The sequence below is a fragment of the Tropicimonas sp. S265A genome (assembly GCF_049800835.1).
Classification (GTDB): domain Bacteria; phylum Pseudomonadota; class Alphaproteobacteria; order Rhodobacterales; family Rhodobacteraceae; genus Dinoroseobacter.
On the sequence record NZ_JBNAFU010000002.1, the window covers coordinates 218,731 to 327,906 of the forward strand.

Annotated in this window: 121 protein-coding genes and 1 other RNA gene (2 of these 122 cut by a window edge); 78 read left to right on the forward strand and 44 right to left on the reverse strand. The window is 62.4% G+C overall.

Going from position 1 to position 109,176, the window contains the following annotated elements; translation table 11 throughout:
• Positions 1–522: the 5' portion of a GntR family transcriptional regulator gene (locus ACP15N_RS08660; protein WP_425091838.1), read on the reverse strand. The gene continues 174 nt to the left of window position 1, outside the view; the window shows 522 of its 696 coding nt (coding positions 1–522); it begins with the start codon at positions 520–522; its stop codon lies off the left edge, out of view.
• 101 nt (positions 523–623) lie between these two features.
• Between ACP15N_RS08660 and ACP15N_RS08665 the strand changes: the two genes are divergently transcribed.
• The 8 genes from ACP15N_RS08665 (at position 624) to ACP15N_RS08700 (ending at position 6,907) form a co-directional block, all read left to right on the forward strand.
• Positions 624–1,778, forward strand: a complete 1,155-nt coding sequence (locus ACP15N_RS08665) for an LLM class flavin-dependent oxidoreductase (RefSeq protein WP_425091839.1) — start codon at positions 624–626, stop codon at positions 1,776–1,778.
• Positions 1,778–2,668, forward strand: a complete 891-nt coding sequence (locus ACP15N_RS08670) for an aldo/keto reductase (RefSeq protein ID WP_425091840.1) — start codon at positions 1,778–1,780, stop codon at positions 2,666–2,668. Before ACP15N_RS08665 ends, ACP15N_RS08670 begins: the two co-directional genes overlap by 1 nt.
• Positions 2,668–3,189 (forward strand): flavin reductase family protein, encoded by a 522-nt coding sequence (locus ACP15N_RS08675; RefSeq protein WP_425091841.1) that lies wholly within the window; start codon positions 2,668–2,670, stop codon positions 3,187–3,189. Before ACP15N_RS08670 ends, ACP15N_RS08675 begins: the two co-directional genes overlap by 1 nt.
• A 74-nt stretch (positions 3,190–3,263) precedes the next feature.
• Positions 3,264–3,854: a TRAP transporter small permease gene (locus ACP15N_RS08680; protein WP_425091842.1), complete on the forward strand. Its 591-nt coding sequence runs from the start codon at positions 3,264–3,266 to the stop codon at positions 3,852–3,854.
• Entirely contained in the window at positions 3,855–5,144 is a 1,290-nt protein-coding gene (locus ACP15N_RS08685; RefSeq protein WP_425091843.1) for a TRAP transporter large permease, read from the forward strand.
• A gap of 38 nt (positions 5,145–5,182) precedes the next feature.
• Entirely contained in the window at positions 5,183–6,244 is a 1,062-nt protein-coding gene (gene dctP, locus ACP15N_RS08690; protein ID WP_425091844.1) for a TRAP transporter substrate-binding protein DctP, read from the forward strand.
• A gap of 120 nt (positions 6,245–6,364) precedes the next feature.
• A complete protein-coding gene (locus ACP15N_RS08695) occupies positions 6,365–6,625 on the forward strand; it encodes a hypothetical protein (RefSeq protein ID WP_425091845.1) in 261 nt (86 codons plus the stop codon).
• A 111-nt stretch (positions 6,626–6,736) separates the two neighbouring features.
• The gene (locus tag ACP15N_RS08700; protein ID WP_425091846.1) at positions 6,737–6,907 is read left to right on the forward strand and encodes a hypothetical protein; all 171 of its coding nucleotides are present in this window, start codon (positions 6,737–6,739) and stop codon (positions 6,905–6,907) included.
• 66 nt (positions 6,908–6,973) lie between these two features.
• Here ACP15N_RS08700 and ACP15N_RS08705 read toward each other — a convergent pair whose 3' ends face one another.
• Positions 6,974–7,459: a tetratricopeptide repeat protein gene (locus ACP15N_RS08705; protein ID WP_425091848.1), complete on the reverse strand. Its 486-nt coding sequence runs from the start codon at positions 7,457–7,459 to the stop codon at positions 6,974–6,976.
• Here ACP15N_RS08705 and ACP15N_RS08710 point away from each other — a divergent pair.
• The gene (locus tag ACP15N_RS08710) at positions 7,442–8,764 is read left to right on the forward strand and encodes a cytochrome-c peroxidase (protein ID WP_425091849.1); all 1,323 of its coding nucleotides are present in this window, start codon (positions 7,442–7,444) and stop codon (positions 8,762–8,764) included. The two genes, ACP15N_RS08705 and ACP15N_RS08710, sit on opposite strands and share 18 nt — an antisense overlap.
• On the opposite strand, the gene ACP15N_RS08715 is transcribed toward ACP15N_RS08710, so the two are convergent.
• Positions 8,761–10,791, reverse strand: coding sequence for a 3-hydroxyacyl-CoA dehydrogenase NAD-binding domain-containing protein (locus ACP15N_RS08715; RefSeq protein ID WP_425091850.1), 2,031 nt, complete (start codon positions 10,789–10,791; stop codon positions 8,761–8,763). The two genes, ACP15N_RS08710 and ACP15N_RS08715, sit on opposite strands and share 4 nt — an antisense overlap.
• 95 nt (positions 10,792–10,886) lie before the next feature.
• Between ACP15N_RS08715 and pcaF the strand changes: the two genes are divergently transcribed.
• The 3 genes from pcaF to ACP15N_RS08730 all read left to right on the forward strand — a co-directional run bounded on the left by pcaF (position 10,887) and on the right by ACP15N_RS08730 (position 14,935).
• The gene (pcaF, locus tag ACP15N_RS08720; protein WP_425091851.1) at positions 10,887–12,089 is read left to right on the forward strand and encodes a 3-oxoadipyl-CoA thiolase; all 1,203 of its coding nucleotides are present in this window, start codon (positions 10,887–10,889) and stop codon (positions 12,087–12,089) included.
• A 130-nt stretch (positions 12,090–12,219) separates the two neighbouring features.
• On the forward strand, positions 12,220–13,542 hold the full coding sequence (gltX, locus tag ACP15N_RS08725; RefSeq protein ID WP_425091852.1) for a glutamate--tRNA ligase: 1,323 nt from the start codon (positions 12,220–12,222) through the stop codon (positions 13,540–13,542).
• Between the two features lie 4 nt (positions 13,543–13,546).
• Positions 13,547–14,935 carry an MATE family efflux transporter gene (locus ACP15N_RS08730; protein WP_425091853.1) on the forward strand — a complete coding sequence of 463 codons (1,389 nt, stop codon included), beginning with the start codon at positions 13,547–13,549 and terminating at the stop codon, positions 14,933–14,935.
• On the opposite strand, the gene ACP15N_RS08735 is transcribed toward ACP15N_RS08730, so the two are convergent.
• On the reverse strand, positions 14,912–15,472 hold the full coding sequence (locus tag ACP15N_RS08735; protein ID WP_425091854.1) for a gamma-glutamylcyclotransferase family protein: 561 nt from the start codon (positions 15,470–15,472) through the stop codon (positions 14,912–14,914). The genes ACP15N_RS08730 and ACP15N_RS08735 overlap by 24 nt on opposite strands.
• Positions 15,473–15,604: 132 nt before the next feature.
• Between ACP15N_RS08735 and ACP15N_RS08740 the strand changes: the two genes are divergently transcribed.
• Positions 15,605–15,865, forward strand: coding sequence for a hypothetical protein (locus tag ACP15N_RS08740; RefSeq protein WP_425091855.1), 261 nt, complete (start codon positions 15,605–15,607; stop codon positions 15,863–15,865).
• Positions 15,866–15,871: 6 nt separating this feature from the next.
• On the opposite strand, the gene ACP15N_RS08745 is transcribed toward ACP15N_RS08740, so the two are convergent.
• The 4 genes from ACP15N_RS08745 to ACP15N_RS08760 form a co-directional block, all read right to left on the reverse strand.
• The gene (locus ACP15N_RS08745) at positions 15,872–16,774 is read right to left on the reverse strand and encodes a PhzF family phenazine biosynthesis protein (protein WP_425091856.1); all 903 of its coding nucleotides are present in this window, start codon (positions 16,772–16,774) and stop codon (positions 15,872–15,874) included.
• A gap of 73 nt (positions 16,775–16,847) precedes the next feature.
• A complete protein-coding gene (locus ACP15N_RS08750) occupies positions 16,848–18,491 on the reverse strand; it encodes a CTP synthase (RefSeq protein WP_425091857.1) in 1,644 nt (547 codons plus the stop codon).
• A 203-nt stretch (positions 18,492–18,694) separates the two neighbouring features.
• The gene (gene secG, locus ACP15N_RS08755; RefSeq protein ID WP_425091858.1) at positions 18,695–19,060 is read right to left on the reverse strand and encodes a preprotein translocase subunit SecG; all 366 of its coding nucleotides are present in this window, start codon (positions 19,058–19,060) and stop codon (positions 18,695–18,697) included.
• Positions 19,061–19,147: 87 nt separating this feature from the next.
• Positions 19,148–19,633, reverse strand: coding sequence for a DUF6524 family protein (locus ACP15N_RS08760; protein WP_425091859.1), 486 nt, complete (start codon positions 19,631–19,633; stop codon positions 19,148–19,150).
• Positions 19,634–19,704: 71 nt separating this feature from the next.
• Between ACP15N_RS08760 and ACP15N_RS08765 the strand changes: the two genes are divergently transcribed.
• Both ACP15N_RS08765 and ACP15N_RS08770 read left to right on the forward strand, forming a co-directional pair.
• On the forward strand, positions 19,705–21,000 hold the full coding sequence (locus ACP15N_RS08765; RefSeq protein ID WP_425091860.1) for an adenylosuccinate synthase: 1,296 nt from the start codon (positions 19,705–19,707) through the stop codon (positions 20,998–21,000).
• A gap of 24 nt (positions 21,001–21,024) precedes the next feature.
• A complete protein-coding gene (locus ACP15N_RS08770; RefSeq protein WP_425091861.1) occupies positions 21,025–21,258 on the forward strand; it encodes a DUF2842 domain-containing protein in 234 nt (77 codons plus the stop codon).
• Positions 21,259–21,352: 94 nt separating this feature from the next.
• On the opposite strand, the gene ACP15N_RS08775 is transcribed toward ACP15N_RS08770, so the two are convergent.
• Complete coding sequence (locus ACP15N_RS08775) at positions 21,353–23,533, reverse strand: hypothetical protein (RefSeq protein WP_425091862.1); 2,181 nt, start codon at positions 23,531–23,533, stop codon at positions 21,353–21,355.
• Positions 23,534–23,762: 229 nt separating this feature from the next.
• Here ACP15N_RS08775 and ACP15N_RS08780 point away from each other — a divergent pair, with 229 nt between their 5' ends.
• The 9 genes from ACP15N_RS08780 (at position 23,763) to ACP15N_RS08820 (ending at position 32,495) form a co-directional block, all read left to right on the forward strand.
• A complete protein-coding gene (locus ACP15N_RS08780) occupies positions 23,763–24,443 on the forward strand; it encodes a thiamine diphosphokinase (RefSeq protein WP_425091863.1) in 681 nt (226 codons plus the stop codon).
• 109 nt (positions 24,444–24,552) lie between these two features.
• Entirely contained in the window at positions 24,553–25,335 is a 783-nt protein-coding gene (rpiA, locus tag ACP15N_RS08785) for a ribose-5-phosphate isomerase RpiA (RefSeq protein ID WP_425091864.1), read from the forward strand.
• Positions 25,336–25,378: 43 nt separating this feature from the next.
• A complete protein-coding gene (locus ACP15N_RS08790) occupies positions 25,379–26,833 on the forward strand; it encodes an FAD-dependent oxidoreductase (RefSeq protein ID WP_425091865.1) in 1,455 nt (484 codons plus the stop codon).
• A gap of 64 nt (positions 26,834–26,897) precedes the next feature.
• Positions 26,898–28,046 carry an FtsH protease activity modulator HflK gene (gene hflK / locus ACP15N_RS08795; RefSeq protein ID WP_425091866.1) on the forward strand — a complete coding sequence of 383 codons (1,149 nt, stop codon included), beginning with the start codon at positions 26,898–26,900 and terminating at the stop codon, positions 28,044–28,046.
• The gene (gene hflC, locus ACP15N_RS08800; RefSeq protein WP_425091867.1) at positions 28,046–28,930 is read left to right on the forward strand and encodes a protease modulator HflC; all 885 of its coding nucleotides are present in this window, start codon (positions 28,046–28,048) and stop codon (positions 28,928–28,930) included. Before hflK ends, hflC begins: the two co-directional genes overlap by 1 nt.
• Positions 28,930–29,124 (forward strand): DUF2065 domain-containing protein, encoded by a 195-nt coding sequence (locus ACP15N_RS08805; RefSeq protein WP_425091868.1) that lies wholly within the window; start codon positions 28,930–28,932, stop codon positions 29,122–29,124. Before hflC ends, ACP15N_RS08805 begins: the two co-directional genes overlap by 1 nt.
• Positions 29,125–29,350: 226 nt before the next feature.
• Complete coding sequence (locus ACP15N_RS08810) at positions 29,351–30,787, forward strand: DegQ family serine endoprotease (RefSeq protein ID WP_425092116.1); 1,437 nt, start codon at positions 29,351–29,353, stop codon at positions 30,785–30,787.
• Between the two features lie 159 nt (positions 30,788–30,946).
• Positions 30,947–31,837 carry a homocysteine S-methyltransferase family protein gene (locus ACP15N_RS08815; protein ID WP_425091869.1) on the forward strand — a complete coding sequence of 297 codons (891 nt, stop codon included), beginning with the start codon at positions 30,947–30,949 and terminating at the stop codon, positions 31,835–31,837.
• A gap of 226 nt (positions 31,838–32,063) precedes the next feature.
• The gene (locus ACP15N_RS08820; RefSeq protein WP_425091870.1) at positions 32,064–32,495 is read left to right on the forward strand and encodes a hypothetical protein; all 432 of its coding nucleotides are present in this window, start codon (positions 32,064–32,066) and stop codon (positions 32,493–32,495) included.
• A 107-nt stretch (positions 32,496–32,602) separates the two neighbouring features.
• Here the strand turns inward: ACP15N_RS08820 and ACP15N_RS08825 are convergent, their stop codons facing one another.
• The 4 genes from ACP15N_RS08825 to xseA all read right to left on the reverse strand — a co-directional run bounded on the left by ACP15N_RS08825 (position 32,603) and on the right by xseA (position 37,104).
• On the reverse strand, positions 32,603–33,202 hold the full coding sequence (locus tag ACP15N_RS08825; RefSeq protein ID WP_425091871.1) for an inner membrane-spanning protein YciB: 600 nt from the start codon (positions 33,200–33,202) through the stop codon (positions 32,603–32,605).
• Positions 33,203–33,214: 12 nt separating this feature from the next.
• On the reverse strand, positions 33,215–34,117 hold the full coding sequence (locus ACP15N_RS08830) for an EamA family transporter (protein ID WP_425091872.1): 903 nt from the start codon (positions 34,115–34,117) through the stop codon (positions 33,215–33,217).
• Between the two features lie 100 nt (positions 34,118–34,217).
• Positions 34,218–35,591, reverse strand: coding sequence for a signal recognition particle-docking protein FtsY (gene ftsY, locus ACP15N_RS08835; protein ID WP_425091873.1), 1,374 nt, complete (start codon positions 35,589–35,591; stop codon positions 34,218–34,220).
• Between the two features lie 67 nt (positions 35,592–35,658).
• Entirely contained in the window at positions 35,659–37,104 is a 1,446-nt protein-coding gene (xseA, locus tag ACP15N_RS08840; RefSeq protein WP_425091874.1) for an exodeoxyribonuclease VII large subunit, read from the reverse strand.
• Positions 37,105–37,181: 77 nt separating this feature from the next.
• Between xseA and purD the strand changes: the two genes are divergently transcribed.
• The 3 genes from purD to ACP15N_RS08855 all read left to right on the forward strand — a co-directional run bounded on the left by purD (position 37,182) and on the right by ACP15N_RS08855 (position 39,906).
• On the forward strand, positions 37,182–38,465 hold the full coding sequence (gene purD / locus ACP15N_RS08845; protein WP_425091875.1) for a phosphoribosylamine--glycine ligase: 1,284 nt from the start codon (positions 37,182–37,184) through the stop codon (positions 38,463–38,465).
• A 90-nt stretch (positions 38,466–38,555) separates the two neighbouring features.
• Positions 38,556–39,038, forward strand: a complete 483-nt coding sequence (locus ACP15N_RS08850; RefSeq protein WP_425091876.1) for a VOC family protein — start codon at positions 38,556–38,558, stop codon at positions 39,036–39,038.
• Between the two features lie 88 nt (positions 39,039–39,126).
• Positions 39,127–39,906: a potassium channel family protein gene (locus ACP15N_RS08855; RefSeq protein ID WP_425091877.1), complete on the forward strand. Its 780-nt coding sequence runs from the start codon at positions 39,127–39,129 to the stop codon at positions 39,904–39,906.
• 100 nt (positions 39,907–40,006) lie between these two features.
• Here the strand turns inward: ACP15N_RS08855 and ACP15N_RS08860 are convergent, their stop codons facing one another.
• Positions 40,007–40,678, reverse strand: a complete 672-nt coding sequence (locus ACP15N_RS08860; RefSeq protein WP_425091878.1) for a VPLPA-CTERM sorting domain-containing protein — start codon at positions 40,676–40,678, stop codon at positions 40,007–40,009.
• A gap of 445 nt (positions 40,679–41,123) precedes the next feature.
• On the opposite strand from ACP15N_RS08860, the gene ACP15N_RS08865 reads away from it, so the two are divergent.
• Entirely contained in the window at positions 41,124–41,678 is a 555-nt protein-coding gene (locus ACP15N_RS08865; RefSeq protein ID WP_425091879.1) for a hypothetical protein, read from the forward strand.
• Between the two features lie 125 nt (positions 41,679–41,803).
• On the opposite strand, the gene ACP15N_RS08870 is transcribed toward ACP15N_RS08865, so the two are convergent.
• Positions 41,804–42,538 carry an FG-GAP repeat domain-containing protein gene (locus ACP15N_RS08870; RefSeq protein WP_425091880.1) on the reverse strand — a complete coding sequence of 245 codons (735 nt, stop codon included), beginning with the start codon at positions 42,536–42,538 and terminating at the stop codon, positions 41,804–41,806.
• A complete protein-coding gene (locus ACP15N_RS08875) occupies positions 42,538–42,861 on the reverse strand; it encodes a 2Fe-2S iron-sulfur cluster-binding protein (RefSeq protein WP_425091881.1) in 324 nt (107 codons plus the stop codon). Before ACP15N_RS08875 ends, ACP15N_RS08870 begins: the two co-directional genes overlap by 1 nt.
• Before the next feature lie 101 nt (positions 42,862–42,962).
• Between ACP15N_RS08875 and ACP15N_RS08880 the strand changes: the two genes are divergently transcribed.
• The 3 genes from ACP15N_RS08880 to ACP15N_RS08890 all read left to right on the forward strand — a co-directional run bounded on the left by ACP15N_RS08880 (position 42,963) and on the right by ACP15N_RS08890 (position 46,402).
• Positions 42,963–43,382: an OB-fold nucleic acid binding domain-containing protein gene (locus ACP15N_RS08880; protein ID WP_425091882.1), complete on the forward strand. Its 420-nt coding sequence runs from the start codon at positions 42,963–42,965 to the stop codon at positions 43,380–43,382.
• A 54-nt stretch (positions 43,383–43,436) separates the two neighbouring features.
• Positions 43,437–45,155, forward strand: a complete 1,719-nt coding sequence (metG, locus tag ACP15N_RS08885; protein ID WP_425091883.1) for a methionine--tRNA ligase — start codon at positions 43,437–43,439, stop codon at positions 45,153–45,155.
• A 104-nt stretch (positions 45,156–45,259) separates the two neighbouring features.
• A complete protein-coding gene (locus tag ACP15N_RS08890) occupies positions 45,260–46,402 on the forward strand; it encodes a sensor histidine kinase (RefSeq protein ID WP_425091884.1) in 1,143 nt (380 codons plus the stop codon).
• Between the two features lie 8 nt (positions 46,403–46,410).
• Here ACP15N_RS08890 and msrB read toward each other — a convergent pair whose 3' ends face one another.
• The gene (msrB, locus tag ACP15N_RS08895; protein WP_425091885.1) at positions 46,411–46,878 is read right to left on the reverse strand and encodes a peptide-methionine (R)-S-oxide reductase MsrB; all 468 of its coding nucleotides are present in this window, start codon (positions 46,876–46,878) and stop codon (positions 46,411–46,413) included.
• A gap of 127 nt (positions 46,879–47,005) precedes the next feature.
• Here msrB and ACP15N_RS08900 point away from each other — a divergent pair, with 127 nt between their 5' ends.
• From ACP15N_RS08900 to ACP15N_RS08930, 7 genes are all read left to right on the forward strand, one after another.
• Complete coding sequence (locus tag ACP15N_RS08900; protein ID WP_425091886.1) at positions 47,006–48,223, forward strand: NAD(P)/FAD-dependent oxidoreductase; 1,218 nt, start codon at positions 47,006–47,008, stop codon at positions 48,221–48,223.
• Positions 48,224–48,320: 97 nt separating this feature from the next.
• A complete protein-coding gene (gene cobS, locus ACP15N_RS08905) occupies positions 48,321–49,304 on the forward strand; it encodes a cobaltochelatase subunit CobS (protein ID WP_425091887.1) in 984 nt (327 codons plus the stop codon).
• A gap of 9 nt (positions 49,305–49,313) precedes the next feature.
• The gene (locus ACP15N_RS08910; RefSeq protein ID WP_425091888.1) at positions 49,314–50,021 is read left to right on the forward strand and encodes an endonuclease/exonuclease/phosphatase family protein; all 708 of its coding nucleotides are present in this window, start codon (positions 49,314–49,316) and stop codon (positions 50,019–50,021) included.
• 232 nt (positions 50,022–50,253) lie between these two features.
• Positions 50,254–51,573 carry a DEAD/DEAH box helicase gene (locus ACP15N_RS08915; RefSeq protein ID WP_425091889.1) on the forward strand — a complete coding sequence of 440 codons (1,320 nt, stop codon included), beginning with the start codon at positions 50,254–50,256 and terminating at the stop codon, positions 51,571–51,573.
• A gap of 107 nt (positions 51,574–51,680) precedes the next feature.
• Positions 51,681–53,555 (forward strand): cobaltochelatase subunit CobT, encoded by a 1,875-nt coding sequence (cobT, locus tag ACP15N_RS08920; protein WP_425091890.1) that lies wholly within the window; start codon positions 51,681–51,683, stop codon positions 53,553–53,555.
• Positions 53,555–55,348 (forward strand): aminopeptidase P family protein, encoded by a 1,794-nt coding sequence (locus ACP15N_RS08925; RefSeq protein ID WP_425091891.1) that lies wholly within the window; start codon positions 53,555–53,557, stop codon positions 55,346–55,348. The genes cobT and ACP15N_RS08925 overlap by 1 nt, the downstream gene beginning before the upstream one ends.
• A gap of 92 nt (positions 55,349–55,440) precedes the next feature.
• The gene (locus ACP15N_RS08930) at positions 55,441–55,782 is read left to right on the forward strand and encodes a DUF427 domain-containing protein (RefSeq protein WP_425091892.1); all 342 of its coding nucleotides are present in this window, start codon (positions 55,441–55,443) and stop codon (positions 55,780–55,782) included.
• 6 nt (positions 55,783–55,788) lie between these two features.
• Here the strand turns inward: ACP15N_RS08930 and ACP15N_RS08935 are convergent, their stop codons facing one another.
• Genes ACP15N_RS08935 through ACP15N_RS08945 form a run of 3 tightly spaced genes read right to left on the reverse strand, consistent with a single transcriptional unit; the run spans position 55,789 to position 57,989 of the window.
• Complete coding sequence (locus ACP15N_RS08935; protein WP_425091893.1) at positions 55,789–56,400, reverse strand: YceI family protein; 612 nt, start codon at positions 56,398–56,400, stop codon at positions 55,789–55,791.
• The gene (locus ACP15N_RS08940) at positions 56,397–57,044 is read right to left on the reverse strand and encodes an ImuA family protein (protein ID WP_425091894.1); all 648 of its coding nucleotides are present in this window, start codon (positions 57,042–57,044) and stop codon (positions 56,397–56,399) included. The genes ACP15N_RS08935 and ACP15N_RS08940 overlap by 4 nt, the downstream gene beginning before the upstream one ends.
• 45 nt (positions 57,045–57,089) lie before the next feature.
• Positions 57,090–57,989 (reverse strand): EamA family transporter, encoded by a 900-nt coding sequence (locus ACP15N_RS08945; RefSeq protein WP_425091895.1) that lies wholly within the window; start codon positions 57,987–57,989, stop codon positions 57,090–57,092.
• A 69-nt stretch (positions 57,990–58,058) separates the two neighbouring features.
• Here ACP15N_RS08945 and ACP15N_RS08950 point away from each other — a divergent pair, with 69 nt between their 5' ends.
• Positions 58,059–59,105 carry an aldo/keto reductase gene (locus tag ACP15N_RS08950; protein WP_425091896.1) on the forward strand — a complete coding sequence of 349 codons (1,047 nt, stop codon included), beginning with the start codon at positions 58,059–58,061 and terminating at the stop codon, positions 59,103–59,105.
• On the opposite strand, the gene ACP15N_RS08955 is transcribed toward ACP15N_RS08950, so the two are convergent.
• Positions 59,102–59,779, reverse strand: coding sequence for an NUDIX hydrolase (locus tag ACP15N_RS08955; protein ID WP_425091897.1), 678 nt, complete (start codon positions 59,777–59,779; stop codon positions 59,102–59,104). The two genes, ACP15N_RS08950 and ACP15N_RS08955, sit on opposite strands and share 4 nt — an antisense overlap.
• Positions 59,780–59,803: 24 nt before the next feature.
• Positions 59,804–60,202, reverse strand: a complete 399-nt coding sequence (locus ACP15N_RS08960; protein WP_425091898.1) for a DUF983 domain-containing protein — start codon at positions 60,200–60,202, stop codon at positions 59,804–59,806.
• 214 nt (positions 60,203–60,416) lie between these two features.
• On the opposite strand from ACP15N_RS08960, the gene ACP15N_RS08965 reads away from it, so the two are divergent.
• From ACP15N_RS08965 to ACP15N_RS08980, 4 genes are all read left to right on the forward strand, one after another.
• Positions 60,417–60,890, forward strand: a complete 474-nt coding sequence (locus tag ACP15N_RS08965; protein WP_425091899.1) for an EF-hand domain-containing protein — start codon at positions 60,417–60,419, stop codon at positions 60,888–60,890.
• An 83-nt stretch (positions 60,891–60,973) separates the two neighbouring features.
• Positions 60,974–61,585, forward strand: a complete 612-nt coding sequence (locus tag ACP15N_RS08970) for a sigma-70 family RNA polymerase sigma factor (protein WP_425091900.1) — start codon at positions 60,974–60,976, stop codon at positions 61,583–61,585.
• Positions 61,569–61,934 carry a hypothetical protein gene (locus tag ACP15N_RS08975; protein ID WP_425091901.1) on the forward strand — a complete coding sequence of 122 codons (366 nt, stop codon included), beginning with the start codon at positions 61,569–61,571 and terminating at the stop codon, positions 61,932–61,934. The genes ACP15N_RS08970 and ACP15N_RS08975 overlap by 17 nt, the downstream gene beginning before the upstream one ends.
• Positions 61,935–62,447, forward strand: coding sequence for a periplasmic heavy metal sensor (locus ACP15N_RS08980; protein WP_425091902.1), 513 nt, complete (start codon positions 61,935–61,937; stop codon positions 62,445–62,447).
• 2 nt (positions 62,448–62,449) lie between these two features.
• Here ACP15N_RS08980 and ACP15N_RS08985 read toward each other — a convergent pair whose 3' ends face one another.
• Positions 62,450–63,841, reverse strand: coding sequence for a diguanylate cyclase (locus tag ACP15N_RS08985; protein WP_425091903.1), 1,392 nt, complete (start codon positions 63,839–63,841; stop codon positions 62,450–62,452).
• An 83-nt stretch (positions 63,842–63,924) separates the two neighbouring features.
• Between ACP15N_RS08985 and ACP15N_RS08990 the strand changes: the two genes are divergently transcribed.
• Together ACP15N_RS08990 and ACP15N_RS08995 are read left to right on the forward strand one after the other, a co-directional pair.
• The gene (locus ACP15N_RS08990) at positions 63,925–64,203 is read left to right on the forward strand and encodes a DUF3572 domain-containing protein (RefSeq protein ID WP_425091904.1); all 279 of its coding nucleotides are present in this window, start codon (positions 63,925–63,927) and stop codon (positions 64,201–64,203) included.
• A gap of 238 nt (positions 64,204–64,441) precedes the next feature.
• Complete coding sequence (locus ACP15N_RS08995) at positions 64,442–65,164, forward strand: HAD family hydrolase (RefSeq protein ID WP_425091905.1); 723 nt, start codon at positions 64,442–64,444, stop codon at positions 65,162–65,164.
• Positions 65,165–65,187: 23 nt separating this feature from the next.
• Here ACP15N_RS08995 and ACP15N_RS09000 read toward each other — a convergent pair whose 3' ends face one another.
• The gene (locus ACP15N_RS09000; protein ID WP_425091906.1) at positions 65,188–65,562 is read right to left on the reverse strand and encodes a glycine zipper family protein; all 375 of its coding nucleotides are present in this window, start codon (positions 65,560–65,562) and stop codon (positions 65,188–65,190) included.
• Positions 65,563–65,805: 243 nt separating this feature from the next.
• On the opposite strand from ACP15N_RS09000, the gene ACP15N_RS09005 reads away from it, so the two are divergent.
• From ACP15N_RS09005 to ACP15N_RS09020, 4 genes are read left to right on the forward strand one after another with little or no spacing between them, the layout of a single operon-like run.
• Positions 65,806–67,365 carry a trimethylamine methyltransferase family protein gene (locus ACP15N_RS09005; RefSeq protein ID WP_425091907.1) on the forward strand — a complete coding sequence of 520 codons (1,560 nt, stop codon included), beginning with the start codon at positions 65,806–65,808 and terminating at the stop codon, positions 67,363–67,365.
• A gap of 56 nt (positions 67,366–67,421) precedes the next feature.
• The gene (locus ACP15N_RS09010) at positions 67,422–69,140 is read left to right on the forward strand and encodes a hypothetical protein (protein WP_425091908.1); all 1,719 of its coding nucleotides are present in this window, start codon (positions 67,422–67,424) and stop codon (positions 69,138–69,140) included.
• A gap of 54 nt (positions 69,141–69,194) precedes the next feature.
• Positions 69,195–69,779, forward strand: coding sequence for a heme NO-binding domain-containing protein (locus tag ACP15N_RS09015; RefSeq protein WP_425091909.1), 585 nt, complete (start codon positions 69,195–69,197; stop codon positions 69,777–69,779).
• Complete coding sequence (locus tag ACP15N_RS09020; RefSeq protein WP_425091910.1) at positions 69,776–70,816, forward strand: diguanylate cyclase domain-containing protein; 1,041 nt, start codon at positions 69,776–69,778, stop codon at positions 70,814–70,816. The genes ACP15N_RS09015 and ACP15N_RS09020 overlap by 4 nt, the downstream gene beginning before the upstream one ends.
• A 19-nt stretch (positions 70,817–70,835) precedes the next feature.
• On the opposite strand, the gene ACP15N_RS09025 is transcribed toward ACP15N_RS09020, so the two are convergent.
• Genes ACP15N_RS09025 through ACP15N_RS09040 form a run of 4 tightly spaced genes read right to left on the reverse strand, consistent with a single transcriptional unit; the run spans position 70,836 to position 73,198 of the window.
• Positions 70,836–71,894: a YeeE/YedE family protein gene (locus tag ACP15N_RS09025; RefSeq protein WP_425091911.1), complete on the reverse strand. Its 1,059-nt coding sequence runs from the start codon at positions 71,892–71,894 to the stop codon at positions 70,836–70,838.
• A 49-nt stretch (positions 71,895–71,943) separates the two neighbouring features.
• The gene (locus tag ACP15N_RS09030; RefSeq protein ID WP_425091912.1) at positions 71,944–72,279 is read right to left on the reverse strand and encodes an ArsR/SmtB family transcription factor; all 336 of its coding nucleotides are present in this window, start codon (positions 72,277–72,279) and stop codon (positions 71,944–71,946) included.
• Positions 72,280–72,314: 35 nt separating this feature from the next.
• Entirely contained in the window at positions 72,315–72,818 is a 504-nt protein-coding gene (locus ACP15N_RS09035) for a GlcG/HbpS family heme-binding protein (RefSeq protein ID WP_425091913.1), read from the reverse strand.
• Positions 72,815–73,198: a thioredoxin family protein gene (locus tag ACP15N_RS09040; RefSeq protein WP_425091914.1), complete on the reverse strand. Its 384-nt coding sequence runs from the start codon at positions 73,196–73,198 to the stop codon at positions 72,815–72,817. The genes ACP15N_RS09035 and ACP15N_RS09040 overlap by 4 nt, the downstream gene beginning before the upstream one ends.
• Before the next feature lie 76 nt (positions 73,199–73,274).
• Here ACP15N_RS09040 and ACP15N_RS09045 point away from each other — a divergent pair, with 76 nt between their 5' ends.
• The 12 genes from ACP15N_RS09045 (at position 73,275) to ACP15N_RS09100 (ending at position 83,702) form a co-directional block, all read left to right on the forward strand.
• Positions 73,275–74,015 (forward strand): cytochrome c biogenesis CcdA family protein, encoded by a 741-nt coding sequence (locus tag ACP15N_RS09045; protein WP_425092117.1) that lies wholly within the window; start codon positions 73,275–73,277, stop codon positions 74,013–74,015.
• A 23-nt stretch (positions 74,016–74,038) separates the two neighbouring features.
• Positions 74,039–74,593 (forward strand): thioredoxin family protein, encoded by a 555-nt coding sequence (locus ACP15N_RS09050; protein WP_425091915.1) that lies wholly within the window; start codon positions 74,039–74,041, stop codon positions 74,591–74,593.
• Between the two features lie 162 nt (positions 74,594–74,755).
• Complete coding sequence (soxX, locus tag ACP15N_RS09055; protein ID WP_425091916.1) at positions 74,756–75,238, forward strand: sulfur oxidation c-type cytochrome SoxX; 483 nt, start codon at positions 74,756–74,758, stop codon at positions 75,236–75,238.
• 34 nt (positions 75,239–75,272) lie between these two features.
• A complete protein-coding gene (soxY, locus tag ACP15N_RS09060) occupies positions 75,273–75,689 on the forward strand; it encodes a thiosulfate oxidation carrier protein SoxY (RefSeq protein WP_425091917.1) in 417 nt (138 codons plus the stop codon).
• A 19-nt stretch (positions 75,690–75,708) separates the two neighbouring features.
• Positions 75,709–76,038, forward strand: a complete 330-nt coding sequence (gene soxZ, locus ACP15N_RS09065) for a thiosulfate oxidation carrier complex protein SoxZ (RefSeq protein WP_425091918.1) — start codon at positions 75,709–75,711, stop codon at positions 76,036–76,038.
• 43 nt (positions 76,039–76,081) lie between these two features.
• Positions 76,082–76,945, forward strand: a complete 864-nt coding sequence (soxA, locus tag ACP15N_RS09070; RefSeq protein WP_425091919.1) for a sulfur oxidation c-type cytochrome SoxA — start codon at positions 76,082–76,084, stop codon at positions 76,943–76,945.
• A 131-nt stretch (positions 76,946–77,076) separates the two neighbouring features.
• Positions 77,077–78,771, forward strand: coding sequence for a thiosulfohydrolase SoxB (soxB, locus tag ACP15N_RS09075; protein ID WP_425091920.1), 1,695 nt, complete (start codon positions 77,077–77,079; stop codon positions 78,769–78,771).
• 87 nt (positions 78,772–78,858) lie between these two features.
• Positions 78,859–80,130, forward strand: coding sequence for a sulfite dehydrogenase (gene soxC, locus ACP15N_RS09080; RefSeq protein WP_425091921.1), 1,272 nt, complete (start codon positions 78,859–78,861; stop codon positions 80,128–80,130).
• Entirely contained in the window at positions 80,114–81,190 is a 1,077-nt protein-coding gene (locus ACP15N_RS09085) for a c-type cytochrome (protein ID WP_425091922.1), read from the forward strand. The genes soxC and ACP15N_RS09085 overlap by 17 nt, the downstream gene beginning before the upstream one ends.
• Positions 81,187–81,909 (forward strand): c-type cytochrome, encoded by a 723-nt coding sequence (locus ACP15N_RS09090; RefSeq protein ID WP_425091923.1) that lies wholly within the window; start codon positions 81,187–81,189, stop codon positions 81,907–81,909. Before ACP15N_RS09085 ends, ACP15N_RS09090 begins: the two co-directional genes overlap by 4 nt.
• 33 nt (positions 81,910–81,942) lie before the next feature.
• Entirely contained in the window at positions 81,943–83,208 is a 1,266-nt protein-coding gene (locus ACP15N_RS09095) for an FCSD flavin-binding domain-containing protein (protein ID WP_425091924.1), read from the forward strand.
• A 59-nt stretch (positions 83,209–83,267) separates the two neighbouring features.
• Positions 83,268–83,702: a DUF302 domain-containing protein gene (locus ACP15N_RS09100; protein WP_425091925.1), complete on the forward strand. Its 435-nt coding sequence runs from the start codon at positions 83,268–83,270 to the stop codon at positions 83,700–83,702.
• Here the strand turns inward: ACP15N_RS09100 and ACP15N_RS09105 are convergent.
• The 10 genes from ACP15N_RS09105 to ACP15N_RS09150 form a co-directional block, all read right to left on the reverse strand.
• Positions 83,699–84,544, reverse strand: coding sequence for a heparin lyase I family protein (locus ACP15N_RS09105; RefSeq protein WP_425091926.1), 846 nt, complete (start codon positions 84,542–84,544; stop codon positions 83,699–83,701). The two genes, ACP15N_RS09100 and ACP15N_RS09105, sit on opposite strands and share 4 nt — an antisense overlap.
• A 132-nt stretch (positions 84,545–84,676) precedes the next feature.
• Positions 84,677–85,123, reverse strand: a complete 447-nt coding sequence (gene dtd, locus ACP15N_RS09110) for a D-aminoacyl-tRNA deacylase (RefSeq protein ID WP_425091927.1) — start codon at positions 85,121–85,123, stop codon at positions 84,677–84,679.
• Positions 85,120–86,034: a carbohydrate kinase family protein gene (locus tag ACP15N_RS09115; protein WP_425091928.1), complete on the reverse strand. Its 915-nt coding sequence runs from the start codon at positions 86,032–86,034 to the stop codon at positions 85,120–85,122. Before ACP15N_RS09115 ends, dtd begins: the two co-directional genes overlap by 4 nt.
• A gap of 127 nt (positions 86,035–86,161) precedes the next feature.
• Positions 86,162–87,289, reverse strand: a complete 1,128-nt coding sequence (locus ACP15N_RS09120) for a primosomal protein N' (replication factor Y) - superfamily II helicase (RefSeq protein ID WP_425091929.1) — start codon at positions 87,287–87,289, stop codon at positions 86,162–86,164.
• An 8-nt stretch (positions 87,290–87,297) separates the two neighbouring features.
• Positions 87,298–88,404, reverse strand: coding sequence for an SPFH domain-containing protein (locus ACP15N_RS09125; RefSeq protein WP_425091930.1), 1,107 nt, complete (start codon positions 88,402–88,404; stop codon positions 87,298–87,300).
• Between the two features lie 16 nt (positions 88,405–88,420).
• A complete protein-coding gene (locus ACP15N_RS09130; protein ID WP_425091931.1) occupies positions 88,421–89,377 on the reverse strand; it encodes a DUF2927 domain-containing protein in 957 nt (318 codons plus the stop codon).
• Positions 89,377–90,552, reverse strand: coding sequence for a toxic anion resistance protein (locus ACP15N_RS09135; RefSeq protein ID WP_425091932.1), 1,176 nt, complete (start codon positions 90,550–90,552; stop codon positions 89,377–89,379). The genes ACP15N_RS09130 and ACP15N_RS09135 overlap by 1 nt, the downstream gene beginning before the upstream one ends.
• Before the next feature lie 20 nt (positions 90,553–90,572).
• Positions 90,573–91,463, reverse strand: a complete 891-nt coding sequence (locus ACP15N_RS09140; protein WP_425091933.1) for a 5-bromo-4-chloroindolyl phosphate hydrolysis family protein — start codon at positions 91,461–91,463, stop codon at positions 90,573–90,575.
• Entirely contained in the window at positions 91,460–91,591 is a 132-nt protein-coding gene (locus tag ACP15N_RS09145) for a hypothetical protein (RefSeq protein ID WP_425091934.1), read from the reverse strand. Before ACP15N_RS09145 ends, ACP15N_RS09140 begins: the two co-directional genes overlap by 4 nt.
• A 103-nt stretch (positions 91,592–91,694) precedes the next feature.
• The gene (locus tag ACP15N_RS09150) at positions 91,695–92,504 is read right to left on the reverse strand and encodes a pseudouridine synthase (protein ID WP_425091935.1); all 810 of its coding nucleotides are present in this window, start codon (positions 92,502–92,504) and stop codon (positions 91,695–91,697) included.
• A gap of 74 nt (positions 92,505–92,578) precedes the next feature.
• On the opposite strand from ACP15N_RS09150, the gene ACP15N_RS09155 reads away from it, so the two are divergent.
• Positions 92,579–93,034 carry a nucleoside deaminase gene (locus ACP15N_RS09155; protein WP_425091936.1) on the forward strand — a complete coding sequence of 152 codons (456 nt, stop codon included), beginning with the start codon at positions 92,579–92,581 and terminating at the stop codon, positions 93,032–93,034.
• 31 nt (positions 93,035–93,065) lie between these two features.
• Here ACP15N_RS09155 and ACP15N_RS09160 read toward each other — a convergent pair whose 3' ends face one another.
• Positions 93,066–93,758, reverse strand: coding sequence for a metal-dependent hydrolase (locus tag ACP15N_RS09160; protein WP_425091937.1), 693 nt, complete (start codon positions 93,756–93,758; stop codon positions 93,066–93,068).
• A gap of 180 nt (positions 93,759–93,938) precedes the next feature.
• Between ACP15N_RS09160 and ACP15N_RS09165 the strand changes: the two genes are divergently transcribed.
• Together ACP15N_RS09165 and ACP15N_RS09170 are read left to right on the forward strand one after the other, a co-directional pair.
• Positions 93,939–94,415: a hypothetical protein gene (locus tag ACP15N_RS09165; protein ID WP_425091938.1), complete on the forward strand. Its 477-nt coding sequence runs from the start codon at positions 93,939–93,941 to the stop codon at positions 94,413–94,415.
• Between the two features lie 89 nt (positions 94,416–94,504).
• A complete protein-coding gene (locus ACP15N_RS09170) occupies positions 94,505–95,176 on the forward strand; it encodes a ceramidase domain-containing protein (protein WP_425091939.1) in 672 nt (223 codons plus the stop codon).
• On the opposite strand, the gene ACP15N_RS09175 is transcribed toward ACP15N_RS09170, so the two are convergent.
• Positions 95,173–95,505, reverse strand: a complete 333-nt coding sequence (locus tag ACP15N_RS09175; RefSeq protein ID WP_425091940.1) for a hypothetical protein — start codon at positions 95,503–95,505, stop codon at positions 95,173–95,175. The genes ACP15N_RS09170 and ACP15N_RS09175 overlap by 4 nt on opposite strands.
• A 357-nt stretch (positions 95,506–95,862) precedes the next feature.
• Between ACP15N_RS09175 and gatC the strand changes: the two genes are divergently transcribed.
• The 8 genes from gatC (at position 95,863) to ACP15N_RS09215 (ending at position 100,819) form a co-directional block, all read left to right on the forward strand.
• Positions 95,863–96,150, forward strand: a complete 288-nt coding sequence (gene gatC, locus ACP15N_RS09180; protein ID WP_425091941.1) for an Asp-tRNA(Asn)/Glu-tRNA(Gln) amidotransferase subunit GatC — start codon at positions 95,863–95,865, stop codon at positions 96,148–96,150.
• A 5-nt stretch (positions 96,151–96,155) separates the two neighbouring features.
• Entirely contained in the window at positions 96,156–97,643 is a 1,488-nt protein-coding gene (gatA, locus tag ACP15N_RS09185) for an Asp-tRNA(Asn)/Glu-tRNA(Gln) amidotransferase subunit GatA (protein WP_425091942.1), read from the forward strand.
• A 10-nt stretch (positions 97,644–97,653) separates the two neighbouring features.
• A complete protein-coding gene (locus tag ACP15N_RS09190) occupies positions 97,654–98,322 on the forward strand; it encodes a hypothetical protein (RefSeq protein WP_425091943.1) in 669 nt (222 codons plus the stop codon).
• Between the two features lie 86 nt (positions 98,323–98,408).
• A complete protein-coding gene (locus tag ACP15N_RS09195; RefSeq protein ID WP_425091944.1) occupies positions 98,409–99,011 on the forward strand; it encodes an N-acetylmuramoyl-L-alanine amidase in 603 nt (200 codons plus the stop codon).
• Between the two features lie 13 nt (positions 99,012–99,024).
• An RNA gene (rnpB, locus tag ACP15N_RS09200) (RNase P RNA component class A) lies at positions 99,025–99,395 on the forward strand.
• A 112-nt stretch (positions 99,396–99,507) separates the two neighbouring features.
• The gene (gene rpmG / locus ACP15N_RS09205) at positions 99,508–99,675 is read left to right on the forward strand and encodes a 50S ribosomal protein L33 (RefSeq protein WP_012179442.1); all 168 of its coding nucleotides are present in this window, start codon (positions 99,508–99,510) and stop codon (positions 99,673–99,675) included.
• Positions 99,676–99,758: 83 nt separating this feature from the next.
• Entirely contained in the window at positions 99,759–100,259 is a 501-nt protein-coding gene (locus ACP15N_RS09210; protein ID WP_425091945.1) for a GNAT family N-acetyltransferase, read from the forward strand.
• Between the two features lie 89 nt (positions 100,260–100,348).
• A complete protein-coding gene (locus ACP15N_RS09215; RefSeq protein WP_425091946.1) occupies positions 100,349–100,819 on the forward strand; it encodes a hypothetical protein in 471 nt (156 codons plus the stop codon).
• Positions 100,820–100,899: 80 nt separating this feature from the next.
• Here ACP15N_RS09215 and ACP15N_RS09220 read toward each other — a convergent pair whose 3' ends face one another.
• Both ACP15N_RS09220 and ACP15N_RS09225 read right to left on the reverse strand, forming a co-directional pair.
• Positions 100,900–101,622, reverse strand: coding sequence for a Bax inhibitor-1/YccA family protein (locus ACP15N_RS09220; RefSeq protein WP_425091947.1), 723 nt, complete (start codon positions 101,620–101,622; stop codon positions 100,900–100,902).
• A 183-nt stretch (positions 101,623–101,805) separates the two neighbouring features.
• Positions 101,806–102,057 carry a DUF1127 domain-containing protein gene (locus ACP15N_RS09225; RefSeq protein WP_425091948.1) on the reverse strand — a complete coding sequence of 84 codons (252 nt, stop codon included), beginning with the start codon at positions 102,055–102,057 and terminating at the stop codon, positions 101,806–101,808.
• Positions 102,058–102,180: 123 nt separating this feature from the next.
• Here ACP15N_RS09225 and ACP15N_RS09230 point away from each other — a divergent pair, with 123 nt between their 5' ends.
• Positions 102,181–103,035 carry a LysR family transcriptional regulator gene (locus ACP15N_RS09230; RefSeq protein ID WP_425091949.1) on the forward strand — a complete coding sequence of 285 codons (855 nt, stop codon included), beginning with the start codon at positions 102,181–102,183 and terminating at the stop codon, positions 103,033–103,035.
• Positions 103,036–103,042: 7 nt separating this feature from the next.
• On the opposite strand, the gene ACP15N_RS09235 is transcribed toward ACP15N_RS09230, so the two are convergent.
• The gene (locus tag ACP15N_RS09235) at positions 103,043–104,005 is read right to left on the reverse strand and encodes an NADPH:quinone oxidoreductase family protein (RefSeq protein WP_425092118.1); all 963 of its coding nucleotides are present in this window, start codon (positions 104,003–104,005) and stop codon (positions 103,043–103,045) included.
• A 374-nt stretch (positions 104,006–104,379) separates the two neighbouring features.
• On the opposite strand from ACP15N_RS09235, the gene ACP15N_RS09240 reads away from it, so the two are divergent.
• The 4 genes from ACP15N_RS09240 to ACP15N_RS09255 all read left to right on the forward strand — a co-directional run bounded on the left by ACP15N_RS09240 (position 104,380) and on the right by ACP15N_RS09255 (position 107,470).
• Positions 104,380–104,748: a helix-turn-helix domain-containing protein gene (locus ACP15N_RS09240; RefSeq protein WP_425091950.1), complete on the forward strand. Its 369-nt coding sequence runs from the start codon at positions 104,380–104,382 to the stop codon at positions 104,746–104,748.
• A 108-nt stretch (positions 104,749–104,856) separates the two neighbouring features.
• Positions 104,857–105,672 carry a histidinol-phosphatase gene (gene hisN, locus ACP15N_RS09245; protein ID WP_425092119.1) on the forward strand — a complete coding sequence of 272 codons (816 nt, stop codon included), beginning with the start codon at positions 104,857–104,859 and terminating at the stop codon, positions 105,670–105,672.
• Positions 105,669–107,012: an 8-oxoguanine deaminase gene (locus ACP15N_RS09250; RefSeq protein WP_425091951.1), complete on the forward strand. Its 1,344-nt coding sequence runs from the start codon at positions 105,669–105,671 to the stop codon at positions 107,010–107,012. The genes hisN and ACP15N_RS09250 overlap by 4 nt, the downstream gene beginning before the upstream one ends.
• Complete coding sequence (locus tag ACP15N_RS09255) at positions 107,009–107,470, forward strand: CAP domain-containing protein (RefSeq protein ID WP_425091952.1); 462 nt, start codon at positions 107,009–107,011, stop codon at positions 107,468–107,470. Before ACP15N_RS09250 ends, ACP15N_RS09255 begins: the two co-directional genes overlap by 4 nt.
• Positions 107,471–107,538: 68 nt before the next feature.
• Here the strand turns inward: ACP15N_RS09255 and guaD are convergent, their stop codons facing one another.
• Entirely contained in the window at positions 107,539–108,834 is a 1,296-nt protein-coding gene (gene guaD, locus ACP15N_RS09260; RefSeq protein ID WP_425091953.1) for a guanine deaminase, read from the reverse strand.
• 116 nt (positions 108,835–108,950) lie between these two features.
• On the opposite strand from guaD, the gene mgtE reads away from it, so the two are divergent.
• Positions 108,951–109,176, forward strand: partial view of a magnesium transporter gene (gene mgtE / locus ACP15N_RS09265; protein WP_425091954.1) — the beginning only. The gene runs 1,157 nt beyond the window's last position; the window shows 226 of its 1,383 coding nt (coding positions 1–226); the start codon lies at positions 108,951–108,953; the stop codon falls past the right edge of the window.

Below are 109,176 nucleotides of genomic sequence, written 5' to 3' on the forward strand. Positions count from 1 at the left end.
CTCGGCCCGCGCAATCCACAGACCAAGCCGGTTTTGATACGTCCTGTAAAGCGATTCGGACATTTGCTCGGCGTTCAGCGTGCCTGACGCAGCGTCGAGCCATATTTCCTCTGCCGCGACGGGGGTATTGTCCAGGAATCGCAAACGGCGGATGCGCGTGGCCCGGTCGCTTGCGCCGAATTGCGGCAGGTCACCGGGCTTGGCCATCACCCGCGCGTCGATCAACTCGGCGCGCGGCAGCCCGCCGCCTTCGGGCCGCTCCAACCGGAACAGCGCATAGACCCCCGCCTCAGTCGCCCCTGCCTTCACGTAATTGCCGGATCCCTGAACACGCCGCAGAAACCCCTTGTCCTCCAGCGCGCCAAGCGCCTTGCGCAGTGTCCCGACCGAGGTGCCAAGGCTTGCCGCCATTGCCCGTTCGGGCGGCAGGCGCTCGCCATCCAGCAGCCGACCGGCCTGAATATCGCGGATCAGGCTTTCGCTGATTTGCATGTGTTTGGGCAGGGCGGTCAGAAGGGGCATTGCACGCGCGTCATTCACTGGACAAAATTGATACAGGATTGATCTACATCAAGGCGGATGCTACGCAAAGGGAAAACTGCACTCATTCGAAAGGTCCCGACATGACCGTCGTGCCCGTCACCTCTGCCGATCTGGACGCTGCCGAAGTCTCGTGGTTCTCGGCGCTGTGTTCCGATGATTACCGCTTTCTCGGCGTGCCCGAAGGGGACTTGCGTTCAAGCTGGGCGCATTGCTCCGATATCGTGAAAACGGCTGAAAGACTCGGCTTTCGCAACATTCTCTGCCCGTCCTCGTATCAGGTGGGGCAGGACACGCTGAGCTTCGTGGCAGGCTGCGCGCCGATCACCGACCGGATCAACCTGCTCGCCGCCGTGCGCTGCGGCGAGATGCAACCGATCATGCTCGCGCGCACCATCGCCACGCTCGATCACATGCTCGAAGGCCGGTTGACGGTGAACATCATCAGCTCGGATTTTCCGGGCGAGAAGGCCGAGTCGGGCTATCGCTACCAACGCTCCCGCGAAGTGGTGGAAATCCTCAAGCAGGCCTGGACGCAGGACGAGATCAACTATCAGGGCGAGGTCTACCAGTTCTCGGGCCTCACCACCGATCCCGCGCGCCCCTACCAGACCGGTGGGCCGCTTTTGTATTTTGGCGGCTACTCCCCGGCCGCGCTGGAACTTTGCGGCCAGCATTGCGACGTCTACCTGATGTGGCCCGAACCCAAGGACCAGCTGGCCGAGCGGATGAAGGCCGTGAACGCGGTGGCCGAGCGCTACAGCCGCACGCTGGATTACGGCCTGCGCGTCCACATGATCGTCCGCGACACGGAGGCCGAGGCCCGCGAATACGCCGAGCACCTGACCTCGAAGCTCGATGACGAATACGGCCAACTGATCCGCGACCGCGCGCTCGACAGCACCTCGCTGGGTGTCTCGCACCAGGCCCGCGCCCGCGAGTTGGCCGACCAGTTCGGCTATGTCGAACCGCATCTGTGGACCGGTGTCGGGCGTGCGCGTTCCGGCTGCGGTGCCGCGCTCGTGGGCTCCGCCGACCAGATCCTCAGCCAGATCGAAGAGTATAGGAAAATGGGCATCCGCGCCTTCATCTTCTCCGGCTACCCGCATATCGACGAGGCGGAGTATTTCGGCAAACTGGTGCTCCCTGAGTTGAAAACCTGCTCGATGCCCCATGTATACGGACGCGTGCCCGACACGCCCCCCGCAACCCCCCTAGGAACAGGAGAGCGCCGCTGATGGAGCGCGTATCCCTCACCAACGACCTGTCGCTAAGCCGTATCGTCTACGGCATGTGGCGGCTCGACGAAGACAAAGACACCTCCCCCGCCCATATACAGGCCAAGATCGAGGCGTGCCTCGCCCAAGGCATCACCACGCTCGATCAGGCCGATATCTATGGCGGTTACATGGCTGAGGAGTTGCTGGGCGCGGCCTTTGCCGCCGCCCCCGATCTGCGCCAGCAGGTCGAGGTGGTTACGAAATGCGATATCATCGCGCCCGTGGGCCGCTACGCCACGGCACAGGTCAAGCACTACGACACCTCCCGCGCGCATATTGAGGCATCGGTCGAACACTCATTGCGCCTCATGCGGATCGACCGCATCGACCTGCTGCTGATCCACCGGCCCGATCCCTTCATGGATGCCGCCGAAACCGGTGCGGCACTCGACGATATCGTCGCCTCCGGCAAGGTCGGCGCAGTGGGCGTGTCGAACTTCAAGCTGCACGATTGGTCGCTGCTGCAATCGGCGATGCGAACGCCGCTGTGCACCAACCAGATTGAGATCAGCCTGACGGCAAACGCCGCCTTCACCAACGGTGATGTCGCCTACCTGCAGGAGCGCAAGATCGCCCCGATGGCGTGGTCTCCGCTCGGTGGCGGCAGCCTGATGACAGGTGACACGCCTGCGGGCCGCGCGCTCGATCAGGTGGCGACGGCGCAGGGTTTTGACCGGTCCGCAGTCGCAGTCGCGTGGCTGCTGGCGCATCCCGCGCGCATTCTGCCGGTGATGGGCACGAACCGCCTTGACCGCATCGCGCGCTTCCACGAAGCCTTGCAGGTGAACATGGATCGCGAAACATGGTTCGCCCTGTACGAGGCCGCCAATGGGGCGGAGGTCCCCTGATGGCTGACGGAGCTTACCCCTTGACCCTGAACCGTTTCACGCCCGGCCCTGAAAACGCGCGCACCCTGCGGGACGCGCTGGGCCGGTTCCCGACCGGCGTGACCGTGATCACCGTGCAGGGGCCGAACGGCCCCATGGGCATCACCGCCAACAGTTTTGCCTCTGTCTCGCTCGACCCGCCGCTTCTGCTGTGGTGCCCGGGAAAGGCCTCCTCGCGGTTCGACGCCTTCGCGAATGCCGACCGGTTTGCCATTCACGTGCTCGGACAGGACCACGTGCAAACAGCTTTGGGCTTTGCCAAGCGCGCAGACGCCTTTGATGGGCTCGCACTTGATGAGTGCCCGCATGGTGTACCGCTCATTGCCGATTGCCTTGCGCGGTTTGAGTGTGTGACGGTGCAACGACACGATGCCGGCGATCACATGATCGTCGTCGGGCAGGTGGTGGAGGCCGCCTTGCGCGACGGCGAAGCGCTGGTGTTTTCCGAAGGTCTCTTCGGGCGGTTTGTCGGGGCCGTATAGCCCGAAACCAAAACGGCGCGAGGCTGGGCGGCAAACGATCCGGCCCGCGTGCGGAAGAAAGGGAGGACGCGCCCATGGGCGCCTTGCTGGGCATTCTCGCCCCGATTGCTTTCGTGAACGAGCATCTCTTCCGGCTCGGGCGCGCCATCGGAATCGTGGCGGTCGCCCTGATGGTCGTCGCGATCCTGATCCAGGTCTTTTTCCGCTATGTCCTGAACAACGCGCTTCCCTGGCCGGATGAGGCCGCGCGCTTTGCCATGCTCTGGATGACCGGGTTGATGGCCCCGACAGCCTTCCGGCGCGGTGGGTTCGTGGCCATCGACATGCTGCTGATTGCGCTGCCCAAGGCCGTCTCCGCCCTGATTTCGCTCGTATTGCTGCTGATTTGCCTGATCGTCCTGGTCGTGGCGGTACGCATCGGCTGGTCCGAGGTGACGGGCTTCGGTGGCAGTTTCGCAACGGCCTCGCTCTATGTGCCGACCAATTTCGGCTTCACCGAATGGCTCCGGGTGCCCCGCAGCTGGATGATGGCCTCGCTCCTTGTCGGGGTGGTCCTGATGATCTCCGCAAATGTCGAACTGATCCTGCGCGCTGTCATAACCCTGTTAGGTGGCAACGACAGATTGCCCGAGATCCCCGGCGCCAACATGGCGGGGGCCGAGTAGATGCTGATATGGTTCCTCCCCGTTTTCCTCGTCTTCCTGATGATCGGTCTGCCGGTCTTCTTCGGGCTCATCGCAGCCCCGGGCTTGCTGTTGTGGCTCAGCGGGCAGGAACGCGACATCACGCTACTTTATCGCAATGTCTACAACGGGATGGACAGTTTCCCGCTGATGGCGATCCCGTTCTTCATGCTGGCGGGCGAGTTGATGAACCGCGGCGGCATCACCATGCGGCTGGTGGAATTCAGCCAGGCGCTGATGGGTCATCTGCGCGGCGGTCTTGCCCATGTGAACATCCTCAGCTCCATGCTCTTTGCCGGGCTGTCGGGGTCTGCGGTGGCCGACACCTCTGCACTCGGCTCCATGCTGATCCCGGCGATGGAGAAACAGGGCTACACCCGCCGGTTCGCCGCGGCGATCACGGCGGCCAGTTCTGTGATCGGGCCAATCATCCCGCCCTCAGGCATCATGATCATCTATGCCTATGTCATGGGCGAGTCGGTCGCCGCACTATTCCTTGCAGGCATCGTGCCGGGCATTCTGGTCGGTGTGGGCCTGATGCTGGTCGTCAAACTGATGGCCGACAAGTACGACTTCCCCGTTGCCTCGCGCAAAACCACGTGGGGCGAACGGGGGCAGGCGAGCCTGAAGGCTTTCTTCCCGCTGATGACACCCGTTATCATTCTGGGCGGCATTCTCGCCGGGGTCTTCACCCCGACAGAGGCCGCCGCCGTGGCCGTGGCCTATGCGCTTTTCATCGGCTTCTTCGTGATGCGCTCGCTCAAGCTCTCCGACCTGCCGGGCATTCTGGAACGCGCGGGCATCACCTCGGCCGTCGTACTTCTGCTGGTCGGCGCGGCGATGGCGTTCAAGACCGTCGTCTCGCTCAGCTACGCGCCGCAGATCATGGCCGACTTCATGCTGTCGCTGTCGGAAAACCCGCTGATCCTGCTGCTGCTGATCAACCTGCTGCTGTTCGTGGTCGGCATGTTCCTCGATGCGGGTCCGGCAATCATCATCCTTGGCCCCATCCTCGGGCCGATTTTCGTCGATCTCGGCGTCGATCCGATCCACTTCGCGATCATCATGTCGGTGAACCTGACCGTGGGTCTGGCGACGCCACCAATGGGGCTGGTCCTGTTCGTGGCGAGTTCGGTTTCGGGCGAGCGGGTGGAGAATATCGCGCGCGCCATTCTGCCCTTCCTCGCGGTGGAGATTCTGGTGATCTTCCTGATCACCTACTTCCCCGCGATTTCCATGACGATCCCGCGTCTGACCGGGTTCGCGAATTGATACAAAATGTAAAACAGGGTCCTAGGAGGAGGTACAAAATGTACAAAACAGCACTGAAGGCGGCTTTGGCGGGGGCGATGCTCCTCTCCGCGCCGCTCGCGGCGACGGCTCAGGATTTCACGATCCGCGCCACCGCCAACTCCAACGAAAATGACGAGGATTACGACGGTCTGGTCGTCTTCAAGAACTTCGTCGAAAGCGCCTCGAACGGTGCGATTGCCGTCGAATTGTTCATCGGCACGCAGCTTTGCTCGAACGGAGCGGAGTGTATCCAGGGTGTTGCGGACGGCTCCATTGATGTGTTCGTGACCACATCCGGTGGCGCGTCTGGCGTGTTCCCGTATGTGCAAGTGTTTGATTTGCCGTATGTAATGCGTGATGACCGCGTGGCCGAAGCGGTGCTGACCGATGGACCGTTCGTGCGGCTCTTGCGCGAGAAGGCTCTTGCGGATTCCGGTGACACGGTGCGCGTGATGACCGTTGGCAACACCGGTGGCTGGCGCAACTTCGCCAACACCCAGCGCCGCGTCGAAGAACCTGCCGATCTTGCCGATCTCAAGATCCGCACCGTGGTCGCCGACCTGCCACAGGAACTGGTTCGTGCGCTTGATGCCTCGCCCACTCCGATCCCGTGGCCCGAGCTTTTCACGTCGCTCCAGACCGGCGTCGTCGAAGGCTCCAAGAACGGCATCACCGACATCATGAACATGAAATTCCCAGAGGCCGGCTTGCAATACGTGACCCTTGATGGGCACGCCTACATGGCAGCGATCTGGGTGATGAATAATCAGAAATTCCTGTCCATGCCCGAGGAGCTGCGCCGCGTGGTGGTGGATGGCTTCACGCAATTGCAGCAGGCCACCTTCGCCTCGCCCAAGCGCAAGTCCGTCCCGGCCTACGAGGAGTTTGTCGAAGGCGGCGGCGACCTGTACGTGCCATCGCCCGCGCAGAAAGCGGCCTTCGCCGAAGCCGCTGCGCCGGTGTATGACTGGTTCAACCAGAATGTTGACGGCGGCGAAGAGGTGCTGGCCGCCCTTCGAGAAGCCGTTGCCAAGGCCGAAGCCGAAATCGACGCCGGTTATGCCGCTGATCTGAACTGATCGAGCGCGTCTGAAACGCCCAAGGGGCCGCCCTGCGGGGCGGTCCTTTCTGGTTTGAAACCATCATGCGGGATATGGGTTTCGCTTCCATGACGTTTGCAAACGCGATAGTTTGGCGTCATGGGTGAGCCGCAAAAATCCTGGATGGCCGGGGCAGGCGACCGCGCACGCGGGGTGGCGTTTGCGCTTTTGACCGGTGTCGCCCGCCTCGCGGGGCGCGACGAGTTCGAAAAGGCGCTTGCAGCAAAACCTCAGCAAGCCCAGCACCTTATTACCGCGGCCACGCTTGTGGGGCTGTTTTTCTGTAGCCTTCTGGCGGCCCAGTTCGGGTGGCTCGGCATGCTCGTGTTCTTCCTCGCGATCGTGCTTCTCATAAACTGAGTTTTTGGTGCACCATTGTATGCACATGAAAACATTGAAAAAATTTTTGACTTTCCAGAATCATGGTCCATCTCCCGGTGCATCGAAAGACTTTGCCATCAGGAGAACGTTATGGACTTCGGACTTGGAATACTGACTTTCGGAACCCTCGGGTTCATGGTTGCGTTTGGCTACATCAGCGCGCGTGAGACGGAAAAGAGGCGGCAGCAGGGTGGGCTCAAATCCTCTCTGTCGCGCGATGGTATTGCGGAGCGTTTGGCCGCTGCGCGTGGTGCAGAGTAGTCAAGCATTTCACAAGGGCTTGTACCAGACGACCCCCCAAGGGGCGGGCCCCCACCCGCCCCGACGTCACCGGAACGGGTACATCCAGACCCTGTAGTCACCGACCAGCGTCAAGGCGCGGGCGACCTCGTCTTGGGTCATTTTCCTGCGTATCTCTTCCTGACTGATCGCCGCGTCCGGATCGCCCCCGATCGTGCTGAGAACATACCACATATACGCCCGCACCAGATCGGGCGCGGGCATGCCAAGCCCGACCTCGTAGTACCATCCGACGCCCGACTGTGCCCCGGCATGGCCCTTCATGGCTGACCGCAGGTACCATTCGAACGCACGCTCGTAATCCTGCTCCACGCCCAGACCCAGCGCATACATCACGCCAATCAATTCCTCGGCCTCTGCGTTGCCAGACCGCGCTGCGGGCCAGAGTGCTTCGCGCGCCGCTTCGAACTCGCCCGTTTCCATCAGGTCACGCGCGACTTCCAGATCGGCCAAGGCAGGACTTGCGAGACCCATCAAAAGGCCCAAGATGGCCCCATGAAAAGCGCGCTGCATACGATTGCCTTTCTGTGTCTGTCTGCCCCGGCGTTCGCGTCTGGCGTACCCGACGCGCTCGCGGCTGAGGATTTCTTCCCGTTCGATGCCAAGCAGGCCGAGATCGGCCAGCTTCTGTTCTACGATAAGATCCTGTCGGGCAACCGCAACATCTCTTGCGGGACGTGCCATCATCACGACCATCATGGCACCGATGGGCTGAGCCTCGGGATCGGCGAAGGCGGGCAGGGCGTTGGCCCCAAGCGCACGGCTGGACAGGGCACGGATCGCATCCGAAAGCGCATCCCGCGCAACGCGCCTGCGCTGTGGAACCTCGGGCATCGCGACATCGGCGTGCTGTTTCATGACGGGCGGCTCGAGGTGTCCGATCTCTATGGGAATGGCTTCAACTCTCCGGCGCAGGAGTGGCTTCCGCAGGGGCTTGATCATATTCTGGCCGCGCAAGCCCTTCTGCCCATGGTCGCGCAGTTCGAAATGGCAGGCAATCCGCGAGAGAACGAGATCGCAGGCGCCATCCATGACCGGATCGACGCGGCCTGGCCGATCCTCGCCAAACGGGTGCGCACCATCCCTGAGTATGGCGCGATGTTCGTCTCCGCCTTCGACCATATCCAACGGCCTGATCAGGTGTCGATCGTCGAGGTTGCGAACGCCCTTGCCGCATTTATCGGGCGCGAATGGCAAAGCTACGATGCGCCGTTCGATGCCTGGCTCGCGGGTGATATGAACGCATTGAGCCCGGCGCAGGAGCGAGGACGGGAATTGTTTTTTGGCAAGGCCAACTGCGCCTCGTGTCATTCCGGGCCACTTTTTTCCGATCAGGCGTTTCACGCGCTCGGACTACCGGCCTTTGGGCCCGGGCGCACTCGGCAGTGGGATCCGATGCCGCGTGACGTGGGCCGGGTCGGGGAAAGCAACCGTGTGGAGGATACGTACCGGTTCCGCACGCCGTCCCTGCGCAATGTGGCGCTGACCGCGCCTTATGGTCATAACGGCGCGTACCCGACGCTTGAGACGATGGTGCGCCACGTTCTGAACCCGAACAGCGCGCGCACCGCATGGACCCCTGATCTGGCGCACTTGCCAGAGGCGCCGTGGCTGGAACCGATTGACTTCGTGATACATCAGGACCACCTCGAAATGGCGCGACAGGCCGCCGCGCTGGACATCAGACCGGTTGCGTTGTCCGACGCCGAAGTTGCCGACCTCGTCGCGTTTCTTCACGCCTTGACCGGAAGCAGTGCGGCAGGGCCGCGTCCGCTGGGGCGTCCGGATCGGGTGCCAAGCGGTTTGCCGGTGGACTAGGCGATCAGGTTTGCGCCCCGCTTCGCGTGGTCCCGCAGGATCCGGGGAACCGTCCAGTGGGCGGCGCCGCCCGCGCCGAAACGCTCGATCCTAGAGATCACGGTGGCCAGTCCGGTCCGATCCGCCATGTGCATCGGCCCCCCAAGGTGGCGCGGAAACCCGTACCCAAACAACATCACCGCATCCACGTCGATGGCGCGTAACGCGATGCCGTCCTCTACGACCTGGCAGCCTTCGCGTATCATCGCGGTTGTGTAGCGCGCGATGATCTCCTGCGCATCGGGCGGGTTTTGCTTTACCCCGGCGTCGGTACGTGCCTTGGCGAGGATCTCGGTCAAAGCGGCATTGGGAACGGGTTTCTGCCCGCGGTGTTCGTAGAACCCGGCACCCGTCTTGTGCCCCAAGTCCCCGCGCGCAATCAGCGCATCGGCCACCGGGGCTGCCTCTCCTCGAACCGCCCGTCCGGCCGCACCCACGTCGAGCCCGGACAGATCCTGCGCGGCGTAGGGGCCCATGGCAAAGCCGAAGGTTTCCAGCGCCGCGTCGACCTCTGCGGGGCTCGCACCGCGCAACACCGCCTCATCTGCCGCGCGGCGCGTTGCGGACAGAATGCGATTGCCGATGAATCCGTCGCACACACCTGCGCGGACAGCGACCTTGCGCAGTCGCTTTGCCAGCGCAAACCCGGTTGCAACGGTTGCGGGTGCTGTTTCATCGGCAACCACAACTTCCAACAGCCGCATGACATGCGCGGGGGCAAAAAAGTGCAAACCGAGAACGCGTTCGGGGTGCGACACTGCCCCTGCGATCTCGTTCAGATCAAGGTAGGACGTGTTGGAGGCCAGGATCGCATCGGGCCTGCAGACCGAGTCCATCTCCGCGAAAACGCGGAGCTTCAGCGACAAATCCTCCGGCACCGCTTCGATCACGACGTCGCGGGCGGACAGCTCGGACAGGGACGTCGCCAAGCGCAAGTTTCGCCGCGCGCAGGCTATGTCGGCAAGCTTCCCGCGTTTTGCCGCCCCTTGGAGCAGAGTGTCCAGCGCCCCGGCCGCCGCGTTGCGCGCATCTGCGTCAGGCTCCACGACGATCACGTCAAGGCCTGCGATCAGGCACGCACCCGCAATCCCTTGTCCCATCGTGCCCCCTCCCACGATGCCGACCTTGCCGACAGGTGCGGCGAGGGCGTCTGCCTCGGGGATCTTGCTCACTGCCCGCTCGGCAAAGAACGCGTGCACGAGGCCCGCGCGCTGCGGGCTCTCAACGCAGGTGTCGAACAGCGCACGCTCAGTTTTCAGCCCCTCTTGCAAGGGCGTGGTGGCGGCGGCCACGGCCTCCACGCATCGGGCAGGCGCGAAGAGGTGCGGCAGCCGTCTGGCAATGTCCGCCCGCGCGGTGTCCAAGGCTTCCGCGTCAGGCGCGACGGACAGGTGCCCCGTCACCCTAGGGGATAACGTGCCGTTCAGAATTTCCGACGCCGCCTGCCGGGCGATGTCCGGCGGGGCGCCGTCCATCACGCGGTCCACAAGGCCGATTTCCAACGCCCGCGCAGCATCTATCGGTCTACCGGAGACGATCATCTCCAACGCTCGTGCGATTCCGATCAGTCGGGGTGTTCGCTGTGTGCCGCCAGCGCCCGGCAGTATGCCAAGCGTCACTTCCGGCAGCCCCAGTTTCACCCCGGGCACAGCGACGCGCGCGTGGGCCGCCATCGCGATCTCCAGCCCCCCTCCCAACGCCGCGCCATGCAAGACCGCGACCACGGGCGTTGTGCAGGCCTCGATCCGGGCGCAAACCGCGGGCAGCCACGGTGCTTTTGGGGGCTGGCCGAACTCGCGAATATCCGCGCCCGCCACGAAACTCCGGCCAACACCATGGATCGCGATAACCTCTGCAACCCCCTCAAGCGCATCGACCGCGCGGACAAGACCAACGCGAACGGCATGGCTGGCGGCGTTGACTGGCGGGTTGTCAATCGCGATCAGGCCGACCCGACCTTCCAGATGCCATGTCACGGGCTCTGTCATGCGCTCCTCCCTCGCTGCTTCCCGCAGACAGGAGCAAACCGGGCACCTTGTCAAATCGCGTGATTTGATCGCTTATGCCGGGGAGGGAGGGCGCGATGCGCGACGTCTATATCTGCGACTACATCCGGACCCCGATCGGACGGTACGGGGGGGCCTTGGCCGCTGTCCGGCCCGATGATCTGGCAGCGCATGCCTTGCGGGCGCTTATGGGCCGTCTGCCGGGTATCGCCACCGCCGGGGTGGGTGAGGTCGTTCTGGGCTGTGCGAACCAGGCCGGGGAAGACAACCGCAACGTGGCGCGGATGGCGTCCTTGCTGGCCGGACTGCCGGAGTCCGTGCCGGCGATCACCGTGAACAGGCTCTGTGCGTCCGGGCTGGATGCAGTGGCCATGGCCGCCCGGCAGATTGCTTGTGGTGAGGCCGAGATCGTGATCGCGGGCGGTGTCGAGTCGATGTCTCGCGCGCCGCTGGTCATGCCCAAACCCGAAGCCGCCTTCTCGCGCCGGGCCGAGGTGTTCGATACAACCATTGGCTGGCGGTTCATCAACCCAGCCCTCGCCGCTGAATTTGGTACCGACAGCATGCCTGAGACCGCCGAAAACGTTGCAGCGGATCACGGCATTGCCCGCTCCGATCAGGACGCGTTTGCCCTGCGTTCGCAGCAGAAAGCGCTCACGGCGCAGGAGAATGGACGTCTCGGGCTGGAGATCGCGCCAGTGTCGGTTCCACGCCGCAAGGGCGATCCGGTCCTTGTGACCACCGACGAACATCCGCGGGCAACTTCACTTGAAACGCTCGCCAATCTGCGCGCCCCGTTCCGGGACGGCGGCGGCGTGACCGCTGGCAACGCATCCGGTGTCAACGACGGGGCCGCCGCGCTTGTCCTCGCCTCCCGGATCGAGGCGCAGCGCCGTCGCCTGCGCCCGCTGGCACGGGTCATGGGTATGATGAGCGCTGGCGTCGCCCCCCGTGTCATGGGGATCGGCCCGGTGCCTGCGACCGAAAAACTCTGTCGCCGGCTCGGCCTTGAGCCTGCCAACTTCGACCTTATCGAGCTGAACGAAGCCTTCGCCGCCCAAGCCCTTGCAGTCCTGCGGGGTCTGAACATCGCCGACGATGATCCGCGTGTGAACCCCAACGGGGGCGCCATAGCGCTCGGCCACCCGCTTGGCATGTCCGGGGCACGGCTTGTGGGCACCGCCGCTCTGGAACTTGCCCAACGGGGCGAAGGGCGCGCGCTCGTGACGATGTGCGTGGGCGTGGGACAGGGCGTCGCCATGGCGCTCGAGGCCGCCTGACCCCGTTCAAGTCTGCAAGTAGCTATCGGCGTGCGAGGGGCGGGCCCCGCGCTCCCGTTCCCAGCGTTGGTCGCGAATTCTGGACAAGGCCTGCGCAATCTGAAACACACCGCGCCGAAGGAGCCCGTCCATGACCACAACCCGTTTCGCCCCGTCGCCCACCGGCTACATCCATGTCGGCAACCTGCGCACGGCGCTCTTCAATTACATGATCGCGCGCAAGCAGGACGGTACATTCATCCTGCGGATCGACGACACCGATCCGGAACGCTCAAAAGAAACGTATGTTGACGCGATCAAGCAGGACCTCGAATGGCTCGGGCTGACATGGGACCGGGTCGAGCGGCAGTCCGAGCGGCTCGACCTCTATGCAGCAGCGGCGAATGAGCTGCGCGAGAAGCAGCGGTTCTACGAGGCGTTCGAAACCCCGACGGAACTTGATCTCAAGCGCAAGAAGCAACTGAACATGGGCAAACCGCCGGTCTACGACCGCGCGGCTCTCGCCCTGTCAGAAGAGGACAAGGCCAGCTTGCGTGCCGAGCGCGGACAAGGCGTCTGGCGCTTTCTGCTGGACCATGCGCGCATCGAATGGACGGACGGCATTCTCGGCGAGATCTCCATCGACGCGGCCTCTGTCTCGGATCCGGTGCTGATCCGGGGTGACGGGCAGGTGCTCTATACGCTGGCCTCGGTCGTGGATGATACCGATATGGGCGTCACGGACGTGGTACGCGGGTCGGATCATGTGACCAACACAGCCACGCAGATCCAGATCATGGCCGCCCTTGGCCACGGTCATCCGAACTTCGCGCACCATTCACTCCTGACTGGTCCGCAAGGCGAAGCCTTGTCCAAACGTCTCGGCACGCTGGCTTTGAGGGACCTGCGCGAAAACGGCATCCAGCCCATGGCGCTGCTCAGCCTGATGGCGCGTCTCGGGTCCTCGCAACCCGTAGAACTTGCCAGCTCGCTCGATGATCTGATTGCCGGGTTCGACCTCGGAACGTTCGGTTCTGCGCCCACGAAATTCGATGAAAACGATCTGTACCCGCTGACCGCGCGCCACTTGCAGACGCTGCCTTTCGCCGCCGTCGCGGACGACATTGCAGCCCTTGGCGTTCCCGCCGATATCGCAGAGCGGTTCTGGGAGGTGATGCGCGCCAACATCACCACCAAGCATGAGCTGGCGGAATGGTGGGCGCTTTGCCGCGACGGCGCCACACCTCAGATCGCGGACGAAGATCGCGCGTTCGTGGTTCAGGCCTTTGAAGCCCTGCCCCCGTTGCCCTACGGGCCCGAGACATGGGGCACATGGACAACGGCAATGAAAGAAGCGACGGGCCGCAAGGGCCGCGCCCTGTTCATGCCATTGCGTCTGGCTGTCACCGGTCGCAAGCGCGGGCCTGAAATGGCAGACCTGATGCCACTTCTTCAAACCGCCCCAAAGGTCTGAGCATATGGCTGACGCACAGGCCCGGTTCCTGAGCGGCAGTCTCTTTCGCCATGTCTCGGTCATGTCGCTTACGGCATCCATCGGGCTGGTTGCGGTGTTCTTCGTCGATTTCATCGACATGGTGTTCATCGCGATGCTGGGGCAGGCCGAATTGGCCGCCGCGATCGGCTATGCCGGGGCGATCCTGTTTTTCACCACGTCTTTCGGGATCGGTATGGCTATCGCCGCAGGGGCCCTCGTGGCCCGGGCGCTTGGTGCGGGCGAGACGAGGCTGGCGGGTCAACGCGCCACCTCCTCGCTGATTTTCGGGGTGCTTTTCGGCGCGGTTTTTGCCGCTCTCGTCTGGGTGAACATCCCTGCGCTGGTCCAAGTGATGGGGGCGTCCGGAGAAACGGCGGGGTTCGCTGAAACCTATCTGCAGATCGTTGTCCCTTCTTTGCCGCTTCTGATGGTCGGCATGGCGGGCGGGGCCATCCTGCGTGCCCATGGTGCGGCGCGGGTGGCCATGATGGCGACGATCTGGGGCAGCCTTGTCAACGCAATACTGGACCCGATCCTGATCTTTGGGCTGAACCTCGATCTGGTCGGGGCTGCGCTGGCTTCGGTCGCGGCACGCGTGACCATCGGGGTCGTTGCGCTGCGCAGCCTGCTCAACACGCAGGCGGCTCTGGCGCCTCCGACCTTTCCCTGCCTCATGCGTGATCTGCCGCCGCATGTCGCCATTGCCTTTCCGGCAATCATGACCCAACTCGCCACGCCGGTCGGGCAAGCCTACGTGACCCGCGAAATGGCGGCCTTTGGCGAGCAGGCGGTCGCGGGCCTGGCCATGATCAGCCGCCTGTCGCCAGTGGCCTTCGGAGTGGTCTTTGCCCTGTCCGGCGCGTTGGGGCCAATCATTGGCCAGAATTACGGGGCCGGAAAGTCCGATCGCGTGCGCGAAGCGTTTCGCGCCGCGCTGATTTTCTCCGGGCTCTACGTGCTATGTGTCTCGGCGCTCCTCTTCGTCCTGCGCGGCACGCTTGCAGACCTGTTCGGCGCGACAGGCACAGCCCAGAGTCTGGTCTTCTTGTTCTGCGGGCCGCTGGCGCTAGCGTTCTACTTCAATGGCGTCTTGTTCGCGGCCAACGCCGCGTTCAACAACCTGGGTCGCCCTTTCTTGTCCACCGCGACCAACTGGGGGCGCCACACGGTTGGTACCATCCCTCTGGTCATGCTTGGCGCTGCACTGTTCGGCGCGCCCGGCGTGCTCATCGGTCAGGCCGCAGGCGGGGTGGTGTTCGGTCTGCTGGCCGCATGGCTCGCCGTGCGGGTGATGGCCGATCCCGGTGACACCCCGCGCCGGCCGTTTGCACGCGAAGGGCGGCTCTTGTCACTGGTGCACCTGCGCCGATAGCGCCCGCAACGCGTCATCCACGAGCGCACATACGTCCTGCGCCGGTCGCGTTGCCCGAGGATACACAGGCATCGCCCGATCGTTCAGAATGGGTGCATCCCATCCTGCCGTCGTCTCGAAAAATGCGTCCACGCCCGCGTGACCAAAGGCGTGCAGGTACCCCTCAACCACGGTGTCTAGATAACTCAGCAGCACAGGATGGCGCAGGCTTGGTGGCCCGACATGTCTCGTCTTGGCTTGATAGAGGTGCAGGTTCAGCGCGTCCGCCTCGGCCAGATGCGCCTGCGTCAGCGTGATCCTGTCATAGGCATGCTCACGCGCGTCCAAAGCCGCCCAGTCCGCGCCCGGCACTTCCGCCACCAGACCTGAAATGGTCACACCCGCCGCCGGTTCGACCGTCAGAAACGCCACCTTCCGCCGGGTCGAGTGCTTCCACACCCGCCGCCAGCCCCGGACCTCGGCGGCGGTTCGGACAGGGTAGGTATGGGTCGCGCGGTTCACGAGCGATCCGTATCCAAAGAAATGGGGGACTGACATACGCCCGACTTGCCGCTTCGTATCCGCGATTTCAAGCCAAATTCGCATGACATGCCGGATGTCTGCCGCTGTGCCCTTGACCTAACCTGTATGCGGCACATCTGTTTCGAAACCAGTGCCTAGGGGAGTTCCATGTCCAATCTCGAAGACCGCGTTTACGCCCGTGATGAAAATCCGTATGCGGAGAAGTATGCGACAGCCCTCGCGTCGATCGACGCCAAGCGGCGCCAGCAGGAAGCGTCCGGCTATGCGTGGATGGCTGCTATCACCGGATATGGCGAAGCCGCCGAAGGCCCCTCGCGGTTTGGCAAGCTCTCGCGCGGGGCGAAGTGGTTTGTCCTCTGGTTCGCAATGGTGCTGCCAAGCCTGCTGCTGATCCGTGTGGTGTTCTAGGCGGCCTCAGGCGTCCGGAACGGTCAGGGTGCCAGACGAAACCGGGACCGCGCTACCGCCAACGTAGACTTCTTTCAAACGGCCACGTGCAGTGACGATGCGCAGATTCAGTGTGCTCGGGCGCCCCATCTGCATGCCTTGCGCGACGGTAACGCGGTGCGTGTCGCCTCGAATATCGTCCGCGGCCAGCAACTGCGCTGCCAGAATGGCCGCGGCCGAGCCGGTGGCAGGGTCTTCCGGGATACCGGCGGTGGGGGCGAACATACGCGCTGCAAAACCGCCTGCTGCCCTGCAATACACATAGACGCTGTCCACGTTGCCCGCCGTCATGACCTGCGCCCAAGCCGGTTCCAACGGGCGCGCCATGCGCAGCGCGCGTGCATCCGCAACCGGAGCATACAGGAACGCAGGTCCCCCAGCGAACAGCGCAGGGCGATGCCCATCAAAGCCCAGTGCCGATGGCGGCAGACCCAGGGCTGCCGCCAACAGGTCCGGTTCGATCGTGCCGGCATGTGCGTGCGGCAGGACCGGGGCCTGCAATTCCGCAACTATTCGTCCGTCGCGCTGCGTGACCTGAACCGGAACCAGGCCCGCCTCCTCCTCAAGGGTGATCCGCGTCTCAAAATCCGAAGCCCCGTGTTCGGCCACTGCCAGATGAATTGCGCAGCCGATTGTTGGATGCCCCGCAAACGGGATCTCGTCCGTCGGAAAGAAGATTCGCACCCGCGCCGTGTGTGCGGGATCGCGCGGCGGCAGTACGAAGATCGTTTCCGACAGGTTGAATTCCCGCGCGATGGTCTGCATCTGCGCCGTGCTCAACCCCTCAGCACCCTCGACGATCGCAAGCGGATTGCCGGTGTAGCGCTGCTCGGTGAACACATCACAGGTCGCGAAGTTCAACTGACGCATACCCCGTCCTTCGGGTTCTGTTCGTGCAAAAATACCTCGGTCCAGCGCGTCCGGTTGCGCTGACACCCGACTGTCAGACCAACCTGCTGTTGTCTTTCGCCGCTCGGACGAAATCCGCAAACAAAGGGTGCGGCTCGAACGGTTTCGATTTCAGTTCCGGATGGAACTGCACCCCGATGAACCACGGATGATCCTTGACCTCGACAATCTCCGGCAGGCGGCCATCCGGGGACATTCCGGAGAATATCAAACCCTCCTCCTGCAACTTGTCGCGGTACTTGATGTCCACTTCATAGCGATGGCGATGACGCTCCTCGATCCGGGTGCCGCCGTAAATCTCCGCGACTTTTGACCCTGACTTCAGCATCGCGTCGTAGGCGCCGAGCCGCATGGTGCCGCCCTTGTCATCGCCGACCTTGCGCTCGACCTTGTGGTTGCCCTGCACCCATTCCTTCAGGTGATAGACCACGGGCGTGAACCGCCGTTTTCCGGCTTCGTGATCAAACTCCTCGGACCCTGCATCGACGACATCCGCTAGGTTCCTAGCCGCCTCGATCACCGCCATCTGCATGCCGAGGCAAATGCCCAGGTAGGGGATCTTGTGCTCCCGCGCGAATTGCGCAGCCTTGATCTTGCCTTCGGTCCCGCGCTCCCCGAACCCGCCGGGCACTAGGATCGCGTCGAACTTCTCCAGATGCGGCACCGGGTCTTCGCGCTCGAAAATCTCGGCGTCGATCCACTCGGATTTCACTTTCACGCGGTTCGCCATCCCGCCGTGGGTCAGCGCTTCGGCGATGGATTTGTAGGCATCCTCAAGCTGCGTGTACTTCCCGACGATGGCGACATTCACCTCGCCCTCGGGGTTGTGCACCCGGTCGGCCACGTCCTGCCAGACGCTCAGGTCCGGCTTTGGCGCGGGCGAGATGTTGAACGCGTCCAGAACCGCCTGATCCAAGCCCTCCCGGTGGTAGGCCAGCGGGGCCTCATAGATCGACTTGAGGTCCTGCGCCGCGATCACGGATTCGGGGCGCACGTTGCAAAACAGGGCCAGCTTGTCGCGTTCCTTCTGCGGGATCGCGCCTTCGGACCGGCACACGAGAACATCGGGCGCAATGCCGATCGACCGCAGTTCCTTGACGGAATGCTGGGTGGGTTTGGTCTTCAACTCGCCCGAGGCGGCGATATAGGGCAGGAGCGTCAGGTGCATGAAAATGCACTGTCCGCGCGGCTTGTCCTGCCCGAACTGGCGGATTGCCTCGAAGAAGGGTAGCCCCTCGATGTCGCCGACCGTGCCGCCGATTTCACATAGCATGAAGTCGACCTCATCCTCTCCGATGGCGATGAAGTCCTTGATCTCGTTGGTGACATGGGGGATGACCTGGATCGTTTTGCCGAGGTAATCCCCGCGGCGTTCCTTCTCCAGCACGTTCGAATAAATCCTGCCCGAACTGACCGAGTCGGTCTTGCGCGCGGCCACCCCGGTAAACCGTTCGTAGTGGCCCAGATCGAGGTCGGTTTCCGCGCCATCATCGGTCACGAACACCTCACCATGTTCAAACGGGCTCATCGTGCCGGGGTCGACGTTCAGATATGGATCGAGCTTGCGCAGGCGCACAGAAAACCCCCGCGCCTGCAAAAGCGCGCCGAGCGCCGCCGATGCGAGGCCTTTTCCCAGCGAGGACACGACCCCACCCGTGATGAAAACAAATCGTGCCATATGGGCCGGAGTCCCCCAGTGGTTTAGCCCGTATCAGGGCCCTGTCATCGATGTGAGAGAGAGCTTTTTGCCACGTGAGAGGCGCTGCAAAACCCGGTCATCACGGGATTTAAGCTATAGAAGATTCGCGGGCAGAGCGCAACAGGACCGCATTATATTGCGGGCAAAGATCCTCGCGCCGCAATATGATGGTGCCGGGCCGGTTACTCCGCGCGCGGTGGCAGCAATGGCGCGTCGCTTGAGACCGGCGGCAGCAGGTCGTTGCCATCGGGCAGGATCGGCGCTGTTGCCGGCGGCGGGGTCGGTGCGTCTGTGATGCGATCCAGAACGGATGCCGTGTTGGAGTTTGCAGCTGCAAGAATGGTCAACGTGATCGAGGTGCCGATAAAGGCAATCGCCAAGGCCCAGGTCATCTTGCCAAGGGCGGTCGCGGCGCCCCGGCTTGACACGGCGCCGCCTCCGCCACCGCCGCCCATGCCCAGACCGCCTCCTTCGGAGCGCTGCAACAGCACCACGCCGATCAGCGCGAGCGCCAGCAGCAGATGAACGATCAGAACAACATTTTCCATGGGTCGGCCTTCGGGTGTGCGATGGCGCGTATCTAAGGGTTTGGCGACGGGCTCGCAAGCCCTCAGATGCCCCCGCTGCGCGGTATCCTAGTTCTCTTCGATATCGTCGACATCGACCTGACCGGTCAGGCGGCGGCGCACCAGGCTCCAGCTTAGCCCGATGCCCAGAACAAGTGACATCGCCAACAGACCGAGCCAGACCTGAAGGCCGCGATTGTCCAGTTGCAGCAGCCCGTAATCGAACAGGACCCAGACAAGCGCCGCAAAGATCGCAGCAATCAGCGCCATCCCGAACAGACCGATGGACCGCAACGTCGCACGCAGGAAGATGATGTAGCCGACCAGCAGCAAAAGCCCCAGCAGAACCACAAGAGGCGTGGCGCTCTCCCACTGCGCGACGGCCCAACGGACGTAATTCAGATCGGTTGGATTATACGTTGCCGTCACAAGCGCAAAAGCTGCAATCCAGCGGATCAGAATGTCCATGGTCGGCTCCGTCAGTCCGGCGCGCACGCGCAGTGTCTGCCCCGTTGCTGCCAAATGCGCTGTCGCGCGTCCAGTCCCACTGTGCATTTTGCGGTTTCCTCGCGCCACCGCCCCCGATATACCGGCGCGGGTTTCCGCTAAGAACGAAGAGGGCCGATATGGCGAATGTGGTTGTCGTAGGCGCGCAATGGGGCGACGAGGGCAAAGGCAAGATCGTGGATTGGCTGTCTGAACGCGCCGATGTTATCGCGCGGTTCCAGGGCGGGCACAATGCCGGGCACACGCTGGTCATCGACGGGACCGTCTACAAGCTGCATGCATTGCCCTCGGGCGTGGTGCGCGGTGGCAAATTGTCGGTCATTGGCAATGGTGTGGTTCTGGACCCATGGCATCTCGTCAAAGAGATCGAAACCGTTCGTGCCCAGGGTGTCGAGATCACACGCGACACGCTGATGATCGCCGAAAACACGCCGCTGATCCTGCCGATTCACGGCGAACTCGATCGCGCGCGGGAGGAGGCGGCCTCGAAAGGCACGAAAATCGGAACGACCGGTCGTGGGATCGGCCCCGCCTACGAGGACAAGGTCGGCCGACGTTCGGTGCGGGTTGCAGATCTTGCAGATGATGCCACGCTGGAGGCGCGGGTCGATCGCGCCTTGCAGCACCATGATCCGTTGCGCAAGGGTCTTGGAATCTCACCGGTCGATCGGGACGGACTGATTGCGCATCTCAAGGATATCGCGCCCGCCATACTCGAGTACGCGGCCCCGGTCTGGAAAGTGCTGAACGAAAAGCGCAAGGCGGGGCGACGCATCCTTTTCGAAGGCGCGCAAGGCGCCTTGCTCGATATCGACTTCGGAACATACCCTTTCGTCACGTCCTCAAACGTCATTGCAGGGCAGGCGGCGACGGGTGTCGGGATCGGACCGGGCAGCATCGACTATGTGTTGGGCATCGTGAAAGCCTACACAACGCGCGTGGGTGAGGGGCCATTCCCAACCGAGCTCGATGATGCCGATGGCCAGCGCCTCGGTGAACGTGGCCACGAGTTCGGGACAACCACCGGGCGTAAACGGCGCTGCGGCTGGTTCGACGCCGCCCTTGTCCGCCAGACATGTGCCACCTCGGGTGTCAACGGGATCGCACTGACCAAGCTGGATGTGCTGGACGGGTTCGACACGCTGAAAATCTGCGTTGGCTATGCGCTGGACGGGACAACACTCGATTACCTGCCGACCGCGGCGGATCAGCAGGCACGCTGCACACCTCTCTACGAAGAGATGGACGGATGGTCCGAAAGCACCGAGGGTGCGCGCAGCTGGGCGGATCTGCCGGGGAATGCCGTGAAATACGTGCGTCGGATCGAAGAGTTGATTCAGTGTCCGGTCGCCCTACTGTCAACCTCGCCGGAGCGGGACGACACAATCCTTGTCACCGACCCGTTTGCCGACTGAAGGTTCCTCAACGCCGGAGGGCACATGGCTCTTTCTTACAAAGCGCGCCGTCGCTGGTCTTTGGTCATTCTGCTGCTCGGGCTGCCCGCATACATCGTTGCGGCCGTGACGATCATGAATTGGCTGGATCGCCCGCCCCTTTGGGTGGAATTCTTTGTCTATGTCGGTCTCGGCATCGTTTGGGCCATTCCGTTCAAGTTCATCTTCAAGGGAATAGGACAAGCCGACCCCGAAAAGGCCGGGTCCGAAGACGGGTGACCTCGGCCGGTGATCCGGTGCGGAAAGGAAAACGCCTCGCGGGTGCGAGGCGTTTGTCGTTTTTAGTGGGGCACAGTGGCTGGCGGCAGCGCGCTTATCCCGCTGCCACGTAGCGGCTGTCCGTCGAGATGACGAACTGCCCGCGGTTCACTTTCTCGATCGTGCCGTTGCGCAACAGATCTCCGAAGCTGCGGAGTTGTGCTTCGCGCGAGAACGCACGGTCGCGATCGTGGCGCATTACCATGTGCATGACCTCGGGACGGGAGAAGTGTTCTTTCCCCTCCACCGTGCTGAGGTAGGCGGCGGCCGCCTCGAGCAGGTCGTGAAGTTCCTGCGCCCCGACCTCTTCGGCGTAATCCGCGAACCCGCTCGCTTGCTCGCGCATCAAGTCGGCTTTTTCGCTGCGATTGATCCGTCGCGGGCGTACCTGGGTTTCCGGCTCGATGCGGGCCTGCGGGACCAGTACCAGAGGTTCGATTTCCGCTGTGTCCGGCCCATCGCCTGTGTCCATCTCCGCGTCATCCTCCGACACGTCGACGCTCCGCGGTCGGACGATGGAAGCCAGATCCTTGCGGTAGTCATCGGCGGTTTCGTCGATGTCTTCCGGCGCGTCGCTGTCCTTCGGGCTGACCCGGTCCGCAATCGTTGCCGCGACTGCCGCCTTGAGATGCGCAAGCGCGCTTTGGCGGCGCTGGGTCGTGTCATCGTTCAGCTTGCTGTTGGTTTGCGACAGCAGGCGTTCGACGGTCTCGTCGTTGTTGCCGGCGGCATCCTCACCCAGCGATTCCTGCGCCCGTAACCGACGCATTTCAGCGGCTTCTTCTGCGTCGGCTTCGGCTTTGGCCAAGTCCGCCTCTGCCAGATCCTCCTCGATGGCCGCAAGATCGTTGCGCAGGTCCTCTTCGGCGGTGGTGGACAGGTCCATGTCCGCCTCGGGCGCTTCGGCTTCAAGCGTCCGTTCGAAGGCCTTTGGGCGCGGTGCGTTCCGGGGGCGCGCCATGGCGGCGGCGGCGATCAGGTCCTCGTCCGACAGTTCCAGCGCCACACCGCGGCGGGGGGCCTCGACATCCTGTTCGATCTCGGCCAGCTCGTCTTCAAGGGATTGCTCTGGTTCGAAGCTCTCATCCTCGAGGTCGTAGAATTCCGCAGTGTCTGCGTCGTTCTGAGGCTCTTCGAGGGACTGCGCCGTGATGAAGCCATCCTCGACCAGAACACTGTCCGTCGCGTTGTCCTCCTCGAGGGCGTAGGACATGTCGTCCGTCAGATCGTCGGTTTCCGCCATGTCATCGACAGCGCTGGACTTCTGGCCGGAACCCAGCCCCGACACGCTGGCAGCAACAACCGAACGGATCCGCTGCAGCTTGGCCGCGATGCTCGAGGCGCTCAGTCCGGTTTCCTCTGGCGTGTCCGTGGTCGCGGCGATGGCGTCTTTGACAGGTACTTCGGGCGCCGTTTCCTCGATCTGGAACAACGCAGCGACGTCTTCGTCATCGACCGGCGCATCCTCCGCAAACGAGGCGGCGTCAACCAGTGGTTCAATGTCCTCGACATCGTCTTCCGCATAGATGACGGCCTGGGCAAAGCTCGGCGTAGTGACGTCTTCCGTCTCGAAAACCTCTTCTTCGGCGACCGCTTCTTCGGTCGTTGCGGACCAGTCGGCAGTGTCTGTGCTGTCTGCAATGTCGGCAAAGAGGTTTTCGTCATCTTCTGCATCGAAGACATCTTCGGCCGTTTCCTGCTCGTCCTCCGCCTCGAAGGACCACCCGAGATCGCTGTCTTCTGCGTAAGCGTCCTCTGCTGCGGCAAGTTCGACCATTTCGGCCGCCACGTGCGGCTCAGATGCGTCCCCTGGGGTGTCCGTAACTTCGGCAACCGCCTCAAAGGTCTCGACCCGGTCGTCATCTTCTTCGATCGGCGTCGCCGCAGAAACCGGCTCTTCAGCGGTCTCCCACGTGTCGGCCGCGTACGTCGTCGCCGACGCGTCCGGTTCGCGTTCGGATGCGGTGTTTGTCGGCGTGGCAGGGACGCTGTCCGTGCCCTCCTCGTCCGCGCCCACCGGTGCGGGCGCCGCGGCGGCGACCTCAGGCTGCGCAGGCGCGGCCTCGGGCGTTTGTGTCAGGCGCAGGCCGTTCTCCGCCATTTCCGCGTCCACCGGTTTTTCCGACGACTTCTGCGCAATGGCATGCAGCATCTGCACGTCCGGGGTCGGCGGTTCCGCCCCGAAGAAGCGATCCTCGGATGCGAGGTCGCGAAAATACTCTGCGATCGCTTTCATTGTCGAAAACGGATCGTCGAAGCCTTCGAGTGTACAGGAAAAGGTTCCATATGACACTGTCAGGATCTTGCTAGGTCCAACCATTTGCCTGCTCACTTTCTACCCCCGAGCCAGCTTCCACAATCTACCAACCGCTATTTCCAATTCACAAACAAAAAGACCCAAAACCGTAAGATTTTCCTTAAATACGGTTGCACTTTGTCAAGCTGGCCCGAAATATCGCGAAATCATGCAACTCACGGAAAACACCGCCACAATCCTGACACTATTGGGTGCGGGACCAGCCACAATTGACACGGTTCACGCCGTATTCCGCCACGGAGCGATTCTCGTGGCTGCAGATGGCGGTGTGCGGCATGCGGCAGCGGCTGGACTTGTCCCCGATCAGATTCTCGGTGATCTCGATAGCCTGCCAGAGCCGTTTCCCGCCGAATTTGCGGACGTGCCCCGGCACCATATCGCCGATCAGGACAGCACCGATTTCGACAAGGCCCTGCGCAGCGTTTCAGCGGATCTGTATCTGTGCGCAGGCTTTCTGGACGGGCGCACTGACCACACATTGGCTTGCCTTCACACGCTTGTGATGCGAGCTGACAAGCGGATCCTTCTGGTGTCCGAGACGGACGTCATCATGCACATGCCGCGTCGAATCGCGCTTGATCTGCCCGAGGATACGCGGGTTTCCCTGTTTCCCATGCGGCCGGTCCAGGCCACCTCCGACGGCCTGCGCTGGCCACTGGCCGACGTTGATCTTGCACCGGATTCGCAAATCTCGACTTCAAACGCTGCAACAGGCGGGCGAACCCGGATCCGGGCGGACCGTCCGGGGCTTTTGCTCATTTTGCCACGGGAACATCTTGGTAAATTGATCCCTGTTCTTCTGAAAACCCCGGTTTGGGGCAGGGATTGAGCATCCACCGGCGACAATCAACAACTTGACTGCCGTGATCACCAGAGTCACGCTCGCACTTCCCAAGGTTTTTTGATTAATGCTGTTTTGAACGAGTGAGGAATTCATCATGTCCGGAGAGTTGTCCCCCATCGACCGTGCAAAGTATGTCGCCGCCAAACGTGCCGTGGAGTTCGTCGAAGACGGAATGCGGGTCGGGCTTGGCACAGGCTCAACAGCAGCCTGGATGGTCCGGCACCTTGCCGAGACGGTCGACGAGGAAGGCATGCAGATCACCTGTGTCGCAACCTCGACCCGCACGGCTGATCTGGCGCGCGACCTGAAGTTGCAGGTCGCCACCCTGGATGAGGTGAAATGGCTCGACCTGACCATCGATGGGGCGGATGAGTTCGACCCGCAACTGAACCTGATCAAGGGCGGCGGCGGAGCATTGTTGCAGGAAAAGATCGTGGCAACCGCGTCGGATCGGATGATCGTGATTACCGACACATCCAAGGAGGTGCAGAAACTCGGCCGGTTCGCCCTGCCGGTGGAGGTGATTCCCTTTGGATGGGAGACGACAAAGACCCTGATCGAGGAAACGCTGATAAACCTGAGCGTTGCGGGCCGCACCAGCAGCTTGCGGATGCACCAGGACCGGCCGTTCGTCACGGACGAAGGCAACTACATCGTGGACCTCGATCTGCAGAAGATCGACAACGCGCGACAGGTCTCGCTGGTGCTGAACCAGATCCCCGGGGTGGTGGAAAACGGTCTCTTTATCGACATCTGCGACATCGTCGTGATCGGCAAAAGCGACGGGACGGTCGAGCTGCGCGATATAAATAACGGCTCCGTCAAGCAGGAGCAGGTTGAAGTCTCCGGCAACGGCAACGTATTCTCCGACCTGTAGGACCGGGCCGGGTGTGCCCGGCACGGACGACAGGAGCGGCTCCATGAGTTTTGACTACGACTTGTTCGTCATCGGAGGAGGCTCCGGCGGCGTCCGGGCCGCGCGCGTGGCAGCCGCCGAAGGCGCGAAGGTCGCGCTGGCGGAAGAATACCGTATGGGTGGCACATGCGTGATCCGCGGTTGTGTTCCCAAGAAACTGATGGTCTTCGCCTCCACCTACCGGGACAGTTTCGCCGACGCCCGCGCCTATGGCTGGGATGTTGAGGACGGGACGTTCGACTGGGCAGGTTTTCGCGGTCATCTGCACACCGAACTCGATCGGCTGGAGCAGGTCTATCGCGGGTTGCTCAAGGGTTCGGACGTCCGGATTTTTGACACCCGCGCACGGCTGAAGGACCCACACACGGTTGTTCTGAACAGTGGCGAAGAGGTCACCGCCAAGCACATTCTCGTGGCCACGGGCGGGCGCCCCTCGGCACCGGATTTGCCAAACGCACACCTGGGAATGTCGTCCAACGAGATCTTCCTGATGGACAAGATGCCGAAATCCATCCTGATCGTGGGCGGCGGCTATATCGCTTGTGAGTTTGCCTGTATTCTCAACGGGTTGGGTGTCGAGGTCACGCAGTATTATCGCGGGGCGCAAATCCTGCGCGGGTTTGATGACGAGGCCCGGGGCCTGATCGCCGAGATGATGCGCGAGAAGGGCATCAACCTGCATCTGGGAACCAACGTTCTGTCCATGCGGGCGGCCGATACCGAAGACTTGGCGGCCGCCACCTTTACCGGTTCTGACGCGGCGATGGGCGCCGCAGTCGGCGACACGATCGATCGGCCAGCAACCACAGACCATGACGGCCCGATCTGGACCAAGGCGACCAACGGCACCGAAAAGGTCTTCGATGCGGTTCTCTTCGCGACGGGGCGCACGCCCAACACCGAAGACCTCGGCCTCGAAGCCGCAGGTGTCACTGTAGGCCGGCGCGGCGAGATATCGGTCGATGACTATTCGCAGACCAACATCCCGTCCGTCTACGCCATCGGGGATGTCACCAACCGGGTCCAGTTGACCCCGGTGGCCATCCGCGAAGGCATGGCCTTCGTCGAGACCGTCTTCAAGGGCAATCCGACCAAGCCCGATCACGACCTGATTCCCTCCGCGATCTTCACCCAGCCCGAGATGGGAACGGTCGGCCTGAGCGAAGAAGATGCGCGAGATCAAGAACCGGTAGAAGTCTACTGCACGTCGTTCCGGCCGATGCAGACAGCCTTCGCGGGTCGGACCGACCGGGTTTTGATGAAACTCGTGGTCAGTCGTGAAACACGCAAGGTCCTCGGCTGCCACATCGTGGCGCCGCAGGCCGGCGAGATGATCCAACTGGCGGGTGTCGCGATCAAAATGGGCGCGACGAAAGAGGATTTCGACCGCGTCTGTGCAGTGCATCCGACGATCTCGGAGGAGCTTGTGACGATGAAAACTCCTGTGCGGACGGCTTGATATTCAAGCGGATACAACCATGTCCAGTACCAATAACACCACGTGTGAATGACAAGGAAAGCTGATGGCGAATAATTCGGGTGGACCCTGGGGCGGCGGTGGGAACCGCGGTGGGGGAGACAACCGTGGAAATGGGGGGCCGGGCCGACGCCCGGGGCAGGGGGACAACCCCCAGATCCCAGAAATTGACGAGATCATGAAAAAAGGCCAGGAGCAGCTGCGCGTGCTGATGGGTGGGCGTGGCGGCGACAGCAACGGACGCGGCCCGGGCGGCGGCGGCGGTGGGCCGAAGCTGACCAAGGGCACCATCGGCCTCGGCCTGCTGGCGCTCGTAGGTCTGTGGGCCTTCACTTCCTTTTATACAGTGCGGCCCGAAGAACAGTCGGTTGAATTGTTCCTCGGGGAATACTCCGCCACCGGTAATCCGGGCCTGAATTTCGCACCCTGGCCGGTTGTCACCGCAGAGGTCATCCCGGTCACGCGGGAAAACACCATCCAGATCGGTGTGGGGCGCGGCAATGGTGCGCGCGGCGATGACGGTCTCATGCTGACCACCGACGAGAACATCGTCGACATCGACTTCGAGGTCATCTGGAATATCACGGACCCGGCTGCGTTCCTGTTCAACCTGCGCGACGGCGAGCAGACCGTCCGGGCGGTGTCCGAAGCCTCCATGCGCGAGGTGATCGCCCAGTCCGAACTGGCGCCGATCCTGAACCGCGACCGGGAACTGATCGCTCAGCAGGTGCAGGAGCTGATCCAGACAACGCTCGACAGCTACGAGTCCGGGATCAACATCGTGCGCCTGAACCTTGACCGCGCGGACCCGCCCTCCGAGGTGATCGACGCCTTCCGCGATGTTCAGGCGGCCGAGCAGGAACGCGACCGGCTGCAACGTCAGGCAGACGCCTATGCCAACCGCGTGCTCGCGGGGGCCCGTGGTGAGGCTGCACAGCTTCTTGAAGAGGCCGAAGCCTACCGCGCGCAGGTCGTGAACGAGGCGCAGGGTGAAGCCAGCCGCTTCACCGCCGTATTGCAGGAATACCGCCTCGCGCCCGAAGTGACCCGCAAGCGTCTGTATCTTGAGACGATGGAACGGGTCCTTGGCGGCGTCGACAAGGTGATCCTCGATAGTGAACAAGGCGCGGGCGGTCAGGGCGTTGTCCCCTATCTGCCCCTTAACGAACTGCGCCGGACCGGAGATACGAACTGATGAAAAAAGCTGGTTTCCTCCTGCCAATTCTGGTTGTTCTGGGCGCCATCGGCCTCAGCGCGATCTTCATCGTGGACGAACGTGAAAAGGCCCTCGTGCTCCAGTTCGGCCAGATCAAGAGCGTCAAGGAAGACCCGGGTTTGGCGTTCAAGATCCCGCTGATTCAGGAAGTCGTACGGTATGACGACCGGATCCTGTCGCTCGACACCCAACAGATCGAGGTGACGCCATCCGATGACCGCCGTCTGGTCGTGGACGCGTTCGCGCGTTACCGGATCGCAGATGTGGTCCAGTTCCGTCAGGCGGTCGGTGTTGGTGGGATGCAGGCCGCCGAGCAGCGGCTCGAAGGTATCCTGAACCCGGCGATCCGGGCGGTTCTGGGTGCCGAGGGGGTTACGTCAAACACGATCCTGTCGCCCGAGCGGGCGTTCCTGGCCGCGCGCATCACGCAAGGCGTGCAGGCCCGTGCCGCCGCAATCGGTCTGGAGGTCGTCGACGTGCGGCTGAAGCAGACCAACCTGCCGCCACAAAACCTTGACGCCACGTTTGCCCGGATGCGGGCCGAGCGTGAACGCGAGGCCGCGGACGAGATCGCGCGCGGCGAAGAAGCCGCGCAGCGGGTGCGGGCGCAGGCGGACCGGACCGTGGTGGAGCTTGTGTCCGAAAGCACGCGCGAGGCAGAGATCACCCGCGGTGAAGCGGACGCCGAACGCAACAATGTCTTCGCCGAAGCGTTCGGGGCTGATCCCGACTTCTTCGAGTTCTACCGCTCCATGACCGCCTACGAACGCGCGTTGCAGGGGCAGAACTCCACCATGGTCATCACGCCCGACAGCGAATTCTTCGATTATCTGGACGGCACCGGGCCCCGGGCGGACCGGTAATGGAGACATGGATCATCGCCATCGGGCTGGTGTTCGTGATCGAGGGGCTGGTGTTCGCACTGGCCCCTTCGCGTATTGAGGACGCTCTGCGCCTCTTCGCCGAACTTCCCACCTCCACCCGGCGCGGCCTCGGCCTTGTGTGCGTTGCCTTGGGCGTGATGCTCGTGTGGTGGGGAAAAAGCTTTGCGATCTAGCTCAACCATGGAAAACTGATGGAAATCACGTCAGCGTGACGGCCCGGGAATTCCCGGGATGTTGTAACTTCGCCATTTCGACCAACATTATGGGACAGGCGGCCGCCAGCCGCGATCTGAACGACAGAACCAGCCCCGGACAAGGTGGTTCATCAAGGAGGACCCTCGAGTGCAGAAATTGCATCAAGAACCGAAAGTGGCCGTTGCCAAGCGCGACGTCCCTCCCGTGCGGGCCATTCAGGCCGTTGCCGCGTTGTTGCTGGGCCTTGCGCTCGTCCTGGCGCAAACGCTCGCCACCAACGCCCGCGAGATCCCCGGCAGTTTCGCTGATCTGGCCGAATCCGTCAGCCCTGCCGTCGTCAACATCACCACGTCGACCAATGTGGCCACGCCCGGTGGCCCGGCGCCGATCGTGCCCGAAGGCTCCCCGCTGGAAGATTTCTTCCGCGACTTCATGGAACGCCAGCAGCAGGATGGACGCCCGGAACAGCGCCGCCAGCGCCGGTCCAACGCGCTCGGCTCGGGTTTCGTGATTTCCGAGGATGGCTACATCGTCACCAACAACCACGTCATCGAACAGGCTGACGAGATCCTGATCGAGTTCTTTTCCGGCGAGGAGCTGGAGGCGACCGTGGTCGGCACCGATCCGAACACCGATATCGCGCTTCTGAAGGTCGACAGCGATGAACCGCTGCCCTTCGTGCCCTTTGCCGACAGTGACACAGCCCGCGTGGGCGACTGGGTGATGGCGGTTGGCAACCCGCTGGGACAGGGCTTCTCTGTCTCCGCCGGGATCGTCTCGGCGCGCAACCGGGCGTTGTCAGGCAGCTATGATGACTACATCCAGACCGACGCGGCCATCAACCGGGGCAATTCCGGTGGACCGCTCTTCAACATGGACGGTGAGGTGATCGGCGTGAACACCGCGATCCTGTCACCCAATGGCGGCTCGATCGGTATTGGCTTCTCGATGGCAGCCAATGTCGTGACCAACGTCGTTGACCAGTTGCAGGAGTTCGGGGAAACCCGCCGTGGCTGGCTCGGCGTCCGCATCCAGGACGTGACGGAAGACGTGGCTGAGGCGCTGGGTCTGGCGAGCGCCGAGGGCGCGCTTGTCACTGACGTTCCGCCCGGACCCTCCGCCGAAGCGGGCATCGAAGCCGGCGACGTGATCGTCACCTTCGACGGCTCCGAGGTGGAAGACACCCGCGAGCTGGTCCGCATCGTCGGCAATACCGAGGTCGGCAAGGCGGTCCGCGTGGTCGTCTTCCGCGAAGGCACAACGCAGACGCTCCTCGTGACACTCGGGCGCCGCGAAGAGGCCGAGCGCACTTTCCCGGCCTCCGCGCCTGCTGACGAGCCCATCGAAGAAGAGATCATGGGCCTGACCGTGTCCGAGCTGACTGCCGAAATGGCCGAACAGCTGGGCGTGGCCGACGGCACCGCCGGGCTGGTCGTCACGGATATCGACGAGACCTCCGAGGCCTTTGAAAAGGGCCTGCGCGCCGGTGACGTGATCACCGAGGCCGGTCAGAACAAGATCTCGTCGCCCGCCGATTTCGAGGCGCAGATCGAGGCCGCCAAGGAGGCGGGGCGCAAGTCGCTCTTGTTGCTTGTGCGGCGTGACGGCGAACCACGCTTCGTCGCGCTGTCTGTCGGCTGATCCGGCTCAAAAACCAGACGACAAAGCCCCGTCCATCCGGCGGGGCTTTTTCGTGCGTGCGCGGCGCGGAACGGCCCATCGCGGGCGCGCCAGTTCAGAATTGACCGCCGATGCTTTTTCTGGTGCATGTGGCGGCCTGACGTTGCGACGGGGGGTGCCATGTCACGCTATACGAACCTGATGACGCGGCTCCGGGGCGGCGCACGCATTCTTATCGACGGCGGAACCGGCACCGAGGTGGAGCGTCGCGGCGTGCCGCAGGTCGGCAGCGCGTGGTCCAGCAGTGGCACGCTCAGCCATCCGGGTATCGTCCGCCAGATTCACGAGGATTACATCGCCCACGGCGCTGAAATCATCATCACCAACACATTCTCGACCGCGCGCAACACGCTCGCGGATGCCGGGGCCGAAGACCAGTTCGAGGTCTACAACCGCCGCGCAACTGAACTTGCCATTGAGGCGCGCGATGCCCAGAACGCCCCGGACGTCCTGGTGGCGGGGGGGATTTCCTACTGGTCCTTCGTTGCGCGCCACCCGCCGCTCGATGTGCTTGCCGAGGGGATCGCGGCGCAGGCGGCAATCATCGCCGGGGCTGGTGCGGATTTCCTGATGCTGGAGATGCAGGTCCATATCGACCGCATGCTTGTCACGCTGGAGGCCGCGCAATCCAGTGGCATACCGGTCTGGGTGGGTTTGAGCTGCGTTCGGGACGAAACCGGTACCGTGCGCCTCTACAAGGGCGGGGAGAAGCTGTCAGACGCGCTCGATGCGCTGGCCGACAGGAATGTGCCGGTGGTCAACATCATGCACACCGATGTTCGCGATATCGACGCATGCCTTGACGTGGTTGCCGCGCATTGGAATGGCATGGTTGGGGTCTATGCCCATTCCGGCGCGTTCGTGGACGGCAAATGGATTTTCGAGGACACGATCTCGCCCGGGGACTACGCCACCGCCAGCGCGGGCTGGCTCGAACGCGGCGTCCAGATCCTTGGCGGCTGCTGCGGCATCCGTCCTGACCACATGGAAGCCGTGCGCGGGGTGGTCTGATCGTGCGGCTAGACACTCCGCCTTATCAGATCCATCGCCACGCCGTTCTTTCGTCGCCTTCGCGCGACAAAGTTCGGTGAGGCAAGGGCAGCAAGGCATCTGATCCGAAATGACATCGCATGTGGACGAAGCGCGGGTCCAGGTTGTGCGTACAGCCGGAGGCTTCCGGGTGGAAATGCCGTCGCGAAAGAGTTGGTTCCACACAGCGTGGATCGGATTTGCCGCGGTGGCATGGATCCCCGCAGCACCTCTCCTGATTGGCACCCTCGCGAGCGTAAATGGCGACAACACGCTGATCATAGTCGCCTTCCTGCTTTTCCTCGTGTTTGGCACTTTCAATGGAATTTTGCTGTTTTTCTGGACGATCGACGGGAAGGAAATTGTCACCTACGCCGACGGTGTCATCAGCCTTGAACGTCATCTGCCCCGCTGGATCAGAACGCACTCCTTCGAAGTAGGCCCGAAACTGCGTCTGCGGGTGGTCCCCCGCGCACCGCGGATGTGGTTCCAGTCAGAACCATTCGATTGGCTCCTCTTTCTGGGCAGCTGGCGGCGCGGCAGCCTGCAGTTCGCCTACAAACGCGCATATCGCGGGTTCGGGGTCGACCTCAATCAGGCAGAGGCCGAGTTTCTGATGTCGCAACTGCGCGCAAACTGAAGCGGGAGCGTCTTGGCCGGGGTCCGACGGACGTGCCGGGGGCACGTTCCGCATACTGCGCGGATAATCTTATCCGCCAAACTGACGCTGCATCGCTGCAATTGGCGTCAGTCCTCTTCCAGACTGTAACGCTCCAGCATCCTGGCCTGCGCGATGAAGAAGGCAAAGAGGCAGGCGGGCAGGAAGAACGTCTCGAACTTGACCCAGAACTCGGTGGACATGGTGCGCCAGACGACCTCGTTGGCCACGGCCATGGCACCGAACATGCCCGCAAGGCGGCGTGTCAGGATCATCCAGCCTTCTTCCGCGATGGGCATCATATCCTCCATCACATAGGCGAGGTAAGACTGCCCGCGCAGCAGACCCACGCCAAGAATGCCTGCGAACAGGGCATAGACGATGGTGGTCTTCATCTTGAAGAACGCCTCGTTGTTGAAGATCACCGTGAGCGCGCCGAAAAAGATCACCATGATCGCGGTAACGATCTGCATCTTGCTGAGCTTGCCGGTCAGCCACCACAGCACCCCCATGGACAGGAACAGGATCGGGATGAAGGCAGTCGTCGCCACGATGAAGCCGCTGTACTCGCGGCCCATGATCTCGAACATGTCGTCCTTGATGCGCATGTACCCCACGAAGAAGATCAGGACCGGGCCAAGCTCCAGCCCCATCTTGAGCCAAGGGTTGATTGGTTTGTGCTCTGCCATGTGCCTCTGCCTTTAACCTCCTGCTTCAACTATCACAGCGCCCGCCGCGATCAATGCCATCAGGAAAAGTCGTCGGGGGCCAACGGTTTCCTTGAGGAAGATGTACCCGATGGCCGCGGCGAACACGGTGGAGGTTTCGCGCAGGATCGCGGCCTCGCCCACCTTGTCGAGCCGCGTGGCCAGCATTACCGAGCCGAAGCTGGCAATCGCCACCACCCCGCCGAACACGCCGCGCAAGGCCAGCGGGCCGGGCGCCGGGCGGAGGCCCAGCTTGCGCGCCCGTCGCAGGGCAAGGATTGGCATGAGCCAGCCGTCGATCACAAAGAACCACACAAGGAAGGTGAACGGGTGGGTGCTGGCGCGGATTCCGTAGGCGTCGAACGTGGTGTAGAGCGCGACGAAAAGGCCCGTGGCCACCGCAAGCCACAAGGCCGGGACCAGTGTGTCACGTTCCACGGTGATGTGGATCAGGTTGTAGACCGCCAGCCCGAAGATGCCTGCCAGCAGGACCGCAACACCCAGCCACTGGGTCAGGGTAAAGGTTTCACCAAACAGAAGATACGCGCCGAACACCGTGAAAAGCGGCCCCGTGCCGCGCACCACGGGGTAGACCACCGTGTAGGCGCCGCGCATGTACGCCGCCGCCTGCAGCAGCTTGTAGCCGGTGTGGATGATGAAAACGCCCGCGAAAATCGGCCACATATGCGGCTCCGGCCAGGGCACGACCCAGAGCGCGAAGGGCAGCATCATCAGGAAGTAGGCGCTGTCCATCGCCCCGCGCGAGATGATCGGGTCATGGCGGCCTTTCTGGAGCGCACCGAAAATCGCGTGCAGCAGGGCTGCCGACAGCGCGAGGACCAGCGCCAGGGTTTCTCCGGCGGATGTGCCGGAGAGGGAGACGATCCAGTCGCCCATGCGCGCTTAGTAATGCGCGGGGCGGGGGGCCGTCTGCCCTCCACGCGCCCGCGGCGCGCCCCCCAGAGGATGTTTTCGGACCTGAAGGGGCATGGAACGGTCAGCCGTCCCGACCGGTCAGCGCGTTCGCGAAATCCTCTGGGTCGAACGGGGCCAGATCGTCAATCTGCTCGCCCACCCCGATGGCGTGAATGGGCAGCCCGAACTTGTCGGCCAGCGCCACCAGCACACCGCCCTTTGCGGTGCCATCCAGCTTGGTCATGACCAAACCCGACACGTCCGAAATCGCGCGAAAGGTTTCCACCTGGCTCAACGCGTTCTGGCCGGTCGTGGCGTCCAGCACCAGCAGGGTATTGTGCGGTGCCGTCTCGTCGACCTTGCGGATCACACGGACGATCTTGGCCAGTTCCTCCATCAGGTCGGCGCGGTTTTGAAGGCGGCCTGCCGTGTCGATCATCAGCAGGTCCGTGCCATCCGCCTGCGCCTGCCGAATGGCGTCGAAGGCAAGGCTGGCCGGGTCGGTGCCTTCGGGGCGGGTCAGCACGGGCACGCCGGCGCGCTCGCCCCAGACCTGCAACTGCTCAACCGCGGCCGCGCGGAACGTGTCGCCCGCCGCGATCATCACCGACTTGCCCGCCGCACGGAACTGGCTGGCGAGTTTTCCGATAGTCGTGGTCTTGCCCGAACCGTTTACGCCCACCACCAGCACGACCTGCGGGCGCTTGGGATAGATCGGTAGAGGCTTGGCCACCGGCTCCATGATGCGCGCGATCTCATCGGCCAGAACGGCCTTGATCTCGGTGGTCGACATGCGCTTGCCAAACCGACCCTCGGCAATGTTGGCCGTGACCCGCAGGGCCGTGTCCACACCCATGTCCGAGGCGATCAGTACCTCTTCGAGCTGCTCCAGCATCGCATCGTCCAGCGCGCGCCGGACCACCGGACCGCTGGGCTTCGGAGCAGGCGGTGCCGCGGGTGCGGCAGGCGGTTGAGAGGCCTCCTCCGCGGGGCTGCTTTTGCCGAACATGCGGCCCAGAAAACCGGGTTTCGCGGGGGCTTGCGCAGGCTCGGCGGGTGTGGCCGTGATCTCAGGCTCAGGCTCAGGCTCAGGCTCAGGCTCAGGCTCAGGCTCAGGCTCAGGCTCAGGCTCAGGCTCAGGCTCAGGCTCAGGCTCAGGCTCAGGCTCAGGCTCAGGCTCAGGCTCAGGCTCAGGCTCAGGCGCGTTCGTCACCTTGGGCGCCTCTGCCTCGGGCGTCACGTCTTCCACGGGCGCTGGGGCTGTCTCTGGCGCTGCCTTGGCCTCTGGCTCCACCTCGGGCGCGTGGGCCTCAACCAGCGTCTCTTTCGGTGCCTCTACAGGCGCAACCTCAGCCGGGTCCGCCGTTCCGCCATCTTCGACAATCGCGTCCAACCCTTCCTCCAGCTTGGAGGAGGATTTGAACATCCGGCTTTTCAGCTTTGTGAAGAACGACATCGACGGGGCCTTTCGGAAATCCTGTGTCCTTCACCTAATACGCCGCGCCGCAGGAGGGAACCCCGCCTCAGAAGAGCGAGCCCTGATCCGGCCCCTTTGTTGGCTTGGGTTTGGCCGAGGTCTTTGTACGTGGGGCCGGGGGGGTGCCGTTGGGGTGGGCGGGGACCGTGCCATCGGCAAATTCGATGTCCAGCGCCGCTGCTTTGCGCGCTGCCGCCGCCTCTGTCAGGACCGCCCCCGCATCGTCGCGTACAATCGCATAGCCGCGGTTCAGCGTTGCCTTGGGGCCTGCGCTGTCCAGCACGCGGGACAGGGCCGTCAGCCGCGCGCGGCGGTCCGCGCGCCGCTGCGCATAGGCGTTGTCCAGTCGTTCCAGCGCCGGGCCGAGCCGGTCGCGCCCCCGCGCGATCCGGGTACTCAGCGCTGACAGGCGCAGCCCCCCGGCCTGATGGCTAAGCGCCAGCCGCTTGGCCGTCACGGCTTTGCCGAGCGCGCCTGAGAACCGCTCGGTCGCGGTGTCCAGCCGCTGGGTCGGGATCGCCAGCAGATCAGCCGGGCGGGGCAGGGCGCGGCCGACATCCTTCAGCCTTTGATCCCGCTGGCCAACCATGCGCGTCAGCCCCGTCAGCATCCGCTCGCCGTAAGCCCCCAGCCCCGCCAGCAACTCGATCCGCACTGGCACCGCTATCTCGGCCGCCGCCGTGGGCGTGGGCGCACGGCGGTCAGCGGCGTGATCGATCAAGGTCGTGTCAGTTTCGTGGCCCACGGCAGAGATCAGGGGAATGTCGCTTTCGGCAGCGGCCCGCACGGGGGCTTCTTCGTTAAACCCCCACAGGTCCTCTACCGATCCGCCCCCGCGCGCGACGATGATCAGATCGGGGCGCGGAAGCGCGCCGCCCGGCGTGAACGCGTTGAACCCGCGGATCGCGGCGGCCACCTCGGGCGCGCACCGCTCGCCTTGAACGGCCACCGGCCAGATCAATACCTTGCGCGGGCAGCGGTCCCGTAACCGATGGAGGATATCGCGGATCACAGCGCCCGAGGGTGAGGTTACAACCCCGATCACCTCTGGCAGGAATGGTAGCGGTTTCTTGCGCTCAGGCGCGAACAGGCCCTCGGCCTCCAGTGCCTTGCGTCGCTTTTCCAGCAACGCCATCAGTGCGCCGACCCCGGCCACCGCCACCCGATCCACGTTGATGTTGTAGCGCGACTGTGGGCCATAGGCGCTGAGCTTGCCCTCGACGACAACCTCCAGCCCCTCTTCGGGTTGCACAACCAGCCCCGCGACCTGTCCCTTCCACGTGGTGCAATTGACGACGTTCCGGTCGTCTTTCAGATCGAAATAGATATGCCCGGAGCGTGCGCGCATCACGCGACCGACTTCGCCACGCACCCGGACCCGCCCGAATTCGCTTTCGAGTGTCCGCTTGATGGCACCGGACAGTTCGGACACGGAAAATTCCGGCGCGTTCTGCCCCGGGGCAGGATCGTCGATCAGGTCGAAGTCGGACATCGTGCCTCGCTTGTCATGGCTGTTGCGGGACTTTAGAAGGCCTGCATCCGAAGAAAAAGACCAGAGACGTCCGCCCTATGAATATCCTCATCCTTGGCAGTGGCGGGCGCGAACATGCGCTGGCCTGGGCGGTGGCCCAGAACCCCAAATGCGACCGGCTGATCGTTGCGCCGGGGAATGCCGGCATGGCGGAAATCGCCGAATGCGCGTCTTTCGATATCGAAGATGGCGAGGCCGTCGTGATGTTTGCCGAGGAAGAGGCGATCGATTTCGTCATCATCGGCCCCGAAGCGCCCCTTGCCGCCGGCGTCGCCGACCGCTTGCGCGAGGCGGGCGTGCTGTGTTTTGGACCCTCGGCGGATGCTGCAAAGCTGGAGGCCTCCAAAGCCTTCACCAAGGAAATCTGCGATGCCGCGGGCGCGCCCACGGCGGCCTATGCGCGCTTCACGGAACTCGCGCCCGCGCAAGACTACATCCGTGCACAAGGCGCGCCCATTGTGGTCAAGGCCGACGGGCTGGCTGCGGGCAAAGGCGTCATCGTCGCCATGACCGAGGACGAGGCGCTTGCGGCGGTCGAAGACATGCTTGGCGGGGCCTTCGGGGCAGCCGGGGCCGAGGTCGTGATCGAAGAGTTCATGGAGGGCGAGGAAGCCTCGTTCTTCGTGCTGTCGGACGGCAAGACCGCACTACCCATCGGCACCGCGCAAGACCACAAGCGCGCGTTTGACGGCGACACCGGGCCGAATACGGGCGGCATGGGTGCCTATTCTCCTGCGCCGGTGCTGACCGATGCCATTGCACAGGACGCGCTCGACCGGATCATCCAGCCCACGATCGACGAGATGGCCCGCCGCGGCACGCCCTATGAGGGTGTGCTCTATGCCGGTCTGATGATCCAGAATGGCAAGGCCCGGCTTGTGGAATACAACGTCCGTTTCGGTGACCCGGAATGCCAGGTGCTGATGATGCGCCTTGGTGCGCAGATCCTCGATCTTCTGCTGGCCTGCGCCGAGGGGCGGCTGGCCGAGGCGCAGGTCAACTGGGCCGACGATCACGCGATCACCGTGGTGATGGCCGCGAAAGGCTACCCCGGCGCCTATGAGAAAGGGTCCGAGATCCGCGGGCTCGCGGGCCTCGCCTCCGACAGCTGGAACATGGTGTTTCACGCGGGCACCAAACAGGTGGGCGGCGTGACCGTTGCCACGGGCGGGCGCGTGCTGAACGTCACCGCGCGCGGACATGCCCTGCGCACCGCCCATGCCCGCGCCTATGACATGGCCAGCCGCATCCACTGGCCTGACGGGTTCTACCGTCAGGATATCGGCTGGCGCGCGCTTGAGGAGGGCGAAGCAGCCCAATAGCGCAACCGCGCACCTTTGCAGCGCTCGAAAAAGCCCCGTACCCTGATCCACAGCGCCGCCAGCAGCTGCGCCGAACCGCCGGAGGATTGGATGGCTTTCGAGATACATGCGCTTGTTCCCGAACTCTGGTGCTCGAACTTCGACGCCTCGATGGACTTTTACACCGGTGTGCTGGGCTTCGATGTCGTGCAGCAACGCGGTCGCGACCCGCATGCATACCTGTCCTGTCACGGGGCGCAGATCATGCTCGCCCATTGGCCGTTGGATGGAACCTGGGTGCCGTGGCACCCCGGGGACATGGCGCGCCCCTTCGGACGCGGGATCAACCTCCAGTTCATGGTGCCGGATGTGACAGCGCTTTACGGGGACGTGCGCGCGCGCGACGTGCAGCCGCTCGTCGACATCTACGAAGGCGACATCTGGAAAACCGACTGCATGGACACGCGGCGGCAGTTCCTTGTCTCGGACCCCGATGGATATGTCCTGCGCTTCGCCCAAAGCCTCCGACAGCGCCCGATCGCCGACGCCGACGTCCAGAAGCTGACCGCGCAGTATGGATCCGAGCGGACCTGAAGGTCACGCCAAACCATTCGCCCTTCCGCCTTGATGCGCGTGGCAATATGCGGTCTGCTCATCCGCACCCCAGACCCGGAGCCAGCGCGTGACCAGCCCTTCGCTCAAATCACGGATCGACCGCCTCTATACCGGGCGCCACGCGACAGCCGTGCGGTTCCGCTACGCGCTGCTGGTCTTCGATCTGGTCACCGTGGCCTATTTCATTGCAACCACGCCCTACGCGACCTCGCCCACTCACCACGCGGTGCATTTCGGACTGGCCGTCGTGATCTTTCTCGATCTCGCCGCGCGGTTCTGGATCGAGCCGTCCAGGTTGCACTATCTGACGCGGATCTACGTGCTGGCCGACATTGTGGTGCTCGCCTCGCTCGTGCTCAGCCCGTTCGTTGCCGTTAATCTCGCTTTCCTGCGGATCCTGCGCGGATTGAGGCTGGGGCATTCGAAATACCTGCTGCGCGACCTGCGCCGCGACTGGCGCCTGTTTCGCGAGCATGAGGATGCGATGGTCGCCTGCCTCAACCTGATCGTGTTCGTCTTCGTGACAGCAGCTGGCGTCTTCACCTTCTTCGTCGGGGTCGGGGCGGGGATGAGCGGGTATCTCGACGCGATCTACTTCACCGTGACAACGCTCACCACAACCGGTTATGGCGACATCACACCCAGCACCTGGCAGGGCAAGCTGGTCTCCATCGGGATCATGATTGTGGGCGTGTCGCTGTTCCTGAACCTCGCCCGCGCGATCTTCACGCCCGGCAAGGTCCACCACCCCTGTCGTGGCTGCGGCCTGACCCGCCACGAGCCGGACGCCATCCACTGCAAGCACTGCGGTGCGGAGGTGCAGATCGAAACCAGGGGTTTCAGCTAGGCGCTTTCCGACTAGGGTCGACGCTTCTCCTACCTCGCTAGCCCGAACAGGAAGTGGCCAATCGGGCGACCGGCCACTCCGAGTTAATTTCAAGCGGTATTCAAGCCTTCTTTTTCCCGCGGGCGACGCGCAAGCCTGCCAATCCACCGAGCAACAAGAAAGCAGAGGCTGGCAAAGGCACAACGTTGGGATTAGGGTCCGGATCAAGGTCTGGATCAGAAACCGTCGCTGTGAAGCCGATATTCTGGAAATCGACCTGACCGTTGGTGCCAGTCAAAAATGCCTTAACACTCTTTGTGTTAAGCGGCGAAACCAAAGCGTAGTCTTGCGCAGTGATGTTCGATTCACTGCCACTTGGGGTAGGCATGATGGTTTCTTGTCCAATCAGCTGGTCGACCGAGTTGAAAAATGAGAACTCTACTTTGTCGACGCTGAAATTATCAAAGGCGTAGTTCCAGAAATGAAGCGTCGTGATGTCATAAGAGACGCCAAAGTCAAAGATGAGTTCCAAACCATCTGACGGGTTTGAAAAGGTATACCAGATATGCGTCGTTTGAGTGTGGTCCTCACTCGCGGTCGCGCTCGGAGCGTCAATCACCTTGTCGATCGTCTGACCGCCATTGAACGTGTTGTTCGATGATCCTGGTCCAGTTCCCGATCCAACGGAAACGCTCATATTGTCGATGTTCAGATAGACCGGTGCTGCAAAAGCAGCACTCGTAGCAAGCGTGGTTGCAACAGCAACGGCACACGTTCTCAGAAGTCTTTTCATGTGAGATGTCCCCAACATTAATACTAGTCACGTTAATTCGCGTCAGAAGCTGAAAAAAGTCAGCCAATAAGCGCATGAATGGTTCCATTGCGTTCAGTACGTGTCAACCTTTTGTGTCGCTGACCGCTTTAGCCGAAGCCGCAAAAGAAGGTTTCAAATGTCAGAACCTACTGCGGGCGGCTGTGCCGAAAAGATCGCAAATGGTGTTTTCTGTTTTCCATCAGTGATGTTCAAGAAACGTCATCAACCGCCGATCCACGCGCGAACTGGGCTAGTTTTTCTGTGCTGTCGCAGTCGCGCCGAAAAAGCCTCGGCAAGTCCTTGCCGGTGGTGTTTCGCGAAATTGATCTTCCCGCAATGCGTGTGGTACTTTGGATGCCCTTAGGGAAGCCTTCTTTTCAAACGCCGCGTACGACCGCGGTACTTTTCAAGAAGGACTTTTCGAATGAAGACATTTGAACAAACGACTTTTCTTGCCGGTCTCCTGATGGCTGGCGTGCTGAGCACTCCGGTGGCTGCCGACACCGACCGAAAATATGTGCAGCAGACTCCCATTGCCGCCTCGGTGCAGGCAGCGCAGGACGCGCTGGCCGAAAGCCTCTCGCAGTCCGCCTGGGTCAAGGAGGTCTTGGGCGACGACGATGCGCGCGGCGCCAGTTTTCGGATTCTGCCCGGGCGCGAGCGGACGCTGGTCAGCGTGATTTCAGAGGATGGCGAACGCGGCGCGGTCTATGTCGGCGAACCTGGCGGCAAGGCACGCCTGTCGCCGGGGCTTTACACCATGGTCGGGCGGGAGACGCCGCGCACGATGCTCGATGGGCAGGAATTCCGGTTGATCGATATCCCCGCCTGGGAGGCCCGGACCGGCGCCAGCGCAGCCGCTATCGGAAGCGTGGACTGGATGTGCGAAGGCTGGCCTGACAACAACGGCGTCGGGCTGAATTTCTGCGAAACGCTGGTTCTGTGTCACGAGGCCGATCTGTTCTGCGGCGGCCTCTGATCCGCACGTTTTTCAAACGGGCGTCCGGGGTTTCCGGGCGCCTGACAAGGGCGCGGAGAGTGCTACAATTTGTAAAATGACCCGTTTCAAGGTGCTACAAAACGTACAAAATCGCTTCTGGGCCGCTAGTCCGTGCAGGCCAGCGCCCGCGTGAACCCGTCCGGCGTGGCCGGGTAGGGCAGGGCGCGACGATCCAGTTGTCCGTTTGCCAGTGTCACCCCAACGGTCCCGGACCAGTCCGCTTCGGCCACGACCATTTCAGGTCCGTTTCCGCAGTCCCGTAGCCCGCCCGAGATGTATTCTTCGCCAATGCGATGGTTTGTAATGCCTTGTAATTGCGCGATTTCTGTCAGGCCGCCCGGGGCCCAACTCCAGACGCGCAGGGTTTTGGCCAGATGTGGGCGGTCGATATAGGCCAGATCGACAGCGCCGTTTCCATCCAGGTCGGCAATGGCAATCGGGGCCAGCCAGCGAAACCGCGTACCGATGTGCGGGGTTGCCGCGATCTTGGTTAACGCGTTGTTTCTAAGGCCATAAATCGCAAGCTGACCTCCTTCGGTCTGGCTGCTCTCGACCACGACAATATCGCGCTTACCGTCTCCATCTGCATCCACGACACGTGGCGCGATGTCCTCAAAAACGGGATGCCCTGGCCCGGCGTCGCGCAGGTCAACGCGGTATTCGCGCCCTGCGTCATCCGTTGCGATCAGGACCGCTTTTTCGCGTATTTCCCCCATGATTCTATGGGGATAGATGTCCAGGTCAACGGCGAGCCGCGCTGTGGCAACGTCTGGATCCGTGCCATCCGCGCTGGCGCAGCCCGCGACCACAAGACAAGTCAGGGCCGCGAGCAGGCGCATCAGATCTGCTTTTCGGGCATCTGCACAACAAGGCCATCGATCGCGTCCGTCACCTTGATCTGGCAGGTCAGGCGAGACCGTACGGCGTCGGTTTCATACGCGAAGTCGAGCATATCCTCTTCCATCGCTTCCTTGCCCGGAATCTTCTCTACCCAGTCGGGATGCACATACACATGGCAGGTCGAGCAGGCACACGCTCCGCCGCAATCGGCTTCGATGCCCGGAATGCCGTTGTCGCGTGCGCCTTCCATGACGGTCAGCCCGTTGGCCACATCCACAACATGCTCAGTGCCATTGTGCTCGATATAGGTGATCTTGGCCATTGCAGCCCCCGTTACAGTCTCTCAGTTGGTGTGGACATAATGCAGCGCGCAGGGTTTTGCCAGACTTGCCGAACGCACGCATTTGTTCTATTTTTGTTCTCATGAGTTTGACGCCTGCTTCCCTGCGCCCCGCTGCGGTACTTCGTGACTGGCCTCGCCCGCCTGCCTGTTTGCCTGCCGACTGGCTGGCGCTGCCGCCGCAGAATGCCCGCATCTGTGTCGCAGGGTTGGTGTTGTTGCGCCAGCGTCCGGGTACCGCCCATGGCGTGATCTTCATCACGCTGGAGGATGAGACCGGGACCGTGAACGTGATCGTGTGGAACAAGATCTATGAACGCTTTCGCAGGGCGGTGATTGCCGGACGCATGCTCAAGGTAACCGGCCGTGTGCAGCGCGAGGGGGATGTCATTCACGTGCTCGCCGAACATATCGAGGATTGCTCGGCCATGCTGGACGGATTGCTGCGCCCCGAGATGTGCCGCGCCGCCGATCAGCCGCATACCGGCAGCCCTCAACGCTAGACCTTGTCGCGGCGCTGGGATACTCCCGCTTGCAAGATCAAGGCGGAGACATCCATGGCGCGCATCCTCATCTCATCGGCCATCCCGTATATCAATGGGATCAAGCATCTGGGCAATCTGATCGGGTCCCAACTGCCGGCAGACCTGTTTGCTCGTTACAACCGGGCGCGCGAACACGAGGTCATGTTCATCTGTGCCACGGATGAACACGGGACGCCCGCGGAACTGGCTGCCGCGAAGGCGGGCAAGCCTGTGGATGAATACTGTACGGAGATGCATGCCGTTCAGGCGGACATAGCAGACCGCTTCGGCCTGAGTTTCGATCACTTTGGCCGGTCTTCGTCAGATCGCAACAAGGCTCTGACCCAGCACTTTGCCGGGCGACTTGCCGATGAAGGGTATATTACCGAAGTCTCTGAAAAGCAGGTCTATAGCCATACAGACGGTCGCTTCCTGCCCGACCGCTACATCGAAGGGACCTGTCCGAATTGCGGGTATGACAAGGCCCGCGGGGACCAGTGCGAAAACTGTACCAAGCAACTCGATCCCACTGACCTGATTGATCCGCGCAGCGCGATTTCCGGATCCACTGATCTCGAAGTGCAGGAGACGAAGCATCTCTACCTGAGGCAATCCGCGCTGAAGGATCAACTGGATGCTTGGATCGACAGCAAAACGGACTGGCCGGTGCTGACGACATCGATTGCCAAGAAATGGCTGCATGACGGGGATGGCTTGCAGGATCGCGGTATCACCCGTGATCTGGACTGGGGCGTGCCCGTAAAACGCGGGTCCGAAGACTGGCCCGGGATGGAAGGCAAAGTGTTCTATGTCTGGTTCGACGCGCCGATCGAATACATTGCGGGCACCGCCGAATGGGCTGATGCGCACGGCAAGCCGGATGCCGAATGGCAGCGATGGTGGAGGACGGACAAGGGCGCCGAAGACGTGCGCTATGTCCAGTTCATGGGTAAGGACAACGTGCCCTTTCATACCCTCAGCTTTCCGGCGACGATCATGGGGTCGGGAGAGCCGTGGAAGCTGGTCGACTACATCAAGTCATTCAACTACCTGAACTACGATGGTGGCCAGTTTTCGACCAGCCAGGGGCGGGGCGTATTCATGGATCAGGCGCTGGACATCCTGCCTGCCGATTACTGGCGCTGGTGGTTGCTGAGCCATGCACCGGAAACGTCGGATGCGGAATTTACCTGGGAGAACTTTCAGGCCGGTGTGAACAAGGATCTGGCAGATGTGCTTGGCAATTTCGTCAGTCGCGTGACCAAGTTCTGCCGGTCGAAATTCGGCGAGGAGGTCCCCGCCGGGGGCAGTTATGGCCCCGACGAAGAAGCACTGATTGCCGATCTGCAAACACGTCTTGAGGTCTACCAGACCCATATGGATGCCATGGAAGTCCGCAAGGCCGCCGCCGAATTGCGCGCAATCTGGGTTTCCGGGAACGAATACCTGCAATCTGCCGCCCCCTGGGCCGCGTTCAAGACAGATCCGGACCGCGCCGCTGCGATTATCCGGCTGTCTTTGAACCTCATTCCCGTCTACGCGGTGTTGTCAGCACCGTTCATTCCCGGTGCCGCAACCGCAATGCTGACCTGCATGCACGCAAGCGCCACTGCTTGGCCGCACAGCATGGCGCAGGCATTGTCCGCCCTGCCGGCGGGCCATGGCTTCGATGTGCCGGAAAACCTGTTTACCAAGATCGAAGACGCGGACCGAGAAGACTGGAAGACCCGGTTTTCGGGAACCCGCGGGTAAACTCGCTTGATTGTAAAGTAAAAATTTTGCCTTTCGCTCAAGGGTTGCAGGCTGGCTGAAACTGCGAGTAGGGTGGTTTAACATATATAGGCCACTCCATACCCATGCATGACCCTGCACTCACAGGCTTGCTCAATATGGATGCGGAGCCGGTGCGGGCATTCTTTCGGCAGGCACCGGTGATGATGCACGCAATTGACAGGTCCGGCGCTCTTGTAGCGATTACCAACTATTGGGCCGCGCGCCTTGGCTACCTGCCAGAAGAGATGATTGGCCGTGCGTCGATCGAATTTCTGACGCCCGAGTCGCGGCGTATCGCCGTAACGGATGTGTTGCCGCGGTTCTTTCGGGACGGCGAAATCCAGAACCAGCCCTACGATTTCCAACGCAAGGACGGAAGTTCCATGCGGGTCTTGCTGTCGGCGGTCACGCTGCGCAACGAGGCCGGCGATTTTGATCGCGCATTGGCTTTTGTGGTGGAAGATGACGGACGCGATCTTTTACAGCGCGACCTGCAAGCCGCCTTGCTCAAAGCGGAACGCGCCAACCGGGCAAAGGGGCAGTTTCTGACCGCGATGAGTCACGAGTTGCGAAGCCCGATGAATGCGATCCTCGGGTTCGCCCAACTTCTGAAATTGACGGACTTGACGCGCAAGCAGTCGACCCATGTCGAGGCGATACTTGCATCGGGGCGGCAACTGATGGTGCGGCTCACCGATTTGTTGGAGCTTTCCCAGCTCGAATTTTCGGACATGCAGCTTTCGGCTGTCGAGATTGACGCAGACGCTCTTCTGGCGCCCGTGATCGAATTGTGGGAGGTGCCGATCCGCGCCAAGGGGCTGGGTTTCACTGCGGTCGTAGATCCGGAATTGCCGGTGACGATCACCGTGGACAGCGGCCGCTTGCAGCAGATCCTAAACAGTTTTCTGTCAAATGCGCTCGTCTATACCGAAGCAGGCGAAGTGACGCTCGAGGTCTGTCTGGTGCGTCGGGTCGGGCAAATCGCTTGTATTGAATGCCGCGTCACAGATACCGGTCCGGGACTTGACGCGACCGAACAGGCCGTGATCTTTCAACGGTTTGCCGACAAGGACGAGGTACCCGAAAAGTCCGGAGGGGGGTTGGGCGTCGGACTTTCAATCAGCCGAGGAATTGCCGAAGCAATGGGCGCAGAGATCGGCGTGCGCAGTGAAAAAGGTCGCGGTGCGACGTTCTTCCTGCGCTTCGACAGCCCTGTGTCGGACTAAATGCGCAGTCAGGTCGGGCGAAAGATCAAGGATGCGCCGTTCAGGCAGTGACGTTTGCCCGTTGGTGGTGGCCCATCGTTGAAGATATGTCCCAGATGCCCGCCGCAGCGTCGGCAGTGCACCTCAGTGCGCGGTCGCAACAGCTTGTAGTCCTTCTTGGTGCCGACGGCATTGCGTTTTACGTCCCAGAAGCTGGGCCAACCTGTCCCGCTGTCATATTTTTTGTCTGAACTGTACAGCGCCAGGTCACACCCGGCGCAATGGTAATCCCCCCGCCGCTTTTCATCGTTCAGAGGGCTGGTGAACGGGCGTTCCGTCGCCTCCCGCCGCAAGACCCGGTATTGCAGGTCCGTCAGTTGCGCACGCCATTCCGCATCCGTTTTGGTAACCTCGAACGTCTTCGCAAAAGCTCCTCGAACGCCCGCTGCCTCGGCTAGTGCTGCTGTGGCCAAGATTGTGAAAAACCGTCTGTTCATGCGTTTCCTCCTAGGCTCATGGGTAGCGCAGTTGCCCGTACTTGTCGTCGGCAAGCCACTCGGATCACGTGTTCGTGCATGCGGTTCACGGCTTGCGTCACGTGCTTTCGTGGTTCAGTCAGGCGGTATGCCCGAGCAGACCAAGAAATTCGATACGATCATAATCGGCGCCGGCGCGGCAGGTCTGATGTGCGCCGCCCATGCTGGCCGGAATACCTTGGTCCTGGAGCACATGCCGAAGCCCGGTGAAAAGATCAGGATTTCCGGTGGTGGACGGTGCAATTTCACCAACCTTTATTCCGGCCCCGAGAATTTTCTCTCTCTGAACCCGCATTTTGCGAAGTCCGCGCTGAGCCGCTATACGCAGTGGGATTTCATCGATCTCGTCGCGCGCCACGGTATCGGGTGGCATGAAAAGACGCTTGGGCAACTGTTTTGCGACGAAAGCTCGCAAAACATCATCGACATGCTTTTGGCAGAGATGCATGGGGCGGGCGCCCGGTTGTGGTTGTCGACCAGCGTAGACGGGGTCAAACGACAGGATGACGGCTTTGCCGTTTTTGTAAACCGGAACGGCCTTGGGCAAACCCTTTTGGCGCGGAACCTCGTGGTTGCTTGCGGGGGCAAGTCGATCCCCAAGATCGGAGCGAGCGATCTGGGCTACCGGATCGCGCGACAATTCGATCACGCAGTTACCGAAACGCGGCCCGGGCTCGTACCGCTGACCTTCGGGGCCGAGGCGCGGTTTTCCGCGATGTCCGGTCTGGCTTGCCCGGCGCGCGTTGTAGCCGGAGGGGCGGGTTTTGACGAAGCCCTTCTCTTTACCCATCGCGGGTTGTCGGGGCCTGCCATCCTGCAGGCGTCTTCGTATTGGCGAGAGGGCGAGGAGATCGCCGTTACGCTTCTGCCACAGAGCGATATCCTTGGTCATCTGCGGACAACGCGCTCGGCGGCCGGGCGGAAGGAAGTCGCGACTGTGCTGGCGGAGGTGATGCCCAAGCGCCTCGCGCAGTTTTTTGCGGAGCGTGCCGGGGTTGACGGGCGACTGGCGGACCAATCTGACGCGTGCCTTGAACATCTTGTTGCGCAGCTCGTTGACTGGCGCCTCAAACCCACGGGCAGCGAAGGGTACCGAAAGGCGGAAGTGACCCTTGGGGGTGTGGATACCAACGGTCTCAATTCCCGCACGATGGAAAGCCGCACTGTCCCTGGCCTCTTTTTCATTGGGGAGGTGGTTGATGTTGCCGGATGGCTGGGCGGATACAATTTTCAATGGGCCTGGTCTTCGGGTTGGTCTGCAGGACAGGCCATAACCGCGTCTATCTCTGACCGGCGAGGCCCCTAGGAAAAACACGAGGGCAGGGCCTTCCCCTCACCGCCCCAAGTTATATGTTGCAGCGACATGTCGGAGACGGTCCGACTCGCACTACTTGGGGACTTACATGGCGGACGGCGGCTTGGATATCGGCAAACCCACGGAAGAGATCTCGGTCTACGAGACATTCGGCATCGATACCGAGATGAAGGTCAAAGGGTTCGCAGAGCGGACAGAGCGGGTGCCCGAAATCGACCCGACCTACAAGTTCGACCCCGACACCACCCTCGCCATCCTTGCGGGCTTTGCCCATAATCGGCGGGTGATGGTGCAGGGCTATCACGGCACAGGAAAGTCGACGCATATCGAACAGGTCGCCGCGCGGCTCAACTGGCCCTGCGTGCGCGTGAACCTCGACAGCCACATCAGCCGGATTGACCTGATCGGCAAAGATGCGATCAAGCTCCGCGACGGCAAGCAGGTGACCGAGTTTCACGAGGGTATTCTGCCCTGGGCGCTGCGCAACCCGGTTGCCATCGTGTTTGACGAATATGATGCCGGGCGCGCGGACGTAATGTTTGTGATCCAACGTGTGCTTGAACACGACGGCAAACTCACCCTGATGGACCAGAACGAGATCATCACGCCGAACCCCAATTTCCGCCTGTTTGCGACCGCCAACACCGTCGGGCTGGGCGATACGACCGGGCTCTATCACGGTGTGCAGCAGATCAACCAGGCGCAGATGGACCGCTGGTCGCTTGTCTCCACGTTGAACTATCTCAGCCATGATGCAGAGGCGGCAATCGTTCTGGCGAAATCACCGCACTACAACACCGAAAAAGGCCGTCAGACCGTGAGCCAGATGGTGACCGTTGCGGAACTGACGCGCACCGCATTCATGAATGGTGATCTGAGCACGGTGATGAGCCCACGCACGGTGATCACCTGGGCCCAGAACGCCGAGATTTTCCGCAATGTTGGCTATGCGTTCCGCCTGACCTTCCTGAACAAATGCGACGAGCTTGAGCGCGAAACAGTTGCCGAGTTCTATCAGCGGTGCTTTGACGAGGAACTCCCCGAAAGCGCGGTATCCAGCGCGATCAGCTAAGCGGTCGGAATGACGGTCCTCAGGGTCGCAAGCTACAATATACGAGCCGGACTGGGCGCGGATTTACGCCGTGACGCCGCCCGGGTGCTGCGGGCCATAGACGCCCTTGAGGCGGATATCGTCGCCCTCCAGGAAGCTGATTTCCGGCTTGGCACCCGTCCCGCGGCTCTGCCTGTCTCAGCGATCGCCGGGGCGACCGGCCTTGTCCCAATGCCCGTCGACACGCATCCCGAAAGCCTTGGCTGGCATGGCAACGCGCTTCTTCTGCGCCGGGACATTCGGGTCCGCGACCACCATTTGCTATCGCTTCCGGGGCTTGAGCCACGTGGTGCCCTTATCGCCGATTTGGCGATCCCGGGGATGCGCGATATCCGTGTGGTGGCGCTTCACCTCGGGTTGTTGCGCAGTTCCAGGCGCAAGCAGCTTTCCGCGATCAAGGTTCATCTCGTGAACCTACCACCAGCGGCGACCCTTTGGATGGGTGACTTCAACGAACGGTCCGTGAAGGTCGGTTTGGGTCGTCTGCTCCCGCAGTTCCAAGTGGTCACGCCGGGGGCGACGTATCCCGTCCGCCGTCCGCGGTGGCCGCTCGACAGGTTTGCCCATTCGGATCGGTTGGTTTTGACGCCGTTGCCCGTGCCGCAGCCGCTGCCCGGGGACGGTCATGCATCTGATCATCGTCCAATCGTGGCCGAGCTATCGGCGCGGAGCACTTGACTTTACGGGCAATCTTCGCCAGCTGCCCAGCAACACGACCACGGTGTGCCGCGTGAGCACGTCGCGACAGTTCTAACGGAATTGTCCGCGCGCCCGGATCGTACTTCTCACAGGTTCCCATTTCACGCTGGGTCCAGTGGCCTGCTCGATGCTTTCGAGCTGTAGCCACGATCCCTTCGTTTGCGCCGGATGGCGCGTCTCCGGCGACTACTTCGGTCGCGGAAAGGATATCATGAATTTCTCTACCTTGGGGCTGAGCGACAGTCTCATCAGAACCTTGTCTGCACAGGGTATTACGGCCCCGACACCCATTCAAGAAAAGGCGATCCCGCTGGCTCTGGAAGGGCGCGACGTGATGGGCTTTGCCCAGACCGGCACCGGAAAAACGGCGGCGTTTGGTCTGCCGCTGATCACGGCGCTGCTGCGCGACAGCCGGCAGCCTGAGCCGAAATCTGCGCGCGCGCTGATCCTCGCACCCACGCGGGAGCTGGTGAACCAGATCTCCGAAAGTCTGAAGGCGTTTGCCGACGGTACACCGCTGAAAATGCAGCGCGTCGTCGGCGGTGTTGCGCTGGGACCGCAGATCAAGTGCCTTTCCCGCGGCACCGATGTGGTTGTCGCAACACCCGGTCGTCTGATTGACCTTCTGGACCGGGGGGCATTGCGGCTCGACAAGACGCGGTTCCTGGTGCTGGACGAAGCTGACCAGATGCTCGACATCGGGTTCATCCACGCGCTGCGCCAGATCGCGCCGCTCTTGTCGCGCGACCGCCAGACGATGCTGTTCTCGGCCACCATGCCCAAGCAGATGGCGGAACTGTCTCGGTCCTATCTGACAGACCCGGTGCGGGTCGAAGTCAGCCCACCGGGCAAAGCTGCCGACAAGATTCGGCAGGAAGTGCATTACATCGCCCAGTCCGAAAAGACCGGATTGCTGATCGAGCTTCTGGACACGCACAAGGGGGAACTTGCGTTGGTGTTCTCGCGGACAAAGCACGGGGCAGACCGGCTTACGCGCAAGCTTGGTGCGGCAGGCCACAGTGCTGCGGCCATCCATGGAAACCGGTCTCAGGGTCAGCGCGAGCGCGCGCTGAAGGCCTTTGCCAATGGGGAGTTGCAGGTTCTGGTCGCCACGGACGTTGCAGCGCGCGGCATCGATATCCCCGATGTGCGCTACGTCTATAATTTTGACCTGCCGAACGTGACGGAGAACTTCGTACATCGGATCGGTCGCACCGCACGCGCCGGGCGGGATGGATGTGCAATTGCCTTCTGTGCGGCGGACGAGGCCGGGTCCTTGCGCGACGTCGAAAAGCTCATGGGTATCAGCATACCGGTTGCTTCCGGAAAACCGTGGCCCTCGCATGTCGAAGAGGCTCCGAAACCGCGTCGCCGGCGCGGTGGCGGCCGACCCGTTGGGCAAGGCAAACCGCAGGATGGAACCCGGGGAAGCGGCAAGCCCAAACCGGCTTCCAAGGCCACTTCGAAAGCCGGGGAAAAACCCAAATCCGCCAAGCCACAGCGCAGGCGGCGTCCCCGTCGTGCAGCCTGAGTCCAAAGCGCCCCGCTGGTCTGGTCAATCCTGCTCACGACCGGCATAAACGCTATATCAGAACCCGGGGCGCTTTCTCGCCCTTGGCCGAAGGATAGTGTTGCCTGATGAACAAGCCCGATAACCCCGTCGAACCTTTCAAGAAAGCGCTGGCCGAGGCCACTCGTGTTCTGGCGGACGACCCGGATATGGCGGTGACCTACTCTGTCGATCCGCCAGGAATGACGGCTGATGCGGTACGCCTTCCGCAAATCAGTCGCAGAATGACCAAGGCGGAAGTTCTTCTCGCGCGCGGCACCGCGGACGCCTATGCGATGCGGCGCAAGTATCACAGCCCGCAGACGCATCTGAAGTACGAACCCGCAGGTCAGATGGCCCGCGACCTCTATGAGGCGATGGAGACCGCGCGCTGCGAGGCCATCGGGGCACGTGCCATGCCGGGCTCCGCAGGAAATATCGATGCGAAGATCGATTCCGAATGCGAGCGCAAGGGGTACGCCCAGATCACGCAGGCCTCTGATGCGCCCTTGCCGATCGCGGCAGGCTACCTGATCCGCCAACTTGCCACCGGGCGGGACCTGCCCGAAGGGGCGCAAAACGTCCTCGACCTTTGGCGGGATCATATCGAGGATCAGGCAGGTGAAACCTTGCGTGACCTCGAACGCGACCTGTCTGATCAGGCCGCCTTCGCAAAACTGGCGCGCCAGATCATCGACGATCTGGGGTATGGAGACCAGTTGGGCGATGATCCCGACGACATGGATGACGAGTCCGAGGAAAGCTCAGAAGAGGACGACGAAGAGGACCAGGCAAGCGACGAGGGCAACGAGGGCGACGAGCAGACCGAACAGGGCGATGCTGCGCCGGACCCCGACGACACTCAGGACATGGACCCCAGCCAGGCTGAAGTGTCGATGGATGATCTGTCGGACCTCGACATGTCCGACGAAGCCGAGCTTCCCGAGGGCGACGCTCCACTGGAGCCGCCCCCGCCGCCCCCGCATTCGGAAGCCGACCCCAATTATGTCGTGTTCGAAATCGATTTCGACGAAGAGATCCGCGCCGAGGACTTGGCCGAACCTGCTGAGCTGGAGCGGCTGCGCGCCTATCTCGACCAGCAGTTGGAGCCTTTGAAAGGGGCGGTCTCACGGCTGGCCAACAAGTTGCAGCGGCGTTTGCAGGCGCAGCAGAACCGAAGCTGGAAGTTCGATATGGAGGAGGGGATCCTTGATGTTGGGCGCCTGGCCCGGGTCGTTGCCAACCCCACCACACCGCTGAGCTTCAAGGTGGAACAGGATACGGAGTTCCGCGACACGGTCGTCACTCTGTTGCTGGACAACTCCGGTTCGATGCGGGGTCGTCCGATTTCGATTGCCGCGATCTGTGCGGACGTTCTTGCCCGTACCCTGGAACGGTGTCAGGTGAAGGTCGAGATTCTCGGCTTCACGACGCGCGCCTGGAAGGGCGGTCAAAGCCGCGAGAAATGGCTGGCGGCGGGTCGTCCGCAGCAGCCCGGTCGCCTGAACGACCTGCGTCACATCATTTACAAGCCGGCCGACAGTCCCATGCGCCGTACCCGGGACAATCTGGGCCTCATGATGAAAGAGGGGCTGCTGAAGGAAAACATCGATGGCGAAGCGCTTGAATGGGCACATCGCCGGATGCTCGCGCGGCCTGAAGCCCGCAAGATTTTGATGGTGATTTCGGACGGCGCGCCGGTGGATGACAGCACCTTGTCGGTGAACCCCGCCAACTACTTGGAGAAGCACCTGCGCGATGTGATCGAAATGGTGGAAAAACGCCGCGCAGTCGAACTGATCGCGATCGGCATCGGCCATGACGTGACGCGGTATTACCAGCGTGCCGTGACAATCACGGATGTGGAGCAGCTTGCCGGGGCCATGACGGAGCAACTCGCGTCGCTTTTTGATACGGATGCGCGCGCGCGTGCGCGCTTCGTGGGCGTGAACAAGGCGCGGTGATGTTCCAGAGTTTCGAAGTTCGCACGCGCCCGCAGGACGGCCCACCGCGCCTTGCGGCGTTGCGAGAGGCAATGCAGAACGCGCAGGTTGACGGGTTTCTGGTGCCGCGCGCAGATGCATATCAGGGGGAATACGTGGCCCCGTGTGACGAACGGTTGGCTTGGCTGACCGGCTTCACCGGGTCTGCGGGGTTTTGCGCCGTGCTCAACGATCGCGCGGGTCTGTTTGTTGATGGACGCTATCGCTTGCAGGGGCGCGCACAGGCTGCTGACGCATTCGAAATCGTAGCCTGGCCCAACACCAAGCTGGGGGACTGGTTGGTGAACGCGTGTCCGAACGGCGCGCGCGTTGGCTACGATGCTTGGTTGCACACCGCCAAAGAGATCGACGCTCTGAAAACGGCCCTGAACGGCAGCGGCATCTCTTTGGTTGCGGTTGATAACCTTGTGGATGCTGTGTGGACGGACCGGCCAGCGCCTCCGTGTGGTCTGGCCAAAAGCCAGCCAATTGAGTTCGCGGGTGAGGCGTCCGGAGATAAACGCGCGCGGATTGGCGCTGTGTTGGCTGAAGCCGGGCAGAGTAGTGCAGTCTTGACCCTGCCGGACAGCATCTCGTGGCTGCTCAACATTCGCGGAAGCGATATTCCCCGCAACCCGGTGGTACACGCCTTCGCGATCCTTCACGCCTCTGGGAAGGTGCACCTCTTTACCGATCCAGACAAGGTCGCCGCCTTGGGGCCAGACCCGAACGTCGATGTAACGCCAATGGCCGGTTTCGCATCGGCTTTAGGTGGGCTCACCGGCAAGGTTCGGCTGGACAAGGGCAACGCGCCCCAAGCGGTCTCAAATCTGTTGCGCGAGGCTGGTGTTGCGTTCGATTGGGGTGAGGATCCGTGCGTCTTGCCCAAGGCATGCAAGAACCCCGCCGAGATTGCCGGAACGCGCGAAGCACACTTGCGTGACGGAGCGGCCATGGTGGAGTTCCTGGCATGGCTCGACGCGCAGGAGCCCGGCAGCCTCACCGAGATTGCTGTCGCGACCAAGCTTGAGGGGTTTCGGCAAGCCACGGGCGTTTTGCGCGATATCAGTTTCGAGACGATCTGTGGGGCCGGGCCCAACGGCGCGATCGTCCACTACAGGGTGACCGAAGAGACTAACCGGCAGATCCAACCGGGCGAGTTGCTGTTGGTTGACAGTGGTGGCCAGTACGAGGACGGCACAACAGACATCACCCGAACGATTGCGATGGGGGCACCCCCCGACGATGCCGTGGCGGCCTGCACGCGGGTTTTGCAGGGCATGATTGCGGTCAGCATGGCGCGTTGGCCCGAGGGGCTCGCCGGACGCGATCTGGACGCATTGGCACGGGCGCCGTTGTGGCGGGCGGGCCAGGACTATGACCATGGCACGGGGCATGGCGTGGGCGTCTACCTGAGCGTTCATGAAGGCCCGCAGCGCCTGAGCCGCGTTTCGGACACACCGCTTCAGCCCGGAATGATCCTGTCGAATGAGCCTGGCTACTACCGCGAAGGCGCGTTCGGGATCCGGATCGAAAACCTCGTCGTTGTCCAGCCGGCGGATATCCCCGAAGGCGGCGACACGCACCGCAAGATGCTGTCGTTTGAAACGCTGACATTCGTGCCGATCGACGCGCGACTGGTGAATACAGCGGAACTCACAGCCGCAGAACGCGCGTGGTTGAACGCATATCATGCTGATGTCGAAGCGAAAATTTCCCCCCATGTCTCGGCTTTTGCGCATGGCTGGCTAAAGCGGGCAACCCGCGCTATTTAAGCGGTCCGGGCCGCGCTTTGGGGGCGTGTCACGGACCTGTCATGGTTCGCGCCCTATCACGCAACAAAACACGTCTAATCGAGGAGAGCGGCATGGCTGAGCATATCAAGATTCACAAGGCGGAGGGCACTTGGGTCATCAGGGCTGGCGGCGCCGTGATCGGGGAGACGAAGGACGCTTTGGAATTGGTCGAGGGCGGAGGGCAGCCCGTGATTTATTTTCCGCGCAGCGATATTGGCATGGCGTTCCTTGAACGTACGGAAACCTCGTCTCATTGCCCGCACAAGGGGGATGCAACGTATTTTTCGATCCACGCCAAGAGCGGCGAAATCAAGGATGCAGGTTGGTCTTATGAAAGCCCCAAGGACAGTGTCGCACGGATCCGCGACCACATCGCATTCTACCCCCACAAGGTGACGGTCGAGCAACTGTAGCCAAGGTCACTTGGACCGGTTGATGGTTGCCTGGATGCGCAGATCGACCGTGTCCTCAACCAGATCGGAGAACCCCGACGCGCCGAACGCGCTGCGGTTCAGCTGTCCTTCAAGGATAATGACAAGTGATCTGAGATCTTCGGGTGCGCGGTCCGGCAGGCGGAAGAAGCGCGCTGTCAGGCTGATCGGGCGGGTTTGGCCCCGGATGGTTAGTGCGCCGGTGACGCGGGCTCTGGTGCCATCCGGGCTGACCCGGGTGCTCTGAAAACGGATGTCGGGGTACTGAGCGGTGTCGAGCACGGACGCGCCCTTGAGCGCGCTTTCCGCTAGTGGGAGGACGGTCCGCGCTTGGCTGGCATCGAGCGTTACCGCAATGCGGGTGTTCCCCAGTTGTCGAAAATCAATGCTGAGCGCGGCACTGCGAAGGGGCATTGTGCCACTGCTTTCGAGGCCACCAACCACATAGCGAAAGCCAATTTCGGTTTGTGCCGGATCGATTATATAGCTTTGCGGTTCCGCGACGAGGCGGAACGGCAGCAGCACAAGAACAAGCACGAGAAGAGCGCGGCACAGGGTCATGACCGGCAGGTAGAGGTACCGTGCCGCACGACCAGTCACGAAGGGCGGAGCAGCGCTTCCGCGACCTCCACCTCGGTGGATTGCCACCCTGTGTGGGTTTTGCAGATCGTCCACGTGGCGGGCGGGGCCGCGCGATCACGTTGCCGGGTCAACCGCCAGGCTGTCTGATCAGGGCGGTGCTCCGGAGACAGGTTCCACCGCGTCTCCACTCCGGGTGCACCGCCTTGATCCGGGGTCAGGATCAGACCCAGGGGGGCGGTGGATGCGCGCTCGGCACCTGTTTCTGCGGCCAGATGCAGCCGCCGGATCGGGGTCAGGGCCGGAGGGGCGGGCAGATCCGCGATCACGATGGGGGCTGCGGCACTGCGCAGCGCTTCCTCCATACACCACAGCAGATCCTCGGCCCGGGTCGGCGTGACGGGCAGAATACGGGCGGGGTCCAGCACCTGTGCCACGCCGCTTGGAAAAAGCTGATCTGCCTGCCACGCGGGTTGAATCCACAAAACCGGGCCTTTTGCCGCCGCACCGCACAGCAGGGCAAGAAACCGCCTTGAGGCCCCTGTAAGCTCGTGCACACGGGACAGTGCCAGTGTCATGTTCGGCAAGGGTGTGCAGGCAGGCCGCGCAGGGCGATGCAGCGCACCCGCGGTCAGTCCGGCTTTCGTCAACGTATGAATCGCCATGTACCTAGGGTAACATGTTCCTTATTTGTTCTCAATTGCGTTGGTCTACAACGTCAGCACCAGAATGAGGACGCTCACCACGAGGATCAGAACGCCAAGAACTTCGCGCCGCGTCGTCTGCTCGCCAAACAGAAAGGTGGAGGCGATGAAAGAAAACACGAGCTCTATCTGCCCAAGCGCTTTGACATATGCCGCATTCTGCAAGGTGAAGGCCGTGAACCACGCGAGACTGCCCAGCATGGAGGAAAGGCCAACCCAGACGGACACACGCCAAGAGGCCAGCACGCGCCTGATCTCGCCGCGCTCCCGCAAACGCAACCACAGGGCCATGGTCAGAGTCTGAAACGCGGTGACAACCATCAGCGTGATGGCCGCACGCTGGAACGGATCTGCGCTGGCCAGTTCGAGCGACGCTCCGCGGTAACCCACTGCCGAGACGCCGAACAACGCGCCCGAGGCCACCCCAAGCGCGGCTCCCTTGTTGAACAAGCGCCGCCAGTTACCCGTGGCATCCGGCGGGTCCGATAACACCACAACGCCGACAAAGCCGACCATGATGGCAAAGGCGGCGCCAAGGCTGACTGCCTCGCCCAACACAATCATGCCCATCAGGGCGGTCAACATCACCTCGGTTTTCTTGAATGTGATGCCAATGGCGAAGGCCCGTTCTGCGAACAATGCGACGACACACATCGTGGCGAGGATCTGTGCAAGCCCGCCGACCAGTGCATAGCCCCAGAACGCAGAGCTGAAGCCCGGCAAGGGCAATTCGCGCGCGGCACTGTAGCCGAGCGCGATCAAGGCCACCAAGGGTGCGGAATAAAGGAACCGGGAAAAGGTCGCGCCGCCGGTGGACAGGGTGGTTACCTTTAGATGCCGTTGCAGCATGAACCGCAGGTTCTGCGCAAACGCGGCAAAGATCGTCACGGGAATCCACAAAGGCATGCCCGGCTTGTCGCAGGCTTGCTCTTGGCCAGCAAGAGCCTAGGATCGCGCCGGATCAAGGAGAATTGGATGAAGACGAATACACTTGGGCGCGGCGGGCTGCGGGTCAGCGAGTTCTGCCTCGGCACCATGACTTTCGGGACGCAGACTGGGCAGGCAGAGGCGCACGCACAGATCGATGCGGCTTTGGCCGCAGGGATCAACTTCGTCGATACCGCCGAGATGTATCCGACAACACCGGTGCGCGCGGAAACCATCGGTGATACCGAGACGATCCTTGGCGCGTGGAACGCGTCAAATCCCGGGCGGCGCGCGGACTACGTGCTCGCCACGAAGGTTTCGGGCGAAGGACTGAAGGCGGTCCGCGACGGCATGCCCATTTCTCGCCAGACAATCGAAGCGGCCGTAGATGCCTCCCTGCGCCGGTTGGACACGGACTACATCGACCTTTATCAACTGCATTGGCCGAACCGTGGATCCTATCACTTCCGGCAGAACTGGACCTATGCACCCAATCCGGTCGGCAAGACCGGTCCGCTCAGCCATATTGTCGAAGTGCTTGAGACATGCCAGGAACTCGTGAAGGCGGGCAAGCTCCGCCACATCGGGCTGAGTAACGAAACCGCCTGGGGAGTGGCGCAATGGATTCGGGTTTCCGAGGTCAAGCAGCTGCCGCGTGTTGCTTCGATCCAGAACGAGTATTCCCTGCTCTGCCGCCTGTTCGACACCGATCTTGCAGAGGCGAGTCTCTACGAAGACGTTCCGTGCCTGTCCTTTTCACCGCTCGCCGCCGGATTGCTGACGGGCAAGTACCAGGACGGCAAGGTGCCGGACGGCTCGCGCAAGGCGCTGAACGGCAGCCTTGGCGGACGCGCAACGGAGCGTGTCTATCCCGCAGTTGCCGCCTATGCGGATATTGCGCAGCGGCATGGACTCGACCTTGTGCATATGGCGCTCGCCTTTGCCGCCTCGCGACCGTTCATGGGGTCGGTCATTTTCGGCGCCACCTCCCTGCCGCAACTCGACCATATCCTGAACGGACTGGACCTGACGCTGACGGATGAGGTTCTGGCAGAGATCGATGCGGCGCATCGGGCTCATCCAATGCCATACTAGAGGCGCGCGAATTTCGAGAGGGTGTCGTCATGCTGAAAGAAGGGAACACCTTCGGGCGCCGCCAAATCCGGCAAAGCGCCTGCGACCTCACCCAGCACGACCTCGGTGATGAACGGCAGGTTCAACGCGCGTGCCTCTGCCAGAGGTACCCAATGCAGGTGGCTCAACTCGTCTGATGCTTTCGAAAAGTCATCCGGATCATCCATCAAAGCATCCGCAGTGGTCAGTAGAAACCGGGCATCGAACCTGCGCGGACGTCCGGGCGGGGTGATGGCGCGAAATACGTAGCGCAAGGCCGACGGTGCCGGCTGCGCCCCGCTGGCAAAGAAGCTCTGCCAACTTTCGGATAGCTCAGGCTTGTCAGAGGCCGGGGCATTGATCCCGAGCCGCAACCCGGTCTCTTCCCAAAGTTCGCGAATGGCCGCCCCGGCCACGGCTGCCGCCGACGTGCCGCGCGCGTCGTGCCCGAGTTTCGTCCGGCATGAGGGGGCCATTTCATCCACTTGCAACGCTATGGCATCATCGGGGTCCACCGCGCCGCCGGGGAACACATACTTCGAAGGCATGAACGCCGCCTTGGCACCGCGTTGACCCATCAGCACGGAGGGCGTCTTCGCATGGGCGTCGCGCACGACGATCACGGTCGCTGCATGTCGAATGGCGGTTTTGTCCAACTCTGTCTCCCGGCGTAGGGGCGCTCAGGGGGCAGGTGCCGATGGCGTGTCGAAACCATGCAGGCGACGCGCCCATTGGTATCCGATCATCGCCCCTTTGAGTCGTGGCAGAAGATAGAGCGAAGCTGCAACGCACCCAACCGAGAAAACCGCGATAATGTTCAAGGGATCGGGCCGGAGTGCTACGAAATACCAGTGCAGCAGCGGGGCCATCAGATGCCCGACGATCAGAATGGTCAGATAGGCGGGCCCGTCGTCGGCTCTATGTCCAGACAGGTGTTGGCCGCAGACGGGGCAGCTGTCGCGCACCTTCAGGTATCCGCGCATCATTGGTCCCGCGCCGCACGAAGGGCATCGTCTACGCCACCCACGGAAGAGTGACGGGCGCAGCTCTCGCTCCGCCTGATTGGCTTCGGTTGTCATTGTGGGCTCCCAAACCCTGTTCGCGCAAACATCCTAAGCCCCCTTGCCCCAAAGGTCTGCTTGACAACTTGTCTTGCGTCGGGATGTCGCAAATTCAGAGGGAAAGATTTTTTTTTGTAAAAGTGCGACGGAATCTTCGGCGTGCAGCGTGTGTGTTGGTAAGGCGACCGCAAAAGGTGGGCGCCCAACCAAAGGACAAACGATGAAAGCACACATGAAACCGACCCTTACCCTTGCCGTCTTGCTTGTGATGGGCGCGACAAGCCTTGCCATGGCTTCCCCTGGTGGGCGCGACCTGGATCGCACCGAAATCCGCGAGGAGATGTTCAATCGCCTCGACGCCGATGGTGACGGCCAGTTTTCCCGAGACGAGATCGAAAACCTCGCCGCATCCCGTTTTCAGGACGCCGACAGCGATGGCGACGGGTTCCTCAGCCTCGAGGAAGTGCAGGCCGCGGCTGCGGCGCGCATGGCTGACCGAGCAGACCGCATGAGCACGCGCATGATGGACCGGCTGGATGCGAATGATGACGGGCGCCTCAGCCCCGATGAAATGGCGCGCTCGGATCGTCGTAGTGAACGCCTGTTCGAACGCGCGGATGTTGACGGTGACGGTGTGGTGACACGCGCAGAGTTCATGAGTGTGGAACGCCCCGAAGGCCGCCACCGTGGACATGAGCGCAAGTAGTCACGCGCCGGATATCAGGTCAGCGCGTGGCGGACAGGGTCTGCGCGCTGGCCCGAGACACAGGATCGGGCTAGGCCTGCGGTATGACACGCGTATCCTCGACGGACATGTCCATCCCGGACTCGGTCTGGCTGGTTCGGTATTGCAATGGCGATCCCGACGCGGCCCGTGTGTTGACGGCGCGCCTTGCGCCCAAGGCATTCAGCTATGCGATGCGCTTGTTGCACGATCGGGCCGAAGCCGAAGATGTCGCCCAGGAGGGCATGCTGCGTCTGTGGAACCGTGCGGCGAACTGGGATCAGGGTGGCCCGGCGCAGCCAGCCACCTGGCTTTTGCGCGTGGTGCGTAACCTGTGCATCGACCGCTTGCGCCGCGCGTCCGGCATCCCGCAGGCGATGAGTGATGACGAGTGGCTTGACCGCATTGCCGATACCGGGCCGTCAGCGGCCAGCATCGTGCTGGAGAAAAGTCGCTCCGCCGCTCTGGAAACGGCGCTTGCCACACTCCCGTCGCGCCAGCGCGAAGCGGTTGTTCTTCGGCACCTCGAAGAGATGGCAAATCCGGAAATTGCGGCCATCATGGACATCTCCGTAGAGGCCGTTGAAAGTCTTATTGCGCGCGGACGGCGCGCGCTGAAAGAGAACCTGGCACAACGCCGGTTTGAACTGGGATATGAAGATGACCCACGACCCTGAGTCCGACCTTGATCCTCTGCTGGACATGTTTTCGGCCGCGCGGCAGGACCGTGCCCGCCCGTCACCGGACTTCATGGAGCGGGTCGCACGGGACGGATTGAATGTGCAGGCCACCTTGGTCAGTGCACCAAAGCCGATCCGCGCGCGCCCCCGGTGGCGGATAAGCCTGCCGGATTGGCGCCCACTGGGCGGTTTGGCGGTCTGCCTGATGCTCGGCATCGGGCTCGGAAGTGGCTTTTCCACACAATTGAGCTTGCTCGGTACGGAATACCTGTCCGGAGGCATCGTATCGGGCGGTGATTTGTTTCTTGCGAACTACGACGATGTCTTGCTGCTGGAGGGGGGGTAGATGGACCCTGTCGAAACGCCACCTCGAACGGGCTGGGGGCGCGGGCGCACGTTGCTCTTTTACGGCTCGCTTGCGGCAAACCTTTTGATCTTGGGCTTGGTTATCGGAGCGGTGGCATTTGGCGGTCGGACTGCGCCACGCGGTGCACTCGACGGGCAGGTGCCGATGTTGCGCGCCTTGTCGGACGCCGAACAACGCAGTTTCTTGCGCGAGATACGCGCCGGTCGACCCGATCGTATTGAACGTGCCGGTGCGGCGATGCGGCGGGCTCGCCAGATGCTCAATCTGCTCCGCGCCGACACGTTTGATGCGCAAGCGTTCGAAGCCTTGATGGAACAGCAGAGCGACGGGGCCTTGCGACGCGCAAAAGCGGGGCGTGCTGCCTTGGTAGAGGTCGTTTCGGCGATGGATGCCGACGCGCGCCGGGCATATGCGACCCGGCTGGAACAGGAGTTTCGGAAGTCAGTCCGGGATCGCAGGGCGCCGGGCGGCAAATCCGAGCGGCCCGATTAGGCTCAGGCTGCGGTCTGACCCGGGCTGATCACGATCTGGTTGCGCCCTTCGGCCTTCGCCGCGTAGAGCGCGCGGTCTGCCCGGTCGAGAATTTCCGAAACGCTTGCGGTTGGCTCGGTTCTGCCGCCCGCAGCAAGGCCGATACTGATGGTCACGCCGACTTCGGCGTTGGTCGGGGCCGGGATCGGCACCGGCGCGGCCTCGATCTTGCTGCGCAGACGTTCGGCCACTTGCGCGGCGGTTGTCATGTCCGTGTCCGGTAGGACAATCATGAATTCTTCGCCGCCGATACGCGCAACAATATCGAGGGACCGCAAATGCGTCCGAAGCCGCGCTGCGGTTTCGCGCAGCACCTGATCGCCTGCCGCATGACCGTGACGGTCATTGACTGTCTTGAAGTGGTCAAAGTCCAGCAGCAGCACTGCAAAGTCACGGTTTTCCCGGGCTGACTCGGTCGCGAGGTTTGCCAGTTGGCTCATCCCGAAGCGGCGATTGTAGAGTCCGGTCAAAGGATCGATGACAGCGAGCCTCAGGCGCTCCGACATCTCTCCTCTCAGCTTGTCCGTGGCTCGCTTCCTCTGCAATTGGGAGCGCAATCGCAGGGCCATTTCGTCTATGCTGACCGGTGCGTAAACGACGTCATCAGCCCCCAGATCCAATGCGCGTGCGGCGAGAGCGGCCTCGCCGGCGCGGACGACGAAAATCTGCCCTGCATGGCGCGTTGCCGGGCGCGATCGCAGCTCCGACAGGATGTCGATGCCCTGATCGGGGCGCTGCGCATCCGCTTCGATCACGAAGACCTGCGCCTGGTCCTTGCTGGCCTCCAGTGCTTCGGGACGCGAGAGAACACGGACATCCTCGCGGATACGGGTGCGCAGTCCGTTCGCCCAGCCCGGTCCCGCCCCGTCCGGTGCAAGCACAAGGCTTATGCATTCATTGCGGGGGCCGGCAAAGCCCGTCTGCGCGTCGGCAAACCCCTCAAGTTCCGGGGTTCGCGCCTGCTCCAGCAGTTCCGCTGCGTGAGAATGGGACCGCAGAAGACTGCGCACGCGCGCAAGCAGCGTGACCTCCGACAGGGGCTTGGACAGAAACTCCTCCGCCCCGCACGCAAGACCGCGCAGCCGCGCATCGGTGTCTTCCAGCGACGTGATCATGATGATCGGGATGTCTGCGGTCTTGGGGTCCGCTTTCAGGCGCTCACACACCGTGAATCCATCAAGGTCGGGCATGACTACATCAAGCAGGATAAGATCCGGCGACGCCTTCCGCGCCATTTCAAGGCCCTGCCGACCACTGTCGGCGAGCAAAACCTGATAGCAGGCCGAGGCCAGCTTGACCTTCATGACGATCCGGTTTGTTGCAACGTCGTCGATGACGAGTATTGTTCCGGACATCGTTGCTCCCTTTACCTTTTGGTAAACAGGTTTAGGGCCAGAGTGGTTAACAAACGGTTAGGGTCTTCTGGGGAGGAGGCGATATGCAGCAGGAATCCGCCGAGGCGATCGCGCTCAAGGCGCTCGCTTGGATTGCCTCGGACGAGGAATTGCTGGGCGTGTTCATGGGAGCGACGGGCGCCAGTCCCGAGGATTTGAAGGCACGCCTGAACGAGCCAGAGTTCCTGGTCTCGATCCTCGAGTTTCTGACAATGGACGATGCGTGGGTGGTCAGGTTCTGCGACACCCATCGTTTGAACTACGAGGCTCCGCTCGAAGCAAAGCAGTCCCTGCCAGGGGGTGGACAGGTACACTGGACCTGATCGCCAATGCCGCGTCAAACCGACGCGAAATAATCTTGCTTGCGACAATCACCTGAAAATGTGCAAGAATTGACACTGGGTAAGACCGGACGAGCGTATCTTGCGGCCGTCCGGATGGGAGAAATTGGACCTGTTCTTTCGTGTGTGCGGCCCTCGCTTGCGCACGCGGTCTGGCGGGTCGCCTGTAAGCGGAAACGCGGACCGGGACACACAGCGCGTGGGCGCGGGGTCGGACAGCATGCTCGCAGGAGTCATTTTTGATAAAGACGGAACGCTGTTCGATTTTCAGCGCACCTGGGGCAGTTGGGCGCAACGAGCCCTCGCCCGGTTGGCGCGTGGCGATGACACGACGTGCCAGCGTCTGTCCGACGCCGTGCGGTTTGACAGGCTACTGGGGCGGTTCCATGCCGACAGTCCCGCGATCGCGGGAACAAATGCCGAGATTGCGATCATCCTCGCCGCTGAACTCCCCGAGCGCAGCGAGGAGGAAGTGTTGCTGGAACTGAATGGCATGGCACAGTGCGTGACCCTTTCGGAAGCGACGCCGCTTGTGCCTTTCCTGAGCGGTCTGGCGGGGTCGGGCCTGCGGCTGGGCGTTGCCACCAACGACACCGAAGATGCCGCACGCGCGCATTTGCAGTCCGCAGGTGCCCTGAGCCATTTTGACCAGGTTTTTGGCTATGATAGCGGCTATGGCGCCAAACCGGACCCAGGCATGTTGTACGCGTTTTGCGATTTCGAAGGGCTTGATCCTTCAACTGTGATCATGGTGGGCGACAGCACCCATGATCTGCGTGCGGGCCGTGCGGCGGGAATGAAAACGATCGGCGTTTTGACCGGCATGGCAACGGAACCCGATCTCGCCCCCCTGGCGGACGAGGTTCTGCCTGACATCGGGCAAATGATGCAAGGCCGTCTGGTCGCGGAAATGACCGCACCGGCACAGCGCGAGCGCGCCTGAACGAAGCGCTCGCTTCCCCTGTTCTAACCGACGACGTTGTACCCGCGGCCACGCATGCAGTTGCGTACGATCGCCTCTCGGTTGGCGTTGTTCTGGATCGCGCTTCCGGTGGCCCCCGCCAAGGCACCCACAGCGGCAGCGCGACCAAGATTGTCGCTGTTGTCGTTGAAGATCACCGAGGAGGCACCTGCAACTGCGGCACCGGTTGCGGCTGACCCCGCGGTGCGGCCATCCACGACCGACTGGCTGGCGGCAAGGTTCTGGCATTGCGCCAGATCGCTGTTGAAGTTCGGGCCCACTGCGCCGTCGATCACCGGCACGTAGTTGGCGCCGGAGTTGGCGCAGGCGCTCATCAACGCGGCAGTGGCAAGCAGGGCCATGTATTTGGCATGGATCATATGGTGTTCCTTCTGGTCGTTTCAGCCTGACTTCGTAGGGCGAGCTTTAGCAAGAGGTGCCATGCGGCATGGCGCTAAGCGATAGCAGTCCTTCCAGAGGGTTGCCTAGGCCCAAAGAGAACTCGGGTCACGACCGGCGGTATCTGACTTGCGACCGCATGTCTAAAACGACAGCAACGGTCGGTTTCTGCCCCGCGCGCGACTGCGTCTCGCGGTTTCATGGAACCAGTGGCGGAGGATCGCATGGCTCAGGACCAGATAAGACAAACCCGACGCAGCGGAGGGCGACGCGGCAATACCCGACGCCGGTCCGCGGGGCTTTTTGCCCAGATGCCATTTGACCCGCCGCTCAACACGGATGCGCCGACAGAACCGTTGGGCCCCGAAGGGATCGCCGCGATCCATGACGGCGCCATGCGGATCCTCGAGGAGATCGGGATCGAGTTTCTCAACGAGGAAGCCTGCGCTATCCTCAAGGAGGCCGGGTGTTCCGTGTCAGGTCAAACCGTCCGCATGGGGCGGGACTTTGTCATGGAAATGGTCGCCAAGGCGCCCTCCAGTTTCACGATCACGCCGCGCAACCCGGATCGTCAGATCACCATCGGTGGGCGTCACATGGTGTTCGTCAACGTCTCTTCGCCACCCAACTACTGGGATCTCACCACGGGCAAGGTCCCGGGGACGTTGGAAAAGTGCTGTGACTTTCTCAAGCTTATCCAGCATTTCAACTGCCTGCACGTCGTCGGAGGATACCCCGTCGAACCAGTTGATGTGCATGCCTCGGTCCGCCACCTCGATGTTCTGTACGAAAAGCTGACGCTGACGGACAAGGTTGCCCATGCCTATTGCCTGGGCCGCGAACGGGTCGAGGATGTGATGGAGATGGTCCGCCTTGCCGCCGGTCTGAGCCCCGAGGCGTTCGAGGCGCGTGCGCATATGTACACCAACATCAATTCCACCTCGCCGCTCAAGCATGACTATCCCATGCTGGACGGAGCAATGCGGATCGTCCGGCGCGGGCAGGCGCTCATTGTCACGCCCTTTACGCTCGCCGGAGCCATGGCGCCGGTGACGATGGCGGGCGCTGTGGCGCAATCGCTGGCCGAGGCGCTTTGCGCGATTGCGCTGGCGCAGTACATCCGGCCCGGGGCACCGGTGGCAATCGGGACATTCACCTCCAACGTCGACATGAAGTCAGGGGCCCCGGCATTCGGCACACCGGAATACATGCGCGCCACGCAGATGACCGGACAAATGGCGCGGTTTTACGGGCTGCCACTCCGGGCGTCGGGCGTTTGCGCGGCGAACGTTCCGGATGCTCAAGCGATGATGGAGACTTCGAACAGTCTCTGGTCGGCGGTGCAATCCGGGGTCAACATGGTCTATCATGCGGCGGGTTGGCTCGAAGGCGGCCTGATCGCAAGTCCGGAAAAACTGATCATGGATTGTGAGCTTTTGCAGCAGATTCAACGGTATTTCGACCCTGCGCTTGTTGCGACTGGGCCGGACGATATTGCCGTTGAGGCCATCGCGGAAGTCGGCGCGAAAGGCCATTTTTTCGGTGTTTCACACACGCAGGAGCGCTACGAGACGGCGTTTTATCAGCCCTTTCTGTCAGATTGGCGCAACTACGAGGCATGGTCGCAAGATGGTGGTCTCTGGGCGGCCGAACGTGCGCATCGCCTCTACAAGGAGATCATCGCCGAGTTCGAACCGCCGCCCATGGACCCATCGTATCGCGAGGCGTTGCAGGCCTTTGTCCACCGTCGCAAGGCCGAAGGCGGCGCGCCTACCGATTTCTAAGCATCACGTTCCATGTTCGCTTTCCCTGCTCATGCGCGGCGGGTTAGGTTTGGCATATGGAACCACGCCACGACGCAAGCGGTTTTCGGGCCGCGATGGGACTGTTCGGCCTCGCGGCAGGGCTTGCGCTCTGGGCGTTGTCGGAATTCGTACTGGACGTGCTGGGCCAACCCAGGCTTGAGCTTGCCCTTGTGTCGGTCTGCCTTGCGTATTTCGTGCCTGCTTTGCTTCTGTCGGGTCCCATGACCATGCCACGCGCACTTTTATGGGCATTGGTGCCCGGCGTGTGTGCCCCGCTGCTGCTGCTTTGGGCCAGCCTGCGGTTCGAAGACCTGACCGGGATGAGCAGCACGCCGCAGCCCTTCCTTGCGTTCTTTGCACTTGTGGTCGTGTCTCTGCCGTATTTGGTGGCCTTGCAGCGCGGAGAAGCACTCAACTACATCATTCTGTTCAACGAGGCCTGGCGCATTGTCATTCGTGCCGTGGCTTCGGCCTTGTTCGTCGGGGTGTTCTGGGGCGTCTACATGATGTCCAACCTATTGCTTTCGCTGGTCGGTCTTGAAACGCTCGATCTCTTGCTGGATCGTCCGTCGTTCGGTTTTGGCGCAACCGGACTGGTGGTCGGGTTGGCGCTCTCGGTGCTGTATGAACAGCGTGCGTATCTCTCCCCGGTGCTTCTGATGCGGCTGTTCCAGCTTCTTCTGATCCCGGTGACGCTGGTGGTCGTGGTGTTCGTTGCGCGCGTGCCGTTTCAGGGGCTTGATCAGGCATTTTCGGGGCTGTCCGCAGCGGCGACGCTCATGACCATGACGCTTGGGCTGGCCACGTTGATCAGCGCAGCGCTTGATTGCGACTTCGGAGACAGCGTCCCAAGTCGTCTTGTGCTTGTTTCCGTGCAGGTGGCCGCGCTCTTGATGCCTGTCCTGGCAGTGCTGGCCGGCTATGCGATCTGGGCGCGGGTATCTGAATATGGCTGGACACCCGAGCGGGTGGCTGCGTCGCTGATATGCGTGCTCTGCCTCGCGTACGCGATGGGGTACGCAGCAAGCGTTTTGTTGCGGGGGGATTGGCACCGTCGTATACGCCGCACCAACATCTGGATCGGGCTGGGGGTTCTGGGGATGAGCGCGCTCAGCCTCACGCCGGGGCTGAACCCGGAACGCATCTCGGCGCAGAACCAGGTGGCGCGCTACGAGGCGGGGAGGTCTTCGGCAGAGAACCTCCCGCTGTTCGAAATGGCAAACCTGTGGGGTGTCGCGGGTCGCGCCGCCCTCGTGCGACTTGAGGCAAACGCCGATGCCGAGATGTCGCGGATGCTGGCGGACCTGCGCAGCGTTCCGGGGCCAGGCGACGCGAGATCCGAACCGATCGAAGACCAGCGGGCCGTTTTGGCGCGCCTTATGCCGCTGCGTCCAGAAGGGGCGCAATGGCCAAGCAGGTTCTTTGAAGATCTGCCGGATCAGTATGTTTCTGACTGGCTGCTTGCATGCCGGCGCGGCGTCGGAAGATGCGCCGGCGTGGTTTCGGACAGTTTGCCGGAGTTTCCCGGCGCCGAGGTCCATGTGATGATCTGGACGGAGTTTGACGACATCGAAGGGTACCTGGTGTTGCGTGAACCCCGTGGGGACCTTGCCTTGCGCCCCTTGGTGTCGCGCGAAACCGGCGATCCCGAGCGTGTGTTGCGCGCGATCCTGGACGGGGAATTCGCCGTAGTGCCGCCCCGAATTCCGGCGCTGCGGGTGGGCGAGCAGGAATTCCTGTCTCTGCCGCGCTGAACTTGGCGCTTTCTTAAGACTCTGCCGCCTAAGGTTCCCAAGGCGGAGATTGATATGCACGGACTTATTACAACATCCCTTCAGCGCTTTTTGCGCGAAACCTACGGCGCGCCAGTATGGGCTGAAATCGCTACCCGTGCGTGTGTGCCGGACGGCCATTTCGAGTCCATGTTGATTTATCCTGAAGACGTGTTTGACCGGACACTCGAAGAAGCCGAGGCCGTTCTGGGCAAGGACAGCGCAACTATCCTCGAAGATATGGGCACGTTCCTGATCTCCAGCCCGGACATTCAGGCGCTCCGTCGCCTCCTCAGGTTCAGCGGATCCAGTTTTTCCGATTTTCTGAACGCGTTGGAAGACCTGCGTGGGCGCGCCCGGCTCGCTGTCCCTGCACTCGATATTCCCTCGCTGGAGCTCAACCCTCTGGGTGGCAAGCGCTATCGTATCGACTACACGTGGCACAGGCCCGAGGGAATTCACGTCATCGCCGGTGTTTTGCGGGCAATGGCAGATGATTACGGGGCACTGGCTTTCACGGAAACGCTTACCGATGAGGATGGAACCGCATATCTCGAGGTTTCGGTGCTAGACCGCCAATTTGCCGAGGGGCGCGAGTTTGATCTGGGGGCGATGGCATGAGCGCAAAGGCCGAAAACACGCGCGTTCTCGGGCTGTCGGCGCGGACTCTTGACGCCTTGATGCCGATGCATCTCTGGGTTGGGCCGTCGGGGCATCTGCTGCATGCAGGGCGGACGCTCAAGAAAGTGCTGGGGGCAGAGAACGTTGATGGCAAGTTGCTATTTGACGTCCTGCAGTTCAAACGCCCCAGAAAGCTCAAGAGCCTTGACCAGGTCCTGCGGCTGAACACAACGCGTGTTCAAGCCACCTTGAAGGATATCGACGGTGTTTCGTTGCGCGGAGTCGTCGTGGCCTTGCCCGGTGGGGCTGGCGCGTTCATCAACCTGTCGTTTGGTATTTCGGTGCATGACGCGGTGCGCCGCTTCAAGCTCGATATCAGCGACTTCGCGGCGGCAGATCTGGCGGTGGAAATGCTCTACCTGATCGAGGCAAATGCGGCCGTCATGGCGGAATCGCAATCGCTCAACCTCAAGTTGCAGGCGTCGAAGCGTGATGCGGAACAGCGGGCGCTGACCGATACGCTCACGGGTCTGAACAACCGCCGCGCGATGGATGTTGCCCTGGAACAGATGGTTGCCCAACCGGGGCCGCAGGGTTTCGGGCTCATGCATGTCGACCTCGACTACTTCAAGTCTGTGAATGATACGCTCGGTCATGCAGCGGGCGATCATGTCTTGCTGCGTGTCGCCGACGTGCTTCAAAGCGAGACCAGATCACAGGATGTCGTCTGTCGTGTGGGAGGGGATGAATTCGTCCTGCTGCTGCGGGATTGTAACGACAAGGCTCTGCTCGCTCGAATTGCAGAACGGATTATTGCCAGACTCGAAGAACCGATCATGTTTGAGGGGCAAGTCGCGCGCATCTCTGCGAGTATCGGAATCACGTTGTCTTCATTCTACGATGCACCAGAGGGGGACAAGATCCTTTCCGATGCCGATGAAGCGACTTACGCCTCGAAGCACGGGGGGCGTGCGCAACACACGTTCTTCGTCCCTGACCCTGTAGCGACAGGTTCTCAGGCCGCACATTCGGGGTAACCGCGGCGGGCGCGATCAACTATCCTTGCAGTGACCGAAACCCGGGCCATCCAAAGATCAGATGGCGCAACCCGACAGCCGCACCGACGAAAATGGAAACGCAAACGATCGGGGCGCTCAGTGTCAGCACCGCAAAGGCAGAAAGCCCCTGTCCGACCGAACATCCCAGTGCGAGTGTCGCCCCGAACCCCATGAAGACCGCTCCGGCAACCTGACGTTTCAGCTCACGCGGATCCTCGCAGGCTTCCCAGCGAAACTGAGAAAGCCGCCAACTGCCAAGTGCCGACCCGATAACGACGCCAATGACTGAACCGGTCGCGAAGCCCACGGGGCGCACCGAACTCATCATCACCCAGGCGATGCTTTCCCCGACGGGTGCAGAGAAGTTGTGCGACCGGACGCCGACGGGGTCGAAACTCGTCTGGGCGACCCAAGCAGTGATGCCCCAGCCGGTGACGATGCCGACTGCAACGAGGCTGCCCCATAGTGCCGCCTTGCGACGCTGGCCTGACCAGGCGCCAAGGACGCAAAACCCGGCTCCAATCAGGCTGGCGACAAGAATAGATGATACACCCGTCAGGTTTGATACGAGACCGTCCATGGTCACGGGCGCATTGATGCGCCCGAACTCCATCGAGAACAGTGCAAGACGCAAAGGCGCCAACGGGCCGAACAGGGACGCATAGGTGCTGATCCCGAGGATCATGACCAACACAAACGCCCGCATGTCACCGGTGCCGAGCCGCGCGAGCGCCCCATAGCCGCAAGTGCCTGCCAGCGCCATGCCGTAGCCAAACAAGACCCCGCCAAGCGACGCGGCGATGGGGGAAAACCCGTCCCGGACGATAAACAGATCGGCGCGGTCTAATACGCCCGACGCGACAAGACCTGCGCAACCGATGATGCTCAGGCCAAGGGCGAGCGCCCACATGCGCAGCCGATCGAAGCTGTCCCCATAGAGCGCGTCTTCGATGGCGCCGAGCGTGCAGAAGCGTCCGACACGTGCCGCATACCCCAGCAGAACGCCGCCGAGCAGACCGCCCAAAGCGGTGATCTCGAATCCGGATAGTCCGTCCATGGTGCGCCTCCCAAGCAAGCCATTCGCGGTAGATCAGGAGCGTCTCTTGTCACTCATTCTGGCAAAAGAGCTCATAAACCAGTTCGATGATCGCCCTCGACCGATCATCGGTCAAACTGTAGTAGATTGTTTTTCCTTCGCGCCTGGGCTCCACCAGACCTTCGAGCCGTAGCCGCGACAGTTGTTGTGACACGGCCGCCTGGCGGGCCGAGAGCAGGCTTTCCAGTTCTGTGACCGACTTCTCGCCCGAGGCCAGATGGCACAGGATCATCAGGCGCCCCTCATGTCCGATTGCCTTGAGAAGGTTCGCCGCAGCCGTCGCGTTGGAGAGGATCTGGTCCATCTCCTTCTCGTCGATATCGGCAGTGACTTGGGGCAGGGGCATATTCAGGGGCTTTCGAGTGTGCGACCAGCGCGATGTCAGAACATGATCGCGTCTTCGATCGCCGCGATACCGGCCTCGGCGCACACATCGTCGATATCGGGGCCGGGTGCGCCTGAGACGCCAATGCCGCCAACGATAGATCCCGCGCCTTCTTCGATCACCAACCCGCCTCCCAACGGCAAGGCGTCACTCACCTGCCGAATCCCAGCGGCAAGCTCGCCCGGTCGCGTCGCGAGGTCCAGCTCGGTCGTGCTGCTGCGGAAACTCGTTGCTGTCCACGCTTTGCGGGTTGCGGTCTCTATGGTGTGTGCTCCTGCAAATCTGTCTCGGACGAAGGCCTGCGTGATTCCGAACCTGTCAACGACCGCGACACCAACCTGATACCCGTTGGCGCGACAGTGTTCCATGGCGGCGACCGCTGCCTGAAGCGCGATCTCCGGTTTCAGAACCTTGAATTCGACGAAGGCCGAATCGTCTGCAATCGCAGCATCAGATGACAGTGCAAGGCTCGCAGCCGTGACGAGTGATTTCAGGGTCATGATTTAGTCTCCTCCGGTATCGTACGCTCGATGCCCGCCTCGTCCAGCATTCTGTTCAGAAGCGGCCAGAAGAAGTCTTCACCCGGATACCCTTCAAGCCTTGCAACTTCCTGACCATCCTGGACCAGAATGAACGTCGGGGTCAGCACAGGGCGCGACTTCAGTTTGAGGTCCTCAGGCAGGTCACCAATGTCGACCCGCCGCAAAGGGGCGGCCCGGCCTTCGGCGGTCTTCGGATATTCTGGCGCGACGTCGCGGTCCCAGTGAACGCAATAGATACATCCCGCCTGTTCGACGATCACCAGACGCGTGTCTTGTGCAACTGCCGCACCGGGTAAAACCCAGAGCCAGACTGCAAGTAGCAAGTAGGAAAGACGCATGATCTGGAACTCAGTTGACGGGTTTCTGACAAATAACCTAATTTGAATATGTGAATTGATCAAGGAAGCTGCCGAGGTGTTCGATGTCTCGCTCATAGGGGCCGGGGTCGCGGGCCTGCTGTCGTTTCTGACGCCCTGTATCCTGCCGATTGTGCCGTTCTACCTGTGCTACATGGCCGGGGTGGGCATGAACGAGTTGCAACACAGTCAGACCCTGTCTCCATCGGTGCGCCGACGCGCCGTTGTGTCAGCCATTCTTTTTTCCGCCGGAGTGATTACGATTTTCATGGCGCTCGGCGCGACGGCTAGCGCATTCGGTCAGGCCGTTCGCGACTGGATGGACGTGCTGAGGTTTGGTGCGGCGGCAATCATCATCGCGATGGGCCTGCATTTTCTGGGGGTCGTGCGTATTCCGATCCTCTACCGCCAATTACGCGCCGATGCGGATACCGCGGGCACCATGGGGTTGGTTGGGGCGTATGTCGTGGGGCTTGCCTTTGCTTTTGGGTGGACCCCGTGTGTCGGACCGGTTCTTGCAGCGATCCTTTTCACCGCCGCAGGGTCTGAAACGGCAGGGCAGGGGGCGCTTTTACTGTTCGTCTATGGGTTGGGCATGACGTTTCCGTTTGTGCTGGCTGCCGCGTTTATCGGACCATTCTTGCGCTGGACCCAGCGATTTCGTCCCTATCTGGGTCGGATCGAACAGGTCATGGGCGTTTTGCTGATCGTGTTCGGCGTGCTGATCGCGACGAATTCCGTGAATTACATCGCGCAGTGGATGCTGACGATTGCGCCGGACATCGGCACGCTGCGCTGATCACCTTTTGGGGGAGAAAGACAATGAAACACCTGATTCTGGCTGGACTGACGCTTCTGTGGGCCAGCGCATCGGGCGCTGCCGAACTCGGCGATGACGGATTGCACAAAGCCACCTGGATGCATGACACGTTCAAAGACCTGCGCGAGGACCTGGCCGATGCCACAGCCGAAGGCAAGCGGCTTGCCCTGATTATCGAACAAAGGGGATGCATCTACTGCACCCGTATGCATGAGACGGTTTTTCCCGATCCGACGATTGATGCGTTGCTGAATGACCGGTTCTACGTCGTGCAGATAAACATGTTCGGGGATGTCGAGGTCACCGATTTTGACGGGGAAGCCCTGGCGGAGAAAGACATCGTCCAGAAATGGGGGGCCTTGTTCACGCCCACCATGATGTTCTTTCCCGAAGAGGTTCCAGAAGGCGTGTCCGCCCAGCAGGCCGCAGCGGCAATCATGCCCGGCGCATTCGAGAAAGCGACGACTCGCTACATGCTCGAGTGGGTGCTTGAAGAAGGCTATCAAACAGACGAGCCTTTCCAAAAATACCTCGCCCGGCGGTTCGCGGAACAGTAGACCGCAGTCGTGCACAGGAAGTGTAACAACCTGAAAAGCCTCATGATATAATCTGCATCTGAAATGCTGCAATGCAACACATGCAAGAATTGGAATTTTTTGTTGCATGCGTTGGCATACCACGGCTAACGTAACCGTGAGGAACATTCTGGGAGGAACCGCATGAAGCGCCACATTCTGATCGGCACCGTTGCCGCATTGGCCTTCGCAACAACCGCCACCGCCGAAGGGGTCGCCCCGGACGCTGTTGCGTATACCGAGTATGGTGAGATCGAAGCATCCCTGACCGGAACCCCGGGCGACCCGGTGGCCGGACGCGAAGTGCTCGGGGCGCGGTCCCTTGGCAACTGCGTGGCATGTCACGCAAACTCAGAAATGGACGACATTCCCTTCCACGGAGAGGTTGGCCCCAGCCTCGACGGGGCGGGCGACCGCTGGTCCGAAGCGCAACTGCGCGGGCTTGTCGCCAATGCAAAACTGACCTTCGAGGGCACGATCATGCCCGCCTTCTACAAGGATAGCGGCTACATCCGTCCCGGGGATGCCTACACTGGCAAGGCCGCTGCGCCTGAGCAACTGTCGACGCTTCTGACCGCGCAACAGGTCGAAGATGTCGTCGCCTACCTACTGACCCTGAAGGAGTGATCCTGCGGGATTACCCATGAAAAGGAGTGACCGAATGACCCTGACACGACGCGACACTTTGGTGATCGGCGCTGGTGCGGCTCTTGCTGCAGCACTGCCGGGGACCGTTTTCGCTGCGGGCGAGGCCGAGATCGAGGCCTTTACCGGCGGCGCAGAAATCGGCTCGGGCGGCGTGAGCCTGACCGCGCCTGAAATCGCCGAAAACGGCAACACGGTGCCAATCAGCGTGAGCGCGCCCGGCGCGACTGAAATCCTCGTGCTGGCACTGGGCAACCCGACCCCGCCTGTGGCCAAGTTCAGCTTTGGCCCTCTCGCAGGCGACCAGTCGGCGTCCACACGCATTCGCCTCGCGGGCACACAGGACGTCGTCGCGATCGCCAAAATGGCCGACGGTTCGTTCGCGCAGGCCACGAGCACTGTCAAAGTAACAATCGGCGGCTGCGGCGGCTAACCCACAGGAGGCAAGACACATGGCTAAAGGTGTAAAACCCCGCGTTAAAGTCCCCAAGTCGGCCTCGGCCGGCGAGGTGATCACGATCAAGACCCTGATCAGCCACAAGATGGAGTCGGGTCAGCGCAAGGACAAGGAAGGTAACACCATTCCGCGTTCGATCATCAACCGGTTTACGGCATCGTTCAACGGAGAGACCGTGATTGACGTCACCATGGAGCCGGCAATCTCGACAAACCCGTATTTCGAGTTTGACGCGAAGGTTCCCGAAGCCGGGGATTTCGTCTTCACGTGGTATGACGATGATGGATCGGTTTACGAGGAAACGAAGTCGATTGCGATCGGTTGAAGGTAAAGCGGTCTCTTCGGAGACCGCGTTTGGGAGGAAACGCATGAACACACCGTCGCTCAAAGGCACCCTGGGATTGGCCACGGCTCTGGTCGGCCTGTCCCTGGGCACCGTCGCGGCCCTTGCTGAAGCGGATGACAAGCTGGTCATCAATGGCGAGATCGAGATGGTCACCAAGACCGAGGCTCCGGCGCATCTGGAAAACATGGATGTCATCCGCTCCGGCTGGACGTTTCGGACCCCGGAGACGCAGGCTCTGCAAATGGACGATTTCGATAACCCCGGCATGGTTTTTGTAGATCAGGGGCTGGACAGCTGGAACACCGCCGAAGGTGCCGCCGGCAAGTCTTGCGCAGATTGTCATGGGGAGCCGGATACATTCGCGGGCCTGCGCGCGGAACTGCCCAAGTATAACGAGGCAGCGGGCGAAGTCTGGACGATGGAGATGTATGTCAACGACTGCCGGACAAATCGTATGGAGGCGGACGCGTGGGGCTGGAAGGCCCAGCCGATGCTGAACATGAATGCGCTGATCTCGCTCCAGTCGCGCGGCATGCCGGTCAACGTGCAAATCGACGGTCCCGCCCAATCGACGTGGGAAAAGGGCAAGGAGATGTACTACACCCGGTACGGTCAGTTGGAATTGTCCTGCGCGAACTGCCATGAGGACAACTACGACAACTACATCCGGGCGGACCATCTGAGCATGGGGATGACCAACGGCTTCCCCGTGTATCGTCTCAAGCAAGCCAACCTAATCACCCAGCACAACCGCTTCCGCGGATGCGTGCGCGACACGCGGGCAGAAACCTTCGCCGAAGGCTCCCCCGAGTTCATTGCACTTGAGCTCTACGTCGCCTCCCGCGGCAACGGCCTTTCGGTCGAAGCCCCCTCGGTGCGTAACTAAATCTCTTGGGGGAGGCGCCTCGCGCGCCTCCCCCATCCATGAACCCCGGACACCCGTAAGCCTGCGCTACGGTCAGACATTTCTGTCTGGCCCATGGCCCAGGTTTGCCTGACGACAAGCAGGAGCGAGACATGATTTCCCGCCGCGATTTTCTTCAAGCCACCGTTGCCGCCTCGGCGCTCTACGGGGCGTCTGGCATTGGCAACTGGTCGAGGCTCGCCGCTCAGCAGGTGCTGAGCCAGGACGATCTTCTGGGCTTTGACACGACCGGCAATGTCACGCTGATCCACATCACCGACATTCATGCCCAAATTCGTCCTCTCTATTTCCGCGAACCGGAGATCAACCTCGGTGTCGGGGAGGTCGATGGCCTGCCACCGCATGTCACGGGCGAGGATTTTCGCAAGCTTTTCAACATCGACCCCGGCAGCCCGTGGGCCTATGCGCTGACCTATCCTGACTTTGTCGCCATGGCCAAAACCTATGGCCGGATGGGGGGGCTCGACCGCGTTTCTACCGTGATCAACGCGATCCGCGCCGATCGTCCGGACGCGCTGCTTCTCGATGGCGGCGACACATGGCAGGGCAGCTATACGGCGCTGCAAACAAACGGTCAGGACATGGTCAACCTGATGAATGCGCTGAAGCCTGATGCCATGACCAGCCACTGGGAATTCACCCTCGGCATCGACCGGGTGACGGAGATTGTCGACAATGATCTGACCTTCCCATTCCTTGGCGCGAATATCTTTGATGCGGAATGGGACGAACCCGCGTACGAGCCCTACAAGATGTTTGAGCGGGGTGGGGCGAAAATCGCCGTGATCGGGCAGGCGTTCCCGTACATGCCGATCGCCAACCCCGGTTGGATGTTCCCCAATCTCAGCTTCGGTATTCGTGAAGAACGCATGGCCGAAGTCGTGCAGGAGGCGCGCGATGCGGGGGCTGATTGCGTTGTGGTCCTGAGCCACAACGGCTTCGATGTGGACCGCAAGCTTGCCGGGCGCGTCGATGGGATCGACGTCATCCTGACCGGGCATACCCACGACGCTTTGCCGGAACCGATCAACGTCAACAACACGCTGCTGATCGCCTCCGGTTCGAACGGCAAGTTCGTCACGCGGCTCGATCTGGATGTGCGAGACGGCGCTGTGCAGGGATTTGCGCACAAACTGATCCCGATTTTCTCGGACGTTATTGCGCCGGACCCCGCCATGACCGCGATGGTCGAGGCCGAGCGTGCCCCTTTCAAAGCCGAGCTTGAGGAGGTTCTGGGCACCACAGACAGCCTCCTGTTCCGGCGGGGCAATTTCAACGGCACCTGGGACGATCTGATCTGCAACGCGCTGATCGACGAGCGGGAGGCCGACATCGCCCTGAGCCCCGGGTTCCGCTGGGGCCCAAGCCTACTTCCGGGTGACCCGATCACGCGCGAGGATCTCTTCAACGCCACAGCGATGAGCTATCCCAATGCGTATCGCACCGAAATGACCGGGGAGTTGATTCACACCATTCTCGAAGATGTGGCCGACAACCTGTTCAACCCCGATCCGTACTATCAACAGGGCGGTGACATGGTGCGTGTGGGCGGTATGGGCTACCGCATCGACGTGTCGAAGCCGCAGGGGGATCGGATCACGGAGATGACGATCCTCAAGACCGGCGAGGCGGTCGATCCGCAGAAGACCTACGTCGTGTCCGGGTGGGCCAGCGTCAACGAGGGCACCGAGGGCCCCCCGATCTGGGACGTGGTTGAGAGTTACATCAAGCGCAAGGGCACGGTGAGCGTGGACCCGAACATGAGCGTCACGGTCGTCGGCACCTGAGCTTGCGACACCGGACCTGAGACAAGCTGACCCTTTATTTATTCAAACATTTGAATATAAGGGTTTGAGAGGAAAAGGGAGGATGAAATGGACGATTCCCCGATGAAATCCACCAGCCGCCGCGCGTTTTTGAAGGGCGGTGTCGCAGCTGGCGCGGCCGCCGCCGCCGCAGGGCAGGCACAGGCCGAAGGCGACCCGCTGATTCTGGAAAAGCAGGAATGGGCGCAAGGTCTGGGCGATGGCGTGGATGCCACGCCCTACGGGTTGCCGATCAGGTTCGAAAAGGATGTCGTGCGCCGAAATGTCGAATGGCTTACGGCCGATACAATCAGCTCGATCAACTTCACCCCGATCCACGCGCTGGATGGAACGATCACCCCTCAGGGATGCGCGTTCGAGCGGCATCACTCGGGTGCGATCGAGTTGCGCAAGCAGGATTATCGGCTGATGATCAATGGGTTGGTCGACACGCCTCTGGTCTTTACCTACGAAGATCTCGAGCGCTTCCCTCGCGAAAACCACGTCTACTTCTGTGAATGTGCGGCCAACACAGGAATGGAATGGGCGGGCGCACAGCTGAATGGCGCGCAGTTCACCCATGGCATGATCCATAACATGGAATACACCGGCGTGCCGCTGCGCGCGCTGCTGAACGAAGCGGGCATTTCCGCCGAAACCGAGGGCAAATGGATCTATGTCGAGGGCGCGGACGCGTCGTCCAACGGACGCTCCATCCCGCTGGAGAAGGCGCTGGATGACGTGTTGGTCGCGTTCAAGGCCAATGGCGAGGCCCTGCGTAAGGAACACGGCTATCCCGTACGTCTTGTTGTGCCGGGCTGGGAGGGGAACCTCTGGGTCAAATGGCTGCGCCGGGTCGAAGTGACCGATGCGCCGATCGAAAGCCGCGAAGAAACCTCCAAGTACACCGACACGCTCGAAGACGGCACATCGCGCAAGTGGACATGGGTCATGGACGCCAAGTCCATCGTTACATCGCCCAGCCCGCAAGCTCCGATCATGCATGGCAAGGGCCCGCTTGTGATCACCGGCCTTGCCTGGTCCGGGCACGGGGCGATTACCCGCGTCGATGTCTCAAAAGATGGGGGCAAGACCTGGGAAACGGCCCGCCTTGCCAAACCCGGAGAGAAGATGGCGCTTACTCGGTTTTACCTCGACACCGACTGGAATGGTGAGGAAATGCTTCTTCAATCCCGCGCCATCGACGAGACCGGCTACGTCCAGCCGACCAAGGATCAGTTGCGCGAAGTGCGCGGCGAAAATTCCATCTACCATAACAACTGCATCCAGACCTGGTGGATCAAACCGAACGGGGAGGCTGAAAATGTCGAAGTTTCCTAAGACAGTTTTGTGCGCGGCGGTCTCGGTTGCGTTGGGCGCGGGACCGTCCGTTGCCGAACAGCTCGGGCTTGGGCGACCGGCCACGGAGGCGGAGGTCGCGGCGTGGGATCTGGACGTGCGTCCGGACGGAACCGGTCTGCCGCCGGGACAAGGGTCCGTGGCCGAGGGCGAGGAGTTGTTTTCCGCCAATTGTGCGGTGTGCCACGGCGAATTTGCAGAGGGTGTCGGCAATTGGCCTGAGCTTGCCGGGGGCGAAGACACTCTGGCGGACGCCGACCCGGTGAAAACCGTCGGATCTTACTGGCCCTATCTCTCGACCGCTTGGGATTACGTACACCGGTCCATGCCGTTTGGCAGTGCCCAGACACTCACCCATGACGAAACCTATGCGATCGTCGCCTACATCCTGTATTCCAACTTCCTCGTGGATGATGACTTCGTGCTGAGCCACGAAAACTTTCTGGAGGTTGAAATGCCCAATGCGGACGGCTTCATCGTCGATGACCGGGCAGAAACGGAGTATCCGCAGTGGCGGACTGAGCCCTGCATGACCGATTGCAAGGACAGCGTGGAGATTACGATGCGGGCCGCCGTGCTCGACGTAACGCCTCAGGATGCGGTCGCGCGGATCAATCGTGAAATCGCTGCGAATGCCGCCGGTGCCGCGAAGTCACCGGAAGCCGAAGCCCCCGCCGAAACGCCCACCGAGGCCCCGGTCGAGGTTGCGATGGTTGCAGCCGACCCCGCGCTCGTTGCAGCCGGGGAGACCGTGTTCAAGAAATGCAAGGCGTGTCATCAGGTGGGCGACAGCGCAAAGAACCGCGTCGGCCCTGTCCTGAACGGGATTGTGGGCTCCGAGGCCGGCCTCGTCGATGGGTTCCGCTATTCAAAGCCGCTGATGGACATGGCCGAAAATGGTCTTGTCTGGGATGCGGAAAACCTGCGCGCGTTCCTTGCCAAGCCAAAGGAGTTCATGCCCCGTACCAAGATGTCCTTCGCCGGGCTGCGAAGCGATGAAGACCTCGACGCGATCATTGCCTATCTCTCGACCTACGAATGAGCGTGGTGGGCGCGATCTTGCAGACCTGTGGGGCACTGGCGGTTGGCCTTGTCTTTCTGCTCCCGTGGGGCGCGGTGGCCGAGGAGATCGGAGACGTTGAGAATGGCGAGCGCATCTTTCGCCAGTGTTCGGGCTGCCATCAAATCGGCCCGGGCGCGGAAAACCGGGTCGGGCCGCATCTGAACGAGATTTTCGGCCGTCGTGCAGGTGCGATCCAAGAGTTTCGATACTCACCGGACATGCTCCGTCAGGGCGCGGACGGCCTGACCTGGACCTTCGACAAGCTGAGCATCTATCTGGAGAACCCGCGCATTCTCGTGTCAGGCACACGGATGAGCTTTCGTGGGCTCAAGGACCCGCAGGATCGCGCCGATGTGATTGCCTATATGCGCGATTTCTCAGCTTCGCCGCGGGACATCCCCGAGGCGGAACCAACGGCATTGCCGAGCGATCCTGATCTTGCGCCGGAAATCCTGGCGATGGAGGGAGATCGGGAATACGGCGCGTATCTTTCGTCCGAATGTACGACTTGCCACCAAAAAGATGGCTCGGATCAGGGGATTCCCTCAATAACCTTTTGGCCTGAAGACGATTTTGTGGTGGCATTACACGCGTACAAGCAAAAGATCCGGCCGCATCCCGTGATGCAGATGATCGCGGGCCGCCTATCGGACGAGGAGATCGCGGCGCTTGCCGCATATTTCAAAGACCCCGACTGAGTTGGCCGGGGTCGGTTTTCGGGAGGGAAGACCATGACAGTCACACGCAGAACATTTATCGGGACGACGGTCGCAGCCTCGGCGACTTTGGCTGCACCCATGCTGGGCGCGCAGGCGACGCCAAGGGTGGTTGTCGTCGGTGGGGGTGCCGGGGGGGCGACCGCAGCGCGCTACATCGCCAAGGACAGCCAGGGTGGCATTGATGTCACGTTGATCGAACCGACACGCACCTACTACACATGCTTCTTTTCGAACCTCTATCTCGGCGGGTTCCAGGAATACGACGATCTCGGTCACAGCTATGGCACCCTGGCCTCCGACTATGGGATCAATGTCGTCCACGACTGGGCGATCGGGGTGGACCGCGATGCCAAGACCGTGTCGCTCGCAGGTGGTGGTGTCCTGCCGTATGATCGTCTGGTCCTCAGCCCCGGGATCGATTTCCGTGAGGAAAGCGTGCCGGGCTGGACGCTGGCCGATCAGGACGCGATGCCCCACGCCTACAAGGGCGGCACGCAGGCCAAATTGCTCAAGGCGCAGATCGAGGCGATGCCCGAAGGCGGTACCTACGCGATGGTCGCGCCGCCCAACCCCTATCGGTGCCCGCCCGGCCCGTACGAGCGGGTCTCGATGGTCGCGCACACCCTCAAGAACATCAATCCGACCGCGAAAATCCTGATCATCGACCCGAAGGAAAAGTTCTCCAAACAAGGCTTGTTCGAGGAAGGCTGGAACAATCACTATGCCGGCATGATCGACCGGATCGGTCCTGACTTTGGCGGTGATATCATCGAGATCCGTCCGGACGCGATGGAGGTGGTCGTCGATGGTACGGTCGAAAGCGTCGATGTTTGCAATGTGATTCCCGGTCAGAAAGCGGGCCGGATAGCCGAGATCGCGGGTATCACGAACGAGGCGGGATGGGCGCCGGTCGTGCCCGCCACGATGCAGAGCCGGATGGACGAGAACATCCATGTTCTGGGTGATGCCAGCCAGCAGGGCGATATGCCGAAATCCGGCTATTCCGCCAACTCGCAAGCCAAGGTTGCGGCCATGGCCGTGCGGAATGCGTTGACCGGTTCGCGGATGTTCCCGGCGAAATTCTCCAACACGTGCTGGTCGCTGATCGACACCGATGACGGGGTCAAGGTCGGCGCATCCTATGAGGCCACGGAAGAGAAGATCGCCAAGACGTCCGGCTTCATTTCCGAAACCGGGGAGGATGCGGCGCTGCGCAAGGCCACTTATGAGGAAAGCCTCGGCTGGTATGCCGGGATCACGACGGACATGTTCGGCTGATCCACCAGAACCATGCCGGCCTGCAGCGCTGCGGGCCGGCTCCAAGGAAAGTTCACACCATGAAGTCCCTGTTTGGCATCGTTCTGTCCGGCCTTTTGGCGCTGCCGGCGCTCGCGGGGGACGACGTGATCACCTACTCATACGATGGCAGTTTCGAGGATGCCGCGTTCGGCCTTGAGACAGCAATTGTGGGCAAGGGTCTGGTGATTGATCATGTCAGCCACGTCGGCGACATGCTTGCGCGCACGGCGGGCGATGTAGGCAGTGACGTTCTGCTCTTCGATGCAGCGCAGGTGTTCCAGTTCTGCTCTGCTACGCTGTCTCGCAAGGTGATGGAGGCTGACCCGATGAACATCGTGCACTGTCCGTACGGTATTTTCGTCGTCGACCGCGACGGAGAGGTCTTCATCGGCCACCGAACCTACGAAGACGGCCCCATGCAGCAGGTGCAGGAACTCCTCTCTGATATCGCGGAAGAGGCGTCCGCCTTCTAGTTCAGCTCCGGTACACGCCTGTCCGATCCTGTCACGGCTTGGGCCTGATGCCGGGTGACGGGCAGAGGCGGCAACCGCACCGCGTCGAAACGGTCGCCGCGACGTACCGCGTCGTAGTAGGCCAGCGCATCGGTCTCTCCCAAGCCCGGGTCACGTTCCAGGAACGACCGGTACAGTCCGTACTTGAAATAGATCTGCCCGGTCGACGTGTTTGGCCCTAAATCCCGCGCGGCAAGTGAATATTCTGCCTCATCTCCCGTTCGGACCCAAAACTCCGTCCACGCGGACTGCCATCCCCATTTCGCACCTACCACCACATCGATCCACTGGCCTTTGGCCGCGTCGCCCGCTTGCCCGCCATCAACCAGCGTATAGGCGCGCTTGCCCACCGCCTGCTCGAAATGCGCCAGCAGATCCCCGTCAGGGGCGAGATAGAACATCAGGGCGGGTTTGTCGGACCTGTCCTCTGCATCGCGCTGATGAAACTGTGCGACAGAGAGTTTCGCCGTGTGTGCGCCTGCATCGCGCCGCGGCAAAACAGTGCTTGGGTCAACGTAGACCGAAAATGCATACCATAGGGTGCGGCCAGCGGTGTTCACGTCATCGCTCAGCGTGTGTTCCTTGGCTTCGATCCGTTGTGAGCGCTTGTCCCCTCGCGTCTCGTACGGCACGTCGGCAGACAGGTAAGCGCGTTCAAACACCGCGCCGTCCCGGGGCAGAACCGGACCATCCGCCGCGATTTCGGAGAGAGCAGACCCATGCAGCCCGGCTGTCGCAAGCGTTGCCGCGAACAGAAAATCCGGAACTGTCGAGAGGAGGTGCGAAACTCCGAAATCGGGCAAGGCGAGTGTCCTTCGATAGCCACCCGCAGATAAACACCCTGTTTGATCAACGCCAAGTTAATGCCGCAAAAATGTCTGATTTGGGCTGCCTTGATGCGTCGTTTCGTGGACAGTCTTCACGCCGATACGGGATTACGTCGCATCCGTATCCAACCAGATGGTCACGGGCCCGTCGTTGACCAGACTGACCTGCATATCCGCGCCAAAAGACCCTGTCTCGACCCCGATACCCTGCGCCTGCAATGCATCAGCGAAGGCAATATACAGCGCCTCGCCCTCAGTCGGCGTCGCCGCCGCCGAAAATCCCGGTCGATTGCCGCGTCTCGTGTCCGCAGCAAGTGTGAACTGGCTCACCACCAAGGCGCTGCCGCCGGTGTCCAGAAGCGCGCGGTTCATCTTGCCGCCCTCGTCCTTGAACACCCTGAGTTTCGCGATTTTCGCGGCAAGCGATGTCGCGATCGCCGCATCGTCGCCCTGCATCGCACAGACAAGGATCAGCAGACCCGGCCCGCTTTTGCCGATAACATCCTCCCCTATGGCGACTTCGGCCTGCGCGATGCGCTGGACCAGAGCCCTCAAAGTTCGTCGCTCCAGGGCGGGTTTGCTCCGGCGCGGCTGACCGTGACCGCGGCGGCCTGCACGCCAAGGTTCAGCGCCGCTGTCAGGGCATCATCCGAGATGTCTGCCAACGCCCCGCGTGACAGCAGGCCGGCGCGGTCCAGCGCTGCAAGGACACCGGCGTTGAACGTGTCCCCAGCGCCGACCGTATCCGCGACCTCGACCACGTGGCCGGGAACCGATACGGTGCCGCGTGCGGTGATCGCGCGCGCTCCATCTGCCCCTTCGGTGATCAGAACCACTTTCGCACCGCGCCCGAGCAGGTCCGCCGCGCCAAGGTCGACATCTGATGCGCCGGTCAGCCACGCGAGATCCTCGTCGGAAGCTTTGACAAGGTCCGCGCGTGCGAGCAGCCGGTCCATCCGTGCGCGAAAGATCGCCTCATCCGCAATGAAATCAGGCCGAATGTTGGGGTCAAGCATCACGACACGATCGCCGGCACGCGCAACCATTGCCTCGTACGCGGCCGCGCAGGGCTCCACTGCAAGACTTATGCCGCCAACGAACACCGCGCGCGCGTCCTCCGGCAGGTTTGGCATGTCGCCGGGTTGCAACATGCGCCCTGCGGTATTCTCGTCGTAGAACGCGTACCGCGCCTGCCCGTCCACAAGCGTTACGAATGCAAGGGTTGTCGGGCGATCCGAAAACACGGTGTCCGCCGCGTCGACGCCGCTTGCTACAAGCCCGCTCAGCAACAGGTCACCGAACATGTCGCGCGACAGACCTGTCACCATGCCGACATCCGTGTCCAGTCGCCCCAATGCAATCGCCGTGTTGAACACCGACCCGCCGGGCACCGGTAGAAACCCGGTGCTGTCGCCAAGTGCGCGTGGCAGCATGTCGATCAGGGCCTCGCCTGCGCAGATGATCATTCTAACCCCCTCCGGGCGGCGATATCGCCGCATACCCAATCGGCTTCTTTTCCGGCCTGCACCATCTGATACCGGCGTGGTTTTTGCCAGCGCAAACAGTCAGAAAACTGTGCGTGAACCCATCCGTTCAACCTTGCTGTACGGCAGAGCCATATGCCAGAGCCGCCCCGAGGATGACAAGCGCAATCACGGCCAAGGCGATCTTGACTGCGGAATAAGGGCGCTCGCCCGAGACTTTTCCGTCCTGCCCGTTGACGACGAACCGATAACTCTTCCCGCCGTAGCGGTAAGCCGCAACCCAGACCGGCAGCAGAATGTGCTTGAACGTTACATCGGACACCCGCGTGTCGATCGCGTCGATCCGCTGGCGATCCCCGCCGATATCCATGCGTACATCCCGGGCGATGACGCGATCCATGTACGCGCGGGCTTCGGCCATCCCTTCTTCGAGGGGGACTGTGTAGCCTTCGGCCCGAAACCCGGCGAGAGGTTCGGGAGTATAAGGGATCAGCGCGGACAGGTCCCACGGGGCAAGCGCATCGGTGAACCGCTTGGGCAGGCTCCTCGCGGCCAGCACCAGCACATCGTCAAAGGCGCGCGCGACATGGCCGGACGCCGCGCGCCAGCGTACCCGCGCTTCCCGTGTGGCGACGCGTTTGCCGTTCACGACGCGCGTCGCCTGCACGTAGTAAACGGTGCCGCGCTGCCCCCGATAGCGGCTGTCGGTGCGCGCATCGTAGGTCCAGTACGGCACGTAGATGCCCGACATCTTGCGCCCCTTGCGGGCATACTCCTGCAATCCGTTGGGTGCGAACCAAAGCCGCCCGAGCCAATCCGTCATCGCCTGCTTTGCCGCGTCTTCCGACATCTCGAACGGGATCACTGCAGCGGGTTTGATGTGTCTGTGCGTGCCGGTGTCGGTGACCACGGGCGTGGCGCAGAAGGGGCATTCGGCGGCGTGGACCTCGGGTTGAAACTCCACCTGTGCACCGCAGTTGGTGCACGACAGAACGCGGGTCACTTCTTCGTCTGCGGCGTCCGCGGCCCCGGACCGAAGCGTTTCCAGATAGTCGATCTCGCGCAACGCGCTGCTGGCGGCCCAAGGCCCGAAAACGCCTAATTTCTGGGTGTTTCCGCAATGGTCGCAGACCATCTGGTCCGCGCCGGGGGCGAAGCGGAGGTCAGCGCCACACGCGGTGCAGGGAAATCGGTGTTCTTCAACCGCCGGGGCCGGCGGAGGTGCAAAGTCCGTCACAACGTGCCTCAGTCCTCCGGGGGGGGCGGTGGCAGCACGGTGAACAGTTGCGCCAGTTCCTGCACATCTTCGGCGCGCATCCAGCCGTCCTGCCCGGGTGTCCAGACATGGCTCTGGCGCGTCAGCGTGCCATCCGCTGCCATGCGGCCCATGTCAGCCTTGGAATAGGGGCCTTTTGTCTGGCCGGCCTGCGCGATGTGCCAGACATGTTCCACTGGCGGCGGGGGTGGGGCCATCGGGGCAGGGGCTGCGCGCGCGCCCCACGGACCTTGCGCCATCTGTGCACCCATTGCCATGCCCATACCCGCGCCGATGCCTGCTCCCATGCCGCTGTCGCCGCCTGCGCGCGCGGCCTCGGTCATCGCTTCGGCAGCGGAGTATTGCGTGTACCGTCCCAAGTCACCCGCGATACCCATTGACGTGCGCTTGTCGAGCGCAGCTTCGACCGCTGGGGGCAATGAGATGTTCTCGATGTAAAGTTCGGGCACGGTCATCCCGTATTCTGCAATCTGCGGCGAAATTGCATCCGCCACCAGCTTGCCCAGATCCCGCGTGTTCGCCGCCATGTCGAGCACCGGAATGCCCGACCCGGCAATCGCGCGGCTGAACTCCTGCACGATGATGTTGCGGATCTGAAAGGTGATTTCGTCCGAGGTGAACTCGCCGTCTGTGCCCACGATCTCGGTCAGGAACCGCGCCGGATCCGTTACCCGCACACTGTACGTCCCGAAAGCCCTGATACGGGTTGGTCCGAACTCGGGATCGCGCAGCATGATCGGGTTCTTGGTGCCCCATTTCAGGTTGTTGAAGCGCGTCGTGTTGACGAAATAGATCTCGGATTTGAAAGGGCTGCGGAAACCGTGATCCCAATGCTGAAGCGTGGTCATGATCGGCATGTTATTCGTCTCGAGCATGTAGAGCCCGGGTGTGAACACATCCGCCAGCTGCCCCTCATGAACGAACACCGCGGACTGGCCTTCGCGCACGGTCAGCTTTGCGCCGTACTTGATCTCGTGGCCCTGACGCTCGAACCGCCAGACCATCGTGTCGCGGGTGTCATCCACCCAGTGGATCACGTCGATGAACTGGCCCGACAGGAAATCAAAAATGTTCATGGATAGATCCTTTCACTCAACTGGTCTCTCCCATCAGCTCGCGTGCGATCCGGTCGACGATCGGGCGAGCATCGGCAGGGGTCATGCCGGGTTCCAACCGCGGGTCATACAGCATCCGAAGCAGCAGTTCGTCCTGCGCGGTCAGGAGCGCGAACTCGTCATCATCATTGAAAATCGACGGTCGGGCCACGGGGCTGTCATTGGCCAGACCCATGCCTTGCGCGACCTCTTCGTGAATGCATGCACTGCGCAGAAGGGAGGGATGTTCCGACCGGATCACGGCGACCGCGGCGACATACAGGTCAGGCGACGAGGTTTCCGAAAACGCGTAGACAGAACACATGGTCGATCGCGGCATCGTGGCGATGTCGGTGATCGTCGTGTCCCCAACCCCCGGCACCAGGTCGCGCATCAGCGGGCCGACTTCCGCCATCTCGTCAACGCTCAGGAACAGCACATGGAAATTCGGCGTGGAGGTGGCCATGCGCATATCGGCCCGGCTGGCGATGGCGAGCCGGTCGACAAACGCGCTCAATTCGTTCGTGGCTGCGGCCTGATCCTCAAGCGCGACGCTGTCCCCGAAATAGGGCTGCACACGGATCGGGCGGTCCCAGCGGCGCAAGCGGCTTTCGTTTTGCTGGGCGACAAAACGGCCACCCCGCAAGGTGTATTCGTCAAACAGGGCGATACGTTCGAAGTTTCGGGCCAGATCGCGGGCATCGAAAGGGCTGTCCAGTCCGCCACCATCGGTGCGCAATAAACCTTGTGCCGTCTGGCGTTGGGCCAGTCGTGCATAGTACCTCGCCAGGTCTGCCGACGCCTGGGAAGCAGCGGGCGGTGCGACGCGCGGCTCCGGGGCAGGGCTGGTTCTTGGTCCGGCCCCGGTCGCCAGGTCGCACGCGGCAAGTGCCGCCACCGACAAGACGGTAAGCGCCCAACGGTGCCAGCCCCTATGCCACGTGGCGACTTGCATCAGGCAGTGCTGCCCTCCGCGACCGGCGTGCGCGACTTGGCGGCAGACAGCGCCTCGCGCAGCTCGACCTCCATTTTTTGCAGTTCCTCCTCGGCGGCGGCCCGCCGGGCCTTGCCCTCGTCCGCAATCTGAAGGCTTTCCTCGATCGTGGCGACAAGCTCTGCGTTGGCGGATTTGACCGCTTCGATATCGAACACCCCGCGTTCCATCTCCTCGCGGACAATCCTGTTGCTTTCGCGCAGGTTCTCTGCATTCGCCGTCAGCAACTCATTGGTCAGGTCGGAGGCCCCCTTGACCGCCTCCGCCGCTTCACGTGACCTCTGGATTGTCACGGCCTGGGCCAACTGCGTTTCCCAGAGCGGCACCGTGTTCACCAGCGTGGAATTGATCTTGGTGACAAGGCTTTTGTCGTTTTCCTGTACCAGCCGGATCGAGGGTAACGACTGCATCGTGACCTGCCGTGTCAGGCGCAGGTCATGCACCCTGCGTTCCAGATCGTCGCGCGCTGCGCGCAGGTCGCGCAACTCTTGGGCAACCATGACCTTGTCGTCTTCCGCCGCGGCTTCGACATCGGCCTCCTTGGCCGGAATGATCGTGCTGTCCAGTTCCGCGATCTTCGCGTCCCCTGCCGCGATGTAGACGGCCAGTTCGTCGTAGAAGGTCAGCGTCTTTTCGTAGAGTTTGTCCAGCGATTTGATGTCCTTGAGCAAAGTGTGCTCGTGTTCCAGCAAGTTGTCGGTAATCTTGTCGATCTGGCTTTGAACATCTTCGTACTTTGCTGCGAACTTCGCCATCGGTGCGGCCCTGCCCAGCAGTTTTTCCCACCAGCTTTGCTTGCGCCTCACGTCCAGTTCGCTGATTGAGAAACCGCGAATGGTGGTCACGATGTTGCGCAGGCTGTCGCCTGCGGGGCCGACATCCTTGTTGCGCACGTCTGCCAGCATGGCCTGACTGATTTCCTGCAACTCTGCCTGCGCGCCGGACCCGAACCGCACGATCGACTGCGTGTCGGTCATGTCGATTTCGCCCATCGCCTTTCGGATGTTCTCTGCCACCGGGGGCTGCGCCTGTTCCAGCGGCACAAGTGCCTGCTCGGGTTCCGGCAGAATGGCCATCGTGACCTCTTCGACCTCTTTCAAAGCGGCCTCGGCCTTGCTGCGCACGGTATCGGACATCAGGGTTTCCCTCCAATCACTCAAACAGGTGTCTTTATGCCTTCTTGCGCCAGCCGGTCTCGCAACACCTCGATCTCCACATCCAGATCCGTGCGGTCATCGAGCAAGAGCGCCTCCCGGCGGGCGGCAAAATTCGTTTCAAGGTCTTGCAAAAGCGCAAGGTAGTCTTCGCGCGCCTCGGCGTTGCGGCTTTCGGCGTAGAAATCGGCAAACTTGACCGTCGCGTCCCGCGCACCCATCAAGTAGACGCCAAGATACTTGCGCGCCGCTGCCAGATCGCGCGGGTCCTCTTCCACCTGCCGGCAAAGCGCGCGTGCGGACGTCTTGAACTGTTCCACGGCCAGCTCGAGCGGGCGTTCGCGAGCACGCAAAATCGCATCCGACATCTCGGCCAGATATTTCTCCGCCTCGTCCACGACGCGCGCAACACGGGCGGATTGAAATTCGTCGATCCCTTCCGCCCCTTTGTCCGAGAGCGGATCGAGCCCGAAGGCCAGCACGTGCAGCCCTGCGCCAACCGCGCCCAACAAACCGGCGCCGATCATGCCCGCACCGTTGGACACAACCGCCATTCCGATCCCCAGCCCGACGAGCGCCGCGGCAAAAATCTTGCGCGGGATCGCGGGGCGTTTGGCAACTTTGCGGACGTCATAAGCCTCTTCGGCCTTCAGGCCTTCGCGCAGCAGAAATGCGCCGAAGATCATGATCCCCAGTGCCGCCAACGACACGGCCAATCCGGTGGCGTCCTTGCCGAAGGCGGTCAGCGCGAGGGGCAGGGGCAGGACGAACATCGCGTTCGAACGCGCCCCTAGACGGGTGCGCTGCGTCGACACAGCGGGGCGTGCGGGTGTTTGTTGGCCTTCCGTGCGCGGCGCGCCGGGGCTGTATTTTCCGCCGAAGCGCTGGCTCATGACAAGCCTCCGCCAAAGCCGACATAGACGATCAGCGCAGCAAGCAGCGCAAACGCCAACAGTCCCAAAGCCCCGTTTGCCATGTCCGACCCCCAAATCGCGTGCTCTGGCACCTTAATGGCGTACATCTGCGCGGCATAGCCCGCAAAACTGCCTAGCTCCGATATAAGCACAGTATTGCGCGGTTACATGGCGTGCATGAGACAGAATTTCCCCCTTCACGCCTTGGGCTTACCTGCTAGGGGGGCGCCGCGTCGGGGCTTTGCGTCGGCGTTTTGGTCCGGGTGTGGAGGCGGCGACCTCTTGCCCCTTTTCCAAACCCAGTTGCTCGCGCAGGACCTTGCCCTTGATTTCTTCGACTTCCCCGGGTTTCAACTCGCCGAGGCGGAAAGGCCCGTAGCTAATGCGGATGAGGCGATTGACCGTCAGACCGATGGCCTCCATCGCCCGCCTGATTTCGCGGTTTCTGCCCTCGCGCAGTCCGATGGTCAGCCAGGCATTTGCGCCCTGTTGGCGATCAAGCCGGACATCCATGCCCTGAAACCGTTCGCCGTCGATCTCGATCCCCTTGCGCAACGGGTCGAGGTCGGACTCTTGGGGCGTACCCTTGATGCGCACCCGGTACTTGCGCAGCCAGCCGGTGGAGGGCAACTCCAGCCGGCGCTTGATCCCGCCATCATTGGTCAGCAGCAGCAACCCCTCGGAATTCAGATCCAGCCGCCCGACCGACATCACGCGGGGCAGATCCGGGGGCAGGGCGTCGAACACCGTCGCGCGCCCCTTTTCGTCTTTCGCCGTCGTCACGAGGCCCGAGGGTTTGTGATACCGCCAGAGGCGCGGGGCGTCCGGCGTCGCAACGACCGCGCCGTCTACCTCCACCTTGTCGGTCGCGCCGACCTTGACCGCCGGCGTGTCCAGCAACTTGCCGTTTACCCGCACGCGGCCGGTCTCGATCATGCGTTCCGCGTCACGGCGGGAGGCAACACCGGCACGCGACAGGAACTTGGCGATGCGTTCTGTGGGTTGGGTCTCGTCGGTCATGTTCAGCCCATAGCCCGCCGAACGCGTCGCGAAAACCCCTTGCATTCGGAGCATTCGCGCCAGCACTTAACCCTATGAGCCCGTTTCGCAGTCATATGGATATCGCATTGTCCGAAGCCCGCGCCGCTGCAGAGCGCGGCGAGGTACCGGTGGGCGCTGTTCTTCTTGCAGCCGATGGCACCGAACTGGCCCGTGCCGGAAACCGCACGCGAGAGTTGAATGATCCCACGGCACATGCGGAAATTCTCGTTCTGCGCGCGGCATGTGCGCTGACCCGTTCCGAACGTCTGCCGGGCGCGTCGCTCTACGTCACGCTGGAACCCTGCGCGATGTGCGCCGCGGCGATTTCCGCCGCCCGGATTGCGCGGCTCTACTATGCCGCATCCGATCCCAAGTCAGGGGGGGTCGCGCATGGTGCTCGGGTGTTCTCCCATCCCCAGGCCCACCACAGCCCCGAGGTCTACGAAGGACTTGCCGCGTCCGAAGCGGAAAAATTGCTCAGGGACTTTTTCGCAGCAAGGCGCGCCTGATCTCCGCCGGAGGCACGCGCGCAGCGCTTTTTCAAAGCTCGATCGTCTCCATCACTTCAGGCGTGCGCACATCCACACCCGGCAAGCCATCTTTCAGGGCATCTGCCGACTGTGCCAGCATCGGAAAGGTCTTGTAGTGGCACGGGATCACGGTCTTGAAGTCAAAGAAGGTCCGTGCGGCATAGGCCGCGCGCTCCATATCCATCGTGAAATGTCCGCCTGCACACAGGATGCCGATCTCAGGCAAGTGCAGATCGTTGAAGATCTTCATATCCGCCATCACATCCGTGTCGCCCGAGAAATAGATCGTGCGCCCGTCGCCCTTGATCATGAACCCGGCCTCCGCACCCGTATACATCGGCCCGTGATCCGTCCCGATGGAGGAGGAGTGCGCCGCGTTGACCATCGTCACCGCCACATCGCCCAGCATCACCGTGCCGCCCTTGTTGAAGCCGACAACATCGACGCCCTCGCTCTCGGCCCAGTAGGTCATCAGATCGTAGATGCCGACGATGGGCGCGCCGCTTTCCTTCGACAGGGCAACCGCGTCTGGGGAATGGTCCCCATGACCGTGGGTGATCAGGATATGCGTCGCGCCTGAGATCGCCTCCGCGCGCCGGTCCTCGGGGAACGAGGGGTTGCCCGAAACCCAAGGGTCGATAAGCAAGATCTGATCGCCGATTTCGATGCGAAAGCCCGCATGCCCCAGCCATGTAATCTTCATATGGTTTCCTCCGGTTTTCTCCAGCGTGGCCGCTCCTGCCGAGCCGGTCAAGCGACTGGTGGGCAACGCCTGGGGCGAAGAAGAATTAGGCCGGATCGGTCCGCGTGTGGTACCTACCGCTTGGGGCAGCACTCACGCGCTCTTCAAAAATTGCCAAAGTACTATTTCGGGGGACTTCTCATGATACGAATTTCCGCGGTCATTCTGACCGTATTTGCGTGCGGCACCGCTCAGGCCGGGCAACTGTTTGACGGGTCGGGGACCGGGGCGGGTCAGTCTCAGAACGAGATCGTCATTCTAGGCGACGGTCATATGGTCATGCACTCGGTCGGCGTCTATGAGCCGCTTGCCACCAACGACCCAAACAGTCCGATGGCTGGTCTGCCCGGAAAGTGTTTCGGCTCGATCGAGATCCGTGGCGGCTCTGCGACGGGGGCCGGGCACTGCGTGTTCGCCAACCAAGAGGAGACAGCCGTCATCACGGACTGGCAGGTCACGGGTCTTGCGGCGAACGGAGCGCTGTCCGGACAGTGGACCGTGGTAGGTGCTGCCGGCGCGGCCACAGGCCTGACCGGCGGGGGCAGCTTCTCCAACCTGACCGACCGCGAGACCGGCACGTTTGAGAACACCATAACAGGCGCGCTTACCATGCCGTGAAGGGCTGAGGCCGGGAAAACCGCCGCGCGGGGTGTTCGCCTCTGCGCGCGGACCTACCTGAAGGTCATTGGGCAAACCGGAGACGCCAGATGGACGGCCTGCTGCGCCAGATCGATGGCTATTGTGAGCGCACGGATCCAAGTTACTGGTCCGAGCCGGTCAATGCGGTCACCAACCTCGCGTTTGTCGTGGCGGCCTATGTCATGTGGCGGCGCGTGCGCGGCCAGAACATGCCGCTGGCGGTAACGCTCTGCGCGCTGCTCGCGGCAATCGGTATTGGCAGCTACCTCTTTCACACCCATGCGCAGGTCTGGGCCGCGATTGCGGATGTGACGCCGATCGTGTTGTTCTCGTTGACCTATATCTTCGCTGCCAACCGCACCTACTGGGGCTGGTCGCTTTGGGCGGCGGCTTTGGGCACCGCTGCCTACATCCCGTATTCTGCGCTCTTGACGCCGGTGTTCGAGGCGCTGCCGTTTTTTAGCATCTCGTCTTTCTACTGGCCTTTGCCGGTCCTGATCGGGGCCTACGCGGTGCTCTTGCGAAACCGTGACCCGCGCACGGCGTGGGGGCTCGCGATCGGGGCGGCTATCCTGTGCGTTTCGCTCACGGCCCGGTCGATCGACGAGCCCCTGTGCATGAACCTTCCGCTCGGAACGCATTTCCTTTGGCACATTCTGAACGGGATCATGCTTGGCTGGATGATCGAGGTTTACCGGGCGGCTCTTGTTCGTCAGCGCAACGGGGCTGCGTCTGCCTAGTGAAAGGTCCGGTCCAGCGGGCTTATGGTGATCGGTCCGCCCCTTGCGACGTTGTTCGGGGCGGCATGCTCGAACAGCAGGTCGGTGGTCGGCGCGTCAGGCACCGACGGAGCGTCCGCATTGCTGATAAGGTAGGTAACCTCCCCCAGCGCATCGCTGAGACCAGGATAGCGGTGTTCGACGGCGGCATCCCCGACCTCGCCCATCGCCTCGGTCCCCGAGAGGATGTTTGGTCCGGATACGGGGTCGGGTTCAAATGTCGCCGCTGTTGCCCCGAGCGACACAAGCCCGGCGAACAGTCCAGCGACCATCGGTTCCTTGATGTTCATTTCGCATCCCTCCACACGGGGCTGTCGGATCATTTAGGAAGTGCACCAGCGCCACTGACACGAGACCTGGCCGAACACACTGCGCGCTGACTGCTCAACGGTGTGGATAAGTGGCGCGGCAGTCAACCTGGGCGCGAAACAAGCTGTGCAAGAACCCGCCCATCGCCGCCGATTTGAGCAGGTTTCCACACAACAGGCAGTGAAATCGACATCTGGCATGCGATCAGCTGCTGCGCCTGCGGCTGCGTTGCGCGCAAATTGATCAATCTCCGGTGACTGCTGCGTCTTGCGGGTGCAGCGGGAGGCGGGTAAACCCGGCCAAACCGCAGACATGCCGCCTGAGACGGAGCCTCATTCATGTCCATTGATACAGAGACGGCGCGCCGGGTCGCGAAGCTCGCCCGGATCAAGGTCGAAGACGACGCCTTGCCCGCGCTTGCGCAAGAGTTCAACACGATACTTGGCTTCATCGAACAGCTGGGCGAGGTGGATGTCGAGGGTGTAGACCCTATGACTTCCGTGACGCCGATGCAGTTGAAACGCCGCGCGGACGTGGTCACCGATGGCGACCAGCAGGACAAGGTTCTGGCCAATGCCCCCGACGCGCGCGAAGGCTTCTTCGCCGTGCCCAAAGTGGTGGAGTGAGCGCGATGTCCGATCTAAGTTCACTCAAAATTTCCGAAGCACGGGACAAACTTGCCTCTGGTGAGGTGTCCTCCGTCGAACTGACGCAAGCCTGCCTTGCCGAGGTTGATGCTGCCGATGCTCTGGGCGCGTTCGTCCACAAGACGCCCGAGATTGCGCTGGAACAGGCCAAAGCGGCAGACGCGCGGATCAAGGCTGGCGACGCGACCGCGATGACCGGCATCCCACTGGGGATCAAGGACCTGTTCTGCACCAAGGGCGTGTCCTCCCAGGCGGCCTCCGCGATCCTTGAAGGGTTCAAGCCGCAATATGAATCCACCGTGACGACCAACCTGTTCGACGCCGGGTCCGTGATGCTCGGCAAGCTGAACATGGACGAATTTGCGATGGGTTCGTCGAACGAGACATCGACCTATGGCAACGCGGTCAACCCGTGGCGGCGTGGCAACGAGGATACCGCGCTCACGCCTGGCGGTTCGTCGGGCGGGTCGGCCTCCGCCGTGGCGGCCGATCTGTGCCTTGCGGCGACTGGCACCGACACGGGTGGGTCTATCCGGCAACCGGCGGCGTTTGTCGGGATCACGGGATTGAAGCCGACCTACGGGCGCTGCTCGCGCTGGGGGATCGTGGCGTTTGCCTCATCGCTCGATCAGGCCGGCCCGATGACCAAGGACGTGCGCGATGCCGCGATCATGCTTGGCACAATGGCCGGGCACGACCCCAAGGACAGCACCTCTGCGGATCTGCCTGTCCCGGATTTCGAGGCGATGCTGACCGGCGATATCCGCGGCAAGGTCATCGGTATTCCCAAGGAATACCGCATGGACGGGATGCCCGACGAGATCGAAGCGCTCTGGCACACCGGAACCGAGATGCTACGGGATGCGGGAGCGGAGATTCGCGACATCACCCTGTCGCACACGAAATACGCGTTGCCCGCGTACTACGTGATCGCTCCTGCGGAAGCGTCTTCGAACCTGGCGCGGTATGACGGGGTGCGCTTTGGCCATCGCGCCAAGCTGGCCCAGGGCGACGGCATCACCGAGATGTACGAAAAGACCCGCGCCGAAGGCTTCGGCCCCGAGGTGCAGCGCCGGATCATGATCGGCACCTATGTGCTGTCGGCGGGCTTTTATGACGCGTATTACAACCGCGCGCGGCGCGTGCGGACGTTGATCAAGCAGGATTTCGACACGGTTTTTGCGGATGGGATCGATGCGATCCTGACGCCTGCCACCCCGTCCGCCGCATTCGGTCTGGGGGAGATGAGCGATGCGGATCCGGTGCAGATGTACCTCAACGACGTGTTCACCGTCACCGTCAATCTCGCCGGGCTGCCTGGCATCGCGGTGCCTGCGGGGCTGGACAAGCAGGGATTGCCACTGGGTCTGCAACTGATTGGCCGTCCGTGGGAAGAAGGCGATCTTCTGAACACCGCCTACGCGCTGGAGCGTGCAGCCGGGTTTGTGGCAAAGCCGGATCGCTGGTGGTAAGGTGGGCGTCATGATCTTCGGAGTGCGCAGCCTCGCCGTATCGGCCACCGTCCTTGTCCTTGCGGCGTGCGACCCCGGCGTGCCGGATGACCGTGGCGCGGGTGTCGGTTTCGGTGATGTCAGCGCCTTTGAGGCCGAACAGCGCGCCCGCGACGCGGCGCTGGCGTCGGGCACCTCGCTCGGCTTGCCCGCGGGCGCGGAGGCCCCCGTCACCGATATCGCAGGTGTCGGGGAGGCCGAAACCGTCGGGCAGCCCCGGGCGGGCACCGAACTTCTGGCGCGCGGTCCGGGCATTTCGGACGAGAACGACTTCGAGGCGGTGTCAGACCGGCTTACCATCGAAGACGATGCCGCCCGCCTTGCCGCCCAACGCGAGCAATACCGCGTGGTGGAACCTACCGCGCTGCCCAGCCGGCCTGGTGGGGACAGTTTCGATGCCATCGTGCGGTTCGCACTTGCGACAAGCCACCGAGTTGGCCAGTCGGTCTATCCTCGCTCCGGCGGTTCGGCGGAACGCGCCGCACGGGCGTGCGGGCGCTACAGCGGCCCGAATGCCGCGCAACAGGCGTTTCTGAACGCGGGCGGTCCGGAGCGGGACCGCAATGGGCTGGACCCTGATGGTGACGGATATGTCTGTGGTTGGGACCCGCGTCCGTTCCGTCTTGCGGTGCGCAACTGACCCCGATTGATTGGCGTCCGTCTCCGAATTGCGGAGACAGGCGCGATGGCGCGAAGCCCTCGCTGATTGTTCTGCACTATACGGCCATGACTTCGGCAGAGGCGGCCTGTGACTGGCTCTGCAACCCGGAGGCACAGGTTTCTGCGCATTATCTGATCGCGCGCGATGGCCATTCCATCCAGATGGTCGATGAGGCACACCGCGCGTGGCACGCCGGGGCAGGGCAGTGGGGTGCGATCACGGACGTCAACAGCCACTCCATAGGGATCGAGCTCGATAATGACGGGTCCAGCCCGTTTTCAGAGCCTCTCCTGTCTGCGCTGGAGGCCCTGTTGGCCGCCGTCATGGACCGGTGGAGCATCCCGCCTGCTGGTGTCATCGGCCACTCGGACATGGCGCCGGGGCGCAAGATTGACCCCGGTCCGCGCTTTGACTGGCGCCGCCTGGCGCGGCAGGGGCTCGCAATCTGGCCGGATGCGGAACCGGACCTTCCGCCGGATGCCGCGCGTTTCGAGGCTGCGCTGTCGCGCTTTGGCATGACCCATCCGGCGGACGCCGCCACGCGCCTCGCGGCATTCCGGTCCCGGTTCCGGCCGGGCGCGTCGGGCCCGTTGGCGACGGCGGATATGGCGCTCGCGCAGACCCTCGCGGACCGCTTCGGCGTTGACGCTCGCCCCGCCAGCGCCTAAGCGGACAGACGCGCGGGTGGGCTGGATGGCCGCGGCCTTTCGGTCGAGGAAAGTCCGGACTCCACGAAGCATAGGTGCCGGGTAACGCCCGGGCGGGGAAACCCGACGGAAAGCGCCACAGAAATGAAACCGCCCCGGCTGGTCCGGGGTAAGGATGAAACGGTGGGGTAAGAGCCCACCGCGGGGCTGGCAACAGTCCCGGCATGGCAAGCCCCACCTGGAGCAATGCCAAATAGGGACCCCGCGGCGCGCAAGCGCCGGGACGCTTCAGCCCAGGGGTCCGGGTTGGCAGCTAAAGCGTGCTCGGCAACGGGCCGCTCAGAGGAATGGTCATCCATGGGGGCAACCCCGGGACAGAATCCGGCTTACAGGCCCGCCCGCGCGCCGAATCCTGTTGACAGCCCGCCTGAGGCGAGTAAACACCGGGCTTCAACTTCACCGGGCCAGCCCGCCTTTGGGCTTGCCTGACGTTCCGCCCGTTCAAGGAGTCCGCACCATGGCGAAGCCGACAACGATCAAGATCCGCCTGAACTCCACAGCGGATACCGGCCACTTCTACGTGACCAAGAAAAACGCCCGTACGATGACCGAGAAGATGGTCGTGCGGAAGTACGACCCGGTCGCGCGCAAGCACGTCGAATACAAGGAAGGCAAGATCAAGTAATCCTGCCCCCCTGTGACGATCCAAGAACCGCGCTCCCGAGCGCGGTTTTTTTGTTTTTTGCCCCATATGTCCGAGGTCTCCAGATGTCCCTAGTCATTCGCCCCGGCACGTCCCGCGATGTCGCGGATGTGGATGCCCTGCTGGCTGCGAGCTATCCGGTCCTGCTCAAGCCGGACTATCCGCCGTCGGTGATGGTGACGGCCCTGCCGCTGATCTCGCGTGCGCAGCCTGCCCTGATCACCTGCGGGACCTACTTCGTTGTGGAGCAGGAGGGGATTCTGCGCGCGGCAGGGGGCTGGACCTTTGGGCCGCCCAAGGGCACTCGCCCGGCCCCGGGGCTAGGGCATGTCCGCCATGTCGTCACCGATCACCGCGCGGTGCGGCGCGGGTTCGGGCGCGCGCTGATGGACCACATCCTGGCAGATGCTGGCGCCAGAGGCGCAACCCGTCTGGAGGCTCTGTCGACCCTCACGGCGGTCCCGTTTTACAGGGCGATGGGCTTTGCGCCGCTTGGGGAAGTGGATGTGCCGCTCGGGCCTGCCGGGTTGCCGTTCCGCGCCGTCAGGATGGACCGGTCCTTGTGACATCTGCCCGGTGATCTCCCAGCGGTTGCCGTGATCTTGCCATGTTAAGCGCAGACACTCCGCCGGATATTTCCAAACGGAGACAGGCCATGCGTCCGCTCATTCTGATTCTGCCCATCGTCGCTCTGGCGGCATGTGCACCCGATCCGGTCGGCTTCGACAAACATCCGGTCGGCAAGACCACCGCCGCCATCGACAACCGGGATGCGGCTGCACAGCAAGCCACCCTTGCCGCGCGTCGGTCCGCGCCCAGCTACACGACCGTTTCCGACCAGATGCGGCGCTCCAAAGTGCCGCTGACGCAGGGCGAGGCGGCTGCCCGCGCGATGGCCGAGCGCAAATCGCGCGACGGCATTCCACTCAGCGCCGGGGGGCAGACCTTTACCGTGTCCCAGATTGCGTCCGACGGGCAGTATTTCCTCGTGGCGCATGGCTCTGGCGGGACGATCGACCAATCCGAGGCGCTCAAGCGCATGGCCGATACGGTCACCGGCTGCGCGCCCGCCGGGCCGGCCTACCGTGCCGAGACGTCCTACGCGATTGCACTGACCTGTCTCTGAGCCTGCGGGTCCAGTCCCATGGTAGACGCAAAAAAGGCCGGCGCATGCGCCGGCCTTCGTCTTTTCGAATGCCCTGAAGGTTACTCGCGATTGCCGAGGAACTGCAGCAGGAACATGAACATGTTGATGAAGTTGATGTAGAGCGACAGCGCGCCCATGATCGCAGACTTCGCCAGCCATTCCTGATCACCGTACTGCGCATGCTCGATATACTCGGTCTTGATGCGCTGCGTGTCATAGGCTGTCAGCGCTGCGAAGATCAACACACCCAGAACTGACACAGCGAAGGCAATCGCCGGAGAGCCGAGGAAGATGTTGATGATCGAGGCTGCGATCAGGCCGATCACGCCCATGATCAGGAACCGGCCCCAGCCGCTCAGGTCCTTTTTGGTCGTGTAGCCGTACAGGCTGAGACCCGCGAAGGCGATGGCGGTGACAAGGAACGTCTGTGCGATCGACACGCCGGTGTAGGCTGCGAAAATCCACGCGATGGACAGGCCCATCGCTGCGGCAAACGCATAGAAGAATACCTGCGCGGCGGCAGCCGACATCTTGTTGATCATCGCGCTGAAGGCAAACACCATGATCAGCGGTGCGAACATCACCAGCCACTTGACGGGGGAGCCCCAGATGGCAGCAACAAGAGCTTCGTTCGTGCCGACGGCCCACGCGACAGCAGCGGTCAGGACCATAGCCACGGACATGAGCCCGTAGACCTTGTTGAAGTGGGCGCGCAGACCCTCATCGATCTGCGCTGTGCGCACGCCTGCGCCGGCAGTGCGGATCGTGTCGTATTGTGCCATTGAACCCTCCTTGAAAAAGAACGGACCGATGGCGCGGCCCGGTTGGCAAAGATATTGGCCGGATTGACGCTTATTTCAAGAGGGGAAGCAGGGGGAAAACCGGCCAAAAAGCAGGCATTTTCACGCGTTTTGGCCGATTGGTCAAAAATATGCATCGAATATGCAAGATTTTTGCGCTGCTAGTTACAGTTTCCAGTTCGATGGCACGTCCCAGACGGGACGGCGCGCTTCACTGTCTGCCTCGTCCGGCTCAAGTCCGATATCGCGCAACAGATGCGCATCCAGAGATTTGAGCTGCCGACGCTGCCTGCGCAACGCGACCAGAGTTAGCACTGTGTCCAAGCCGACTTTCGGCAGGCGCAACTCGGCGCCGGTCAGCCCGAATAGACGGGCGAGTACGGAAGAGGTGGGACGGGAGGGGGACGGGCTGTGCATGGTGCGATCCTTTCGCTTTCCTGATGTCTCCGGTGTGTTTCATTCTGTATGTTGATGTATATGGCGCACCCTGATACATATTGAAAACGAATGATTGTGATCTGAAGCATCAGGAAAAGTGATATGCCTCGAAATCTGGACCTTACCGCGTTGCGCTCTTTCGTGGCAGTGGCCGAGAACGGGGGCGTGACCCGCGCCGCGGGCGTGCTGAACCTGACGCAATCGGCCGTATCCATGCAGCTCAAACGCCTCGAAGACGGGTTGGGTATCGCACTTTTGGACCGGGCCGGGCGCGGCGTGGCGCTGACGGCGACCGGCGAGCAGCTGTTGGGCTATGCGCGGCGGATGCTGTCACTCAATGACGAGATTTATGCCCGGATGACGGATCAGGCCTTCGAAGGTGAGGTCGTGCTTGGTGTCCCGCACGATATCGTCTACCCGGCGATCCCTCAGGTTCTGCAGCGGTTCAACGCCGAATATCCAAGGGTCAAGGTGCAGTTGGTGTCGTCCTTCACCACACGGCTGAAGCAGATGTTCAACCGTGGCGAGGCGGCGATCGTTCTGACGACCGAAGATGCGGTTGAAGCTGGCGGAGAGACGCTGTGCGAACTGCCGCTGGCCTGGGTTGGTGCGCCTGGCGGGTCGGCTTGGCGCCAACGGCCGCTGCGATTGGCATTTGAGCACAACTGCATTTTCCGCAGGTCGGTTCAGGACGCGCTGGATGCTGATGGCGTACCATGGGAGATGGGCGTCGAGGCGGACAGTTCCCGCACGATCGAGGCCAGTGTCTCGGCGGATCTTGCGGTACATGTCATGCTGGAAGGGATGGAGCCGGCCTACATGGAGCGGATCGCCCATGGCGGCGGTTTGCCGGCCTTGCCGAGCAAGCAGATCAACATGTACGCGAACCGTCTGGCCAGTGACCCTGTCAGCGACAATCTGATCGATGCCTTGCGGCAGGCATTCGGGGCGCTCTGACGGCTGGTCAGGCGATCTGGATCACCACCTTGCCGGTCGACTTGCGGGTGCGCAGCAGTTCCATTCCTTCTTCGACGCGGTCGAACGGCAGAACATGGCTGATATGCGGCTTGATCCTGCCCTCATCGTACCACGCAAAGAGCTGCGAGAGGCTGTCGGTCAAGGCCGTCGGATTGAACTTCAGAAACCCGCCCCAATAGAACCCGTGAACGGAGATGTTTTTCACCAGCAGATGGTTCGGCTTGATCTCGGGCAGGTCGCCGCCCGCAAATCCGATCAGAAGCATGCGTGCCTCCGGGTTGCAGGCGCGAAACGCCTCCGTGAAGGCGGGTCCGCCGACCGGATCATAGACAACATCCGCCCCGCCAAGCGCTTTGACAGTCTCGCGCAGCGTGTCATCGTTGCTGTCGATCAGGTGATCGGCGCCTGCGGCTCTGGCTTGCGCCAGCTTTTCCGGGCCGCGGGCGCTTGCGATCACTTCGGCGCCCATGACTTTGCCGATCTCAACCGCTGTCAGTCCGACCCCGCCCGCAGCACCCAGGACCAGAAGGCGTTCACCCGGTTGCAGTCGGGCCGTGTGGGCCAGCGCCAGATGCGAGCTGCCATAGGCAATCTGGAAGCCAGCCGCGTCGGTCAAGCTCATGCTGTCGGGCAGTGGCACACAGCGCGCCGCCGGAAACGCGCCAACCTCTGCCAGACCACCATGGCCGCTGTAAACCGCCACGCGCTGCCCCACATGCAGGGTCTCCACGTCCGTGCCCACCGCACTGACCGTGCCCGCCACTTCGAGGCCGAGCGTCACCGGCAGGGGAGGCTTCTCCTGATACTTTCCCTTTGCCATCAACAGATCGGCGAAGTTCAGTCCACACGCCGCGATCTCGACCACCACATCTGTCGGACCAGGTTCGGGCGTCGGGATGTCGGCAAATTTCGGGGCGGCTGTCAGGTCATCGGTCAGAAACGCGCGCATCATACTCTCGGATTCGGTTGGTTTGGGCGTCAATTGCTTCCGGCGGACGCTAGTTTGTGCACGCGCCGTTGACCAGCCGTTGCAGCCGTGGCTCAGATCTGTCGCGTTTTGAACTCCCCAACTTGCGAAAAATTGCAAAATGCAATGCAAAATGATAGACACGCATAGGGAGATTAAGATTCGTGGGGAACAATTAACCGGCTATGCGCGCAAATCCGCCTGAGCCACGTAGCGCCAGCAATTTGCCGGGTTTTTTCCGCGTTTTAATGGTTTGATCAAGTCAGTCCGTTGGGCTGTCGAACGGTATTTCAAAACTGGCATGCTATTTGCTTGTAACCAGAGATGTTCAAGAGACGACGGCTAAGGAGACGATTATGAAGCACCCTGTCGACGTACATGTGGGAAAGCGCATTCGGCACCGTCGGTGGATGGTCGGAATGACCCAACAGCAGTTGGCAGAGCGTGTAGGTATCAAGTTCCAGCAGATCCAGAAATACGAAACCGGCATGAATCGTGTGAGCGCATCCCGTCTGTGGGAGATCAGCGCAGCCCTGAAGGTCCAGCCGAGCTTCTTTTTCGAGGGCATCGGCAATGACGCCGAAGCCAACACGGTGCCGGACCTGCCGGGCGACCTGCTGTCGGACAAGGAAGCGCTGGAGCTTGTGCGCTCCTACTACGCGATTCCAGAAACACAGCGCCGCCGCCTTTTTGACCTCGCGCGCGTTCTGAGCGACGCCGCCTGACCAATCTCGCGCAGCGAGGGTGCTTCACGCCCCGGCCTGCTTGACGCCGCGCCGCCCAATCGGTAGCGCGGCTTTATCATGTCCGCTCGCCAGCTGTTGGAACGTCCCATGCGCCATGCCGCCTCTTTGACCGATGCAGATGCAGACAGTTTGTGGCGGACCGCGCATCGGTTGGCAGATGTCGCGCGCCCGATCACGCTGCGGCATTTTCGATCCGCTGCCTTGCAGGTGTCGAACAAGGATGCCGCGGGGTTCGATCCGGTAACCGAAGCCGACCGCGCAACGGAACTGGCAATGCGCGAGATACTGGCCGACATGCGCCCGGATGATGCGATCCTGGGCGAGGAGTTCGGCACAACGGACGGGACATCGGGCCTGACATGGGTACTTGATCCGATCGACGGAACCCGCGCCTATCTCAGCGGCGCGCCGACATGGGGTGTCCTGATCGCGCTCTGCGACGCAACCGGCCCGCACCTCGGGGTGATTGACCAGCCCTACATTGGCGAACGGTTCTTTGGCGGAGCCGGGCAGGTGGGGGTCTCGGGTCCGAGCGGAACCCAAGTCCTCGCGACCCGTCGGACCGAAGCGCTGTCGGACGCCATCCTGTTCACGACTTTCCCCGAAGTGGGCTCACCAGAAGACCGGCGTGGGTTCGAAGCAGTCGCCGAACACGTGCGGCTCACGCGCTACGGTATGGATTGCTATGCATACGGGTTGCTTGCCGCGGGTCAGATTGATCTCGTGATCGAGGCCGGCTTGCAGGCCTATGACATTTGCGCTCCGATCGCGGTGATCGAGGCGGCAGGCGGCATCGTGACCGACTGGCAGGGCGCGCCGGCCCATGCGGGCGGTCGGGCGCTTGCAGCAGCCAACCCGAGCATCCATGCGGCCGCGCTCGACATCCTGCGGCACATCCCATGACTGACCTTCTGATCCGGAACGCCCGCGTTGTCGTCACCATGGACGCGGCGCGCCGTGAATTGCCCGAAACGGACATCCTGGTCCGCGACGGTGTGATCCAGCAGATCGGACCGGGCCTCGAAACGCAGGGCAGAACGCTTTCAGCGCGGGGTTGCGTTGTCACGCCCGGCCTGATCAATACCCATCACCATCTGAACCAGACGCTGACCCGAGCCGTTCCCGCCGCGCAAGATGCCTTGTTGTTCGGATGGTTGCAGACTCTGTACCCGATCTGGGCGCGCATGACGCCGGATGATATCCGCACCGCTGCAATGGTCGGGTTGGCGGAACTGGCGCTCACGGGCTGCACGCTCTCTTCGGATCACCTCTACATCTTTCCCAACGGCACCCGTTTGGAGGATACGATCGAGGCGGCCAGCGAACTTGGGCTGCGCTTTCATCCGACACGCGGGTCCATGTCGATCGGGCAAAGCGCAGGCGGTCTGCCCCCCGACGCGCTGGTGGAGGATGAGGCTGCAATCCTGAACGACAGTATCCGCGTGATCGACGCCTTCCACGAGACCGGCCCGGGGGCAATGGTGCAGGTTGGCCTGGCGCCCTGTTCACCCTTCTCTGTCAGCCGCGAGCTGATGCGCGATGCCGCGCTGCTGGCGCGCGAGAAAGGCGTGCGCCTGCACACGCACCTGGCTGAGAATGACGAGGATATCGCCTATAGCCTCGCACAGTTCGGCTGCCGTCCCGGTCAGTATGCCGAGGACCTGGGCTGGACCGGCGCGGATGTCTGGCACGCCCATTGCGTGAAACTGGATGCTTCCGAAATCGACCTGTTTGCCCGCACCAGAACCGGCGTGGCCCATTGTCCCTGTTCGAATTGCCGCCTCGGCTCCGGTATCGCGCCGGTGCGGGCCATGCGCGACGCAGGTGTGCCGGTCGCACTCGGGGTCGACGGCTCGGCGTCCAATGATGCCGGATCGCTGATTGCGGAAACACGGCAGGCGATGCTGTTGCAGCGCGTCCGCAGCGGAGCGGACGCCATGTCCGCCCGCGAGGCGCTCGAAATCGCCACGCGCGGCGGGGCGGAGGTGCTGGGCCGCGCGGCAGAGCTTGGCCAGATCGCCCCCGGGTTCCGCGCTGATCTGGCGATCTGGGATGTCACAGGGCTGGAGGCCGCAGGGGCTTGGGATCCGGTGGCTGCGCTCCTGCTCTCAGGGCCTCCGCGCGTGCGCGATCTGATCGTCGAGGGTCGTTTGGTCGTAGAAGGCGGGGCCCTGAGCCGCGTGGACGCCGCGCGTCTTGCCGCCGATCAAAACCGTGCCGTGACGCGGCTGATGGCAGAATGATCCGCCAAGGTCTTTCCCTTCTGGCGGTCCTTGCAACACTTGGCGCCTGCACGGTGCCTCCCGGTCCCCCGACCACCGCCTCGCAAGGTGTCCCCGCGCCCGGCCTGCTGGCAGAGGTCAACGGGGCGCGCGCGGCACGGGGCCTGCCGCCGCTGCCACAGGCCGGCGCCCTCGATCAGGCGGCCGCCACCCACGCGCAGGACATGTCCAGCAAAGGCTATTTCGCGCACGAAGCCCCCGACGGCTCTACCCCGCTGCGCCGGATGCGCGCGGCCGGGTTCGACGCCTGCTACGCCGCCGAAACCATCGCCAGGGGTCAACGCACCGAAGCCGCCGTTGTCGAAGGCTGGATCAACTCCCCGGAGCACGCCGCGCTGATGTTCAGCCGCAACCCCACCGCCGCGGGAACCGGGCGTGCCGGAACGTACTGGGTCATGACCCTCGCCCGGCCCTGCTGAACCCGTTTCATTCAAGTCGTGAGATATCGCGGGGGCGCCGCCGAAAGCTGCGCGGGCATCGCCCCCAGCTATGCCGTTCCGACGACCCGCGCACCCGCGACCCAAACGCCTGCCACGGCCCGGTCATCGCCCATCATGATCGTCGGAAACACGGCTTCCCAGATGTCGCTCGCGCGGGCAGCGCGCTGCGCGATTGCCGGGGTGGAGCCGAGATCGAGCGCCACCAGATCTGCCTCCATCCCCACCGCCAGCGTGCCGATCCGGTCGCCCAGGTGCAGCGCCTCTGCGCTGCCGCGCGTGGCGAGCCAGAGCAGCTCTGACGGATGCAACGGCCGTCCGCCCAGTTGCGCCACCTCATAGGCCGCGGCCATCGTCCGCAGCATGGAAAAACTCGATCCGCCGCCAGTGTCGGTGGCCAGTCCTATCCGGTGCGTTCCGGCCAGGCCGCCCATGTCAAAGAGCCCCGAGCCGATGAACGTGTTCGAGGTCGGACAGTGGACCAACGCGGCGCCAACCTCCGCCATCCGGTCCCGCTCCCGCGCGGTCAGGTGAATCGCATGGCCAAACAGCGCCGTTGGCCCCAGAAGACCCGCGCGTTCGTAGGTGTCGAGGTAATCGCGCGTCTCCGGAAACAGCTCCGCCACCCAGGCGATCTCGTCCGTCTGCTCGCTCAGATGCGTCTGCATCAGGCAGTCCGGGTGTGCGGCATACAAAGCCCCCATCGCCTCAAGTTGCGCGCGGGTCGAGGTCGGCGAAAACCGCGGTGTGATCACGTAGGACAGCCGGTCCACCCCGTGCCAGCGCGCCAATAGCGCGGCGGACTGGTCGTGCGCCGTCTGTGCGTCGTCGCGCAGCCCGTCCGGCGCGTTGCGGTCCATACAGGTCTTGCCGCACAGCGCCCGCAGCCCGCGCGCGCGCGCCGCTTCGAAATAGGCGTCCACGCTCTCGGGGTGTACCGTGCCATAGCTGCACACCGTCGTGGTCCCCTGCGCCAGTGTCAGATCGAAATACGCCTCTGCGATCCCGGCCGCATAGCTTGGGTCGGCAAAGCGCATCTCTTCTGGAAACGTATAGCTGTTGAGCCAGTCAATCAGCCGCTTGCCCCAGCTTGCGATGATACGGGTCTGCGCGAAATGGGCGTGGGCATCTACGAACCCCGGCAGGATCAGCGCGTCACCCAGATCGACCACCTCCGCGTCCGGATGCGCCGCGCGCAAGGCCGCCGCGTCGCCAAGGGCCGCGATCCGCCCGTCTTCGATCAGAACACCTCCCCTTGGGTCATGGCGGCACACGTCCCCATGCGGCGCCCGCATCGGGTTGCCGGTGATTTCCAGGGTCTGCCCGCAAAGAAGGAGTTGTGACATGCCCGCACCCTGCCGCCCGCTTGGCGGATTGTAAATCGCCCTGCGACGCGCCTTTGCATTGGTCATTGCTGCAACTGCGCCCTATGGTTCGCACAAGCGAAGCGAAGAGGCACGCGATGGCAGAGCCCGAGCAGGTTCCGGAGGCAGAGACCGAGGTCGAATACGCCCTCGACCGTGGTCTTGTTGCCAGCCTCTACGACGCGCTCGGGGCTCACGACGCCGCGCGCGTTGCGGAATTGCTGGAACCGTTGCACCCGGCCGATGTCGCGGACCTTTTTGAACAGATCGGGCCGGCCAAACGTCGCGATGTCCTGTCGCTCTGGCGGTCGGAAGACATGGGCG

Excerpts from the sequence above, each read along its gene's own strand:
- ACP15N_RS08665 (WP_425091839.1), top strand. The coding sequence starts at position 624 with ATGACCGTCGTGCCCGTCACCTCTGCCGATCTGGACGCTGCCGAAGTC.
- ACP15N_RS08670 (WP_425091840.1), top strand. The coding sequence starts at position 1,778 with ATGGAGCGCGTATCCCTCACCAACGACCTGTCGCTAAGCCGTATCGTC.
- ACP15N_RS08675 (WP_425091841.1), top strand. The coding sequence starts at position 2,668 with ATGGCTGACGGAGCTTACCCCTTGACCCTGAACCGTTTCACGCCCGGC.
- ACP15N_RS08680 (WP_425091842.1), top strand. The coding sequence starts at position 3,264 with ATGGGCGCCTTGCTGGGCATTCTCGCCCCGATTGCTTTCGTGAACGAG.
- ACP15N_RS08685 (WP_425091843.1), top strand. The coding sequence starts at position 3,855 with ATGCTGATATGGTTCCTCCCCGTTTTCCTCGTCTTCCTGATGATCGGT.
- dctP (WP_425091844.1), top strand. The coding sequence starts at position 5,183 with ATGTACAAAACAGCACTGAAGGCGGCTTTGGCGGGGGCGATGCTCCTC.
- ACP15N_RS08695 (WP_425091845.1), top strand. The coding sequence starts at position 6,365 with ATGGGTGAGCCGCAAAAATCCTGGATGGCCGGGGCAGGCGACCGCGCA.
- ACP15N_RS08700 (WP_425091846.1), top strand. The coding sequence starts at position 6,737 with ATGGACTTCGGACTTGGAATACTGACTTTCGGAACCCTCGGGTTCATG.
- ACP15N_RS08710 (WP_425091849.1), top strand. The coding sequence starts at position 7,442 with ATGAAAAGCGCGCTGCATACGATTGCCTTTCTGTGTCTGTCTGCCCCG.
- ACP15N_RS08705 (WP_425091848.1), bottom strand. The coding sequence starts at position 7,459 with ATGCAGCGCGCTTTTCATGGGGCCATCTTGGGCCTTTTGATGGGTCTC.
- ACP15N_RS08715 (WP_425091850.1), bottom strand. The coding sequence starts at position 10,791 with ATGACAGAGCCCGTGACATGGCATCTGGAAGGTCGGGTCGGCCTGATC.
- pcaF (WP_425091851.1), top strand. The coding sequence starts at position 10,887 with ATGCGCGACGTCTATATCTGCGACTACATCCGGACCCCGATCGGACGG.
- gltX (WP_425091852.1), top strand. The coding sequence starts at position 12,220 with ATGACCACAACCCGTTTCGCCCCGTCGCCCACCGGCTACATCCATGTC.
- ACP15N_RS08730 (WP_425091853.1), top strand. The coding sequence starts at position 13,547 with ATGGCTGACGCACAGGCCCGGTTCCTGAGCGGCAGTCTCTTTCGCCAT.
- ACP15N_RS08735 (WP_425091854.1), bottom strand. The coding sequence starts at position 15,472 with ATGTCAGTCCCCCATTTCTTTGGATACGGATCGCTCGTGAACCGCGCG.
- ACP15N_RS08740 (WP_425091855.1), top strand. The coding sequence starts at position 15,605 with ATGTCCAATCTCGAAGACCGCGTTTACGCCCGTGATGAAAATCCGTAT.
- ACP15N_RS08745 (WP_425091856.1), bottom strand. The coding sequence starts at position 16,774 with ATGCGTCAGTTGAACTTCGCGACCTGTGATGTGTTCACCGAGCAGCGC.
- ACP15N_RS08750 (WP_425091857.1), bottom strand. The coding sequence starts at position 18,491 with ATGGCACGATTTGTTTTCATCACGGGTGGGGTCGTGTCCTCGCTGGGA.
- secG (WP_425091858.1), bottom strand. The coding sequence starts at position 19,060 with ATGGAAAATGTTGTTCTGATCGTTCATCTGCTGCTGGCGCTCGCGCTG.
- ACP15N_RS08760 (WP_425091859.1), bottom strand. The coding sequence starts at position 19,633 with ATGCACAGTGGGACTGGACGCGCGACAGCGCATTTGGCAGCAACGGGG.
- ACP15N_RS08765 (WP_425091860.1), top strand. The coding sequence starts at position 19,705 with ATGGCGAATGTGGTTGTCGTAGGCGCGCAATGGGGCGACGAGGGCAAA.
- ACP15N_RS08770 (WP_425091861.1), top strand. The coding sequence starts at position 21,025 with ATGGCTCTTTCTTACAAAGCGCGCCGTCGCTGGTCTTTGGTCATTCTG.
- ACP15N_RS08775 (WP_425091862.1), bottom strand. The coding sequence starts at position 23,533 with ATGAAAGCGATCGCAGAGTATTTTCGCGACCTCGCATCCGAGGATCGC.
- ACP15N_RS08780 (WP_425091863.1), top strand. The coding sequence starts at position 23,763 with ATGCAACTCACGGAAAACACCGCCACAATCCTGACACTATTGGGTGCG.
- rpiA (WP_425091864.1), top strand. The coding sequence starts at position 24,553 with ATGTCCGGAGAGTTGTCCCCCATCGACCGTGCAAAGTATGTCGCCGCC.
- ACP15N_RS08790 (WP_425091865.1), top strand. The coding sequence starts at position 25,379 with ATGAGTTTTGACTACGACTTGTTCGTCATCGGAGGAGGCTCCGGCGGC.
- hflK (WP_425091866.1), top strand. The coding sequence starts at position 26,898 with ATGGCGAATAATTCGGGTGGACCCTGGGGCGGCGGTGGGAACCGCGGT.
- hflC (WP_425091867.1), top strand. The coding sequence starts at position 28,046 with ATGAAAAAAGCTGGTTTCCTCCTGCCAATTCTGGTTGTTCTGGGCGCC.
- ACP15N_RS08805 (WP_425091868.1), top strand. The coding sequence starts at position 28,930 with ATGGAGACATGGATCATCGCCATCGGGCTGGTGTTCGTGATCGAGGGG.
- ACP15N_RS08815 (WP_425091869.1), top strand. The coding sequence starts at position 30,947 with ATGTCACGCTATACGAACCTGATGACGCGGCTCCGGGGCGGCGCACGC.
- ACP15N_RS08825 (WP_425091871.1), bottom strand. The coding sequence starts at position 33,202 with ATGGCAGAGCACAAACCAATCAACCCTTGGCTCAAGATGGGGCTGGAG.
- ACP15N_RS08830 (WP_425091872.1), bottom strand. The coding sequence starts at position 34,117 with ATGGGCGACTGGATCGTCTCCCTCTCCGGCACATCCGCCGGAGAAACC.
- ftsY (WP_425091873.1), bottom strand. The coding sequence starts at position 35,591 with ATGTCGTTCTTCACAAAGCTGAAAAGCCGGATGTTCAAATCCTCCTCC.
- xseA (WP_425091874.1), bottom strand. The coding sequence starts at position 37,104 with ATGTCCGACTTCGACCTGATCGACGATCCTGCCCCGGGGCAGAACGCG.
- purD (WP_425091875.1), top strand. The coding sequence starts at position 37,182 with ATGAATATCCTCATCCTTGGCAGTGGCGGGCGCGAACATGCGCTGGCC.
- ACP15N_RS08850 (WP_425091876.1), top strand. The coding sequence starts at position 38,556 with ATGGCTTTCGAGATACATGCGCTTGTTCCCGAACTCTGGTGCTCGAAC.
- ACP15N_RS08860 (WP_425091878.1), bottom strand. The coding sequence starts at position 40,678 with ATGAAAAGACTTCTGAGAACGTGTGCCGTTGCTGTTGCAACCACGCTT.
- ACP15N_RS08865 (WP_425091879.1), top strand. The coding sequence starts at position 41,124 with ATGAAGACATTTGAACAAACGACTTTTCTTGCCGGTCTCCTGATGGCT.
- ACP15N_RS08870 (WP_425091880.1), bottom strand. The coding sequence starts at position 42,538 with ATGCGCCTGCTCGCGGCCCTGACTTGTCTTGTGGTCGCGGGCTGCGCC.
- ACP15N_RS08875 (WP_425091881.1), bottom strand. The coding sequence starts at position 42,861 with ATGGCCAAGATCACCTATATCGAGCACAATGGCACTGAGCATGTTGTG.
- ACP15N_RS08880 (WP_425091882.1), top strand. The coding sequence starts at position 42,963 with ATGAGTTTGACGCCTGCTTCCCTGCGCCCCGCTGCGGTACTTCGTGAC.
- metG (WP_425091883.1), top strand. The coding sequence starts at position 43,437 with ATGGCGCGCATCCTCATCTCATCGGCCATCCCGTATATCAATGGGATC.
- ACP15N_RS08890 (WP_425091884.1), top strand. The coding sequence starts at position 45,260 with ATGCATGACCCTGCACTCACAGGCTTGCTCAATATGGATGCGGAGCCG.
- msrB (WP_425091885.1), bottom strand. The coding sequence starts at position 46,878 with ATGAACAGACGGTTTTTCACAATCTTGGCCACAGCAGCACTAGCCGAG.
- ACP15N_RS08900 (WP_425091886.1), top strand. The coding sequence starts at position 47,006 with ATGCCCGAGCAGACCAAGAAATTCGATACGATCATAATCGGCGCCGGC.
- cobS (WP_425091887.1), top strand. The coding sequence starts at position 48,321 with ATGGCGGACGGCGGCTTGGATATCGGCAAACCCACGGAAGAGATCTCG.
- ACP15N_RS08910 (WP_425091888.1), top strand. The coding sequence starts at position 49,314 with ATGACGGTCCTCAGGGTCGCAAGCTACAATATACGAGCCGGACTGGGC.
- ACP15N_RS08915 (WP_425091889.1), top strand. The coding sequence starts at position 50,254 with ATGAATTTCTCTACCTTGGGGCTGAGCGACAGTCTCATCAGAACCTTG.
- cobT (WP_425091890.1), top strand. The coding sequence starts at position 51,681 with ATGAACAAGCCCGATAACCCCGTCGAACCTTTCAAGAAAGCGCTGGCC.
- ACP15N_RS08925 (WP_425091891.1), top strand. The coding sequence starts at position 53,555 with ATGTTCCAGAGTTTCGAAGTTCGCACGCGCCCGCAGGACGGCCCACCG.
- ACP15N_RS08930 (WP_425091892.1), top strand. The coding sequence starts at position 55,441 with ATGGCTGAGCATATCAAGATTCACAAGGCGGAGGGCACTTGGGTCATC.
- ACP15N_RS08940 (WP_425091894.1), bottom strand. The coding sequence starts at position 57,044 with ATGGCGATTCATACGTTGACGAAAGCCGGACTGACCGCGGGTGCGCTG.
- ACP15N_RS08945 (WP_425091895.1), bottom strand. The coding sequence starts at position 57,989 with ATGCCTTTGTGGATTCCCGTGACGATCTTTGCCGCGTTTGCGCAGAAC.
- ACP15N_RS08950 (WP_425091896.1), top strand. The coding sequence starts at position 58,059 with ATGAAGACGAATACACTTGGGCGCGGCGGGCTGCGGGTCAGCGAGTTC.
- ACP15N_RS08960 (WP_425091898.1), bottom strand. The coding sequence starts at position 60,202 with ATGACAACCGAAGCCAATCAGGCGGAGCGAGAGCTGCGCCCGTCACTC.
- ACP15N_RS08965 (WP_425091899.1), top strand. The coding sequence starts at position 60,417 with ATGAAACCGACCCTTACCCTTGCCGTCTTGCTTGTGATGGGCGCGACA.
- ACP15N_RS08970 (WP_425091900.1), top strand. The coding sequence starts at position 60,974 with ATGACACGCGTATCCTCGACGGACATGTCCATCCCGGACTCGGTCTGG.
- ACP15N_RS08975 (WP_425091901.1), top strand. The coding sequence starts at position 61,569 with ATGACCCACGACCCTGAGTCCGACCTTGATCCTCTGCTGGACATGTTT.
- ACP15N_RS08980 (WP_425091902.1), top strand. The coding sequence starts at position 61,935 with ATGGACCCTGTCGAAACGCCACCTCGAACGGGCTGGGGGCGCGGGCGC.
- ACP15N_RS08985 (WP_425091903.1), bottom strand. The coding sequence starts at position 63,841 with ATGTCCGGAACAATACTCGTCATCGACGACGTTGCAACAAACCGGATC.
- ACP15N_RS08990 (WP_425091904.1), top strand. The coding sequence starts at position 63,925 with ATGCAGCAGGAATCCGCCGAGGCGATCGCGCTCAAGGCGCTCGCTTGG.
- ACP15N_RS08995 (WP_425091905.1), top strand. The coding sequence starts at position 64,442 with ATGCTCGCAGGAGTCATTTTTGATAAAGACGGAACGCTGTTCGATTTT.
- ACP15N_RS09000 (WP_425091906.1), bottom strand. The coding sequence starts at position 65,562 with ATGATCCATGCCAAATACATGGCCCTGCTTGCCACTGCCGCGTTGATG.
- ACP15N_RS09005 (WP_425091907.1), top strand. The coding sequence starts at position 65,806 with ATGGCTCAGGACCAGATAAGACAAACCCGACGCAGCGGAGGGCGACGC.
- ACP15N_RS09010 (WP_425091908.1), top strand. The coding sequence starts at position 67,422 with ATGGAACCACGCCACGACGCAAGCGGTTTTCGGGCCGCGATGGGACTG.
- ACP15N_RS09015 (WP_425091909.1), top strand. The coding sequence starts at position 69,195 with ATGCACGGACTTATTACAACATCCCTTCAGCGCTTTTTGCGCGAAACC.
- ACP15N_RS09020 (WP_425091910.1), top strand. The coding sequence starts at position 69,776 with ATGAGCGCAAAGGCCGAAAACACGCGCGTTCTCGGGCTGTCGGCGCGG.
- ACP15N_RS09025 (WP_425091911.1), bottom strand. The coding sequence starts at position 71,894 with ATGGACGGACTATCCGGATTCGAGATCACCGCTTTGGGCGGTCTGCTC.
- ACP15N_RS09030 (WP_425091912.1), bottom strand. The coding sequence starts at position 72,279 with ATGCCCCTGCCCCAAGTCACTGCCGATATCGACGAGAAGGAGATGGAC.
- ACP15N_RS09035 (WP_425091913.1), bottom strand. The coding sequence starts at position 72,818 with ATGACCCTGAAATCACTCGTCACGGCTGCGAGCCTTGCACTGTCATCT.
- ACP15N_RS09040 (WP_425091914.1), bottom strand. The coding sequence starts at position 73,198 with ATGCGTCTTTCCTACTTGCTACTTGCAGTCTGGCTCTGGGTTTTACCC.
- ACP15N_RS09050 (WP_425091915.1), top strand. The coding sequence starts at position 74,039 with ATGAAACACCTGATTCTGGCTGGACTGACGCTTCTGTGGGCCAGCGCA.
- soxX (WP_425091916.1), top strand. The coding sequence starts at position 74,756 with ATGAAGCGCCACATTCTGATCGGCACCGTTGCCGCATTGGCCTTCGCA.
- soxY (WP_425091917.1), top strand. The coding sequence starts at position 75,273 with ATGACCCTGACACGACGCGACACTTTGGTGATCGGCGCTGGTGCGGCT.
- soxZ (WP_425091918.1), top strand. The coding sequence starts at position 75,709 with ATGGCTAAAGGTGTAAAACCCCGCGTTAAAGTCCCCAAGTCGGCCTCG.
- soxA (WP_425091919.1), top strand. The coding sequence starts at position 76,082 with ATGAACACACCGTCGCTCAAAGGCACCCTGGGATTGGCCACGGCTCTG.
- soxB (WP_425091920.1), top strand. The coding sequence starts at position 77,077 with ATGATTTCCCGCCGCGATTTTCTTCAAGCCACCGTTGCCGCCTCGGCG.
- soxC (WP_425091921.1), top strand. The coding sequence starts at position 78,859 with ATGGACGATTCCCCGATGAAATCCACCAGCCGCCGCGCGTTTTTGAAG.
- ACP15N_RS09085 (WP_425091922.1), top strand. The coding sequence starts at position 80,114 with ATGTCGAAGTTTCCTAAGACAGTTTTGTGCGCGGCGGTCTCGGTTGCG.
- ACP15N_RS09090 (WP_425091923.1), top strand. The coding sequence starts at position 81,187 with ATGAGCGTGGTGGGCGCGATCTTGCAGACCTGTGGGGCACTGGCGGTT.
- ACP15N_RS09095 (WP_425091924.1), top strand. The coding sequence starts at position 81,943 with ATGACAGTCACACGCAGAACATTTATCGGGACGACGGTCGCAGCCTCG.
- ACP15N_RS09100 (WP_425091925.1), top strand. The coding sequence starts at position 83,268 with ATGAAGTCCCTGTTTGGCATCGTTCTGTCCGGCCTTTTGGCGCTGCCG.
- ACP15N_RS09115 (WP_425091928.1), bottom strand. The coding sequence starts at position 86,034 with ATGATCATCTGCGCAGGCGAGGCCCTGATCGACATGCTGCCACGCGCA.
- ACP15N_RS09125 (WP_425091930.1), bottom strand. The coding sequence starts at position 88,404 with ATGAACATTTTTGATTTCCTGTCGGGCCAGTTCATCGACGTGATCCAC.
- ACP15N_RS09130 (WP_425091931.1), bottom strand. The coding sequence starts at position 89,377 with ATGCAAGTCGCCACGTGGCATAGGGGCTGGCACCGTTGGGCGCTTACC.
- ACP15N_RS09135 (WP_425091932.1), bottom strand. The coding sequence starts at position 90,552 with ATGTCCGATACCGTGCGCAGCAAGGCCGAGGCCGCTTTGAAAGAGGTC.
- ACP15N_RS09140 (WP_425091933.1), bottom strand. The coding sequence starts at position 91,463 with ATGAGCCAGCGCTTCGGCGGAAAATACAGCCCCGGCGCGCCGCGCACG.
- ACP15N_RS09145 (WP_425091934.1), bottom strand. The coding sequence starts at position 91,591 with ATGTACGCCATTAAGGTGCCAGAGCACGCGATTTGGGGGTCGGACATG.
- ACP15N_RS09150 (WP_425091935.1), bottom strand. The coding sequence starts at position 92,504 with ATGACCGACGAGACCCAACCCACAGAACGCATCGCCAAGTTCCTGTCG.
- ACP15N_RS09155 (WP_425091936.1), top strand. The coding sequence starts at position 92,579 with ATGAGCCCGTTTCGCAGTCATATGGATATCGCATTGTCCGAAGCCCGC.
- ACP15N_RS09160 (WP_425091937.1), bottom strand. The coding sequence starts at position 93,758 with ATGAAGATTACATGGCTGGGGCATGCGGGCTTTCGCATCGAAATCGGC.
- ACP15N_RS09165 (WP_425091938.1), top strand. The coding sequence starts at position 93,939 with ATGATACGAATTTCCGCGGTCATTCTGACCGTATTTGCGTGCGGCACC.
- ACP15N_RS09170 (WP_425091939.1), top strand. The coding sequence starts at position 94,505 with ATGGACGGCCTGCTGCGCCAGATCGATGGCTATTGTGAGCGCACGGAT.
- ACP15N_RS09175 (WP_425091940.1), bottom strand. The coding sequence starts at position 95,505 with ATGAACATCAAGGAACCGATGGTCGCTGGACTGTTCGCCGGGCTTGTG.
- gatC (WP_425091941.1), top strand. The coding sequence starts at position 95,863 with ATGTCCATTGATACAGAGACGGCGCGCCGGGTCGCGAAGCTCGCCCGG.
- gatA (WP_425091942.1), top strand. The coding sequence starts at position 96,156 with ATGTCCGATCTAAGTTCACTCAAAATTTCCGAAGCACGGGACAAACTT.
- ACP15N_RS09190 (WP_425091943.1), top strand. The coding sequence starts at position 97,654 with ATGATCTTCGGAGTGCGCAGCCTCGCCGTATCGGCCACCGTCCTTGTC.
- ACP15N_RS09195 (WP_425091944.1), top strand. The coding sequence starts at position 98,409 with ATGACTTCGGCAGAGGCGGCCTGTGACTGGCTCTGCAACCCGGAGGCA.
- rpmG (WP_012179442.1), top strand. The coding sequence starts at position 99,508 with ATGGCGAAGCCGACAACGATCAAGATCCGCCTGAACTCCACAGCGGAT.
- ACP15N_RS09210 (WP_425091945.1), top strand. The coding sequence starts at position 99,759 with ATGTCCCTAGTCATTCGCCCCGGCACGTCCCGCGATGTCGCGGATGTG.
- ACP15N_RS09215 (WP_425091946.1), top strand. The coding sequence starts at position 100,349 with ATGCGTCCGCTCATTCTGATTCTGCCCATCGTCGCTCTGGCGGCATGT.
- ACP15N_RS09220 (WP_425091947.1), bottom strand. The coding sequence starts at position 101,622 with ATGGCACAATACGACACGATCCGCACTGCCGGCGCAGGCGTGCGCACA.
- ACP15N_RS09225 (WP_425091948.1), bottom strand. The coding sequence starts at position 102,057 with ATGCACAGCCCGTCCCCCTCCCGTCCCACCTCTTCCGTACTCGCCCGT.
- ACP15N_RS09230 (WP_425091949.1), top strand. The coding sequence starts at position 102,181 with ATGCCTCGAAATCTGGACCTTACCGCGTTGCGCTCTTTCGTGGCAGTG.
- ACP15N_RS09235 (WP_425092118.1), bottom strand. The coding sequence starts at position 104,005 with ATGCGCGCGTTTCTGACCGATGACCTGACAGCCGCCCCGAAATTTGCC.
- ACP15N_RS09240 (WP_425091950.1), top strand. The coding sequence starts at position 104,380 with ATGAAGCACCCTGTCGACGTACATGTGGGAAAGCGCATTCGGCACCGT.
- hisN (WP_425092119.1), top strand. The coding sequence starts at position 104,857 with ATGCGCCATGCCGCCTCTTTGACCGATGCAGATGCAGACAGTTTGTGG.
- ACP15N_RS09250 (WP_425091951.1), top strand. The coding sequence starts at position 105,669 with ATGACTGACCTTCTGATCCGGAACGCCCGCGTTGTCGTCACCATGGAC.
- ACP15N_RS09255 (WP_425091952.1), top strand. The coding sequence starts at position 107,009 with ATGATCCGCCAAGGTCTTTCCCTTCTGGCGGTCCTTGCAACACTTGGC.
- guaD (WP_425091953.1), bottom strand. The coding sequence starts at position 108,834 with ATGTCACAACTCCTTCTTTGCGGGCAGACCCTGGAAATCACCGGCAAC.